The 113,230-nt window shown below is 71.0% G+C and carries 98 protein-coding genes and 1 tRNA gene (2 of these 99 only partly in view); 58 read left to right on the plus strand and 41 right to left on the minus strand.

What is annotated here, in order from left to right; genetic code table 11:
- The 4 genes from VZL07_RS18220 to VZL07_RS18235 form a co-directional block, all read left to right on the plus strand.
- On the plus strand, positions 1 to 1,278 hold the 3' portion of the coding sequence (locus VZL07_RS18220) for an ABC transporter permease (RefSeq protein ID WP_426756841.1). Its footprint begins 288 nt before the window's first position; 1,278 of the gene's 1,566 nt are visible here — the last part of the coding sequence; its start codon lies beyond the left edge, outside the window; its stop codon occupies positions 1,276 to 1,278.
- Positions 1,279 to 1,326: 48 nt separating this feature from the next.
- Positions 1,327 to 2,385 (plus strand): ABC transporter ATP-binding protein, encoded by a 1,059-nt coding sequence (locus tag VZL07_RS18225; RefSeq protein WP_426756843.1) that lies wholly within the window; start codon positions 1,327 to 1,329, stop codon positions 2,383 to 2,385.
- 89 nt (positions 2,386 to 2,474) lie between these two features.
- Positions 2,475 to 2,762 (plus strand): YkvA family protein, encoded by a 288-nt coding sequence (locus VZL07_RS18230; RefSeq protein WP_426756844.1) that lies wholly within the window; start codon positions 2,475 to 2,477, stop codon positions 2,760 to 2,762.
- A gap of 97 nt (positions 2,763 to 2,859) precedes the next feature.
- Positions 2,860 to 3,687 carry an SDR family oxidoreductase gene (locus VZL07_RS18235; protein ID WP_426756846.1) on the plus strand — a complete coding sequence of 276 codons (828 nt, stop codon included), beginning with the start codon at positions 2,860 to 2,862 and terminating at the stop codon, positions 3,685 to 3,687.
- A gap of 48 nt (positions 3,688 to 3,735) precedes the next feature.
- Here the strand turns inward: VZL07_RS18235 and VZL07_RS18240 are convergent, their stop codons facing one another.
- Entirely contained in the window at positions 3,736 to 4,743 is a 1,008-nt protein-coding gene (locus VZL07_RS18240) for a hypothetical protein (RefSeq protein ID WP_426756848.1), read from the minus strand.
- Between the two features lie 377 nt (positions 4,744 to 5,120).
- Here VZL07_RS18240 and VZL07_RS18245 point away from each other — a divergent pair, with 377 nt between their 5' ends.
- On the plus strand, positions 5,121 to 5,351 hold the full coding sequence (locus tag VZL07_RS18245) for a hypothetical protein (protein WP_426756849.1): 231 nt from the start codon (positions 5,121 to 5,123) through the stop codon (positions 5,349 to 5,351).
- Between the two features lie 240 nt (positions 5,352 to 5,591).
- Here the strand turns inward: VZL07_RS18245 and VZL07_RS18250 are convergent, their stop codons facing one another.
- The 3 genes from VZL07_RS18250 to VZL07_RS18260 form a co-directional block, all read right to left on the minus strand.
- Positions 5,592 to 5,918, minus strand: coding sequence for a hypothetical protein (locus VZL07_RS18250; RefSeq protein ID WP_426756850.1), 327 nt, complete (start codon positions 5,916 to 5,918; stop codon positions 5,592 to 5,594).
- 418 nt (positions 5,919 to 6,336) lie between these two features.
- Positions 6,337 to 8,949, minus strand: a complete 2,613-nt coding sequence (locus VZL07_RS18255; RefSeq protein ID WP_426756851.1) for a VIT domain-containing protein — start codon at positions 8,947 to 8,949, stop codon at positions 6,337 to 6,339.
- 2 nt (positions 8,950 to 8,951) lie between these two features.
- The gene (locus VZL07_RS18260; RefSeq protein WP_426756852.1) at positions 8,952 to 9,443 is read right to left on the minus strand and encodes a MerR family transcriptional regulator; all 492 of its coding nucleotides are present in this window, start codon (positions 9,441 to 9,443) and stop codon (positions 8,952 to 8,954) included.
- 257 nt (positions 9,444 to 9,700) lie between these two features.
- Between VZL07_RS18260 and VZL07_RS18265 the strand changes: the two genes are divergently transcribed.
- Complete coding sequence (locus VZL07_RS18265; RefSeq protein ID WP_426756854.1) at positions 9,701 to 9,931, plus strand: hypothetical protein; 231 nt, start codon at positions 9,701 to 9,703, stop codon at positions 9,929 to 9,931.
- Positions 9,932 to 9,937: 6 nt separating this feature from the next.
- Here the strand turns inward: VZL07_RS18265 and VZL07_RS18270 are convergent, their stop codons facing one another.
- Genes VZL07_RS18270 through VZL07_RS18280 form a run of 3 tightly spaced genes read right to left on the minus strand, consistent with a single transcriptional unit; the run spans position 9,938 to position 13,444 of the window.
- Positions 9,938 to 10,777, minus strand: a complete 840-nt coding sequence (locus VZL07_RS18270) for a slipin family protein (RefSeq protein ID WP_426757316.1) — start codon at positions 10,775 to 10,777, stop codon at positions 9,938 to 9,940.
- Positions 10,777 to 12,132 (minus strand): NfeD family protein, encoded by a 1,356-nt coding sequence (locus tag VZL07_RS18275; protein WP_426756855.1) that lies wholly within the window; start codon positions 12,130 to 12,132, stop codon positions 10,777 to 10,779. Before VZL07_RS18275 ends, VZL07_RS18270 begins: the two co-directional genes overlap by 1 nt.
- Before the next feature lies 1 nt (position 12,133).
- Entirely contained in the window at positions 12,134 to 13,444 is a 1,311-nt protein-coding gene (locus tag VZL07_RS18280; protein WP_426756857.1) for a glycosyltransferase, read from the minus strand.
- A 212-nt stretch (positions 13,445 to 13,656) separates the two neighbouring features.
- Here VZL07_RS18280 and VZL07_RS18285 point away from each other — a divergent pair, with 212 nt between their 5' ends.
- Positions 13,657 to 13,893: a hypothetical protein gene (locus VZL07_RS18285; protein WP_426756858.1), complete on the plus strand. Its 237-nt coding sequence runs from the start codon at positions 13,657 to 13,659 to the stop codon at positions 13,891 to 13,893.
- Positions 13,894 to 13,974: 81 nt separating this feature from the next.
- Positions 13,975 to 15,603 carry an amidohydrolase gene (locus VZL07_RS18290; protein WP_426756860.1) on the plus strand — a complete coding sequence of 543 codons (1,629 nt, stop codon included), beginning with the start codon at positions 13,975 to 13,977 and terminating at the stop codon, positions 15,601 to 15,603.
- Positions 15,604 to 15,617: 14 nt separating this feature from the next.
- Here VZL07_RS18290 and nhaR read toward each other — a convergent pair whose 3' ends face one another.
- The gene (nhaR, locus tag VZL07_RS18295) at positions 15,618 to 16,517 is read right to left on the minus strand and encodes a transcriptional activator NhaR (protein ID WP_426756861.1); all 900 of its coding nucleotides are present in this window, start codon (positions 16,515 to 16,517) and stop codon (positions 15,618 to 15,620) included.
- A gap of 117 nt (positions 16,518 to 16,634) precedes the next feature.
- On the opposite strand from nhaR, the gene VZL07_RS18300 reads away from it, so the two are divergent.
- The 5 genes from VZL07_RS18300 (at position 16,635) to VZL07_RS18320 (ending at position 21,573) form a co-directional block, all read left to right on the plus strand.
- Positions 16,635 to 17,429 (plus strand): sigma-70 family RNA polymerase sigma factor, encoded by a 795-nt coding sequence (locus tag VZL07_RS18300; RefSeq protein WP_426756862.1) that lies wholly within the window; start codon positions 16,635 to 16,637, stop codon positions 17,427 to 17,429.
- An 88-nt stretch (positions 17,430 to 17,517) separates the two neighbouring features.
- Positions 17,518 to 17,590, plus strand: a tRNA-Phe gene (locus VZL07_RS18305).
- Between the two features lie 474 nt (positions 17,591 to 18,064).
- Positions 18,065 to 18,610: a hypothetical protein gene (locus VZL07_RS18310; protein ID WP_426756863.1), complete on the plus strand. Its 546-nt coding sequence runs from the start codon at positions 18,065 to 18,067 to the stop codon at positions 18,608 to 18,610.
- Between the two features lie 102 nt (positions 18,611 to 18,712).
- Positions 18,713 to 20,119, plus strand: a complete 1,407-nt coding sequence (locus VZL07_RS18315) for a M16 family metallopeptidase (RefSeq protein ID WP_426756864.1) — start codon at positions 18,713 to 18,715, stop codon at positions 20,117 to 20,119.
- Positions 20,116 to 21,573, plus strand: a complete 1,458-nt coding sequence (locus VZL07_RS18320) for a M16 family metallopeptidase (RefSeq protein WP_426756865.1) — start codon at positions 20,116 to 20,118, stop codon at positions 21,571 to 21,573. The genes VZL07_RS18315 and VZL07_RS18320 overlap by 4 nt, the downstream gene beginning before the upstream one ends.
- 64 nt (positions 21,574 to 21,637) lie before the next feature.
- Here VZL07_RS18320 and VZL07_RS18325 read toward each other — a convergent pair whose 3' ends face one another.
- The 5 genes from VZL07_RS18325 to VZL07_RS18345 form a co-directional block, all read right to left on the minus strand.
- Entirely contained in the window at positions 21,638 to 22,912 is a 1,275-nt protein-coding gene (locus tag VZL07_RS18325) for a DUF1615 family protein (protein ID WP_426756866.1), read from the minus strand.
- A 162-nt stretch (positions 22,913 to 23,074) separates the two neighbouring features.
- Positions 23,075 to 23,482 carry a hypothetical protein gene (locus tag VZL07_RS18330; protein WP_426756867.1) on the minus strand — a complete coding sequence of 136 codons (408 nt, stop codon included), beginning with the start codon at positions 23,480 to 23,482 and terminating at the stop codon, positions 23,075 to 23,077.
- Positions 23,483 to 24,008: 526 nt separating this feature from the next.
- Positions 24,009 to 24,818, minus strand: coding sequence for a hypothetical protein (locus VZL07_RS18335; RefSeq protein ID WP_426756868.1), 810 nt, complete (start codon positions 24,816 to 24,818; stop codon positions 24,009 to 24,011).
- 79 nt (positions 24,819 to 24,897) lie between these two features.
- On the minus strand, positions 24,898 to 26,706 hold the full coding sequence (locus VZL07_RS18340) for an acyl-CoA dehydrogenase (RefSeq protein ID WP_426756869.1): 1,809 nt from the start codon (positions 26,704 to 26,706) through the stop codon (positions 24,898 to 24,900).
- A 22-nt stretch (positions 26,707 to 26,728) separates the two neighbouring features.
- Positions 26,729 to 27,235, minus strand: a complete 507-nt coding sequence (locus VZL07_RS18345; protein ID WP_426756870.1) for a hypothetical protein — start codon at positions 27,233 to 27,235, stop codon at positions 26,729 to 26,731.
- A gap of 410 nt (positions 27,236 to 27,645) precedes the next feature.
- Here VZL07_RS18345 and VZL07_RS18350 point away from each other — a divergent pair, with 410 nt between their 5' ends.
- The 4 genes from VZL07_RS18350 to VZL07_RS18365 all read left to right on the plus strand — a co-directional run bounded on the left by VZL07_RS18350 (position 27,646) and on the right by VZL07_RS18365 (position 32,200).
- On the plus strand, positions 27,646 to 30,234 hold the full coding sequence (locus VZL07_RS18350; RefSeq protein WP_426756871.1) for a PAS domain-containing protein: 2,589 nt from the start codon (positions 27,646 to 27,648) through the stop codon (positions 30,232 to 30,234).
- Positions 30,235 to 30,238: 4 nt separating this feature from the next.
- On the plus strand, positions 30,239 to 30,697 hold the full coding sequence (locus tag VZL07_RS18355) for a response regulator (protein ID WP_426756872.1): 459 nt from the start codon (positions 30,239 to 30,241) through the stop codon (positions 30,695 to 30,697).
- On the plus strand, positions 30,694 to 31,836 hold the full coding sequence (locus VZL07_RS18360) for an ATP-binding protein (RefSeq protein ID WP_426756873.1): 1,143 nt from the start codon (positions 30,694 to 30,696) through the stop codon (positions 31,834 to 31,836). Before VZL07_RS18355 ends, VZL07_RS18360 begins: the two co-directional genes overlap by 4 nt.
- Before the next feature lie 160 nt (positions 31,837 to 31,996).
- Positions 31,997 to 32,200: a hypothetical protein gene (locus VZL07_RS18365; protein WP_426756874.1), complete on the plus strand. Its 204-nt coding sequence runs from the start codon at positions 31,997 to 31,999 to the stop codon at positions 32,198 to 32,200.
- Here the strand turns inward: VZL07_RS18365 and VZL07_RS18370 are convergent.
- From VZL07_RS18370 to VZL07_RS18380, 3 genes are all read right to left on the minus strand, one after another.
- Entirely contained in the window at positions 32,197 to 33,147 is a 951-nt protein-coding gene (locus VZL07_RS18370) for a DUF4202 domain-containing protein (protein WP_426756875.1), read from the minus strand. The genes VZL07_RS18365 and VZL07_RS18370 overlap by 4 nt on opposite strands.
- Positions 33,148 to 33,332: 185 nt before the next feature.
- Complete coding sequence (locus VZL07_RS18375; protein WP_426756876.1) at positions 33,333 to 33,569, minus strand: hypothetical protein; 237 nt, start codon at positions 33,567 to 33,569, stop codon at positions 33,333 to 33,335.
- Between the two features lie 236 nt (positions 33,570 to 33,805).
- Positions 33,806 to 34,618 carry a hypothetical protein gene (locus tag VZL07_RS18380; protein WP_426756878.1) on the minus strand — a complete coding sequence of 271 codons (813 nt, stop codon included), beginning with the start codon at positions 34,616 to 34,618 and terminating at the stop codon, positions 33,806 to 33,808.
- Between the two features lie 421 nt (positions 34,619 to 35,039).
- Between VZL07_RS18380 and traC the strand changes: the two genes are divergently transcribed.
- The 5 genes from traC to VZL07_RS18405 all read left to right on the plus strand — a co-directional run bounded on the left by traC (position 35,040) and on the right by VZL07_RS18405 (position 41,332).
- A complete protein-coding gene (traC, locus tag VZL07_RS18385; RefSeq protein ID WP_426756879.1) occupies positions 35,040 to 36,854 on the plus strand; it encodes an outer membrane exchange accessory lipoprotein TraC in 1,815 nt (604 codons plus the stop codon).
- A 304-nt stretch (positions 36,855 to 37,158) separates the two neighbouring features.
- The gene (locus tag VZL07_RS18390; protein WP_426756880.1) at positions 37,159 to 38,637 is read left to right on the plus strand and encodes a M57 family metalloprotease; all 1,479 of its coding nucleotides are present in this window, start codon (positions 37,159 to 37,161) and stop codon (positions 38,635 to 38,637) included.
- Between the two features lie 115 nt (positions 38,638 to 38,752).
- On the plus strand, positions 38,753 to 39,658 hold the full coding sequence (locus VZL07_RS18395) for an AEC family transporter (RefSeq protein WP_426756881.1): 906 nt from the start codon (positions 38,753 to 38,755) through the stop codon (positions 39,656 to 39,658).
- 131 nt (positions 39,659 to 39,789) lie between these two features.
- Complete coding sequence (locus VZL07_RS18400) at positions 39,790 to 40,593, plus strand: hypothetical protein (protein WP_426756882.1); 804 nt, start codon at positions 39,790 to 39,792, stop codon at positions 40,591 to 40,593.
- A gap of 142 nt (positions 40,594 to 40,735) precedes the next feature.
- The gene (locus tag VZL07_RS18405) at positions 40,736 to 41,332 is read left to right on the plus strand and encodes a hypothetical protein (RefSeq protein WP_426756883.1); all 597 of its coding nucleotides are present in this window, start codon (positions 40,736 to 40,738) and stop codon (positions 41,330 to 41,332) included.
- Positions 41,333 to 41,390: 58 nt separating this feature from the next.
- On the opposite strand, the gene VZL07_RS18410 is transcribed toward VZL07_RS18405, so the two are convergent.
- The gene (locus VZL07_RS18410; protein WP_426756884.1) at positions 41,391 to 41,600 is read right to left on the minus strand and encodes a hypothetical protein; all 210 of its coding nucleotides are present in this window, start codon (positions 41,598 to 41,600) and stop codon (positions 41,391 to 41,393) included.
- Positions 41,601 to 41,798: 198 nt separating this feature from the next.
- Between VZL07_RS18410 and VZL07_RS18415 the strand changes: the two genes are divergently transcribed.
- Positions 41,799 to 42,029: a hypothetical protein gene (locus tag VZL07_RS18415; protein ID WP_426756885.1), complete on the plus strand. Its 231-nt coding sequence runs from the start codon at positions 41,799 to 41,801 to the stop codon at positions 42,027 to 42,029.
- 54 nt (positions 42,030 to 42,083) lie between these two features.
- Entirely contained in the window at positions 42,084 to 42,377 is a 294-nt protein-coding gene (locus tag VZL07_RS18420) for a hypothetical protein (protein ID WP_426756886.1), read from the plus strand.
- Positions 42,378 to 42,386: 9 nt separating this feature from the next.
- Here VZL07_RS18420 and VZL07_RS18425 read toward each other — a convergent pair whose 3' ends face one another.
- Entirely contained in the window at positions 42,387 to 43,580 is a 1,194-nt protein-coding gene (locus VZL07_RS18425; RefSeq protein ID WP_426756887.1) for a hypothetical protein, read from the minus strand.
- Positions 43,581 to 43,701: 121 nt separating this feature from the next.
- Between VZL07_RS18425 and VZL07_RS18430 the strand changes: the two genes are divergently transcribed.
- The 4 genes from VZL07_RS18430 (at position 43,702) to VZL07_RS18445 (ending at position 52,880) form a co-directional block, all read left to right on the plus strand.
- Complete coding sequence (locus VZL07_RS18430; RefSeq protein ID WP_426756888.1) at positions 43,702 to 46,785, plus strand: MG2 domain-containing protein; 3,084 nt, start codon at positions 43,702 to 43,704, stop codon at positions 46,783 to 46,785.
- Positions 46,782 to 49,196 (plus strand): alpha-2-macroglobulin family protein, encoded by a 2,415-nt coding sequence (locus VZL07_RS18435; RefSeq protein WP_426756889.1) that lies wholly within the window; start codon positions 46,782 to 46,784, stop codon positions 49,194 to 49,196. The genes VZL07_RS18430 and VZL07_RS18435 overlap by 4 nt, the downstream gene beginning before the upstream one ends.
- A gap of 207 nt (positions 49,197 to 49,403) precedes the next feature.
- Positions 49,404 to 50,441, plus strand: a complete 1,038-nt coding sequence (locus VZL07_RS18440; RefSeq protein WP_426756890.1) for an effector-associated domain EAD1-containing protein — start codon at positions 49,404 to 49,406, stop codon at positions 50,439 to 50,441.
- Positions 50,442 to 50,486: 45 nt separating this feature from the next.
- Positions 50,487 to 52,880 carry a hypothetical protein gene (locus VZL07_RS18445; protein WP_426756891.1) on the plus strand — a complete coding sequence of 798 codons (2,394 nt, stop codon included), beginning with the start codon at positions 50,487 to 50,489 and terminating at the stop codon, positions 52,878 to 52,880.
- Between the two features lie 18 nt (positions 52,881 to 52,898).
- Here the strand turns inward: VZL07_RS18445 and VZL07_RS18450 are convergent, their stop codons facing one another.
- A complete protein-coding gene (locus tag VZL07_RS18450) occupies positions 52,899 to 53,699 on the minus strand; it encodes an SDR family oxidoreductase (protein ID WP_426756892.1) in 801 nt (266 codons plus the stop codon).
- 143 nt (positions 53,700 to 53,842) lie between these two features.
- Here VZL07_RS18450 and VZL07_RS18455 point away from each other — a divergent pair, with 143 nt between their 5' ends.
- The 6 genes from VZL07_RS18455 to VZL07_RS18480 all read left to right on the plus strand — a co-directional run bounded on the left by VZL07_RS18455 (position 53,843) and on the right by VZL07_RS18480 (position 61,874).
- Positions 53,843 to 54,523, plus strand: coding sequence for a MotA/TolQ/ExbB proton channel family protein (locus VZL07_RS18455; protein ID WP_426756893.1), 681 nt, complete (start codon positions 53,843 to 53,845; stop codon positions 54,521 to 54,523).
- A gap of 3 nt (positions 54,524 to 54,526) precedes the next feature.
- Positions 54,527 to 54,961: an ExbD/TolR family protein gene (locus VZL07_RS18460; RefSeq protein ID WP_426756894.1), complete on the plus strand. Its 435-nt coding sequence runs from the start codon at positions 54,527 to 54,529 to the stop codon at positions 54,959 to 54,961.
- Between the two features lie 16 nt (positions 54,962 to 54,977).
- Positions 54,978 to 55,784: an energy transducer TonB gene (locus VZL07_RS18465; RefSeq protein ID WP_426756895.1), complete on the plus strand. Its 807-nt coding sequence runs from the start codon at positions 54,978 to 54,980 to the stop codon at positions 55,782 to 55,784.
- Positions 55,785 to 55,927: 143 nt separating this feature from the next.
- On the plus strand, positions 55,928 to 58,681 hold the full coding sequence (locus VZL07_RS18470) for a TonB family protein (protein ID WP_426756896.1): 2,754 nt from the start codon (positions 55,928 to 55,930) through the stop codon (positions 58,679 to 58,681).
- A gap of 1 nt (position 58,682) precedes the next feature.
- Positions 58,683 to 59,603, plus strand: a complete 921-nt coding sequence (locus VZL07_RS18475) for a hypothetical protein (protein WP_426756897.1) — start codon at positions 58,683 to 58,685, stop codon at positions 59,601 to 59,603.
- Positions 59,604 to 59,693: 90 nt separating this feature from the next.
- Positions 59,694 to 61,874, plus strand: a complete 2,181-nt coding sequence (locus VZL07_RS18480; protein WP_426756898.1) for a caspase family protein — start codon at positions 59,694 to 59,696, stop codon at positions 61,872 to 61,874.
- Between the two features lie 99 nt (positions 61,875 to 61,973).
- Here the strand turns inward: VZL07_RS18480 and VZL07_RS18485 are convergent, their stop codons facing one another.
- On the minus strand, positions 61,974 to 62,747 hold the full coding sequence (locus VZL07_RS18485; protein WP_426756899.1) for an alpha/beta fold hydrolase: 774 nt from the start codon (positions 62,745 to 62,747) through the stop codon (positions 61,974 to 61,976).
- A 96-nt stretch (positions 62,748 to 62,843) separates the two neighbouring features.
- Here VZL07_RS18485 and VZL07_RS18490 point away from each other — a divergent pair, with 96 nt between their 5' ends.
- Positions 62,844 to 63,410 (plus strand): nuclear transport factor 2 family protein, encoded by a 567-nt coding sequence (locus VZL07_RS18490; protein WP_426756900.1) that lies wholly within the window; start codon positions 62,844 to 62,846, stop codon positions 63,408 to 63,410.
- A gap of 77 nt (positions 63,411 to 63,487) precedes the next feature.
- On the opposite strand, the gene VZL07_RS18495 is transcribed toward VZL07_RS18490, so the two are convergent.
- Positions 63,488 to 64,834 carry an erythromycin esterase family protein gene (locus tag VZL07_RS18495; protein ID WP_426756901.1) on the minus strand — a complete coding sequence of 449 codons (1,347 nt, stop codon included), beginning with the start codon at positions 64,832 to 64,834 and terminating at the stop codon, positions 63,488 to 63,490.
- A 167-nt stretch (positions 64,835 to 65,001) separates the two neighbouring features.
- Between VZL07_RS18495 and fdhA the strand changes: the two genes are divergently transcribed.
- The 3 genes from fdhA (at position 65,002) to VZL07_RS18510 (ending at position 69,432) form a co-directional block, all read left to right on the plus strand.
- Positions 65,002 to 66,201, plus strand: a complete 1,200-nt coding sequence (fdhA, locus tag VZL07_RS18500; RefSeq protein WP_426756902.1) for a formaldehyde dehydrogenase, glutathione-independent — start codon at positions 65,002 to 65,004, stop codon at positions 66,199 to 66,201.
- A gap of 142 nt (positions 66,202 to 66,343) precedes the next feature.
- Entirely contained in the window at positions 66,344 to 67,177 is an 834-nt protein-coding gene (locus VZL07_RS18505; protein ID WP_426756903.1) for a hypothetical protein, read from the plus strand.
- 191 nt (positions 67,178 to 67,368) lie between these two features.
- On the plus strand, positions 67,369 to 69,432 hold the full coding sequence (locus tag VZL07_RS18510; protein ID WP_426756904.1) for a hypothetical protein: 2,064 nt from the start codon (positions 67,369 to 67,371) through the stop codon (positions 69,430 to 69,432).
- Between the two features lie 63 nt (positions 69,433 to 69,495).
- On the opposite strand, the gene ureG is transcribed toward VZL07_RS18510, so the two are convergent.
- From ureG to VZL07_RS18540, 6 genes are all read right to left on the minus strand, one after another.
- The gene (gene ureG, locus VZL07_RS18515; protein WP_426756905.1) at positions 69,496 to 70,230 is read right to left on the minus strand and encodes an urease accessory protein UreG; all 735 of its coding nucleotides are present in this window, start codon (positions 70,228 to 70,230) and stop codon (positions 69,496 to 69,498) included.
- A gap of 12 nt (positions 70,231 to 70,242) precedes the next feature.
- Positions 70,243 to 70,905: an urease accessory protein UreF gene (locus VZL07_RS18520; protein WP_426756907.1), complete on the minus strand. Its 663-nt coding sequence runs from the start codon at positions 70,903 to 70,905 to the stop codon at positions 70,243 to 70,245.
- Between the two features lie 11 nt (positions 70,906 to 70,916).
- Complete coding sequence (gene ureC, locus VZL07_RS18525; RefSeq protein WP_426756908.1) at positions 70,917 to 72,632, minus strand: urease subunit alpha; 1,716 nt, start codon at positions 72,630 to 72,632, stop codon at positions 70,917 to 70,919.
- Positions 72,629 to 73,399 (minus strand): urease subunit gamma, encoded by a 771-nt coding sequence (gene ureA, locus VZL07_RS18530; protein ID WP_426756909.1) that lies wholly within the window; start codon positions 73,397 to 73,399, stop codon positions 72,629 to 72,631. Before ureA ends, ureC begins: the two co-directional genes overlap by 4 nt.
- 47 nt (positions 73,400 to 73,446) lie before the next feature.
- The gene (locus VZL07_RS18535; protein WP_426757318.1) at positions 73,447 to 74,199 is read right to left on the minus strand and encodes an urease accessory protein UreD; all 753 of its coding nucleotides are present in this window, start codon (positions 74,197 to 74,199) and stop codon (positions 73,447 to 73,449) included.
- Positions 74,200 to 74,334: 135 nt separating this feature from the next.
- Positions 74,335 to 74,712 (minus strand): PilZ domain-containing protein, encoded by a 378-nt coding sequence (locus VZL07_RS18540; protein WP_426756910.1) that lies wholly within the window; start codon positions 74,710 to 74,712, stop codon positions 74,335 to 74,337.
- Between the two features lie 389 nt (positions 74,713 to 75,101).
- On the opposite strand from VZL07_RS18540, the gene VZL07_RS18545 reads away from it, so the two are divergent.
- Positions 75,102 to 75,938: a hypothetical protein gene (locus tag VZL07_RS18545; RefSeq protein ID WP_426756911.1), complete on the plus strand. Its 837-nt coding sequence runs from the start codon at positions 75,102 to 75,104 to the stop codon at positions 75,936 to 75,938.
- Between the two features lie 55 nt (positions 75,939 to 75,993).
- On the opposite strand, the gene VZL07_RS18550 is transcribed toward VZL07_RS18545, so the two are convergent.
- Together VZL07_RS18550 and VZL07_RS18555 are read right to left on the minus strand one after the other, a co-directional pair.
- Positions 75,994 to 76,380, minus strand: a complete 387-nt coding sequence (locus VZL07_RS18550; RefSeq protein ID WP_426756912.1) for a hypothetical protein — start codon at positions 76,378 to 76,380, stop codon at positions 75,994 to 75,996.
- A gap of 81 nt (positions 76,381 to 76,461) precedes the next feature.
- Complete coding sequence (locus tag VZL07_RS18555) at positions 76,462 to 76,872, minus strand: hypothetical protein (RefSeq protein WP_426756913.1); 411 nt, start codon at positions 76,870 to 76,872, stop codon at positions 76,462 to 76,464.
- A gap of 757 nt (positions 76,873 to 77,629) precedes the next feature.
- On the opposite strand from VZL07_RS18555, the gene VZL07_RS18560 reads away from it, so the two are divergent.
- Positions 77,630 to 78,676 (plus strand): lysylphosphatidylglycerol synthase domain-containing protein, encoded by a 1,047-nt coding sequence (locus VZL07_RS18560; RefSeq protein ID WP_426756914.1) that lies wholly within the window; start codon positions 77,630 to 77,632, stop codon positions 78,674 to 78,676.
- On the opposite strand, the gene VZL07_RS18565 is transcribed toward VZL07_RS18560, so the two are convergent.
- Positions 78,612 to 80,828, minus strand: a complete 2,217-nt coding sequence (locus tag VZL07_RS18565) for a molybdopterin oxidoreductase family protein (protein ID WP_426756915.1) — start codon at positions 80,826 to 80,828, stop codon at positions 78,612 to 78,614. The two genes, VZL07_RS18560 and VZL07_RS18565, sit on opposite strands and share 65 nt — an antisense overlap.
- Before the next feature lie 167 nt (positions 80,829 to 80,995).
- Here VZL07_RS18565 and VZL07_RS18570 point away from each other — a divergent pair, with 167 nt between their 5' ends.
- The 6 genes from VZL07_RS18570 (at position 80,996) to VZL07_RS18595 (ending at position 88,318) form a co-directional block, all read left to right on the plus strand.
- Positions 80,996 to 81,910: a hypothetical protein gene (locus VZL07_RS18570; RefSeq protein ID WP_426756916.1), complete on the plus strand. Its 915-nt coding sequence runs from the start codon at positions 80,996 to 80,998 to the stop codon at positions 81,908 to 81,910.
- Positions 81,911 to 82,015: 105 nt separating this feature from the next.
- Positions 82,016 to 83,020, plus strand: coding sequence for a 3-oxoacyl-ACP synthase III family protein (locus VZL07_RS18575; protein ID WP_426756917.1), 1,005 nt, complete (start codon positions 82,016 to 82,018; stop codon positions 83,018 to 83,020).
- 278 nt (positions 83,021 to 83,298) lie between these two features.
- The gene (locus VZL07_RS18580) at positions 83,299 to 83,853 is read left to right on the plus strand and encodes a chalcone isomerase family protein (RefSeq protein ID WP_426756918.1); all 555 of its coding nucleotides are present in this window, start codon (positions 83,299 to 83,301) and stop codon (positions 83,851 to 83,853) included.
- 131 nt (positions 83,854 to 83,984) lie between these two features.
- Positions 83,985 to 84,788 carry an OmpA family protein gene (locus tag VZL07_RS18585; RefSeq protein WP_426756919.1) on the plus strand — a complete coding sequence of 268 codons (804 nt, stop codon included), beginning with the start codon at positions 83,985 to 83,987 and terminating at the stop codon, positions 84,786 to 84,788.
- A gap of 39 nt (positions 84,789 to 84,827) precedes the next feature.
- Complete coding sequence (locus VZL07_RS18590; RefSeq protein WP_426756920.1) at positions 84,828 to 87,446, plus strand: TonB-dependent receptor domain-containing protein; 2,619 nt, start codon at positions 84,828 to 84,830, stop codon at positions 87,444 to 87,446.
- 2 nt (positions 87,447 to 87,448) lie between these two features.
- The gene (locus tag VZL07_RS18595; RefSeq protein WP_426756921.1) at positions 87,449 to 88,318 is read left to right on the plus strand and encodes a hypothetical protein; all 870 of its coding nucleotides are present in this window, start codon (positions 87,449 to 87,451) and stop codon (positions 88,316 to 88,318) included.
- A 21-nt stretch (positions 88,319 to 88,339) separates the two neighbouring features.
- Here VZL07_RS18595 and VZL07_RS18600 read toward each other — a convergent pair whose 3' ends face one another.
- Complete coding sequence (locus VZL07_RS18600; protein ID WP_426756922.1) at positions 88,340 to 89,596, minus strand: Hsp70 family protein; 1,257 nt, start codon at positions 89,594 to 89,596, stop codon at positions 88,340 to 88,342.
- Positions 89,597 to 89,764: 168 nt separating this feature from the next.
- Here VZL07_RS18600 and VZL07_RS18605 point away from each other — a divergent pair, with 168 nt between their 5' ends.
- The 4 genes from VZL07_RS18605 (at position 89,765) to VZL07_RS18620 (ending at position 92,835) form a co-directional block, all read left to right on the plus strand.
- Complete coding sequence (locus VZL07_RS18605) at positions 89,765 to 90,589, plus strand: hypothetical protein (protein WP_426756923.1); 825 nt, start codon at positions 89,765 to 89,767, stop codon at positions 90,587 to 90,589.
- A 179-nt stretch (positions 90,590 to 90,768) separates the two neighbouring features.
- Positions 90,769 to 91,461, plus strand: a complete 693-nt coding sequence (locus tag VZL07_RS18610) for a DUF2490 domain-containing protein (RefSeq protein ID WP_426756924.1) — start codon at positions 90,769 to 90,771, stop codon at positions 91,459 to 91,461.
- A gap of 91 nt (positions 91,462 to 91,552) precedes the next feature.
- Positions 91,553 to 92,230 carry a hypothetical protein gene (locus VZL07_RS18615; protein WP_426756925.1) on the plus strand — a complete coding sequence of 226 codons (678 nt, stop codon included), beginning with the start codon at positions 91,553 to 91,555 and terminating at the stop codon, positions 92,228 to 92,230.
- Between the two features lie 116 nt (positions 92,231 to 92,346).
- Complete coding sequence (locus VZL07_RS18620; RefSeq protein ID WP_426756926.1) at positions 92,347 to 92,835, plus strand: tenascin-X; 489 nt, start codon at positions 92,347 to 92,349, stop codon at positions 92,833 to 92,835.
- Positions 92,836 to 92,895: 60 nt separating this feature from the next.
- Here the strand turns inward: VZL07_RS18620 and VZL07_RS18625 are convergent, their stop codons facing one another.
- The 7 genes from VZL07_RS18625 to dps form a co-directional block, all read right to left on the minus strand.
- Positions 92,896 to 93,840, minus strand: coding sequence for a hypothetical protein (locus VZL07_RS18625; RefSeq protein ID WP_426756927.1), 945 nt, complete (start codon positions 93,838 to 93,840; stop codon positions 92,896 to 92,898).
- Positions 93,841 to 93,952: 112 nt separating this feature from the next.
- Positions 93,953 to 94,849 carry a CHAD domain-containing protein gene (locus VZL07_RS18630; protein WP_426756928.1) on the minus strand — a complete coding sequence of 299 codons (897 nt, stop codon included), beginning with the start codon at positions 94,847 to 94,849 and terminating at the stop codon, positions 93,953 to 93,955.
- On the minus strand, positions 94,850 to 95,380 hold the full coding sequence (locus VZL07_RS18635) for an inorganic diphosphatase (RefSeq protein WP_426756929.1): 531 nt from the start codon (positions 95,378 to 95,380) through the stop codon (positions 94,850 to 94,852). It lies immediately after the preceding gene.
- An 87-nt stretch (positions 95,381 to 95,467) separates the two neighbouring features.
- Complete coding sequence (locus VZL07_RS18640) at positions 95,468 to 96,934, minus strand: protein adenylyltransferase SelO (RefSeq protein WP_426756931.1); 1,467 nt, start codon at positions 96,932 to 96,934, stop codon at positions 95,468 to 95,470.
- A 67-nt stretch (positions 96,935 to 97,001) separates the two neighbouring features.
- Positions 97,002 to 97,628: a glutathione S-transferase family protein gene (locus tag VZL07_RS18645; protein ID WP_426756932.1), complete on the minus strand. Its 627-nt coding sequence runs from the start codon at positions 97,626 to 97,628 to the stop codon at positions 97,002 to 97,004.
- Positions 97,625 to 98,467, minus strand: a complete 843-nt coding sequence (locus tag VZL07_RS18650; RefSeq protein WP_426757319.1) for an SDR family oxidoreductase — start codon at positions 98,465 to 98,467, stop codon at positions 97,625 to 97,627. Before VZL07_RS18650 ends, VZL07_RS18645 begins: the two co-directional genes overlap by 4 nt.
- 123 nt (positions 98,468 to 98,590) lie before the next feature.
- Entirely contained in the window at positions 98,591 to 99,142 is a 552-nt protein-coding gene (dps, locus tag VZL07_RS18655; protein ID WP_426756933.1) for a DNA starvation/stationary phase protection protein Dps, read from the minus strand.
- Positions 99,143 to 99,342: 200 nt separating this feature from the next.
- On the opposite strand from dps, the gene VZL07_RS18660 reads away from it, so the two are divergent.
- Positions 99,343 to 99,834, plus strand: coding sequence for a DUF4442 domain-containing protein (locus tag VZL07_RS18660; protein ID WP_426756934.1), 492 nt, complete (start codon positions 99,343 to 99,345; stop codon positions 99,832 to 99,834).
- 49 nt (positions 99,835 to 99,883) lie between these two features.
- On the plus strand, positions 99,884 to 103,498 hold the full coding sequence (locus VZL07_RS18665; RefSeq protein WP_426756935.1) for a protein kinase domain-containing protein: 3,615 nt from the start codon (positions 99,884 to 99,886) through the stop codon (positions 103,496 to 103,498).
- Here VZL07_RS18665 and VZL07_RS18670 read toward each other — a convergent pair.
- Entirely contained in the window at positions 103,495 to 103,854 is a 360-nt protein-coding gene (locus VZL07_RS18670; protein WP_426756936.1) for a hypothetical protein, read from the minus strand. The two genes, VZL07_RS18665 and VZL07_RS18670, sit on opposite strands and share 4 nt — an antisense overlap.
- Before the next feature lie 83 nt (positions 103,855 to 103,937).
- Positions 103,938 to 105,566, minus strand: a complete 1,629-nt coding sequence (locus tag VZL07_RS18675; RefSeq protein WP_426756937.1) for a sigma 54-interacting transcriptional regulator — start codon at positions 105,564 to 105,566, stop codon at positions 103,938 to 103,940.
- 210 nt (positions 105,567 to 105,776) lie between these two features.
- Here VZL07_RS18675 and VZL07_RS18680 point away from each other — a divergent pair, with 210 nt between their 5' ends.
- The 6 genes from VZL07_RS18680 (at position 105,777) to VZL07_RS18705 (ending at position 112,376) form a co-directional block, all read left to right on the plus strand.
- Positions 105,777 to 107,051, plus strand: a complete 1,275-nt coding sequence (locus VZL07_RS18680) for an alpha-xenorhabdolysin family binary toxin subunit A (protein WP_426756938.1) — start codon at positions 105,777 to 105,779, stop codon at positions 107,049 to 107,051.
- A gap of 49 nt (positions 107,052 to 107,100) precedes the next feature.
- A complete protein-coding gene (locus tag VZL07_RS18685; RefSeq protein WP_426756939.1) occupies positions 107,101 to 108,357 on the plus strand; it encodes an alpha-xenorhabdolysin family binary toxin subunit A in 1,257 nt (418 codons plus the stop codon).
- Positions 108,358 to 108,397: 40 nt separating this feature from the next.
- Positions 108,398 to 109,414, plus strand: a complete 1,017-nt coding sequence (locus tag VZL07_RS18690) for a hypothetical protein (RefSeq protein WP_426756941.1) — start codon at positions 108,398 to 108,400, stop codon at positions 109,412 to 109,414.
- The gene (locus tag VZL07_RS18695; protein WP_426756942.1) at positions 109,414 to 110,430 is read left to right on the plus strand and encodes a hypothetical protein; all 1,017 of its coding nucleotides are present in this window, start codon (positions 109,414 to 109,416) and stop codon (positions 110,428 to 110,430) included. The genes VZL07_RS18690 and VZL07_RS18695 overlap by 1 nt, the downstream gene beginning before the upstream one ends.
- Positions 110,431 to 110,731: 301 nt before the next feature.
- Positions 110,732 to 111,841 carry a ferrichrome ABC transporter substrate-binding protein gene (locus VZL07_RS18700; RefSeq protein WP_426756943.1) on the plus strand — a complete coding sequence of 370 codons (1,110 nt, stop codon included), beginning with the start codon at positions 110,732 to 110,734 and terminating at the stop codon, positions 111,839 to 111,841.
- 19 nt (positions 111,842 to 111,860) lie between these two features.
- A complete protein-coding gene (locus VZL07_RS18705; RefSeq protein WP_426756944.1) occupies positions 111,861 to 112,376 on the plus strand; it encodes an FmdE family protein in 516 nt (171 codons plus the stop codon).
- On the opposite strand, the gene VZL07_RS18710 is transcribed toward VZL07_RS18705, so the two are convergent.
- Positions 112,363 to 113,230 carry the 3' portion of an esterase/lipase family protein gene (locus VZL07_RS18710; RefSeq protein WP_426756945.1) on the minus strand. Its footprint extends 287 nt past the window's final position, so only the last 868 of its 1,155 coding nucleotides appear in the window; its start codon lies beyond the right edge, outside the window; its stop codon occupies positions 112,363 to 112,365. The genes VZL07_RS18705 and VZL07_RS18710 overlap by 14 nt on opposite strands.

Here is a 113,230-nt window from a genome sequence, read left to right on the forward strand (position 1 = left end):
GTGCCGACCTTCGTCAGCGGCTATGTGCTGCTGGCGGCGTTCGGCGTGGGCGGCGCGCTGGAGCAGCCCCTGCAGCGCTGGGGGCTGCCGGTGCCTCCCGTGTATGGCTTTCCCGGGGCGCTGCTGGCGCTGACGGTGTCGACGTATCCGTACTTCTTCCTCGCGCTGCGCGCCGGGCTGCTGTCCCAGGACCCGGCATGGCTGGAGGGCGCCCGCAGCCTGGGGCTCACGCCCGCGCGCGCCTTCTTCCGCATCACCGTGCCCCTGCTGCGGCCCGCCTTCGCGTCCGGCGCGCTGCTGGTGGGGCTGTACGTGCTCTCCGACTTCGGTGCGGTGGCGCTGGTCCAGTACGACGCCTTCTCGCGCGCCATCTACGTGCAATACGAGGGCGCGTATGACCGCAGCTACGCGGCGCTGCTGGGCCTGGCGCTGGTGTTCGTGACGGTGGGCGTGCTGGCCCTGGAGCTGTGGCTGCGAGGCCGTGCGGGCTACCACCGCAGCGCGAAGGGCGCCGCGAGGGCCGCCGCGCCGGTGCCCCTGGGCGGCTGGCGTGTGCCGGCGCTGCTGCTGTGCGGCGCGGTGGTGGCGGTGGGCGTGGGGCTGCCAGTGGGTGTGCTCGTGTACTGGGGCGTGCGGGGCTTGTCGGTGGAGTCGGGGCCGCTGCTGGGTCCGGCGTGGAGCTCGGTGAGCGCCTCGATGCTGGGGGCGGTGGCGGCGGTGGTGGGCGCGCTGCCGCTGGCCTTCCTCGCGGTCCGCTACCCGAGCCGCCTCACGGTGGTGCTGGAGCGCGTGTCCTACGCGGGCTATGCGCTGCCTCCCATCGTCCTGGCGCTGTCGCTCGTCTTCCTGGGCGTGCAGGCGGTGCCCTTCCTCTATGGCACGCTGGCCATGCTGGTGCTGGCCTACGTGGTGCGCTTCCTGCCACAGGCGGTGGGTGTGGTGCGCGCGTCGCTGCTCCAGCTGAACCCGCACCTGCCGGAGGCCGCGGCGTCACTGGGGCAGCCTCCGTCCGGCGTGCTCCGCCGCGTGACGGCGCCCCTGCTGCGGCCCGGGCTGCTGGCGGGCGCGGCGCTCGTCTTCCTCACGGCGATGAAGGAGCTGCCCGCCACGCTGCTCCTGGCGCCCATCGGCTTCGAGACGCTGGCCACGCGCATCTGGAGCGCGACCGCCGAGGGCCGCTTCGCCGAGGCCGCCGTGCCGGCGCTGGTGCTGATGGCCGTCTCCTCGCTGGGTGTGGGGCTGCTCGTCTCGCAAGAGGGGCGCTCGTCGCCGGGGTAAGGCAGCGCGCCCTGACACGCGGGAACGCGGTAGGGTGCGCCGCCCGCCATGTCCCTGCTCTCGCTCGACGCCGTCACCCTTCGCTATGCCTCCAGCGGTACCGCCGCGGTGGATGGCCTGTCCCTGTCGGTGGAGCCCGGCGAGGTGCTGGCGCTGCTGGGACCTTCGGGATGCGGGAAGACGACGACGCTGCGGCTGGTGGCGGGCTTCGAGCGCCCCAACGGCGGCACCGTCACCCTGGAGGGCCGCACCCTGGCGGGCCCCGGCGCCTTCGTGCCGCCCGAGCAGCGCAGCGTGGGCATGGTGTTCCAGGACTACGCCCTCTTCCCGCACCTGTCCGTGCTGGAGAACGTGGCCTTCGGCCTCACCGCGATGTCGCGCCACGATGCCCGCGCCCGCGCGAGCCAGATGCTGAAGCTCTTCGGCCTGGAGGGCTTCGAGTCGCGCATGCCGCATGCGCTCTCGGGCGGGCAGCAGCAGCGCGTGGCGCTGGCCCGGGCGCTGGCGCCGGGCCCCCGCGTGTTGCTGCTGGACGAGCCCTTCTCCAGCCTGGACAGCGCGCTGCGAGCGTCCACGCGGATGGAAGTCCGGCGGGTGCTCAAATCGCTGGGGGCCACGGTGATGCTCGTGACCCATGACCAGCAGGAGGCCATGGCCTTCGCGGACCGGCTGGCGGTGATGCGAGCGGGCAAGGTGGAGCAGGTGGGCACGCCGGAGGCCGTCTACGCCACGCCGCGCACGGCCTTCGTGGCGTACTTCCTAGGCGGCACCAACCTGCTGCCGGGCGTGGGCTTTGGCAACGGCGCGCGGACGATGCTGGGCATCCTCCCGGTGATGGGCCCGCCAGCGAAGGGCAACGTGCTGCTGTCGCTGCGGCCGGAGGCGCTGAAGCTGGTTCCGGACAAGGACGGCGTCGCGGTGGGCGGTGCCTTGCGCGCGGAGGTGCTGGCGCGCGAGTTCCAGGGGCCCGCCGCCGAGTACACGATTGCCTGCAACGGGATGGAGCTCACCGTGCGCGGCGCGCCGGACCTGCCGCTGCGAGCGGGCGACCGGGCGAGGTTGGAGGTGGTGGGGCGTGCGATGGTGCTGGAGGACAGGCCGGACTGAGCCTGACTGTCCCTCGGGCGGCCAGACGGCGTACGCTGGGTGTGGGCTGGGGCCGCAATCACCCGGGCTCCTCGTGCGTAGAGGTAGGTATGAACATCGCAGGCCTTCGTGGAATGGGGAGCCGTTTCTTCCGGTACGTGCGCGACCCGCACGTGGCGCTCTGGCGGAAGCTCGCTGGCGTACTGGCGGTGGTCTACTTCCTCTCGCCCGTGGACGCGCTGCCGGACTTCATGCCGGTGCTCGGGTGGCTGGACGACCTCGGCGTGTTGTCGGCCGCGGCCTTCTTCATGGTGCGTGAGGTGCAGCGCCACCAGGTTGTCCTCTCGGGCGACGACGCGCAGGCGGGCGTTCCCTCGCCGGCGCGGAAGACCATCTGAGTCGCACGGCACCCCGTGAGACGCGGGGTGTGAGTCCCTTGTCGTGCCCGGGGCAGCCATGGTTTGTGCGCCAGCAAGACTGTCGCATGGAGCCTGGATGTCCGGTTCGCAGGGAAATGTCGTTCTCATCACCGGTGCCTCGTCAGGTATCGGCAAGGCGTGCGCGGAGCTGCTGAGCGCGCGCGGATACGTCGTCTACGGCACGAGCCGCCGGCCCGTGGAGGTCGCGCCTCCGGGCTACCGGATGCTCGAGCTGGACGTCACTCGAGACGACTCCGTGCAGCGGGCCGTGGAGACGGTGCTGTCACGTGAGGGCCGCATCGACGTGGTGGTGAACAACGCGGGCTATGCGCTCGCGGGCGCCGCCGAGGACACCTCCATCGACGAGGCGCGTGCGCAGCTCGACGCCAACTTCCTGGGTGCGCTGCGCGTGTGCAAGGCCGTGCTGCCGTCCATGCGCGAGCGGCGCTCCGGGCGCATCATCCAGGTCAGCTCCCTGGGCGGGCAGGTGGGGTTGCCCTTCCAGTCGCTCTACAGCGCGAGCAAGTTCGCCCTGGAGGGGTTCACCGAGGCGCTCCGCCAGGAGGTGGCCGAGTTCGGCATCGAGGCCACGCTGGTGCAGCCCGGCGACGTGAAGACGCGCATCACCGAGAACCGCGTGTGTGTGGCCAAGGCCGGCGCGGGCTCTGCGTACCGGGAGCGCTTCGAGGCCGTGTTGAAGGCCATCGAGGCCGGTGAGCGGGAAGGCATGTCCGCCGAGGACGTGGCGAAGAAGGTGCTGGAGGTGATGGAAGGTGGCTCGCCGCGCGTGCGCTATCCGGTGGCGCAGCTAACGCAGCGGGTCGCGGTGGTGGCGAAGGCGGTGTTGCCCTCGCGCACCTTCGAGCAGCTCGTGATGTCGATTTATGGCCTGCGCCGGCCCTGAGCAGGGGCGATGCGGAAGGCCCTGCGTGTGCGTCGTGGGTGAAGCCGCTCAGAACCTGCCGAACACCGACACGCCCGTGCCGCCGTGCTTCGTCGTGAGGGGCGCCAGCGTCACCTGCGGCGCGTCCGGCGCATCGAAGTTCCGCGTGAGGTAGGTGGTGAGCGCCAGGCCCCCGAGCACGCCAAACCCGCTGCCCACGAGGATGGCATCCGCCGAGTCGTCGCCCGCGGATGCGAGGTAGACGGCGCTCGCGCCCGCCAGCCCGCCGAGGATTCCCCCCGCGTCGATGATGAGCATGCGGCCTCGGGACACGGCCACGGACTTCGACAGGATGGCCATCGACAGGATGCCGACAGCGGTGGCGCCCAGCTCGACGGCGAAGAAGTCCTGCGTGGTGTTGCTGTCCGCTGCCCCCAGGAACAGCGCCGTCACCGCGCCCGCCCAGAGGCCTCCCGAGTTGGCCAGGGAGACCTGTCCCGACGTGGGGTTCACCAGGTGCGCCAGCAGGATACCCACGCCGGTGAAGCCCGCTCCGCCGAGGATGGCGGCACCGAAGGCCTCGTCACTGTCCAGGTCGAACGCGAGCAGGGATGCGACGCCGAACCAGAACCCCCACACGGTGCCGGAGTTGATGACGGCGGCCTGTCCGTCCGTGATGCCTTCGCGGGTGAGCAGCAGGGAGCTGGCGGCGCCCGCTCCCGCGCCCAGCAGTGATGCCGCGACGTAGCCCTGGCCGCTGCAGTCCCCGATGGCGCACAGGAGGATGCCCTGCGCGGCGCCGTGCATCGTCTGCACCACGACCAGCGAGGCACGCGCGCCTCTGGAACGGGACTCCCGGCCCACCTCGCTCGCGGCGGCCGTGGCCAGTTGCCCACCGGGCTGGAGCCGGGCACGGGAGAGCCGGGCGAGCTCGGTGGCATAGGGATGCTGCGGGCAGGCGGCGAGCGCCCGTTCGAACAGCTCCAGCGCCTTCGAGTCGTCGCCACCCACGAGTGCGTCGAAGCCAGCCGAGTAGTCCGCCTCGGCACTGGGCGCGCAGGCGTCGGGCGTGGACACCAGCGGCGGTGCGGTGACTGTCCCGGGCGCCCCGACTGCGGACGGGGGAGGGGTCTCCATCGACTGGGCCGAGAGTGTGGCAAGCAGGAGGAGCGTGGCGAGCGTCATGGCACACGGCACTGTACGCGAAGCACGGCGGCGGCATGTGTCAGTCGGCTGTCACGTCCATGCCGGAGACCTGTCGCGCGGTGCTTCCTGGACGCATGGGCCTTGTGGATGCGGCGTGCGTGCAGCCGGTCCTGGCCCTGGACAGGAAATGGCCCACGGACGCCCTTGTGGTTTCTGGAAAACGGCGTTCGTCGGCGGCCGTGTCGGTCGCAGCCGCCCTCGTGCACTCCTTCTGGCGCTGCCTTCGTGCGCCGCACTATCGTTGATGGATGACGATTATCCGCTATCTGTGGGGCACGCTGCTCGGCGTGCTGGGAGCCCTGTCTTTGCTGCGCGCGCTCGAGCAGCTCGTGTTCGGCGGCGGCAGCGGCGGTTCCATTCTCGTAGGGGCCGCCATGGGGCTCGGCCTCTTGATGGTGGCGAAAAAGCGGCTGGACAAGGCACGCGCACAGGGCCGTCCGGCCCCGTCCGCCGGGAACAGGGATCCGAGTCCTTCCTAGCGCGGGCGGTCCCGTATCATCCCGGCCCACGCTTTCAGGCTCACCCAACGCAGAAGAGGAGCGAGGCCGTCAGGGTGATGCTCGAGTCCGCGACGAACGCTGGGACGACGTCCACTTCGGACTCCTCGTCCTCGGTTGCTGCATCATGCTCCTGCGTCGCCACTGCCCTGACCTGTGTCAGGCGCCGTTGGTGAACGTGACGGTGCATGAACCCATCCGCTGCGCACCGTGCTGGCTGCATCAAGGAAGGACGGCGCGGATGATGCTTCCCGTCACCCATAGGCCGAGCATCGGACTGGGCACCATGAGCCACACGGCCGCAGCCACATAGATGAAGGTCAGCCGGGCCGGAGGTTTTGTGGACGTGCCATCGGGCGGGAGGGTTCGAAAGACGAGCTCGCCGGCCTTCCGGATGGCCGCCATGGACAAGAGCCCCAGCACGAGCCCCAGAAAAATGCCGAGCGTGTACCGGGCGCTATCTCCCCTCGCGAACTGAGCGGCCGCCACTGCCCCGCCGAGGGTGGTGCCTACCGACAGCAGACTCAGCATGTCCCATAGGCTCACCATGGCGGCCTCATCTCAGCCCGAGCCGCGGTGCCACTTCCAAGGGCTCGTGGCCGCTCAATCACAGCCACTGGCGTACCCCCGCTTCTGTCTCCAACGGTGCTTCCGATAGGGAAGCCCTCGTTGGACGCCAGTGTAATGCACACACCAGCGGTAGCCTGTCACTGCGCACCAGGCGCCTCTCGTGCATCGAGCTCGGCCCCGTGCTGAAGCGCAGGTTCTCGCGGTCTCGGGACGCCTCGTCGCAAGTGAAGCGCCAGCTGCTCAGTGTCAATGTGTCACGCGGTGCCGCCCGCGCGGTGACACGCATGCCCCCCGCCCAGGTCCATTCCGGCAAGCAACGCATACCGCGTGTTATCGAAGGTCCGGCGGTGCGCCAGCGCACGCTGCATCGGGTGCGCTGGCGATGCCGTGCCTTGCGTCAGCGCGCGGCCAGCGTATCGACGTGCTCTCGCAGCGCCACCTCGTTGCCCAGCCGGCCGCTGAGGCCGGCCAGCGGCTTCGCGGCCTGCTCGATGCGGCCCCGGGTGCGCGGGCCCGCCGAGGCCAACCACGCCACGCCGAGCGCCAGCTCCGCCACCTCCGCATCTCCGCTGAGGCTGGCGGCCAGCGACAGCAGCGCCTCCACCGCCTTCTTGACCTGAGCGCCATGCAGCGGGTGGCTGCTGGTGATGCCCTCGCGCAGCAGCGTCAGCAATGCCAGCGCGGTGGCACGTGCCTGGCGAACGGGTTCGGAGCCTTCACCCGTGCCCTCCCAGAGTCCGTTGGCGAGCTGCCGCGCGAGCAGGCTCTCTCCACTCGAATGGCCGACGCCCTCGGCGGCCGACGCCCCTTCGAACAGTGCGTCATCGTCACAGCGCTCCGCTTCCTGCATGGGCTCCGGAGCCGGGGGGCCGCCGAAGACGCCGGAGAAGAACCCTCCCTTCTTCTTGGAGCGCGTCTTGCTCTGCTCACGCGATTCACGCCGCTCGCGCTTGGATTCGAGCGCTTCGAAATTTCTATCCGCCCTACCGAGGTCAGCGCCGGTGGAGAGGCTCCTGGCGGGTGCGGCGGCAGCGGGGGCGGGCGCACACGGAGCGATGCGCCGCACCTGGACCGAAGGTCTTGCCCTCGGTGGCCCGGAGGGCGCCGCGGCCGGGACCGGCGGAGGCGGCATGGCGCCGAGTGGCGCCCGTCCTCCAACCCGAAGAACCCCACCGCTGAGCCCTTCTTCATCCTTCTGCGCGCCGAACATGTCCCAGCCCGCGGGGGCATTCACGGGAATGACCCGCGTCTCCGCCTGTCCCGAAGTCCGCCGGTCACCGGTGCGCTCCTCCACCACGACGAACGAGGTGTACCGGGTGACAAGCTGGTGCGCGACGGCGAGCTCGATGATGCGCTGTTTCATGGACTCCGCGCGGCGCCCGGTGAGCTGGGCGGACTCCCAGCCACGGATGCGCTCGGCGGCCCACAACTTCTCCACCGCGGGGCGGTCCGACACAGCGGGCAGGTCCACGCGCACGGTGAGAGAGAAAGGCTCCCGTCCCGAACGCCCCCGCAGCGTCATCGTGCCCGTACCGGGAGAGGCATAGCGGCCCAGCAGCGTCCAGGGTACGCCATCCACCAGCGGCGGCAGCTCGGCGGGGGCCAGCTCGGTACACTCCACGCCGTCGAAGCGGACCTCCAGCTCGGTGACGCGAGGCGCGAGCGCCCGGGAGAACTGCGCCACCACCTTGTCGTCGATGCGCTCGCCCGGGTGGATGAACTCCACGTCGCCGCCCGTCTGCTTCGCCATGTCCCGCAGCAGCACGTCGCTGACGTTGGTGCCGATACCGAACGAGTACACGCGCGCCGTCTTCCGCGCCGCGAGCACGGCGCGCAGGATTTCCTCCTCGTTGCCCACCTGGCCATCCGTGAGCAGCACCACCACGCCGTCGGGAGCGGCCTGCACCGCGGCCCGCATGGGCGCGAGCAACTCCGTGCCTCCATTCGCGTTCAGCGCGGCCACCCAGCGGTCCGCCTCTTCGAGTGTGCGCTGCGTGAAGGGCACGGGTGCGGGCTGGAACGACCTGAAGTCGTTCTCGAACGCGATGACGTTGAACCGGTCGCCCTCACGCAGGTGACGCAGGCACAGGCGGAGCGCGGCCTGGGCCTGGGGCAGGCTCTCGCCCGCCATGGAGCCGGAGACGTCCACGACGAACACCACCTCCTGCTTGGGCGGCGCGGAGGCCATGGCCAGCAGGTCCGGCACCACGGTGAGCGCGAAGGTACCCGGGCTGTCCTCGCCCTTGCGGTGGGTGACGAGCGGCGTGAACACCGCGCTGCTGTCCGGGCTGCGCAGGTTGAGCACCAGGTCGCGGTCCAGGGCCACCTCGCCGCGCGAGAAGCCAACGCGCACGCGGGTGCCTTCCTCCCGGGTGACGGTGACGGCGTGGGACGGGCTCTCCACCACCACCTCGCGGCCCAGGTCCACCAGCAGGTCCATGCGCAGGCCGTAGTGCACGTTGCCAACGGGCGGGGTGATGCGGTCCGCGTCCGGCACCTGCGCGGTGGGCTCCTCACGGCCATGGCCGGTGCGGTCGCCCGTGGCCGCGCCGGGGATGTAGCGGGGCGCCACCAACGTGGGGAGCATCCACCTCACGCTCCCTTCCTCGGCGGTGACGGCCTGGAGGAACTCCACCTCCACCACCGTCTCCTCACCGGGCAGCAGGTTGCCCACCTGGGCGGTGAAGACGTTGCGGCGCTCCTCGTCCAGCAGCGCGGCGCCATGGCCCGCGGTGACGGCGTCGTCGTAGGCGCGGAAGGCCTCTTCGCGCTCCTTCACCACGCCCTCGACGCGGCGCCCGGCGCACGTCATGGAGAAGGCGGAGAGGGTGCCATCCGAGGGCAGGGGGAAGGTGTAGACGGCCTCCACCGGACGGCGCTCGTCGTTGCGGTAGCGCTGCCGGACGCGGACGCGCGCATGGCCGCCGAGCAGCTCGCCAGTGACCTCGACACCCTGGAGGGGAACCTGTGTGCCTTCGCGCGTGTACAGCCCTGCCTTCTCGTGGGTCATGGCTACTCCCTTTCCTGGAACTCCGCGATGAGGGCGCGCACGCGTTCCGCGAGCGCCCGGGTTTTCGTGTCCGCTGCTTCCGAGACGTGCAGCTCCAGCCCTGGGAGGAGCTCCCAGCGCTCGTAGCGAGCCATGCCCGTGGCGGCTGGCCGCGGCGCAGGCGGTGGAACCCCGGTGGGCGCGCTCGGGGCCGGCGGCGCGTACACCGGGGGCGTGGGGGTGGCGTCTGCTTCGGCCAGGCGCCGCAACTCCTCGAGCGACAGGCGTTGCAGCTCCACCTGGATGGCATCCAGTGGCAGGAACCGCGCCTGCATTACGCGGATGGCCTTGAGCCGGACGAGGTGCTCCTCCCCGTACACGGTGTCGGGCCCCCGGAAGGGCGGCGCGGGGAGCAGCCCGCGCTGGACGTAGTAGCGCACCGTGCGCGGCGAGACGCCCACCGCCTCGGCCAGCTCCGCCAGCTTCCATTCGGTCTGTGTCTTCGGCGTGCTCACGGTTCAGACAGTACGACTCGCCATTTTCGGTGTCAAGTTACCACCGACAAGTCGCCACTCCGACCGGAGCTGCCGCTGGGACCTGACACCCGAAGGTCTGGACAGTAGGGCTGTCGAGAACGACCGCGAGAAGCGTTGACTGGCGGAAGGTCGCTTGCCCTCGGGTGTGGGGCGCCGCCCACTGCGGGCTCGGCGGTGTTGCGCCGTCAGGGAAGGGGTGGGAGTGGCGGCTGCTGCCGGAGGGGCATGCCCGGCGCGTGTTGTCGCGCCAGGAGGTCGCCATCCTGGACCGCCGGCACGCCATCCTCGCCCGGGCCATTGCCTTCACGTACACGGCGCTGCTGGCCTTCGTGGTGACGTCGGTCCTGCCCGTGGCCTCCTTCTCGGTGGGCGTGGTGCTGCTCGGCGCGACGGCGCTGCTGGTGCTGGCCTCGCTGCGCCTGAGCCGGCGGGCCATCAAGCTGGAGCGGCAGGAGCTGTTCGAGTAGGCCCGCTCAGGTCAGGCCCCCCGCGGGAGGCCCTTCCGTGTCCTCCTCGTCGGTGTATCGCTTCTCGTGGCCATCGGTGGACTGCTCCCAGGCGGCCTTCGCGCCGCTGAGCGTGCGCAGCAGGTCGAGCGGGATGGGCAGGATGGTGTGGTTGCCGCCCGTGGTGATTTCCACCAGCGTCTGGAGGTAGCGGAGCTGGAGGGTGGCCGGGTAGCGGCCGAGGACCTTGGCGGCCATGGAGAGCTTCTCGGCGGCCTGGTGCTCGCCCTCGGCGGCGATGATTTTCGCGCGGCGCTCGCGCTCGGCCTCGGCCTGCCTCGCGATGGCCCGCTGCATCTCCACCGGCAGGTCGATGTGCTTCACCTCCACGTTGGAGACCTTGACGCCCCACGGGTCGGTGCGCGCGTCGAGCACCTGCTGAATCTCGTGGTTGATGCGCTCGCGCTCGGACAGCAGCTGGTCCAGCTCCACCTGACCGAGGATGGAGCGCAGCGTCGTCTGGGCGAGCTGGCTGGTGGCGTAGAGGTAGTCCTCCACCTGGAGCACGGCCTTGTCCGCGTGGATGACGCGGAAGTAGACGACGGCGTTGACCTTCACGCTGACGTTGTCCCGGGTGATGACGTCCTGTGGGGGCACGTCGCGGGCCACGGTGCGCAGGTCGATGATGACCATGCGCTCCACGAAGGGGATGAGCCAGCGGAAGCCCGCGCGCTTGAGGCCCACGAAGCGCCCGAGCCGGAACACCACGCCGTTCTGGTACTCGTTGACGATTCGCACCCCGGACAGGAAGAGCAGGAGCAGGATGGCGAGGGGGACGAGCACCCCGAGCAGTCCGGTCAGTTGCATCATGTCGGCACCTCGTCGACGAAGAGGGTGAGTCCTTCCATGCCGCGCACCACCACGTGGGCGCCGGAGCGGATGGGCGTGGTGGACGTCGCGCGCCAGCGCTCTCCATGGACGAACACCTCGCCACTCTGGGCCGTAACTGGCGCCAGGGTGGTGCCGTGTTCACCCACGAGCCCCAGGTCGCCGCCTCGCTGGGGGAGCCGCCGGGTCTGCGCGCCGCGGTAGGCGACGTAGGCCGCCGCGCCCGCGAGCACCGCGGTGGTGGGCACCAGCCAGGTCCAGGAGATGTGGAAGGAGCGGTCCACGAACCACTCCGGGTCGAAGCGGTCCACGAGGAACAGGCCGCCCAGCCCCAGCAGCACCACGCCCGCGACGCCCAGCAGGCCACTGGTGACGAACAGCTCCGCGATGATGAGGCCGGCGCCCACCAGCATCAGCGCCACCGCGCCAGCGCGGACCGGCAGCGCGGAGGAGGCCACCAGCGCCAGCACGAGCGCCACCACGCCGATGAGGCCCGGGACGATGCCGCCGGGGTGGGACACCTCCACCACCAACCCCAGCGCGGCCACGAGGAACAGCAGGTAGACGACGCCGGGATTGGCGAGCGCGTGGACCAGGCGCTGCGGCAGGCTCGGCTCCAGCGCGACGACGTGCGCGTCCCGGGTAGAGAGCCGCACGGACTCGCCGCCCGCCACCGTGACGGCGCGCCCATCCGCCTGGGCGAGGAAGTCCGCCTCCGTCGGGGCCACGTACTCCACCACGCGCAGCGCGCGGGCCCGGTCGGCCGAGACGCTGACGCTGTCCCGCACGGCGGAGGCGGCCCACTGCGCGTTGCGGCCGCGCTGCTGGGCGATGCTCTCCGCGAAGGCGACGGCGTCGTTCTCCACCTTGCGCGCCAGGTGCTCTCCGCCCGTGGCCTCCGGGTCCTGGCCGCCCAGGCCCACCACGGGATGCGCGGCGCCGATGTTGGTCCCCGGCGCCATGGCCGCGACGTTGGAGGCCAGGGTGACGAAGACGCCCGCGCTGCCCGCATGGGCACCCGACGGTCCGACCCAGACGAGCACGGGGACGCGCGATGCCAGGAAGGTGCGGACGATGGCGCGCGTGGCCTCCAGGGAGCCACCCGGCGTGTCCAGCCTCACCAGGAGCGCGTCATGTCCGGCCGCCTCGGCGCGCGCCACGCAGTCGGACAGGTAGCTGCTGGAGCCGGTGTCCACGACGCCCTCCAGCTCGCAGCGGGCCACGACGGGGCGCGCGCTGGAGCCCGGTGCATCGGCCGCGGACGCGAACAGCCCCGCCAGCAGCACGCAGAGCAGCGCCGGGCCAGTGAGTCTCCAGCGGGGCCGACGCGGCATCTCACACCCCCGGGAGGTTCGCGGCCGAGAAGGACGCGGGGACGATGCCGCGCGGAGGCAGGGGACGCACGGCGGCCAGATGCTTGAGCAGTCGCAGGTGGTCCACGAGGATTCGTGGCATGAGGAAGTGCTGCCGCACGTGCTCGCGCCCGCGCTCACCCAGCAGGCGCGCTTCGTCGGGCCGGCGCAGCAGGTGGAGCATGGCCTCGGCGCACTCCTCCACGGTGTCCACGAGAATGCCGCCGCAGCTCTCGGGCATCTGGAGGGGAATGCCGCCCACGCGACCGCCGACGACGGGCGTGCCCTTCCACAGCGTCTCCGAGACGACGAGCCCGAAGCCCTCGCGGACGGACTTCTGGACGACGACGTTGGACAGCGACTGGAGCGCGTTGACCTCGATGTTCCCCACGCCCACCATGTTGGTGAGGATGTGGATGAGGCTGTCGCCCGCGGTGGCGGCGCGGAGCTCTTCGTAAACGTCCCAGCCCTCGGGGTCGTCCATGGCCAGCGAGCCGGCGAGCGCGAGCTGGAGGTCCGGAACATGGGGGCGCACGCGCTGGTACGCCCGGACGACGCCCAGCGGATCCTTCCACCGGTCGAAGCGGCTCACCTGGGTGACGAGGGGCCGGTGGGTGCGGATGCCAATCCACTCCAGCACGTCCCTGGCGAGCGTCTTGGGCAGGGGGTGGTTCTTGGGGCTGAGCGGGTCGATGGCCGGCGCGTAGATGCGGACGTCGCGGATGGGGAGCTCGGGTGGGACGAACTCCGGCAGGGTGAAGATGGCGGCGTCGTAGGCGTGCAGGTAGGGCGACAGGAAGTCCCAGAACGTGGGATTGGGGTGCGACGTGTCGATGTGGCAGCGCCATATCCAGCGCGCGTCGAGGTGGGGACTGAGCGCGGCGAGCACGGCGGGCTGCGGGTCGTGGACGAAGACGAAGTCATAGTCCTCCGAGTCCGTGACGAGCCGGTGGGCGTTGAGCTGGGCGTTGGCCAGGTAGGTGGCCCTCTCCGACTCGGTCAGCTCACCGGCGGCGCCTTGCAGGCCGTTGTGGATGCGCTTGGTGACCTGGAAGAACGCGTCGTCGCCGTGGATGAGCTTCCAGTCGGTGACGATGCCCAGGTCGTTGTAGAGCGGAATCAGCGAGCGGAGGATTTCGGAGACGCCGCCGCCGTAGGGCGTGGAGCTCAGGTGCATGCACCGGGCGCCCCGGAGGTCCTCGGAGAGGCGGTGCAACTCGTCGAGGTGCGCGTCGGGCGCGATTCCTCGATAGGTGGCAAGCGAACGCTTGCCGACGTCCACGACGTCGAGCATGGCCTCGGCCTCCCGGGTGAGCGCTCCTGCCAACGGTACGCACGGCGCGCGAGGGCATCTGCCGGTGCTGCCTGCCGGGCAGGTAGCCGACACCGGAGGCGAGCGCTCGTGGGAGGCCCGGGCATCCGCTGGTGGACGTTCACCGTCATCGACAGATTGTCGATGGAGCGGGCGCTCCCTAGGGTCTGCCGGCAACTCGATTAGGAGGCTACATGCGTCGTGCTGTTCTCATCGCCCTGGGCGTGGCCGCCGCTGCTGCGTTCGCCTGCAAGACCACGCAGCCCCAGGGAGCAGAGGAACAACAGCCCCTGATGGGGCCGGACCAGATTCGCGAGCCCGTCCAGACGGTGCCGGACTCCCCGCCGGGCCCCGCGACGCCCCTGCCAGATACCGATGCGGGCACGGAGACCGACGCAGGCTCGTCGGAGACGCCAGCGGAGCAGCCGTAGCAGGGCCGTCGCATGCGAGGCCGTGACACCGCACCCCGGCTCGCGCACAGTGCTCGTCCCACGTGACCCGTGGCGCAGGTGATGGCGCCGTGGCCCGTGGAAGGAGGCGCGGTGGAGACGACGGTCTACCTGGCGGAGCGGGTGTGGACATTGGATGCGGCCCGGCCGCTGGCCCAGGCGCTGGCGGTCCGTGACGGGCGGTTGCTCGCCGTTGGCGCTCGCGAGGAAGTGGAGGCCGCCGCGGGTCCAGGCGCGCGGCGAGTGGACCTGGGCGCTGCCACCATTGTGCCGGGCCTCGTGGATGCACACGCGCACATCCATGGTCTGGGCCGGAGCCTCACGACGGTGCGGCTGGAGAAGGCGGGCTCGGTGGAGGAAGCCATCCACCGGCTGGCCGAGGCGCCGGCCTCCAGCTTCCAGGGCGACTGGCTGCTGGGGCGAGGCTGGGACCAGAACGAGTGGCCCGGTGGCGCCTTCCCCGGACGCAAGGAGCTGGATGCCCGCTTCCCCGCGACGCCCGTGTTCCTCACCCGTGTGGACCACCACGCGGCCTGGGTGAATGGCGAGGCCCTGCGGCGCGCCGGAATCACCCGCGACACGCCGGACCCCGAGGGAGGCCGCATCCTCAAGGACGCACAGGGCGAGCCCACGGGCGTGCTGGTGGACAACGCCATGGACGTGGTCGCGGCCGCGATGCCTCCGCCTTCGAGAGCACAGTTGGAGGCGCGGCTGCGGGCCGCGCTGACGCGCTGCGCGCAGGTGGGGCTGACGGGCGTGCATGACGCGGGCATGGAGCTGGAGGCCTTCCGCGTGCTCCAGGCGTGGGACGCCGCCGGCACGCTGCCGCTGCGCGTCTACGCGATGGCGGCGGGCCAGGGGGACGAGCGGCATGCGTACCTCGAGCAGGGCCCCTGGCAGGGTCGGATGCTGACGATGCGCTCGGTGAAGTTCCTGGCCGACGGTGCCCTGGGCAGCCGGGGCGCGGCGCTGCACGAGGACTACTGCGACGAGCCCGGTCAGCGGGGCTTGCTGCTGCTGCCGCCCGAGGAGCTGGCCTCACGCGCCCACGCGTTCATGACCCGGGGCTTCCAGGTGTGCATCCACGCCATTGGAGACCGCGCCAATACCTTGGTGCTGGACGTGCTCCTGCGTGCCGCGGAGGAGACGGGCACGCAGGCGCTGCGGCACCGCGTGGAGCACGCGCAGATACTCCGGCGCGAGGACATCCGCCGCCTGGGCGCCGCGGGGCTGGTGGCGAGCGTGCAGCCCACCCATGCGACCAGCGACATGCCGTGGGCGGAGGCCCGGCTGGGACGCGAGCGTCTGAAGGGCGCCTATGCCTGGCGCAGCCTGCGCGACGCGGGCGCGCACCTGGCGCTGGGCAGTGACTTTCCCATCGAGAACCCCGACGTGCTGGCGGGGCTGTACGCGGCGCGCACGCGGCAGGACGCGGCGGGCTGGCCCGAGGCCGGGTGGATGCCAGAAGAGCGGCTGACGGCGCGCGAGGCGCTGGAGGGCTTCACCACCGGGCCCGCCTGGGCTTCGTTCGACGAGTCCAGGCGCGGACGGCTGGCACCCGGGCTGGACGCGGACTTCGTGGCCCTGTCCGAGGATCCGCTGGAAGGGCCCGCCTCGGCGCTGGTGAAGGCGCGAGTCGTCGCCACCGTCGTCTCGGGCGCGGAGGTGTACCGCGCGCCGTCGGGGGCGTGAGCGGCGCCTTTCGCTCACTCGCTGAAGATGTGCGAGCGCGCCGCCTCGGCGATGGTGACGACGGCGGGGTGGCGAATCTTCCGCTCCACGGTGATGGCGTAGAAGCAGGTCTCGATTTCGTCGGTGCGGCCGATGACGGAGCAGTTGAACTGGCGCTCCACCTCGGCCTCGATGGCAGACGGCATGGCGAAGACGCCGTGCCCCCGTTGGCCAAAGGCCTGGAGCAGCGCGCTGTCGTCGAAGTCGCCCGCGATGACGGGGCGCAGGCCCTTGCGCTCGAACCACAGGTCCATGGACCGGCGCGCCGAGGACTCGTCCGAGGGCAGCAGCACGGGCGCTCCATCCAGGGAATGAGGGAAGTTCTCCTTGAGCGCGAGCAGCTTCCCGGCCGCGAAGAAGGACACGCCACACTTGCCGAGCAGGTGGTTGAACGAGCGCACGCTCACCGGCTCGGAGCTGGGCGCATCCGCGAGCACCACGTCCAGCTCGTGCAGGGCGAGCGAGGCCAGCAGCTGGGGCAGGGGACCCTCGCGGCAGATGATGCGAAGGGACGGGCCGGCTTCGAGCGCGGGCTTGAGGAGCTGCTCCGCCACCAGCTTGGGGATGACGTCGACCACGCCGACGTTGAGGCGTAGCTGCTGACCGGGAGGCAGGCCGGAGACGACGTTCTTCAGCTCGTTGCCCAGGCGGAAGATTTCGTCCGCGTAGCGCATCACCGTGCGTCCCACGTCGGTGAGCACCAGCTTGCGGCCCTGCCGCTCGAACAGCTTGTGGCCCAGCGACTCCTCCAGGAGCTTGAGCTGGCTGCTGATGGTGGGTTGCGCGAGGTGCAATTCCTCGCCTGCCTTGGCGATGCTCCCCGCCCGGGCAACCGTCCAGAAGTACAGGAGGTGGTGGTAGTTGAGCCAGCTCATGCCCATAGAGATAACCGAAGTGTTGGTGCCAAACTATCTCATTTTTTTATGGGTCCAGGACCCTTAGTTTCCTCTGCGTCGCGCCGTCGTGTGGGCGCGCCCAACCGGAGGAGGTCCATGGAAGCCATCAACCTGAACATGTCCTGTGAGTCCCCTGAGCTCGTGGTTTCGGCCGAGGTCGTGGAAGCGCGCGTTCGCGGGCACCTGGAGCTGGTGCGGCGGCTGGCGTGGAAATACCGGTGGACCGGTCTGTCGATGGAAGAGCTGGTGGCGGAGGGCAACGTCGGGTTGATGGAAGCGGCGGGACGGTTCGAGGAACGTGGGGTGCCGTTCTCCGCCTACGCGAGCCAGTGGATTCGCGCGCGCATCCGCGCCTACGTGGGGCGCAACTGGAGCATGGGCGGTGGGCGGGCGCCGTGGGTGGTGTTCCAGCTCCGGCGTGAGCGGGCGCGGCTGGAGGCCCGGTGGGGGGAGGGCCACCCGGAGGTGGAGAAGCGGCTGGCCGATGCGCTGGGCAAGCGGGAGGAGGACGTCGCACGCGCCATGGAGGGGCTGTCGCGGGACGTGTCGCTGGACGCGCCGGTGTCCCCGGACTCGGAGGTCACCCGCCTGGACGTGCTGATGGCGGAAGGCGACTCCCAGGAGGAGGCGGTGGAGCGGGCGCAGTGGGCGAAGCGGCTGCGGGACAGCGTGGACGCGGCCTGGCCGGAGCTGGACGCGCGTGAGCGGGCGCTGGTGGAGGAGCGGATGCTGGCGGAGGACGGGGTGAGCGCGGAGCTGCTGGCGCGCCGCTTCGGGGTGACGGCGGTGCGCATCCGGCAGATCGAACAGGGCCTGCGGGCGAAGCTGCGCCGCAGGATGACCGCCAGTCTCACGGCCTGGGACGGGGAGGCCATGTCGCTGGCGGCCTGACGCCTGCCTGCCAGGGCGGCCGAGAATGCTGTTGACGGGGGAGGGACGGGCTCGCTATGAAGGCGCCGTTCCGCGCGGTGCCCCATACGCCCAGGTAGCTCAGTCGGTAGAGCAGGGGATTGAAAATCCCCGTGTCGGTGGTTCGATTCCGCCCCTGGGCACTTCCGCGGAGACGAAGGCCTCTGGACTTGAGTCCAGGGGCTTTTGTCGTTTCAGGCGCTGTGCGCCCGGTTCGCGAGCCCGCGTGTCGACGGCAGCGCGGTGGACCACGGTGCGCATCTCGGGCTTTTCGCCCGGGAGTGGCGGTCGAGCGCTACGACAAGAGCTGCTTCAATGTTCGATAGCACCTGCCACAAAGTGGCTTGTTATTGGTCGCGCCAAAGTCCTTCCCCCCCGTGATGGCAGTGGCTGCCCTCGTCGTTGGGGGCTTTGTAGCGGCGCCACTTCGCAATCCCTATCCAGGTTTCAAGTCATCCTGAGCCACGCGCTCCGCGGGCCCGTAGCGTGTGGAGGCGGAGACGAATGGTGCGGTACGGAACATGATTCCGTGTCCGGTTCTTGGCCGCTTCCCCACGTTGCAGGGTGCATGGGCTGCCTGGAGCAGGGTAGAGAGGGAGTCGGAGGAACGAAACGAGATGGACGCGAACGCAGTGGCGGAGCTCGAGAAGGCGGGCGTGAAGGTGGACCAGCCCGAGCGCCTGTATGTGGCGGTGGAGTGGGACGAGGACGGCAAGCACGTGCGTCCCGTCGGCGAGCGCGTCCAGGTGCGCGCGGGCGAGCAGCTGGTCCACGTGACGCTCAAGCCCATCTCCCAGCTCTTCACCGGGGACACGAAGCCCCCCAGCTTCGCCAAGGCGCCGCCGCTCGAGTACCAGCCCTTCTTCCTCCTCATCGAGGCCACCGCCGCCGGCTACTGCCGCGCGGTGCGCAACACCGAGACGGACCAGGAATTCGAGCGGCTCTACCGCCACCTCCAGCGCCGCCCTGATGGCACCGACCGCAACCCGCTCTTCTCCCACCTCCAGGGCGCCGTCCGCCTCTACATGTCCCTGCGCGACGTGAGCCAGGCGGAGTTCGAGGCCGTTGTCCACCGTCTCTACCAGTCCGCCAAGCACTTCCAGACGCACACGGGGAGCATCAACTACTTCCAGGAAGTGCTCCGCGGCGTGCTCGGGGCCTGAGCCGTCGTTTCGCGCCGTCCTCCGGGTCCACCCGGGAGGGCGGCAAGTGGAATATCGTGCTCCGCCGCCCGTTCCCGGGCGTCCTTCCCGACAGGAGCACGGATGTTCCGTCAGTCGTTACTCTGGACCTCGTGTCTGGCCCTGCTCTCCGGCCCCGTGGCCTGTGCGCAGACGCAGGGCAAGACGGTGGCGAAGTCCTCCGTGGCCGCCGCGCCCAAGCTGGGCGCCGGCATCGAGTCCCGCACCCTCAAGAACGGGCTCAAGGTCATCGTCTGGCCCGACCACGACATTCCCAGCGTCGTCCTCTACAACTGGTTCCGCGTCGGCGGCCGGAACGAGTACCCGGGCATCACCGGCCTGTCCCACTTCTTCGAGCACATGATGTTCAACGGCGCGAAGAAGTACGGCCCCGGTGAGTTCGACCGCGTCATGGAGTCCAACGGCGGCGCCAACAACGCCTTCACCTCCGAGGACGTCACCGTCTACATGGACTGGTTCCCCCGCTCCGCGCTCGACGTCATCTTCGACCTCGAGGCCGACCGGCTCCAGCACCTGGCCATCGACCCCAAGGTCATCGAGTCCGAGCGCGGCGTCGTCTACTCGGAGCGCCGCTCCGCCATCGACAACGACAACATGGGCGCCCTGATGGAGCAGGTGCAGGCCACCGCCTTCGTGGCCCACCCGTACCAGTTCCCCGTCATCGGGTGGCCGTCCGACATCGAGTCGTGGCGCATCGAGGACCTCCAGCGCTACTACAAGACGTACTACGCCCCCAACAACGCCACGCTCATCTTCACGGGCGCCGTCACGCCCGCGGAAATCTTCGCGCTCGCGGAGAAGTACCTGGAGCCCATCCCCTCCCAGCCCGCGCCCGAGCCCGTCCGCACGAAGGAGCCCGAGCAGCAGGGTGAGCGCCGCATCGTCGTGCGGAAGCAGGCCCAGGCCCCGCTCATCCAGCTCGCCTACCACGGCATGTCCGGCAAGGACGCGGACGTCGAGGCGCTGGAGCTGCTCCTGAGCATCCTCGCCGACGGTGAATCCTCGCGGCTGCACCGCCGCCTCGTGGAGGAGGAGCGCGCCGCCCTCCGCGTCAACACCCACTTCAGCCCCGGCTTCGACCCGTCGCTCGTCTGGGTCTACGCGGACTTGCCGCCCGGGGCCGACCTCTCCAAGGTCGAAGCCCTGCTCACCGAGGAGCTGGCTCGCGTCGTCAAGGACGGCGTCAGTGACGCCGAGCTCCAGAAGGCGCGCAACATCACCCTGTCCCAGTTCTGGCGCAGCCTGGAGACCATCAACGGCCGGGGCCGCGCGCTGGGCGCCGCGGAGACGTTCCGCGGCGACTACCGCCAGCTCTTCGACGCGCCCGCCCGATATGAGCGCGTGACGCGTGACGACATCCGCAAGGTCGCCGCGCGTGTGTTCAACTCCCAGCGCCGCACCGTTGGCTGGCTCGTGCCCGACGACGCGCAGGCCGCTCCCCCCGATACCCGCAAGGAGGCCTCGCGATGAGCGCCCCCCTCACCTGGAAGGCCGCGTTCACCACGCTGGTGTTGTCCTCCGTCCCCGCCGCGGCGCAGAGCGCTGCCACCGCGCCGAAAGCCGCCGCGGCCTCGGCGCAGCAGGGCGTGACGCTTCCCAAGGCCACCGTCGTCACGCTGAAGAACGGCGCGAAGCTCCAGCTGGTGGAGCGCAAGGAGCTGCCGCTCGTCTCGTTCAGCGCGTGGGTGCGCGGCGGCGCGCTGGGCGACCCCGCTGGCAAGGAGGGACTGGCCGCCCTCACGGGCGAGCTGCTGCAGAAGGGCGCTGGCGCGCGGGACGCCCGGCAGTTCGCCGAGGCCGTCGACGGCGTGGGCGGCGCGATTCAGGTGGCCGCCAACCTGGAGGCCCTGGTCATCAGCGGCCAGTTCATGTCGCGCGACACCGGGCTGATGGTGGAGCTGCTCACCGACCTGCTCACCCGCCCGCGCTTCGACGCGAAGGAGCTGGAGAAGGTCCGCGCGAGGCGGGCGTCGGAGATCGCGGCCGCGAAGGACAGCGACCCGCGCATGCTCATTGGCACGTACTTCCAGGCCTTCCACTTCGCCGGGCATCCGTACGGCACGCCCGTCAACGGCAGCGAGGCGTCACTCCCGGGGCTGTCGCGCGAGGACGTGCTCGCGTACGCGAAGAACCACCTCGGCGGAGACCGGCTCATCCTCTCCGTGGTGGGCGACTTCGACGCGAAAGCGCTCGCGAAGAAGCTGGAGTCCGCGCTCGGCGGCTGGGCCCGGGCCGCCGCGCCCGTCCCCACCGTGCCCGCCACGGCGGTCTCCAAGGGCCGGCGCGTGCTGCTGGTGGACAAGCCGGACGCCACCCAGACGTACTTCTGGATTGGCAACACCGGCATCGCCCGCGATGACCCGGACCGCGCCTCGGTGAAGCTGGCGGAGACGGTGTTCGGTGGGCGCTTCACCTCGCTGCTCAACACCGAGCTGCGCGTGAAGTCCGGCCTGAGCTACGGCGCCAGCTCCGTGTTCATCCGCCACTCGCGTCCAGGGCCCGTCGTCATCGCCTCGTACACGAAGACGGAGTCCACCGGCCGCGCCATCGACCTGGCGCTGGAGGTGCTGTCCGGCTACCGGAAGTCCGGCATGGATGACGCCATGCTCGCCTCCGCGAAGTCGTACGTGCTGGGGCAGTTCCCGCCCACGCTGGAGACGGGGTCGCAGGTGGCGGGCAAGCTGTCGGAGCTGGCCTTCTACGGGCTGGACGCCAGCGACGTGGACGGCTTCGCCAGCGCCGTCTCCGCCACCACGCGTGAGGGCATCCACGGCATCATCCAGCGCAAGCTGCCCGCGCCGGAGGACCTCACCTTCGTCCTCATCGGCAAGGCGTCGGAGATTCGCGACATGGCCCGGAAGTACGGCGCCGTCACGGAGATGAAGATTTCCGACAAGCACTTCGCGCCGCCCGCGAAGCGCTGAGGCCCGCCCCGCACCGCCGGACCTGGAGTGATTCGGGCCGGCGGTGTCAGGTGGCTCGCCCGGGCTACTTCGCCGTCAGCGCGCGGTAGCGGGCCATGCACTTCTGGTAGCGCCGGTCCACGTTGCGCGCGAACCACGCCGTGGTGAGCTCGCGCTTCAGCTTCGGGCTCTGGAGCGTCACCCGGGGAAGCTGGGCGTAGGAGGGCGACTCGCCCGTCTCCCGCTGGTAGACGCGCTTCACCGCGCGGAAGGTGTCGGTGGATTCGAACTCCGCCTCCTTCTCCTTGCGCACATCGCGGCGAACCGTCCGCTCGCTGAGCTCCGGGGCGAAGCGCTGCCGGAAGGCGAGCAACGCCAGCAGCGACTTGCTGTCCTCGCCGCGCGGCTCGCCCTGCTTGTCGTAGAGCTGGAGGTCGCCGTCCGGTGCCAGCGGGTGGCCGGTGAGGCGGCTCACCTGGGACTGGAGCGCCGCGTTGCGCGAGGCGTAGACACCCGCGTTGTAGTCCGCGAAGCGGAAGAGCGGCTCCGGATAGGCGGCCTCGTAACCCAGCAGCCGCGCGGTGCCGTAACGCACGCCCCCCGCGCGGGTGTACAGCGACTCGCGCACCTCCACCGGGTCCGCGTCCTCGCCCGCCTTCTCCAGGGCGTAGCGCACGCTGACCTGCATGGAGCCCGCGGTGGTAACGGGGTTGTGCTCCCCCAGGTTTCCCGAGGCGAAGAGCCCGCTGGCGAAGTCCACGACCTTGAACGTGCTCGGGTATTCGTCCTCGTAGTACGCGAGCATGTCACGGTAGAGCCGGTCCAGGTCGCGCTCGGTGCGCAGCGTGCGCAGCCGCTCATTGAACGTCTTCTTGCTGCCCTTCGCCCGGCCCTCCAGCACGGACGCCAGGACCTTGTGGCCCAGGGGGCCCAGCTTGTCCGCGTGCGCCTCCAGGCGGGCGCGGACCATGCGCGGCAGGCCGGCCACGGGCGGGTCCACCTTGTAGCCGGACTCCTGCTCGATGACGGCGAGCACCGAGCACACCGCGGGCGGTGACGGGGCAATCTCCTCCACCTCCAGCGCGGCCAGCACGTCACGGGCCCAGCCTTCGCGGTCCTGGACCTTGGGCGGTAGCAGCTTCGTCACCTGGGACGCGGAGACCCGGGGCGGTGGAGGGATGGGTGGCTGGGCCGTGCCGCGCGGCGTGCACGCAGCCACCGCGCCGAGCACCGCGAACAGGCCCAGCCACGCGCGACGCGGTCTCCGGGGACGCTGGGGCTCGGTGGCTCGCGGCGCGAGCGCCCCCCTGGCGCGCGACCCGCCGGGCGTCTGGACCTGCCGTGGACTGGGCACCTGCATGCGCTCGCCTCCGGGGACACCTCCCCGACCTCTAGGGAGGAGAGAACCGCGGGCGAAAGCCGGTGTCCCCAGTCCCGCTCGCTCAGCGGGCGAGCGGGCAGGACGATGGCCGTGCCAGGCGGGCCCTCCGGGCGGGAGGCCCTACCACGGCACGGGCAGGGCTCAATTGCGGATCTGCACGTCGCGCGCGACGGTGCGGCCCCCCATCAGGACGAACTGCGCGCGCACCGGCGTGCCTTCCTGGAGCTGGCGCAGCGGCACCTTGCGGCCCTGGCGCAGGCCACGGCTGCGGCGGTCCAGCTCCAGCTCGTACTCGCCACCCTCCCGGTCCTTCACGGTGATGGTGTTCTTCTTCACGCGGGTGACGCGCCCGTTCACCATGCTGGTGGCGATGACCACTTCGTCCAGGTCGGCGCTGCCCGAGCCCCCCGTGCCCTGCGCCGCATCCTGGGCCGCGCGCGCCGCGCCCAGGTACCAGTCCTCGTCCTCACTCGCCTGGACCGCCTCGGAGCCAATCATCACCCGGCCCGCGGGCGCGTTGGTGTTGGCCACCGGCGCTGGTGCGCGCACGGGTGCACCTTCCTGCAGCGGCGCCTGCGCCGTGGTGTTCTGTGCGGGGGCCTGTGCTGGCACCGCCGTGGCGGGCTGGATGGCCGTTGTCTCCGTGGGCGCTTGTGGTGGCACTGCCGTCGCGGGCTGGATGGCCGCTGTCTCCGTCGGTGCTTGTGTTGGCACCGCCGTTGCGGGCTGGACGGCCGCTGTCTCTGTCTGACGCCTCACGGCCGTCGCGGGAGCGACCTCCGCGCGGCTGTCCGCCGTGTTCGCTTCGACACCGCTGGGGGCGGTGACTGCCGCCCGGGGCTCCCGCTCACGGCAACCCGACGCCAACGCGCAGAGGCCCAGCATTCCCACCCACGCCCATCCTTTTCCCATTCCGTTCCCCCAGAGTTCCCACTCGGTCCGTTTCGCGCCTTCCCGTGCAAAGTGCGTGCGCTGGCCCTCGGGTGGGAGCCGCGCGTTGGAAAGCGGCGATGGGGGATGGACACTTGTCGCGGGACGCTGTGGGGCAGCGGACGGAAGACGGAGGCGCGGCGGGCTACGCCGCCAGCGCGCGGGCCACGGCCTTCACGTGCGAGCGCACCAGCTCGCGGGCACCCAGCAGCTCCGTGCCGTTCTCCGGCGCGTAGCCCAGGCACAGCACCACGTCGTCCTCCGGAGCCGCGCGCATGCCCAGCTTCGCGTAGTCCAGCGTGCGGGGGACGGGCTCGCCGTCGGCGTCGCGGTTGAAGCGGCCGAACACCGTGGCGTTCTTCCCACGCCGGGGCGCCGTCTCCTTCAGCGCGAACAGCCGGCGGACGGCGGCCAGGGCCTCGGGCTGCTCCATCAGCACCTCCGGGCGCGCGGGGCCGGCCAGCTCCCACTCCAGCAGGCGCAGGCAGCCGCGGACGAACTCCACGTCGGTGATGACCAGACCATACAGGTACCAGTCCGCGCAGGCCGCCTGCACCAGCCGCGCCTGGGCGTCCGTGAGCCACCCGAACGAGGGACAGGTGAACGTCTCACACACCGACGAGCGGTACACGCCGCAGTCGCGCAGGTCCACGCCGCCCGTCGTCAGGGGGTGGGCCAGGCAGCCCACCCGCTTGCGCTCGTTGTCGAGGAAGCCGAGCAGCGGACACACCCGCACCGCGGAGAACATGGGCTCCGCGCGCCGGGCCGCCAGCAGCTCACGCGCGGCCTCCTGCCACGCCGACGCTTCCCAGGGCACACGGCGCAGCCGCTCCGTCTGCATGGCGAGCTGCTCCGCCACCGCCATGCGGGAATGGTCCCGGAAGTTATAGAGGCCGCAGCAGGCACCACACGACGCGCCTCCACCGGGCTGGCACAGGTGGAAAGAAACAGTCACTCTTTACATCTTACGGGCTCCAACGATTCATGCAGGAGAATCGTGCGGCGTCCGAGGCGGGGCATGGCGGGGTGTGCACTCAGAACCATTCCGGGCGCATGCGCGCGTAGGAATCCTCGCCTGTCCGGCAGAGCCTCGCCAGCAGGGGCACGCGGGGGAGCTCCACCGCGAACCAATACTGCGCGGCGGCCAGCTTGCCCTCGTAGAAGTCGCGCTCCGGCGCGCCACGTGACAGCGCCTCCTGTGCCGCCGCGGCCTGGGCCAGCCAGCGCCACGCCACCGCGAGCACGCCGAAGAGGTCCAGGAAGTCCGCGCTGTGGCGCAGCATCAGCTCCACCTCGCCGGACATGCCGCGAGCGCCCAGCTCCGCCACCACCGCGGTGGTCTCCGCCAGGGCTTGCTCGAGCGCCTCGCACCACGCCTCCGTCACGCCCGCGGCGCGCGCTCGCGCCAGCGTGGCGCCGACCTCCTCCGCGAAGGCCTGGAGCGCCGCGCCGCCTCCGGCCACCACCTTGCGCCCCAGCAAGTCCAGGCCCTGGATGCCGGTGGTGCCCTCGTGGATGCTGTTGAGCTTCTGGTCTCTCAGCCAGGCCTCCGGCAGGTACTCGCTGGAGTAGCCATAGCCGCCGTGCACCTGCACCGCGAGCGCGTTGGCCTCGAAGCCGCGCTCGGCGGGGAACGACTTCGCCACCGGCGTCAGCAGGTCCACCAGCAGGCCCGCGCGTCGGCGCTCGGCCTCGTCCGGGGCGTGCCCCGCGACGTCGGCCTGGTACGAGGCGGCGAGCAGCAGCGCGAGTCCGCCTTCGACAATCGCCTTCTGGCGCAGCAGCATCCTCCGGACGTCCGCGTGCTCGATGATGGGCGTCTGCGGGCGCGTGGCGTCGCGCAGTCCGGCGGGGCGGCCCTGGGGGCGCTCGCGCGCGTAGGCCACGGCCTCGTGGTAGGCCACCGTCGCGGTGGCCACGCCGTTCATGCCCACCATGATGCGCGCCTCGTTCATCATCTGGAACATGCACGCCAGGCCGCGCCCGGGAGGCCCCACCAGCCAGCCGTGGCAGTCACCGGACTCACCGTAGTTGAGGACGAGGCTGGGGATGCCCTTCCAGCCAATCTTGTGGATGACGCCCGCCACCTTGACGTCGTTGTCCACCAGCTTCCCGCCCTCGGGCCGCCGCGAGGGCACCGCGAAGAGGGAGATGCCCCGCGTGCCGTCCTCCGCGCCCTCGATGCGCGCCAGCGTCAGGTGCACCACGTTCTCGCTGAAGTCCTGGTCCGCGCCGCTGATGAAGATTTTCGAGCCCTGGATGCGCCACGTCCCGTCCGGCGCGGGCGACGCGCGCGTGCGCACGTCCGCGAGGCTGCTGCCCGCCTGGGGCTCGGTGAGCGCCATGGTGCCCGTCCACTCGCCCCGGTACATCGGCTCCATGAAGGAGGCCTTCACCTCCGGCGAGCCGAACACCTCCAGCAGGTGCGCCGCGCCCAGCGTCAGGCCCAGCCACGCGTAGACGCTGAGGTTGGCCGCCATGAGGTAGGCCGTGGACGCCGCGTGCACGGTGAGGGGCAGCTGCTGTCCGCCGACCTCGGGTGGGCGGGTGGCGGTCAGCAGGCCCAGCTCCACCATGCGCGGGTACAGCTCGCGCATCAGCGGGTGGACCCGGACGCGGCCGTCCTGGAACGACGGCGGCTGGGCGTCCATGGCGCGGTAGGTGGGGTACAACACCTCGCGGGCGAAGCGGCGCGTGCTGTCCATCAGCAGCGTGAAGGTGTCGCGCGAGTGCTCCGTGAAGGCGGGCAGCGCGCACAGCGCCGTGGCGTCCAGCACCTCGTAGAGCTGGAAGTCCACGTCGCGGTCCGACAGCAGCGGATTGGGGCGGGGCGCAGTCGTCATGGGCCCCGTGTTAACAGGCGCGCTAGTAGGACGCGAAGGCGGCCTCGAAGTCGAGGTCATCCACCCCATCATCCCGATCCGCGGGTGGTGCGTCCTCGTCGTCCGAGACCGCGTGCCGGCCGTGCGGGGTCTCCGCGTCCTCGATGAAGGCGGAGTGCGCCATGGGCGTGTCTTCACCCGCCAGGGGGAGGACGGACACACCCAGCAGGGCCATGGCCAGTGCCGTCTCCATGGACTCCATCAGCGGCTCCTGGGAGCGGTGCCACCAGCGATGATGGCCTCGCTTCCGTCGACGCAGCCGCTCCAGACACGACGGCCCCAGCACCTGGATGCCCGCGCCTCCCAGCGTCGTGAGCGCCAGCCCGCACGCCACCGAGGACGCCCCGTGCGGCCGTCCCCGGTAGGCGCGGGCCGGCGCGTGAACATCGGCGGCCGAGAGGCCGGGCCCCAGCGGACGGGCCGGCGCGCGAATGCCTCCGCGCAAGCGCCACGGCGCGGGACGGACTCGACGGGGAGATGGGGTCCACATGCAGTGTCACACTCCTCACACGGACTATCCCCTTCAGGCGATATCCGCTCGCGGAAGGTGGTGCGCGTCCCTTGAACCTGCCAGGTGGGAGTTGCTCGCTCCCTGTCCGCAGGGAGGCAGAGCCGGAGTGGAGGGAGGGGCGCGCCTGTCCGGCTGCCCCAAGCCGGGCACGGGCCTGGGGGCATGAGCCGCTCGAAGGCTTGCAGGGAAGTCTCGGGGCCGTGTCGGGGCAATGACAGACACGTGCCCTCCAGGGCCGGAGTCCTGACGGGGGCGCGACACTTCCGCTCCCTGCGTCACCCAGGCTGCCGGGCGTGGAGCGGGCGCAGGACGTGACTGTCGGCTGCTGAAAAGCCGTCCGCTCCCAGGAGGGCGGCTTCGGTGCGGGCTGTTAACGTCGGGTGCCTTCCATGACGCCCCCCCTTCGAAGTCCTCCGGACGCGGCCCCGGAGCTCCCGGGCCCGGGCTCGCTGCCCGTCCCCTCGGGTGTGGACGCCTTGCAGTTGCTCGCCGAGAGCATTCCTCAGCTCATCTGGGTGACCCGCGCGGACGGCCACCACGAGTACTACAACGCTCGCTGGTACGCCTACACGGGCCTCACCCCGGAGCAGTCGCGGGGCGACGGCTGGCGGAGGGCCTTCCACCCCGATGACCTGGAGGAGGCGGGCCGGCGCTGGGCGGAGTCTCTGCGCACCGGCGAGCCCTACGAGGTGGAGTACCGCTGCCGCCGCCATGACGGCGTGTGGCGCTGGCACCTGGGACGGGCGCACCCGGTGCGCGACGACGCCGGGCGCATCGTCCAATGGTTCGGCACCTGCACGGACATCGAGGAGCAGAAGCGCGCCGCGGACACCATGCGGCTGCTGGCCGAGGCCAGCGCGCTGCTGTCCTCGGCCTCGCTCGACTACGAGGCCACGCTCGCGGCGCTGACGCGGCTGGTGGTGCCGCTCCTGGCGGACTGGTGCGCCATCGAAATCGCCTACGAGGACGGCTCCACGCGGCAGGTGGGCGTGGCCCACGTGGACCCGGACAAGGTCCGCTTTGGCGAGGAGCTACGGGTGCGCTACCCGCCGCGCCACGGCGACGCCATGGGCGTGCTGGCCGTCATCCGCACCGGGGAGCCGATGCTGCTGACGGACATCCCGGATGCGCTGCTGGTGGCGAGCACTCGCGACGCGGAGCACCTGCGCCTCGTGCGGGAGCTGGGGCTGCGCTCGGCCATGGTGTTGCCGCTCCCGGCGCGTGGGCGGACCATTGGCGCGCTCTCCCTGTTCCACGCGGAGTCCGGCCGGCGCTTCAGCCAGGCGGACGTCCTGCTCGCCTCGCAGCTCGCCGAGCGCGCGGCGGTGGCGCTCGACAACGCCCGGCTCATCAAGGACGCGCGGCGAGTCGAGGAGCGCTTCCGCTCGCTGGTCACCGCCTCCACCCAGGCCGTCTGGGTGACGCGCCCCGATGGCGACATCGAGGAGGACAGCCCTTCCTGGCGCGCCTTCACCGGACAGACCTATGCCGAGTGGCGGGGGCATGGGTGGCTGTCCGCCGTGCACCCGGAGGACCGGGACGCGGCGGCCCGGGCCTGGTTCGCCGCGGTGGAGCAGCGCCGCCCCTATGAGACGGAGTACCGCCTGCGCCGTCCGGATGGGCGCTACACCCCCACCCGCGTGCGCGCCGTGCCGGTGTTCAATCCCAATGGGGCGCTGCGCGAGTGGGTGGGCACCACCACCGACATCTCCGCCCAGCGCCAGGTGGAGGAGTCCGCCCGGCGGCTGGAGCGCGAGGCCGCGGCCCGACGGCTGGAGGCATTGCGCGCCGAGGTGAGCCTCGCCCTGGCCCGGGAGGGCCGTATCCCGGACATCCTCCAGGGCTGTGCGAGCGCGCTGGTAACGCACCTGGGGGCGCAGACGGCCCGGCTATGGCTCTACGCGCGCGAGACCCACACCCTGGAGCTGGCGGGAAACGCCGGACCCACCGCGCCGCCGCGCGACAAGTGGGTGCGGATCCGCGTGGAGGGCCCGAGCATGGTGAGCGAGGTGGCCCGGCTGCGCGCGCAGCTCCGGGTGGATGACCTGTCGGGCGACGCGCGCGTGCTGGACCGCGCCTGGCTGGAGGAGGCGGGCATCCGCTCGTTCGCGGGCATGCCGCTGATGGTGCGCGGGCAGCTGGTCGGTGTGCTCGGCGTCTATGGCCTCAGCCCCCTGGGCGAGGAGGCGGTGGCCGCGCTGGCGGCGGTGTCGGACGCCATCGCCCAGGGCGTGGAGCGGCGGCGCGCCGAGGAGGCGCTGCAGCAGCGCGCCCAGGAGCTGGCCCGCTCCAACGAGGAACTCCAGCAGTTCGCGTACGTGGCGTCGCACGACCTGCAGGAGCCGCTGCGCATGGTGGCCAGCTACACGCAGCTCCTGGGGCGGCGCTACAAGGGCAAGCTGGACGCGGACGCCGACGCGTTCATCCACTACGCGGTGGATGGCGTCAACCGCATGCAGCGGCTCATCCAGGACCTGCTGGCCTATTCGCGGGTGGGGACGCGGGGCAGGGATTTGCGGTCCTGCGACGCGGGCCGGGCGCTGGAGCGGGCGATGGCCAACCTCCGCGCCGCCATCGACGAGACGCGCGCCACCGTGGAGCACGGCCCCCTGCCCGCCGTGCTCGCGGACGAGACGCAGCTCACGCTGCTGTTCCAGAACCTCGTGGGCAACGCGCTGAAGTTCCACGGGAGCGCGCCGCCGCGTGTCCAGGTGAGCGCGGAGCCCGAGGGCGACCAGGTCCGCTTCACGGTCCGCGACTGGGGCATCGGCATCGCCCCGGAGTACTTCGAGCGCATCTTCGTCATCTTCCAGCGGCTCCACGGCAAGGAGGAGTACCCGGGCACGGGGATTGGCCTGGCCATCTGCAAGAAAATCGTCGAGCGCCACGGCGGCCGCATCGGCGTGGAGTCCCGGCCGGGCGAAGGCACGGCCTTCTGGTTCACCCTGCCCACCGTCCCGCCCCCTCCGGAGGCTTGAAGACATGAGTCACGACGCGACTGGCAGCCCGATTGAAATCCTCCTCGTCGAGGACAACCCCGGTGACGTGCGGCTGACCATCGAGGCCCTCAAGGAGGGCAAGGTGCGCAACCGCCTGTCGGTGGCGCGCGACGGGGTGGAGGCCCTGGCCTTCCTCCGGCGCGTAGGCGCGTATTCGAATGCCGCCCGGCCCGACCTCATCCTGCTGGACCTCAACCTGCCCCGGAAGGACGGGCGCGAGGTGCTGGCGGAAATCAAGGTCGACCCGTCCCTGCGCCGCATCCCCGTGGTGGTGCTCACCACGTCCAAGGCGGAGGAGGACATCCTGCGCACCTATGACCTGCACGCGAACTGCTACATCGCGAAGCCGGTGGACCTGGAGCAGTTCATCTCCGTGGTGCGCTCCATCGATGACTTCTGGCTGTCGGTGGTCCGGCTGCCGCCCAGGCCCGAGGCTTCATGAGCGACCGGAGCACGGAGGGCCGGCCGCTGCGCCTGCTGCTGGTGGAGGACAACCCGGGTGACGCGCGGCTGCTCCAGGAGGAGCTGAAGGAGATTGCCACCGCGCAGTTCGACGTCGTCCACGTGGAGCGGCTGGCGGACGCGGTGCGCGTGCTGGAGGCCTCGGGTGTGGACGCGGTGCTGCTGGACCTGTCGCTGCCGGACGGACAGGGCGTGGCCAACATCCCGCGCCTGCTGAATGCCGCGCCGTCGGTGCCGCTGGTGGTGCTCACCGGCACGGACGACGAGCGGCTGGCGGTGCGGGCCGTCCACGAGGGCGCGCAGGACTACCTGGTGAAGGGGCAGGTGACGGGGCCGCTGCTGGTGCGGGCGCTGCGCTACGCCATCGAGCGCAAGCGGGTGGAGGAGGGGCTCAAGCGCGAGGAGGCCGCGCGGCAGACGGCGGTGTTCCGCGAGCAGTTCCTGGGCATCCTGGGGCACGACTTGCGCAATCCGCTCCAGGCCATCTCCGGCAACGCGGCGCTGCTCTTGCGCTACGGCGGGCTGGGGGAGCCGCAGCGCAAGGCCGTCAACCGCATCTCCATCTCCGCGGACCGGATGGCGCGGATGATCAACGACCTGCTGGACTTCACGCGCACGCGGCTGGGCGGCGGCTACGCGCTGTCACGCGCGCGGATGAACCTGCACGACGTCGTGCGGCAGGTGGTGGAGGAGCTGGAGGTGGCACACCCCATGCGCCGCTTCGAGCTCACCCTCGCTGGCAATGGCTGGGGGGAGTGGGACGCGGACCGCATCGCGCAGGCGGCCTCCAACCTGGTGGGCAACGCCGTGCAGTACTCCCCCGAGGACACCTCCGTCAGCGTGGCCGTGCGGGACGACGAAGGCGGCATCCGGCTGGACGTACACAACTGGGGGCTGCCCATCCCGGAGGAGCGGCTGGCCCACATCTTCGACCCCTTCGTGCGCGCCCAGGACATGCGCAGCGCGCAGCGCAACGGGCTGGGGCTGGGGCTCTACATCACCCACGAAATCGTGCGGGCCCATGGCGGTGTGCTGCAGGTGACGTCCACCTCGCACGAGGGCACGCGCTTCTGGCTGCGCCTGCCGCGCTTCGAGGTGACGGCCACGCCGGCGCGGTAACGCGTGGCAGGGACGCCCGCCGGGCGTGCGGGCGTCCAGCGAGAGGGCATCCGGGGAGGCGGCGCCGCGAGCGGTGGGACGACACACCTTTGCGGGGTGAAGCCCCACGTGGCCGCGCGCTGTCCCATGAAGCGCGGCCCCTGCCACGAGGTGTCAGCCCATGACCATTGTTGGAGCCACGCTTCTGGGAATCGTCATCTTCTCCGTCCTCCTCCTGGCCGTGATTCTGGGCGGAGCCTTCGGCCACAAGCAGGAGCGCGACCTGCGTGAGCTGACCGAGCGCCAGCGGGCAGCCGGCCTGACGGGGGACGTCACCATGAATGACCCGCAGGGAGGTCCCACGGACCGCACCGTGCATGCCTAGCCGGTGATGGCGGTCTCCAGCCGGGCGGTGCGCGGGGGCCCCCCGCGTGCGCCGGCCTCCGAGGGGAAGACGGTGGCGAGCAAGGACTCGAGCTGGGCGCGTACCGCGGGTGCCAGGCGCGTGTGCCCCAGCCAGGGAAGGTGCTCGGGCTGGAGGGCCGCGAGCACGCGGGCCACGTGCCGGCGGCGGTGCTCCGGAACCGTCTCGCGAAAGTATGCGGAGGCGTCCCGCGTGAAGAAGGACAGCGCGCCCGCGGCGTCCAGCAGCGCCATATCCCGCTTCGCGTTGCCCGGGGGCCCGGCGCTCGTCACCAGCTCACGCACGCGCCGGCAGAGGGTGTCGTCCGCGCCCGCTTCCTCCAGCACCTGCACCGCGCGGTCCGCGCCGCGCACCGGGTGGACGCGGTCGAAGGCGCGCAGCGCCTGCGCTGCCCCGGTGGGCTGCTCCGGGGCACGCAGGAGGGCCGCGGCCTGCACCGGCACATCCGCGTCGGGCCGCAGCCGCAGCGTCCACTGCCAGGCGTCCATCGCGCGGTAGAAGTCCGCGCGCACGTCCGGGTGCCTCAAGTCATGCAGGGAACGATGGCGCGCCAGCAGCCGGCTGAACAGCGAGGTGGACGAGGCCGGGTTGCGGCGGGCAATCAGGCACTGGTAGCGGGTGAGGATTTCGAGCGCGGCCACCACGAGCGCCTCGCGGCTGGCGCCCTCCAGGTGGAAGGCCAGCCACTCGGTGCTCATCGCCGCGTCGAGGATGCGGCCATCCCAGGCCATGGGGTCGAAGGAAGGCGCGTTCCATTCGGAGGCGTCCAGCCGGAGCACCCGGGCGCCCCTTCCGGCCGAGAGCGGGGCCAGCTGCACCGAGGGGAATTCGCGCTGGACCAGGAGCCAGCCATGGCCCGCGGTGGGGCCCTCGGTACGGAAGTCGGAGAGCAGCAGCTGGCGCAGCATGGCGGCCTCCCGTCAGGCGGAGGAGTCGCCCGTGCAGGTCGCGCCCAAGCTGGCGTCAGGGGCCCCGCGTGCCTACTCCCTCCGGGAGTCGCGGCTGCGCGTGAGGTGGTCAACGAAGGCTCCGGAAGCGCGCCTGCTCCTCGTCCCGGGGAAGCGCGCGCCGCCGGAGTCCTCACCGCCAGGGACTACGGGCGGCCCGGGTCCGCCGGCTGGTTGAAGGCGTAGGCGCTGGCGCCGGGGGCCCGGTCCTCGTGGAACAGGGGGCACTTGGCGCAGGTGAAGCTATCCCAGTCCTTCTTCACCGCCACGTCGATGCAGCCGCCATAGAAGCGGCAGTGCACGTTGCGGTGCTCGTCGATGGAGAAGGACTCGGCCCGCAGCGGAAGGCGGAACTCGGTGGGTCGTGGCTGTGGACAGGACATGATGCCTCTCTTGCCCCCCTCATGGGACGTGTCATTCCTCTACCTGCCATTGCGCCGCGTCATTCCCGGCGCGCCAGGCACCCCTCGCCGTGTGGAGCACGGCACTCACGGAAGAATCACGGAAGGGGTTGCACTCTTTAACGAGGAGGGGCCAGGGCGCGCATCCACCCGGGTATGTCCGAGGCGGGGCACCTCGCCCGTGAGACGGGCGGGCGCTCATCCGCCTGGGGGACGGCTCACACCTGGAGCGACTTCTCGACCTCGGACAGCTTGAAGCGCGCCATGGCGAGGTTCGCGCTGGAGCGGTGCAGGGCCACGTACAGGAACAGGCCGTCCTTGGAGCTCAGGGGGCGGATGAGGTGGTACTGCTCGCCCAGCGTGATGAGGATGTCCTCGATGCGGTCCTTGATGCCCAGGAGCTGCATCGCCTTCATCTTGGCGCGGACCACCTCGGTGTTGGCCGCGGCCGCCGTCTCGATGTTGAACGCGGGATTGCCGCCGACACTGCCCAGGCACATGCCGCTCTTCGAGTCCGCCAGACAGGCCGCGAAGGCCCCTTCAATCTTCAGCGTCTCTTCCAGGGACTGCTTCACGTTCGCCATGACGTTGCTTTCTACCAAGGGGTGGGTGGGAGGCTTCGGGGCTGCGGAAATCAGCTCATCCAGGCCATACGTCAGCTGACTCGAATAGGTGCGTGGCTGGGGAACGAAGAGGGCCTGGGCATCCGTGAGGGACAGCAAGGCCTCGAGCTGCTCGGACATGTGCCGGCGCAGCAGGTCGCGCATGGTGTCCCGGGGCACCAGCCCCCACGCCACCAGCGTCTCGCAGAAGTTGCCGCCGTTCTGACGGCACTCCGCCACGACCTGCTCCACGTCCTCGCGGCTCACCACGCCATCCCGGATGAGGACCGACGAGAAGTTGAGCGCCCCCGGCCCGTTGAGGACCGCCCAGGCCACCTTCCGCGCGACGACGAAGATCCGCCCGGAGACGGTGGTGGACCTTACGACCACCTCCCCGCCGAGTTTGCTCTCCAGGGCCTCATGGAGCACGGTCCGTACGACCTGGCGAGGAGCTGGAGTCAGCGTTCGGGCAGCGGGTTCCATGGGGAAGGGTCCAGATTGCTCCAGGGTGGCAATGCAACGCGGAGGCGATGAATGGGCTGAAAATATACATCTTCACCGCATCATTCGCAACCACACTGTAATAACTCGCGGATTCCGCGAAGGGTGGGGCTATATAGACTCATTCTGGGGCAATGCAACCTGCGCCGCGGGAATCCGTGGCTGTTGAAAGACCCAGATTCGCAATCACTGGCACGTACAGTGAAGGTTCCTGGAGAAGGAAGGGATTGCGCCGACCCCACGCGTCGTGCGGGAGGTGCCACGTCGTCCGCCGGGCGCCTGGAAGGAGGCCGGCCGGGAGGATGTCCTGAGTCTTCACCCTGTGGAGGCTTTCCTCGAAGATGCGGACGTGAACGCGTTCGTCCGAGGCCCTCGTCCTGCTCCCGCTTCATCTCGTCCCTGGCTGGGGGCATTGGCCCTGGCGCTGGCGCTCGTCCTGTCCGGGTGTTCCGCCTTCTCCCGCGCCGTGAAGGAGGGAGACCTGGCCAGCCAGGAGCAGAAGTGGGCGGAGGCGGAGGCGGCGTACCTGCGCGCGCTGGCCGCGGACCCGGAGGCGTCCGAGGTCAAGGTGAAGCTGGGCAAGGTGCGCCAGGCCTGGAGCGAGGTCGTCCTGGAGGAGGCGCGGGCCGTGCACGCCACCGGGGACCTGGACGGGGCGATGAAGCGACTGGTGCGCGCGCTCGAGCTCAACGCGGACAACGCGCCGGCGCGCGAGCTGTTGGGCCAGACGCTGGATGCACGCGTGGCGGCGGGCAACGCCGCGCTCAAGGCGGAGCGGCTGCAGGACGCGCGCGCCGAGTTCGACGCGGTGCTGTCGGTGGCGCCGGACCACGCGGCCGCCAAGCGGGGCGTGGACGGCGTGCAGGTGGCCTGGGCGCGGCGCTGGTTCAGCACGGGCGAGGGGCTGGAGAAGTCGGGCAAGCTGGGCAACGCGCTGGTGGCCTACGTCCGCGCGGACCAGGAGCGCGTGGGCGCCACGGCGGCGCGTGAGCGGGCCGAGGCCGTGCGCCAGAAGCTGCGGGACGAGGTGGCCTTCCTCGTGGTGGCCACGCCCGTGGAGGACCGGGCCGGAGCGCCGGACGTGGCGCAGCGGCTGGCGGCGGGGCGGCTGGCGGCGATGCTGCCCACGAAGCTGCCCCTGCGCGTGGTGACGGAGGCCCCGGAGGGCCGCGAGGGCGTGCGGCTGGACCTGTCGCTGGAGCGGGTGCTGCCGCTGCAGGTGGTGGAGGAGTCGCAGCGCACGCAGCGCTACCTGGCCGGAAACCGCTCCGTGCCCAACCCGCGCCGCGCGGGCTTCGAGGGCAAGCTGCTGCAGGCCGAGCGGACGCTGGAGGACGTCGAGCGCAAGCAGGCCACGGCGCTGCGCGAGTACCTGCGCATGCAGGCGGAGCTGAGCATGGTGCGGGTGGCCGCCGAGCGCTGCCGCGAGCGCGAGCGCCGCGAGTGCCGCGAGGCCCTGCAGGAGTGTGGCGAGGCCGCGCGCGAAGTCAGCGGACCGGGCCAGTTCCCCAGCGAGTGCAACCCGAAGCGGTGCGACTCCAAGGCGTGCGTCGCCGAGGAGGTCCTGCTGGTGGCCAAGGCCGCCGCGTCCCTGGAGAAGGAGAAGGCCCTGGAGGCCGCGCTGGACAAGGCCGAGGCCCAGCGGACCCAGGTGCAGCGCCACCGCGACACGACGTTCCGTGAGCCCATCACCGTGGAGGAGCCCATGTATTCGGACTTCGTGTTCGACGTGCAGCTCCACCGGCTCACCGTGACGGCCACCGTCACCGCGGTGATGCGGGACCTGCTCAAGGAGCAGCAGGTGCCTGCCCCCAACACGCAGGACTACGCGGTGATGCACGAGGACATGGCCCACAAGGGCTATGACCGGTACGGCGTGCTCGCCGACCCCGTGCAGCTGCGCAACGAGCTGGAGCTGCGCGTGGAGGCGGGGGACAAGGCGACGGCGGACCTCGCCCGCATGGTGAAGGAGCGCTTCGACGCCTACCGCGCCCGGCGCGTGGAGGATGCCCGCCGCGGCATGGTCCGCCCCGGCGCCGAGGACGTGGTGGAGACCGCCGTGCGCGCCCTCCTGCTCACCGCGGACGCGCCGCCACAGGACATCCTCCAGCCGCTGGGCCGCGCCCGGGGCCTCAACCGCCCGGAGGCACTGGTCGGGCTGTGACGACTTCCGTTCCCGCTGTCTCTTTTTAGAGCGAGTGGACCGTGGCGTCTTGCCACGGGTGTCCATTTCCAGGACAGGGTGGCTGATTTCAGGTCAATGGGGAGTCTAAGGGTAAATACTTAGAACCTCTGGGTTTTGTATCAAGAGTGTCAAAGGTATTTACAGAAACGCGGCGAGGCTTGGAGTCCCGGCGCACCGCGTAGAAACAGCAGTCAGCAGAAAACCTGAATGACGGCAATGACTTGGATTCTGGCACGGCGGGTGCTTCGTCGGTTGCGAACCACCCATCCACGCAAGGATGTCCATGTCACAGTCCAAGTTCGTCGGCGCCCTCACGGGCCTGGCGTTGCTCGCCGGTTGCGGCGGCAACGATGGCACCACCCCCGCCCCCGAGGAGAACCTGAGTCAGGGGATGTCGTGGGAGGAGTTCCTCTCCAAGGTGTACCAGGAGCCCGAGTCGGGCCTCTTCATCGCTGACGGTGACACGCCGTTCCGGAGCGAGAAGCACCTGCGCGAGTTCTACGAGAACAACGTCAAGAACGGGCAGCTCATCGTCCACCAGGATGGCGGCCAGGACGCGAAGTGGGATGAAACGCAGCGGATGAACCTCACCTACTGCGTGAGCACGACCTTCGGCAACAACTACACCCGCATGGTCAATGCGATGAACTCGGCGACGGCGGCGTGGGAAGCCGCGGCCGAGGGCAAGGTGAACTTCATCCACGTGACCGCGCAGGACGCCAACTGCAACGCCAGCAACAACAACGTGCTGTTCGACGTGAGCCCCATCAACGCGGGTGGCCAGTACGTGGCGCGCGCGTTCTTCCCGGGTGAGAGCCGTCTGTATCGCAACGTCGTGTTCGACCCCAGCGCCTTCCAGCCGCTGGGCAGCTGGACGCTGGAGGGCGTCACCCGCCACGAGCTGGGCCACGTGCTCGGCTTCCGTCACGAGCACACCCGTCCCGAGGCGGGGTTCGGCTGCTACGAGGACAGCAACTGGCGCGTGCTGACCCCCTACGACAGCTACTCCGTCATGCACTACCCGCACTGCAATGGCGACCAGCAGGGCGACCTGGTGCTGACCGCGCTGGATGTCCAGGGCATCCAGGCGCTCTACGGCGGGTCGGGCGGCGAGCCGCAGCCTGAGCCGGAAGGCGTTCCGACGACGGAGACCCGCTCGGGCTCCGTGTCCACGAACCAGAACGTCCACTATGGTCCCTTCAACGTGGTTCCTGGCTCGAGCTTCTCCGTGGCGATGACGGGCTCGGGTGACCCGGACCTCTACGTCCAGTTCGGCGCGGCGCCGACCGAGACCTCTTACGCCTGCCGCCCGTACGCGAGCGGTGCCAACGAGAGCTGCGTGCGCACGGTCCCGTCGGGCGTGACCACCGCGTACATCATGGTCCGCGGCTATACCTCCGCGACGTTCAACCTGACCATCAACTACCTCGCGCCCGAGGGCGGCCCCAACCCCAACCCCGGGCCGACCACCGAGACGGTTTCTGGCAGTGTGACGCGCAACGGCAGCAAGCACCACGGCCCCTACAGCGTGAAGGCCGGTACCACGTTCAAGGTCGTGATGACGGGCTCGGGCGATCCGGACCTCTACGTCCGCTGGGGCGCGGCGCCCACCACGAGCACGTTCCACTGCGCGCCGTACAAGAATGGCGCGTCCGAGACGTGCGAGCTCACCGTGCCGTCCAACCAGTCGAGCGCGTACATCATGGTGTATGGCTACCGGGCGGGGAGTTACAACCTGTCCATCACCTACACCAAGCCGTAGTCCAGGCTTCGGCATGAAGTGAACGACGGGCGGTCTTCCCCATGGGAAGGCCGCCCGTTGCTTTTGACGCATGTCGCTGGAGTTCCACACAGTGGGCTGAGACGCTGCGCCCGCCATGGGGAATGTCATCGGGTTGTTGGGGGCGTGCATGGTGCTGGGCGTCGTGGCCCGGCACAGCGGGAAGTTCCCGGAGGGCTCCGCCGGGGCCTTCAACACCTTCGTCCTGTACGTGGCGCTGCCGGCGCTGGTGCTGCGGGCCATGCACCAGCTGGTGTTCGTGCCGGAGCTGCTGGTCGCCGCCGCGGTGCCGTGGCTCTACTTCCTGGGCGCGGGCCCCTTCTTCCGGTTGCTCGGGCCCCGGCTGGGGCTGAAGAAGCCGTCCGTCATGGCGCTGGTGCTGACGGCGGGGCTGGGCAACACCGCCTTCGTGGGGCTGCCCATGGCGGAGGCGCTGCTGGGGCCCGAGGGTCTGCCGGTGGCGGTGGTGGTGGATCAGCTCGGCTCGTTCCTCGTGCTGTCCTCGCTGGCGACGCTGGCTGCGGCCCGGGCGGGTGCGGAGACGCCGCTGTCCCTGCGGCAGCTCGCGCGCAAGGTGGCCACCTTTCCCCCGTTCCTGGCGCTGGTGGTGGCGCTGGTGACGCGGCCCCTGGACTACCCCGTCTGGCTGGATGGGGTGCTGGAGCGGCTGGGCTCGCTGCTGACGCCGCTGGCGCTGTTCGCCATCGGGCTGCAGCTGCGCCTGTCGGGTGTGCGCCACCGGCTGCCCGCGCTGACCCTGGGGCTCTCCTACAAGCTGCTGCTGGTGCCCGCGCTGACGGCGCTGGGCCTGCTGGCGCTGCCGGACCTGTCACCCGGGGTGGTGCAGGCCACGCTGCTCCAGGCGGCGATGGGGCCCATGGTGAGCGCGGCCATCCTGGCCGCCGAGCATGACCTGGACCCCGAGCTGTCCGTGCTGATGGTGGGCGTGGGCGTCCCGCTGTCCTTCGCGACCGCGCCGCTGATGTTGATGCTGGTGCGCTGACGCTCGCCTGGCCGCCCTGCGGTCGGACGCGCGGCCGGACCGCTGTCGTCCCGGCACGGCCCTCCTATCTTTGCCGCATGGCTGAGCAACCACCGAAGGCCTCGGGTGCGCCCGGGGTAGACCCACGGCGGATGGAGGTCCGACGGCCGGTCGCCGAGCTGGGCGCCCGGGCCTACGCCATCCAACTGCTGTCCGATGCGCGAATCCCCTTCCTCGTCGGCGGCGCCTACGCGTTCGCCCACTACACCGGCATCTACCGGGATACGAAGGACCTGGACCTCTTCATCCGCAAGGGCGACGCGGACCGCGCGTTGAAGGTCCTGGCCAGCAATGGCTGGAGCACGCAGCGCAACGTCCATGGCTGGCTGCACAAGGCCTTCTGGGACGACTTCCTCGTCGACCTCATCTTCGCGTCCGGCAACGGCATCACCGTCGTCGATGACGGCTGGTTCGAGCACGCCGTCTGCGCCCGGCTGCTGAACTGCGAATGCAGCGTGCCCCCGGCGGAGGAAATCTACTGGAGCAAGGCCTTCGTCCTGGAGCGCGAGCGCTTCGACGGCCACGAGCTCACGCACCTGCTGCTGAAGGCGGGGCGGACGTTCGACTGGCCGCGGCTCCTCTCGCGCTTCGACCGGTACTGGGAGGTGCTGCTCGCGCACCTGATGTTCTTCCGCTTCGCCTATCCGGCCGACCGCGACATCGTCCCCGAGTGGGTGATGCGCGACCTGCTGTCGCGGGCGAACAGCTCGGTGGCCGAGGGCAACTGGGACTCCAGGCTGTGCCGTGGCCGCCTGCTGTCGCAGGTCAGCTACCAGGTGGATGTCGACGAATGGGGCTACGAGGACGGCCGCACCTGGGACGAGTCCGAGCGCGCACGCGAGCGTGAGGAAGAAGAGGTGGTGCCCGCCGCGAGCGGCTCGTACGGCGCGCACTGAGCGGCGGGAAGGGCGGGGCCAGCCGGCGCCTGCTGGCTGATTCCCCGCCAGCCCTGCCCTGAGGGCGCCGGTGCCGTGGGCCGTGCCTCCGTCGGGAGGGAGGTGCACCTTGCGGCGGAGGACTCGCGGAGGCAGGTGTCACGTGCTGGAGACAGGGGCCCGAAGGGGAGGTTTCATCATCGGAGCGCTGGGCGCGATGTGGCTGTCGCTCGCGCCCGTCGCCGAGGCGCAGGTCGCCGTCTCGGGACGCGGAGGCCCCATCCGGTTCGAAGCGGGTGAGCAGGCCGTGGAGCTGTCCCTGGACGGCGGCACCGTGCGCGGTCCCGGCGTCGAGCTGCGCCAGCGCGGCGCCGCCTGGGTGGGACAGGTGCGCGGCCGGACGGTGGATGTCGGCTGGGAGCGAGGCGGGAGCCTGCTCGGGCGTGTGGGGGACGGCGCCGTCTCGCTCCAGGTGTTGGAGCGGACGCCCGAGCCCGGGCTGAAGCTGCAAGGGAACTTCGACGGGCAGCCTTCCGACCTCATCGTCGCCCCCTTCGCCATCGCGGGGGCCATGGGCGGGTGTGACTACACGCTGTCGGTGACGGCCGGCCGCTACTCGGGCTGGCGCACCTGCCAGCGAGGGACGACCCTCCAGCCGGGGCCCGTCGCCTTGTCACTGCCCGAAGAGGTGCTGGCCCTCGACACGGGTGAGAAGGCGGCCCTGCTGGCGCTGTTGTTGTCGGAGGAGATGGTGCCGTAGGCGGCGGGTCCGGGCGTGCCTCGAAGGCGCATGCCCGGTGGCCGGAAGAGGTGGAGGTTCAGGCGAGCGCCGTCGTGGAGAAGGACAGCTCCACGCCGTTGCCGCGAACGCGCATGCTGGGCTTGGACAGCCAGTGGCAATGCGGGCAGTAGCTGTGCGCACCGGCCTGTGAGGCACGCACAGTCACCTCTCCGCCGCAGAGCACGCAGCCGTCGGGAAGGACGAATTCGGCGAACCGCTCGCCGGTGTTGCTCTCGAATTGAGTCATGCTTCTGAGTTAACGCAGGAATCGCGAGGCACAAGGCGACCTGGGGGGCACCGCGGTCGGGCGTGCGTGTGCGGGCAAGCAGGCAGCCGAGCCCTCCTGCATTCCTTACGGGCCCGCTGTCCTCTGGTGGATGTTCGACACCGCAACCCGGTGAAGTGGCGTGATCGCGCTGGCACGCGGTTTTCAAGCGTGCCGGGCATGGATGCACAGGATGGTGGGGAAGGCCTGGGTGGGGTGCTGCGGGTGGAGCTCCTCCATGACCGGCGGGGGTGGGGCGTGGAGGTGGAGACCTGGGGCGGTGCCGTGCGCCGGTACCGGTACGGCAGCGAGGCCCAGGCGCGCTACTTCGCCGCGGTGTTCGAGCTGGGGCCGCGCCTGCTGCCGCCCGTGAGCACCGGGCGCCGCAAGCGGACCCGCCGGGCGGCCTGAGGCTCCGCGTCTTCTCTCTACCCTCGCGGGCTGCTTTCGGAGAGGCTACGGGCCATGAGTGACGCACCCAAGCCCTTCCTTCACCGCCCCAACCGCCAGCTCATCACCAAGGAGCCGGATCCAGGTGGTCGTTGGTCCAAGCAGTTCCCGGACATGATTGGCTACGCCAGCCAGGGCGGCGGCAAGGTTCCGGCCGACTTCGGCTGGAACACCAACCCCAAGCAGTGGCAGGAGGAGATGACGCCGGAGACGCTGGCGGCGCGCTACGACGAGCTGCGCATCCTCCCGCCGAAGCCCGCCGCCCCGGCGCTGCCCGAGGGCGCCAAGGCCGAAGGCACCAAGCCGTAGTCTTTCGCTTCAGCTGAAGGGCAGGGCCGCGAGCCGCTCCCGGAAACGGCCGAGCAGCTCCCGCGCCCCTGCCTCCTCCAGCCCATCGGACGCCTCCTGCCGCGCCTTGCGCAGGAAGGCGTCGAAGGGCGCCGAGCGGCCCTGGAGCGCGCCCGCCACGTCCACGGCCTCGCCCAGCACGCGCTCCGCGCCGCGTGAGCCCAGCGTGAGGTGCATGTCCACCTGCTCCAGCTTCATGCCGCAGGTGGCCCACACCGCGCGGTCATGCACGACGAGCCAGGTGCGTGTCACCTCCTCCATCTGCTCTTCCAGCGCCGCGAGGTAGGGCTCCACCAGCCCTGGCAGCGCGTCCGGCGCCAGCTCCGGCTGGGCCGCCGCCTCCAGCAGGCGGGCGCGCAGCTCCAGCACCTGGCGCTTCTGCGGCGTGCGCAGCGCCACGGAGGCGGGCAGCGAGATGAAAGCGGACAGGCTCTCCGCCACCTGCCGCGCCAGCGTGGGCCGCGCGCGGGCCTCCGCCCTGGCCGCGCGCTCCAGGCGGCCTTGCAGGGAGCGGCGCAGGTCCGCGGCCGCCGCCCGCAGCGCCGCCCGCGCGGCCACCTGGTTCGCGTAGCCCGGCACCACGTCCTCACGGCGCACGTCCTCGAAGGCCGCGGCGGTGAGGTACACGAGGTCGCCGATGCGGACGCGGAAGTCGGCGCGGAAGGCCTGGAGCTCGGCCATCAGCGTCCAGCGGTCGCTCACCACCTCCGGGCGGCGCATCTGCTGGCCCAGCTCCGCCACGCGCCGCGCCAGCCGGTCCGCGATGGCGTGCAGCACCGCTTCCACTTCCTGCGCCAGCCGCTCGTCCGAGCTGGCGGGAGGCGGTGCCCAGCCGCCGTCACCCAGGCCGGACGGGCGCGTGGGGGGCGGGAACTCCTGGTGGACGGCGGCGATGAGCTGGTTGACGCCCACCAGCGTGTCGCCGATGGCGGGCGCCATCGTCTCCCAGAGCGACAGGTCCGCGCCCCCCTCCGCTTCCAGTGACGTGGGCTCGTACTTCGCGATGCTCAGGTGCCCCAGCCGGTCGATGGCCACCGCGGCGGCCCGGTGTACGCGCTCCAGGCGGTCCGCGAGGTGGCGGTCGGTGAGGGACTCCAGGAGCGATTCCAGGCGCGCGGGGAGGGCGTCCTGGGGCGGGCGGGGCTTGGGCTTCGGCGCGGGCATGTCGGAGCGGGGGACCGAGGAAGGAGGGCGACCCTAGCGCACCGCCTCCAGCCACGCGAAGGCCGGGGGGCTCGTCAGGGACCCGTCATCCCGGCATAGAGTGGAGGGAAGGGGAGGAAAGATGACAATCCGCTTCCGGCGCCGCCGGCTGTTGGTTGGAGGGCTCGCCGCGCTTCTCGTGGGCGGAGGCGTCGCCCTCGCCAACTGGGACATGTGTTTGTCGGCCTGGGTCCTGAAAGGGGTCGAGGTCCCGAGCTGTCCGGACGGACAGTTCCGGCAGCTGCTGGAAGTCCATGGCTCGGGGCTGACGCGCGGGGGCGAGGGCAACATCACCCTCATGGCGCATGCGCTGGCGCCACACCCGGCCACCGGCGAGGTGATGCGGGGGCGGGTGACGCGCGGCACGGCCGCCGTCTTCCTGGTGGACGCGGAGGGCAAGGAGACGCCGCTCGCGCTGGCGAATGGGGCGGAGTGGACGCGCGCCCAGGACGACCAGCGGGTGACGGCGAGGGTGGTGTTGCCGGAGGTACCGGACGGCGACTACCAGCTCCGCGCGCGTTTCACGTCGCCGCTGGGCACCGACAGCGTGGACGCGGCGCTGCCATTGTACGCACCGGCCCGCGCGCACGTGCTGACGGACCGTCCCCTGTATGAGCCGGGGCACGAGGTCCTCTTCCGCGCGGTGGTGCTGCGAGCCAAGGACCTGGCGCCGCTGGACGGGCGGCCCGGCACGTGGCGCGTGAGCGACCCTTCCGGAGAGGTGGTGCTGGAGGAGCGCGCACCGGCGGGGCCCTGGGGCGTGGTGGCCGGCCGCTTCCCGCTGGACCGGGGCGCACCCCAGGGAATGTGGACGGTGAGCTGGTCCAGCGGCGGCGCGGAGGCGCAGGCGTCTTTCGAGGTCAAACCCTTCACGCTGCCGCGCTTCCGCGTGGAGGTGAGCAGCGCCCGGCCCTTCTGGCGCGCGGACGAGGTGCCGGTGGTGGAGGGACAGGTGCTGTATGCGTCCGGCGCGCCGGTGGCCGACGTGGAGGTGGCGCTGACGTGGGACGTGCAGGGCGACTGGCCCGCGCCGCCGGAGTGGCTCTCTGGCGGCCTGCCGGAGCGCGCGCGCACGGACGCCTCGGGCCGCTTCCGCCTGATGTTGCCGCGCGTGCCCATGGACCTGCGCGGGCAGGCACGGCTGATCGCGGGCGTGGTGGCACAGGACGCCGCGGGTGACCGCATCCAAGGGGGCGTGTCGCTGCTGCTATCCGAGGACGCGCTCTCGGTGTCCGCGGTGACGGAGCTGGAGGACGGGCTGGCGCCCGGCTTCAACAACCGCGTCTACCTCCGCGCGACGACAGCGGCCGGTCAGGTGCTGCCCGGCGCGGAGCTGACGGTGAAGCGCGCGTGGGACCCTCGGGACGAGGGCGTGCGCGCGGTGACGGACGAGGACGGCGTGGCGGTGTTCCAGCTCGACCCGGGGCCTCCCGTCAACGTCGTGGTGCCGCCCATGCCCGTGCGCCCACCGCCGCCCGAGCCGGCCGTCAGGCTGGGGGAGACGCGCAGCCTGCTGGCGCCGGGAACGGAGGCCTCGCTCGAGGACCTGCTCGCGCTGGAGAAGGCGCTGCCCGCGCTCGAACCCTGTGCGCGCTTCGTCTTGCGTGACGAGGGGGAAGTCGACGTCGAGCTCGGCCTGCGCGTGAGCGCCTCGGGCGCGGTGCTGGACGTCGTCACCGGAGACGAACCGCTGCCCGCCTGCGTGGCCTCCGCGCTGCGCTCGCGCACGCTGCCCGCCGGGCGCGAGCGGGTCCTGCAGGTGAACCTGAGCGTGTTCGACCCGGGCCTGCCCGAGCTGGAGTTCGAGGTGGAGACGGCCTTCGGGCGCCCCGAGTTGCTGGTGGCCGCACTGGCCGGTGCCGCCCGTGACGCGCGCACGTGTCTGCCGCGGGACCTGAGCGTGGAGGCCCCCCTGCCCTCGATGCTGAGCTGGCGGTTGGGGAAGCGCGGCCTGGAGTCACTGACGTGGGTGTCGATGCCGAAGCAGGCGGGGGCGCTGCCGGCCTCGGTCATGCCTTGCATCCAGGAGCGCTTCGCCCGCATCCGGCTGCCCGAGGCGGCGCGGATGGAGGACGCCCTGGGCGTGGTCTCCCTCACCGCGCACCCGGCGAGAGGGAAGGGGACGGACGCCGCCCCCATGGCGACCACCTTCCTGGGCTACGAGCTGACGGTGAGCGGCACGCAGGGTGGCGAAAGCGTGGGCCAGACAAAGCTGGTGCTGCGTCCCGCGTCGGTGCCGCCCACGCGGCTGCGCGCCACGCCCGTGCTGGCGCGCGGAGGCGAGGAGGTCCGCATCGAGCTGATGCGAGGCCCCGAGTTCGCCGGCCCGCTGCCCGAGTCCCTGGTGCTCCAGGCGGGCAACCAGGTGTTGAAGGCGGAGGTGGACAAGCAGACGCGCTCGGCCCACTTCCAATTGCCGGCGGACTTCGAGGGCTGGGCGGTGACGTACTGGGAGGGCGCGCAGGGGCGCATCTACGTGGCGCCGCGCGCGCAGCTCTCCGTGGAGGTGGCGCCGGAGAAGCCGCTCTATGCGCCCGGTGAGCTGGCGCGACTGCAGCTGCGCACGCGCGTGGATGGGAAGGAGGGCCCGGCGGCGGTGGGCCTCTTCGGCGTGGACGAGTCGCTGGCGCAGCTCGCGCCGCTGCCAGGGCCGGACGCGCTGGGCGCGATGCGGCCCATGCCCACGGTGGCCTCGCCCGCCTTCGGGGTCCTGGACGGGCAGGCGCTGGCCATGGGGCGCATCCGGGGCGCCAACGCCGCCTCGGCGGCGGTGCTGCGGGTGACGGACGTGCCCCAGCGGGAGCTCACGGAGCCGAGCGTGTCGGTGAACGCGGTGGCCATCTTCGAGGCGGACGCGGAGCTGACAGAGCCCTTCTACGCCGTGCTGGCGGAGCTGCACACGCAGGTGCGCGCCTGGGAGGAGAAGGCGCCTCAAGGGCAGACGCTGGAGCCCGCGGGCATGGCGCGGCTGTGGGAAGACGCGCTGGCGGCCTGCGAGAAGCGCGGTGAGAAGGTGACGGATGCCTTCGGCCGCAGGTTGAAGCTGTCCCGGTTGCCCGCGGACCTGCTGGCCCTCACCGACCCTCGGGCGGTGGTGTCGAGCGGCACGCGGTTGCCGGAGGACGTCGAGAACTGGAACGCGTGGGTTGCCCGGGAGGCGCCATGAATCGCTCGTTCTTCGCCGGGGTGGGCTGCTCCCTGGCGAGCGTGGTGGGGTTGGTGCTGTTGGTGCTGCTCTTCGGTGACAACCTGCGGCGCCTGTTCGGGGCCTCCGCGGAGGCCTTGGCTGGGGCGCAGGCGGAAGCCCCGGCGAAGCGGGCGCGCCTCTTCGATGAGCAAGTGGGATTCGGGGGGGCGCAGGCGGTGATGGCGCCTCCTCCGGTTGAGATGGAGAGAGAGGAGCACGAGCCGTTTCCCGCGTCCGCGGACATGCCTCGCAGCGCCAGCATCGATCTGCTCTCGCGAAAGGGCGGGGGCGGCGCCGAGGAACCGGAGGCCACGCCGAGCCGGGCCTGGTTCCCGGAGACCTTCCTCTTCGAGCCCCTGGTGGTGACGGATGAGACGGGCACCGCGACGGTGCCGGTGCGCGTGCCGGACCGCCTCACCCAGTGGCGCGTGCTGGCGCTGGCGCATTCGCGCTCGGGGGCCCAGTCGGGCGCGGTGGCGGCCTTCACGGGCACCCTGCCCACGTACGTGGACCCGGTGCTGCCACCCTTCCTGCGCGCGGGGGACGCCGTGCGGCTGCCGGTGCAGGTGATGAACACCACGGACGCGCCGGTGGAGGCACCGCTGAAGGTGGAGGTGCATGGCGCCGTGGTGGAGGGCGGGAGCCGCACCGTGCGCGTGCCGGCGCGGGGTAGCGTGGTGGAGTACGTGACGGTGCGCGTGGCCACGCCGGGGCCGGTGGCGGTGCGCGCGACGCTGGGCGCCACCGACGCGGTGGTGCGGGACTTCCCGGTGTGGGCCACGGGGCGCCCGGTGCTCCAGACGCACGGCGGCACGCTGGCGGCGCCGCGCACGCTGTCACTCACGGGGGCGGCGGACGCGCAGGCGGGCAGCGAGCGCGTCCGGCTGCAGGTGTACCCCGGCGGGCTGGGGGTGCTGCGCTCGGAGTTGCTGAACGCGGGCGGACGCGAGGACGTGGCGGGCGTCGCCTATTCGCTGCTGCTGGCCGGGCGCGCGTCGGAGTTGCTGGCGGCGCTGGGGGAGACGCGGTCCGCGGAGGCACTCAAGACATTGAGCACGTCCGGGCAGCGGCTGAAGGCGCCCGTTCCCGCGGAGCCCGGCGAGGTGGACGTGGAGGCGGTGCGGACCGAGTTGATGCGGGCCACGCAGCGCGCGCTGCGCTGGAGCCGGGCACCGGACGTGGCCACCGCGGCGCTGCTGGCGGAGGGCGCGCTGGCCCATCCGGACAACCCCGTGCTGGCGCGGCTGGGCGAGCGGCTGGCCGCGCGGGTGGCGGCGGCGCAGCTCCCGGATGGCACCTGCCAGGGCGGCAGCGGCTGGACGCTCCAGCGGCTGCTGGTGGCCACCGCGGACTGCACGCGCGCGGTGAACGCGGCGGCGGGGACGCCGGAGGGCAAGCGCCGCGCGGCCTTCTTCGCGGCGCGGGCCGCGGGGGCGCTGGAGCGCAACCGGGCGCACGTCAAGGACGGCTACACCGCGGCGGCGTTGCTGGCGAGCGGCGTGGTGACAGGCTCGCTGCGCGACTCGCTGCGCGAGCAGGTCCGCGAGGCACTGCAGCGGCGCGACGCGGGCGCCGCGTACCTGCCCGTGGAGGCGGGCGTGGTGGACGCCGCGGGCGGCACGCCGACGGAGGCCGAGGCCACCGCGTTGGCGGTGCTCGCCCTGGAAGGTGACGCGAAGGCGCCCATGGCGGACCTGGGCGCCGCGTTGCTCGCCAGCTACGAGCCCGTGCGCGGCTGGGGCAGCGGGCGCGCCAACCGGCTGGCCTTGCAGGCGGTGGTGTCGCTCTTCCGCGAGCCGCTGCCCGCCCAGGTGCGCGTGGTGCTGGAGCGGGACGGACAGGTGCTCACCGAGGGCACCTTCGACGCCAAGGCCCTGCGCGAAGTGCTGTCACTGGAGGCGGCGGCGCCCGGCTCGGGTGGGACGCACACGTGGACGGTGCGCGCGGAGCCCGCCGTGCCGGGACTGGGCTTCTCGCTGGCGTTGAGCGCCGCGGTGCCGTGGAAGCAGGAGGCGCAGGCCGGGCTGGAGCTGGCGGTGCAGGTGCCCTCGGACGCGAAGGTGGGGCAGCCCGCGGAGGTGATGCTCCAGGCGTCCACGCCGTCGGGCCTGCCCCTGGTGCTGCGCCAGGGTCTGCCTGCCGGCGTGCAGGTGGATGCGGACAGCCTGGAGGCGCTCGTGCGCGAGGGAAAGATAGCGTCGTGGGACGCGGAGGATGGCGCGGTGACGCTGTGGCTTCCGCCCCGAGGGCCGGGCGTGCCCTTCCAGGCGCGCTTCCGCGTCATCCCCACGCTGGCGGGCACGCTGCAGGGCGGTGCCTCGTCATTGACGACCCAGGCGCGCCCTGACCTCGTGTCCTACGTACCCCCCGCTATATGGGCGGTGCGCTGAGCGAAAGCCGCGGCGCCGTCCTGCCCCTCGGGCCACTGCCCCGGCGCCGAGGGGCGCGTTATGTGTCGACTCGTGGTGACTTCACGGGCCTCCAGGAAATGTAGTCCGCGCTCCCAACTGGGCATCCTCATGGAGGGTGCACAGATTTCCCAGCAGCAACACGGAGTCGCAACCGCTCCCTGGGTTGTTTCGTCGTGGGTGGCAAGCATGGAGCTCGACGGCGCGGAGAGGGACGAGCTACAGGGGGCGCTCATCAGCGCCTTTGCCTCCGTGGAGCAGCTCCGCAGGGTGGTGGCCGCCACCTGCCGCAGGGACGTGGAGTCGCTGGGCATCTCCGGAGGGCTGCGTGAGCGCGTCTTCACGCTCATCCACCGGGCCGAGTCGGAGGGCTGGCTCCGCGAGTTGATTCGCGGCGCCTATCAGGCGCTGCCCCGCCACCCGCGTCTCCACCGTTTCGTGCAGGTGTATCTCGCCTCCGTGCAGCGCAGCATCCCCCGTGTGGGGCTGGAGCGCATCTTCGGCAACGGCCGGGCGGACGCGGAGCGCGAGCGCTGGCGCAAGCGCCTGATGGCCATCGAACGGCAGGTCTGCCGCGTGGAGCCGGAGGTGGGCGCGGCGCTGGGCACCGGTTTCCTGGTGGCACCCAACGTGGTGCTCACCAACTTCCACGTCATCGAGAACAAGCTGCTGGAGTCGCTGCGCGTGCGCTTCGGCCGCAAGGTCCTCCACGACGGCACGCTGCTGCACCCGGGGACGGTGTACCGCGTGACGCGGTGTCTGGCGCGCAGCCCGTACAGCCCCGCGGACCTGATGCACCCCCGTCCCCGCGATGCCACCATGGGCGAGCTGGACTACGCCTTCCTCGAGGTGGCGGGGACGCCCGGCGACGACCGGGTCGACGGCGAGCCCCGGGGCTGGCTGGAGCTGCCCGACTCGCGGGAGTCCTTCACCCCCGGCAGCCTGGTGCTCATCGTGCAGCACCCGGCGGGCAAGCCCATGAGCGTCGCGCTCGACGAGTTCCTGGGCGTCAACGCGGGCCGCACGCGCGTGGCGTACCGCGCCTGCACGGGGCCGGGGTCGTCGGGAGCGCCCTGCTTCACCCGGGACCTGCGGCTGGCCGCGCTGCATCACAGCGGAGGGCCACGCGTCCCGTCACCCGCGGTGGGACACAACGAGGGCATCCCCATCGACACCATCCGCGGCAGCCTGTCCGGGAGCATGCTGAGCCACCTGGGCTGGCGGTGAGCGGCGCGAAGTGGAGGCATGGGGGGCGCCTGATACAGTCAGTGAATGCATTCCGCTGGCACCCGTCCCGCCGTCGTCCACTCCGCGTGGGGCCTCGTGCGTCTCCTGGCCCTGGCCCTGCTGGTCGTCCACCCCTGGAAGGCCCTGGGCGCGGAAGCGTCCCTGCGCGTGGCGGGGGCCTCCGCCAGCAACGAGGTGAAGCTGCGGACGACGTCGGAGGACTTCCGGCACGTGCTGCGCGTGGACCTGCTGAACGTGCCGCAGGCGGTCAGCGGCGTCGCCGTGGCTGGCGGCGTGGCGGGAGGGGGTGACGGCGAGCTGCCCGGGGGCGTGACGGTGCTGGTGGACCCGCTCCACTCCCAGGACGGGGTGCAGGTGCCCTTGCAGGCGGTGGTGAAGGAGGCGGAGGCGGGGAGCGCCACGGCGCCCATCTCCACGCGGCGTCCCATCCACGTCGAGCTGACGGGGCGGCTGCCCGTCGCGGGGGACTACACGGGCCATGTGGTGCTGGTGCACGCGCAGGGACGGGAGACCACCACGCTCATCATCACGCGCGCGCAGGCGGTGCCCGCGGTGCAGTTCGTCGCCACGTCGCCCGCGGTGACGTCGGCGGGCTGGGGCTTCAGCTCCATCGACGCCACCATCCGCCTGCCGTTCAAGGAGACGGCGGGCGTGAGCGGCGTCGTGTCGATGCCGCAGTTGCTCCAGCTCCAGCGCAAGGTGCCGGACATGGACTCGGCGCTCATCCAGCCGCGCTTCCAGAGCGTGCACTTCGCGCTGGAGGGAGCACGGCCGGATGGGGGCAACCTCGACGTCACGTCGATGGAGGGCGGCATCCCCGTGAGCGCGCACGGCAGCGGCGCGCTGCTCGTGAGCCTGCGCGGCCTGGAAGGGCCGGGCGAGTACACCGGCACCGTGCGGGTGGCCGTGCGCTCGGGCCTGCCGGTGGAGCAGCCCTTCACCCTCTGGGTGGGCTCACCCTGGCTGTGGGGAGCGCTGCTCATCGCGGCGGGGGCCGTCTCGTCATTTGGCGTGCGCCTGTATTCGCAGCGCATCCGTCCCCGGGCGCTGCGGCTGCAGCGGCTCATGGAGGTGCACCGCCGGCTCCAGGCCTCGATGAACGGGCAGGGCGCCCGGGCGCGGGAGGTGGGGCAGGCGATGCTGGGGCAGGTGGACGCGCTGGTGTCGGAGGTCCGCCGGCCGGTGCGAGGCATCCGCGTGGGGGACGCCGCGCTGGCGGTGCTGGAGCCTCGCCTGCGCCTGTATGGCGCGTGGTGTGACGCCTCCCGCAAGCTGGAGGCGCTCCCGGTGGAGCTGCGTCCGGAGCAGGCCAGCCAGCTCCTGGCGGAGGTGGAGGGCGCGCTGCGCGCCGAGGACACGGCGGCCGAGCAACTGGAGGGCTTCCTCGCCCGGGTGCGCGAGCTGGACGTGGACGCGCTGGCGCGCGCGGGGCTGGAGGCGCGGCTTCAGGACATCGACCGGCAGGCGCGGACGCTGATGGAGCCTCGCGGTGAAGACGCGCTGGGCTTCCGGCTCAAGTATGAGCTGCTGCCCCTGCTGTCGAGCGTGCGCGAGGAGCTGGCGCGGGGCGAGCTGGATGCCGCCCGGCGTCAGCTCGAGTTCGCGCGCCGCTCGTATTTCGACATCCTGTGCGAGGAGCTGTCCGCCGCCGTGGCGTCCCGCACGCCGCCGCGTGGCTTCACCGAGGAGGAGTGGGACACCCTCACCCGGCAGGTGAAGACGCTGCTGGAGCGGGCCCGGGAGCGGGCGAACACCCACGTGGACGATGCCGTCCGCATGTACCAGGGCGCCCACGCGGCCTACGTGCGCCAGCTCATCGTGGAGCTGCGCGGCGCGGTGGACGAGGCGCGGCACCTCAGCGAGTCCGAGGCGCAGACGCAGGCGCTCCAGGAGGTGGAGGCGCGGCTGCGCGAGGCCATGGGCCTGCTGGTGGCGGAGTCGTCGCACGAGGCCGCGGTGAAGTACGGCGAGGCGCGTGACCGGTTCGTGGCGGCCACCCAGTCCCAGCGGATGGCGAAGAGCTTCCACCTGGAGTCGCTCGCGTCGGACGAGGCGGGGGCGAGCGTGCCCGCGCTGCCGCCGCCCACCGCGCCCAGCGGCGGCAGCATCCCCGCGTTGCCGGAGGCGCCCGGCGGAGGGCTGTCCGCGCTGGGCGACTTCGAGGGAATGCCGCTGCCGTCGCCCCGTCACCTGTGGCTGGTGGAGCTGGGCGTGCTGGCGCTGCTCACCACGGTGGCGGTGGCGCTGGGGCTCCAGCTCCTCAACGTCTTCTCGCCCACCTGGGGCGGCTTCGGCGCGGGCATGACGGCCTTCCTGTGGGGCTTCGGCCTGCACCAGGTGGGCAACGCCACCTTCGAGGGCATCACCGGGCTGCTGACGCGCGTGGAGCGGCCGGCTGCGCCTCCGCCGGCCACCTGAGCCACGCCCGCGGCGGGGCTAGCGCTGCCGGTCCTGGATGGCCTTCGCGGCGATGCGGTCCACCAGGCCGGGGGCCACCAGCTTGAGGAACTGGGCCACGCGGGCCTTGGTGGTCATCACCACCTCGCGCTCGCGCTGCTCCATGGCCTTCAGGATGATGGCCACGCAGGTGTCCACGTCCATGTTGCCTGAGCTCTCGTCGTGCTTGCTCTGCCGCACGGGCTGGCCGTCCGCGCCCAGTGCGCTGTCGCGGATGTTGGTGGCGACGAAGCCGGGGCACACCACCGTGACGTCCACGCCGGTGCCGCGCAGCTCGATGCGCAGCGAGTCGAAGAAGCCGTGCATGGCGTGCTTGCTGGCCGCGTAGCCGCTGCGGTTGGGCACGCCCGTCTTGCCCGTGAGGGACGAGACGGCCACCAGCAGCCCACGCCGGGCCTTGAGGTGGGGCAGGGCGTGGTAGGTGCAATACACCGCGCCCAGGTAGTTGATGCGCATCAGCCGCTCGAAGAGGGACAGGTCCTTCACCTCGTCCACGCGCGCGTCCATCGTCACGCCCGCGTTGTTGACGAGCACGTCGATGCCGCCGAAGGCCTCCACCGCGCGGTCCACCAGGCGGCGGCACGCCTCCGCGTCGCCCACGTCGGTGGGGACCACCACCGCGCGCCCGCCCGCCGACTCGCACCGGGCCTTCACCCGCTGAAGGGCTTCTTCGTTGCGCGCCGCCAGCACCAGGTTGGCGCCGCGCCCGGCCAGCACCACCGCCAGCGCCTCGCCAATGCCCGCCGAGGCGCCCGTGACGACCACCGTTTTTCCTCGCATGCGCACATTCTCGCCCCCGGCTCCCGGTGCGTCGAGCACCGCGCCGCGAAGGGGGTCCGAATTAAATCCGCCCACCGGGTGACACTTTTATTCGGGGGCGGTGTTCCGGTCGCGCCAACGTGTTCTTCGAGGGGAAAGACTCCATGCCGTCCATCGCCGTTCTCGCCCAGGCGCAGCCAGAGCAACTGGGGTGGCTCAGCAGCAAGCTCCTGGGTGTGACGCTCACCTCCGCGGAATGGGTGCTGTGGGTGCTGGTATGTCTGTCGGTGCTGTCCATCGCCATCATGCTGGAGCGCGCGGTGTACTTCGCCCGCTACCGGCTGCCGGACTCGGAGGCGCTGGCGGTGCGGCTGGCGCGCGGTGAGCTGGACGCGGTGAAGGCCGCCATCCAGGGGCGCCAGGGCATGGAGGCCGCCATCCTCCGGGAGGGGCTGGCCTGTGCCGACCAGGGCGCGGACACCGTGGAGCAGGTGATTGCCTCCACCCTGTCGCGCGAGCGCCCGCGCTATGAGCGCTTCCTGTCGTACCTGGGCACGCTGGGCAACAACGCGCCCTTCATCGGGCTGTTCGGCACGGTGCTCGGCATCATCAAGGCCTTCCATGACCTGGGGAACATGAACGCCCAGGGCGGCGGCGGGGCCATGCAGCAGACCGTCATGGCCGGCATCTCCGAGGCGCTGGTGGCCACGGCCGTGGGCCTGGCGGTGGCGATTCCTGCGGTGGTGGCCTTCAACGTCTTCAACCGCCAGCTCAAGACGCTCACCAGCCGCGCCAACGCCCTGGGCCATGCGCTGGTGGGCAGCCTCCGCGCGGAGGCCCGTTAGGCCATGGCGGGCGGCGCGCAGGAGAACGATGACGAAATCACCGGCATCAACGTCACCCCGCTGGTGGACGTGGTGCTCGTGCTGCTCATCATCTTCATGGTGACGGCGAACTTCATCGTCCGCGAGACGGTGGAGGTGGACCTGCCTCGCGCCGCCAACGGTGGCGAGACGGTGCAGGGCCTGGTCAACGTGGTGCTGGACAAGGAGGGCAAGCTCTTCTTCGACGGCGCCGAGGTCAGCGAGAAGGAGCTGGAGGCGAAGGTCGTCGAGGCGCTGGCCAAGGACAAGGAGACGCGCGCCATCATCAGCGCCGACCAGTCCCTTCCCTATGGCCGCGTCATGCGCCTCATCGACGTGGTGAAGGGAAAAGGCATCGCGAAGTTCGCGCTCAACATCGAGAAGGACGTGGCCCCCGCGGCCGCGGCCCCCGCGCCCTGAAGCGAGGCCTCAGCCCATGAGTCAGGCGGTCCTCGACAACACTCCTCCCTCGCCCACCCACGACCGCTCGCTGGCGGTGGTGGGCGTCTTCCTCTTCGTCTCGCTGGGGATTCATGTCGGCGGTTTCTGGGCGCTCGGTGATGGGGCCTCCCGCTCGCGCCCCGCGGCGCCACGCCCGGTGGAGATGGTGATGGTGGAGGTGCAGAATCCGCCTCCTCCTCCTCCTCTCGAGGAGCCGAAGCCGGAGCCGGAGCCGCCCAAGCCGCCGCCGCCGAAGCCCAGGGCCGTGAAGCCACCGCCGGTGAAGGTGGCCGAGGCGCCCAAGCCCCTGCCGCCGCCGCCCGTGGACGCGCCCCCGCCACCCAACGAGGCGCCGCCGCCCGCCGCGAAGGCCGCGCCCCTGGTGGTGGGGCTCTCCATGTCCTCCACCACCAGCGCCGGCGGCTTCGCCGCGGCCGTGGGCAACACGCTCTATGGAAAGACGGGCCCCACCGCGAAGGCGCCCCAGGAGGTGAAGGCGTACCGCGCGCCGAAGTACGCGCCCATCTACCAGGTGGACTCGGAGCCCACCGTGGCCTCCGAGGTGAAGATTCCCTACCCGGAGGAGGCGCGTCGCGCGGGCGTCGAGGGCACCGTGACGCTGTCCATCACCATCGACCACGAAGGCAGGGTGGTGGCGGTGAAGATTCTCAAGGGGCCTGGTTATGGCCTCGACGAGGCCGCGCGGGACGCCATCCGCCGCTTTCGCTTCAAGCCCGCAATCAAGGGCGGCGAGCCCGTCTCCACGGAGATGAAATACTCGTACACCTTCCTGCTCGATTGATGTCACCCCTTCCCGCTGGGAGAGAGACGGAGCGAGGGCGTGCCCGGCACGTCAGGGACACCCCTCCCCACAGGCGTCGCCGGGACTCCACCGCGTCTTCGCTCCGTCTCTCTTTCAGCAGGAGCGGGAACCCTCTCACCCGTATGCTTGCACACGCCATGTCCTCCACCCTGAAAGCCCGAGGCGCGCTCGCCGCGGCCTCGCTCCTGCTGGCGGCGCCCGTGCTCGCGCAGGAGCCGCAGGCCAGTCCTCCTCCCGCGGACGCGGCTGCGCCAGCACCGGCGCAGGCCCAGCCCACCATCACCAAGCCTCCGGAGCTGGTGCAGCAGGTGGAGGCGCAATACCCGCCCGAGGCGCTCGCGCAGGGGCTCACCGCCTCCGTGCGCCTCATCATCACCATCGCGGATGATGGCTCCGTGGCGGAGGTGCTGCCCACCGAGCCGGTGGGCAACGGCTTCGACGAGGCGGCCATCGAGGCGGTGCGCCAGTTCCGCTTCTCGCCGGCCGAGGTCGACGGCGTGCCCGCGGCGGTGCAGGTGGAGTACGTCTATCACTTCACCCTCAACCCGTCGGCGCCGGAGGAGGGCGCGGAGCAGGCCGAGGCCGAGCAACCCAAGGCCACGCTCACCGGCCAGCTCATCTCGCGGGGCAGCCGCTCGCGCGTGCCCAACGCCACCGTGCGCTGCGGTGACGACCCGGAGGCGCCCGAGGCGCTGTCCGACGAGGACGGCCGCTTCACGCTCGAGGTGCCCGCGGGCACCTGCGAGGTGCGCGTGGTGGCCACCGGCTTCCAGCTCTACCAGACGAAGGAGGAGCTGAAGCCGAACGAGACGACGGAGGTGAACTTCTACCTCGCGCCCTCGGGCGGCGGCCTGGAGACGGTGGTGCGCTCCGAGCGGCCGAAGAAGGAGGTCGTGCGCCGCACCATCACCCGCCAGGAGGCGCAGAAGACGCCGGGCTCCTTCGGCGACCCCATCCGCGTCATCCAGTCGCTGCCGGGCGTGGCGCGCGCGCCCTTCATCTCCGGCGAGCTGCTGGTGCGTGGCTCGAACCCGGGCCAGACGGCGACGATGATGGACGGGGTCCGCATCCCCCTCCTGTTCCACCTGCTCGGCGGACCCTCGGTGGTCAACGCCGAGTTCATCGAGCAGCTCGACTTCTTCCCGGGCGGCTACGGCAGCCAGTACGGCCGGGCCGTGGGCGGCATCGTCGAGGTGGGCACGCGCAAGGGGGCCTCGGACACGCTGCATGGCTCGGTGAAGGTGGACCTGCTGGACGCGGGCTTCTTCCTGGAGAGCCCCATCACGGACGGCATCAGCGTGGCCGCCGCCGCCCGGCGCTCGTACATCGACACGATTCTGCCCGCCGTCCTCCCGGAGACGGAGGGCGGCACGCTCTCCGTGGTGCCGCGCTACTGGGACTACCAGCTCCGCGTGGACTTCGGCGCGAAGCGCGGCGATGACACCACCGTGTCCGCGGGCGGCGCGCGCAGCTCCGGCTACATCATGGCCTTCGGCAGTGACGACCAGCTCCGCGTGGTGTCCACCGGTCCCGAGACGGAGCGGGACCTGGAGCTGGACACGCACATGAACTTCCACCGCGTGAAGGGCGACTGGACCTACCGCAAGGGCGCGCTGACCTCCGTCTTCACGCCCTTCGTGGGCATGGACCGCAACGACATCGAGTTCGGCCTCGCGAAGCAGGACGCCACCACGTACACGCTGGGCGCCCGCGAGGTGCTGGGCATCGAGCTGTCCTCCGCGCTCACCCTCCGCACCGGTCTGGACCTCGTCTTCGAGCACGAGCGCTACGACGTGTCGTTCCCCGCGCAGGGCGGCGTCGAGTACGTGCCCTTCCCCGGGGCCGAGCCGGTGGGCCAGCAGATAGAGGAGCAGATTGCCCTGAACGCCTTCGATGGCGCGCTCTTCCTCGAGGCCGACCTGAAGGTGGGACGCTTCACCCTCACGCCGGGCGTGCGCGGCAACCTCCAGTCGGTCGGGAACACGCGGAACCTGGCGCTGGACCCCCGCCTGTGGGTTCGCTTCGCGGCCACGTCGCGCACCAACCTCAAGGGCTCGCTGGGGCTCTACAGCCAGCCACCGGAGACGTTCCGCTTCATCACCGCGCCCTACGGCAACCCGGACCTCGCCTACCAGCGCGCCTTCCAGAGCAGCCTCGGCGTGGAGCACCGCATCACCGACGTGCTCAACCTGGATGTCACCGGCTTCTTCAACCGCCGCTTCGAGAACGTGGTGTCACCCGGACGGCTCGTCACCAACGAGGGCGGCGGCGTCTTCGAGCTGCCGTACTCCAACGACGGCATCGGCCGCGCCTACGGCGTGGAGGTGATGGTGAAGAAGGAGCGGGCCTCCGCGACCGACAAGTGGTCCGGCTGGCTGTCGTACACCTTCAGCCGCGCGGAGGACGGACGCGCGGGGCCTCGTCCCCTGGGCGGCGGGTTCACCGACGGCGGGGCCACGCCCGAGGACTCGATGTACGGGCTCAGCCCGTGGGACCAGACGCACATCCTCACGCTGGTGGCCAGCTACGTGCTGGGCAACGGCTGGGAGCTGGGCACCCGCTTCCGCTACACCAGCGGCCGGCCCATGACGCCGCTGGCGCGCGGCTACGACGTCTACGACGCGGACCGCAACCGCTTCAACGCGACGTTCGGCCCGTACTTCTCCGACCGCAGCGGCGGCTTCCACCAGCTGGACGTGCGCGTGGACAAGAGCTGGCAGTTCCAGAGCTGGACGCTCACGGCCTACCTCGACGTGCAGAACCTCTACAACGCGCAGAACGTCGAGTTCGTCTTCAACGACTACCGGTACCGCCGCGAGTACGAGGTGCCGGGCATCCCCATCCTCCCCGTGGTGGGTGTGAAAGGAAGCTTCTGAGATGAAGGCCCTGCTCAAGTACGGCGGCCTGTCGCTGCTGCTGGGTGCCGCCGCGTGCGTCGACGTCGAGGACCAGCCGTCGAACGTCCATGACTTCCGCGTGCTCGGCATCGCCACGGAGCCGCCGGAGCTGATGGCGTCCGCCTGTGAAATCACCCCGGAGACGCTGGACGAGCTCTCCTCGGACGTGACGTACCGGACCCTGCTGGTGGACCCCGCGGGGGAAGGCCGGCCCATCCAGTACACGCTGTGGGCGTGCGCGGACGTCGAGGACCGCACGTGTGAGGACGCGGCCAACCGCGTGCTGCTCGCCGAGGGCACCACCACGGCGGGTGAGCTCGAGCTCAGCGTGCGTCCCGGCGCGTCCACGCTGGCGGAGGACACGCCGCTGCTCGAGCGGGTGCAGGAGCTGGACCCGTACCAGGGGCTGGGCGGCCTGCGCATGCCGCTGGTGCTGCGCGCGCAGGCGGGCGACGAGGTGGTGTACGCGCAGAAGCTGATGGTCTTCTGGTGCCCGGCGGTGGAGGGCATGCGGGCGAACGTGCAGCCGGTGATTCCCGGGCTGCGCGTGGATGACGCGGCCTGGCCCGCGGACGCGCCGCTGGAGCTGCGAGGCGCCGGGCCCTTCGTGGTGACGTCCGAGGACGTGACGGCCCTCCAGGAGACGTACGTGGTGCCCGGCTTGCGGCTGGAGGCGGTGACGCTGCGCGAGAGCTGGGAGATTTCCTGGCACGCGACGCTGGGCGAGTTCGCGCCGCAGCAGACGGGTGGCTCTTCCTTCGGCGGACAGGAAGGCCGGCACCGCACGGAGTGGGAGCCTCCGGAGGACGCCCAGGCGCAGGAGGTGACGTTCTGGGCGGTGGTGCGAGACGGCCGGGGTGGCAGCTCCTGGCTGGTGCGGCGGGCGAACTGGAGCCCCTGAGGCGGGCTCGCCCACGGGCTTCGAGTCGAGGTATGCCCAAGGGGGCTTGCGTGAGGCCGGGCCGGGCCTGACGCGCGGGGCGGGATGCGGATGAGACGACGCACCACTGCGGGAGGATGGGGCCGCCTTGCGGGGCTGCTGGTGGCGCTCTGCCTGGGCGTCTGGGGACGTGTGTCCTTCGCGGCCACGCAGCCGGTGGAGGAGCCCGCGGTGACGCTGCGCCGCTTCGCGCTGCTCGTCGGCTCCAGCGAAGGGGGCGAGGGCCGCGAGCGGCTGCGCTACGCGGGCTCGGATGCGCTGGCCATGTCGCGCGTGCTGGAGGAGCTGGGCGGCGTGGCGGTGGCGGACCGCGTGCTGCTGCTGGAGGCGGACCGCGAAGGCCTGCTCGCGGCGCTGGAGCGGATGAAGCTGTTGGTGGAGGCCGCCAACGCGGAGGGTGCGCGCAGCGAGCTGGTGCTCTACTACTCGGGCCACTCGGATGGGGACGGCCTGCTGCCGCGTGGCGAGCGGCTGCCCTATTCGGCGCTGAAGCAGGCGCTGCGCGCGGTGCCCGTGGACGTTCGCATCGCGATTCTGGACTCCTGTGGCTCCGGCGCGGTGACGCGCTTCAAGGGCGGCGTTCACCGGCCGGGCTTCCTCACGGATGCGTCGTCCCAGGTGCGGGGGCATGCGTACCTCGCCTCCAGCTCCGCGGATGAAGTCGCCCAGGAGTCGGACAGCATCGGCGCCTCCTTCTTCACGCACTTCCTGGTGACGGGGCTGCGCGGCGCGGCGGACGCCAGCGGGGACGGCCGTGTCACCTTGCACGAGGCCTACCAGTTCGCCTTCCACGAGACGCTGGCGCGCACCGAGCGCTCGCAGGGCGGTCCGCAGCACGCCGCCTATGACATTCAACTGGCGGGCAGCGGCGACCTGGTGCTGACGGACCTGCGCACCTCGCGCGTGCGGCTCACCGTGGCCGCGGACGTGCAGGGCCGTCTCTTCGTGCGCGACTGGGGCAACCAGCTCGTCGCGGAGCTGCAGAAGCCCGCGGGCCGGCGCCTGGCGCTGGGCCTGGAGGCGGGGCGCTACCACGTGGTGCTGGAGCGGCCCTCTCAGCGCTTCGAGGCGGAGCTGACCGTCTCACCCAAGGGTGGCTCGGAGCTGCGCGCCGAGCACTTCGTGCCGGTGACGCTCACCCGCACGGCGGCGCGAGGCGGGCAGGAGGCGCGGGCGGTGGCGCTGTCCTCCGATGAGCCGGTGGCGAATGTGGACGTCCCCTCCGTGCCCTTCAACCTGTCGCTGGTGCCGCCGCTGGCCACCAGCGCGCTCTGGGGCGGCGGCGGGCGCAACCACCTGGCGCTGGGCGTGGTGGGCGTGCGCTCGGTGCAGCTCCAGGGGCTGGGCGCGTCCGTGGGCGTGGGGTGGGTGGACGGCACGGTGGAGGGCATCCAGCTCTCCGGCGTGGCCAACGTGGCGGGCGGGGAGATTTTCGGGCTCCAGACGGCGTTCGGCGGCAACCTGGCCTTCGGTGGCGGGACGGGCGGGCAGGTGTCCGCCGTCTTCAACCTGACCGAGCGCGACTTCACGGGCTTCCAGGTGAGCACCACGGCGAACCGCGCCGCGGCGAGCTTCCAGGGCTTCCAGGCCGCGGCGGGCATCAACCTGGCGGAGCGGCTCGCGGGCGCGCAGCTGGGCCTCATCAACATCTCCGGCGACGTCGCGGGCGCGCAGCTGGGGCTCATCAACGTGGCGGCCGAGGTGCGCGGCGTGCAGCTGGGCCTCATCAACATCGCCGATGACGTGTCGGTGCCCATCGGCCTGCTGAGCATCGTCCGCAAGGGGCGCTTCGTCCTCGAGCTGTCGGCCGACGACGTCATGCCCCTGTCGGTGGGCATCAAGTACGGCAGCCGCACCGTCTACGTGCTGGCCACCATGGGCGTGGGCATCGGCGAGGAGTCGCTGCGGACCTTCTTCAACATGGGCCTGGGCGTGCACATCCCGCTGGAAGCCGCGGACCGGTATTCGCTGGACGTGGACCTGTCGTACGGCAGCTGGCAGCCGAACTTCCATGACGCCGGAACCAACAACACCCTGTTCCGGATGCGGGCCACGCTGGGCTGGGAGCTGAAGCGGCGCTTCGCGCTCTTCGGCGGCGTGTCCCTCAACGCGTATGACCCGTCCTCCCAGGACGAGGAGCGCGACCTGAGCTGGCTGCCGCAATGGAAGCTGGGCCGCGGACCCGGCGGCGTCCGCATGTGGCCCGGCCTGCTGGTGGGCGTGCGCATCTGAGCGGGCTGTCGCGGGCCGAGCTCTCGGTGCGTGTGGACGCCGGGGCCAGCTACGCCATCGACACGCGCGGCTGGCGAATCCTCCAGGTGCAGCGGTCGCTCAGCGCAGCCACGCCAGCACGGCGGGCTGGGCGTCCACGTGGATGAAGTGTCCGGCCTCGGGCACGTTCTCCACCGGGCAGCCCGCGGCCACCATGCGCTGCACGTCCGCGTCCGTCACGTACTTCGAGCGGCCGCCCCGGATGCAGCGTGTCGGCGGGCCGTCCTTGCGCTCCACCGCCTCCCACAGGTCCGTGCCATTCACGCGCGAGTGCAGGTCCGCCAGTGCCTGCCGGTCGAAGCGCCAGCGCACGCCGCTCTCCTCCGTCACCAGGTTCATCAGCAGCCAGTCCGCCAGCGGCTCCGACAAGCCCCGGCCCGTGAGCTCCGCGCGCATCGCCCGGCGGTTCTCCGCCCGTGCCGGAGCCTGGAGCAGGATGCCCAGCACCTTGCCGCTCTCCGACAGGTCTCCCGGCACGGGCCCCGGCGCGATGTCCATGAGCTGCACGCTCCGGACGGCCTCCGGGACGTGCAGACTCGCCGCGAGCGCCACGCGGCCGCCCAGGGAGTGGCCCACCCAGTCGAACGGACCGTCGATGCCCTGCGCGCGCGCGGTGTCCACCACGTCGCGCGCCATGCTGTAGAGGTCCGAATTCGGCGGCAGGGCAGGGGAGGTGCCGTGGCCGGTGAGGTCCGGCAGCAGCAGGCGCCGTCTCGGGTCTGCCGCGCTCCATGCCACCGCCAGCGAGCGCAGGTTGCGCCCCGTGCCCAGGAAGCCGTGCAGCATCACCGTGGGCACATCGCCCTCACCCACCTGGAAGCTCTCGAGGACCATGCGATTCGTGCCTTTCTCTCTGACTCCGTCCGCCTTGACGCGAGGCGGGCCGTGCCGCTTCATACCCTGAACGCTCCGCCTGACGAGGTCTTCCGCGTGCCTACCGTTTCCCTGCTGCTCTTCGTGCTCGCCGCCGCTCCCGCGAACACGGCTCCCGCCGACCCGAAGGTCGCCATCGCCGCCGTGCTGGACGACTGGCACCAGGCCGCCGCTGTCGCGGACGAAGCGCGCTACTTCGGCCACTTCACCGCCGACGCCGTGTACCTGGGCACCGACGCCACCGAGCGCTGGACGCGTGACGAGTTCCGCGCCTGGGCCCGGCCGTACTTCGCCAAGGGCAAGGCCTGGAACTTCAAGGCGGTGACGCGCCACATCTCCTTGTCCAGGGACGGCACCATGGCCTGGTTCGACGAGGCGCTGGACACGCCCAACCTGGGGCCCAGCCGTGGCAGCGGCGTGCTCGTCAACGAGGCGGGCACCTGGAAGATTGCTCAGTACAGCCTCTCCGTCCCCATCCCCAATGACGTGCTGCCGGACGTGAAGTGGCGCATCGAGCGGTACCTGGGCCGGGGCAAGAAGAAGCCGTCCACCATGACGTCGCCGCCTCCCAGGGTGCCCGCGGCGGAGACGCCGCCCACCCAGCCGCCCCTGCCGACGAAGTAGCCGCTTCGGGAGAGGAATGGAGTGAGGTGGCCACGGCCCATGGGCTCGGACCTGGACCGTGGACCTCACTCCGCTCCTCACAAGCCGAAGGGGTAGGTGTCCGGCGCGTCCTCCTTCTCGTGGCCGGCATCCGCGTCCAGCGGTCGCAGCGCCCGGGTCTCGTCGTAGTGCAGGACCGCGTCGAACTGCGCGGGCAGGTTCGCGTGGAAGTAGTGGCTCCAGCGCTCGGTGCGCGGCGCATAGACGACGCCGATGGCGCGCTCCAGCCGGCGCTCGTGCAGGCCGCCCGCCGCCTCGCCCAGCTCCCGCAGGCGCAGCAGGAACGCGGGCAGGCCCACCTCGTGGAACAGCCGCTCGTAGCTGCCGGCCATGGCGGGCTGGATGCGGCGGCGCAGGCCCGGCTCGTCCCACACGTGCGCGGCGATGACCACGCCGGTGTACGTGGTGAATCCCACGTTGTACGTGGCCGCCCCGTGGCGCTCGCGCAGCAGTTGCCCGAGGTTCAGCTCGCCCTCCTCGCCCATACTCGTGGCACGGGCGTCGCCCAGATGTGAGTTGTGCGCCCAGATGACCAGCCGAGCGGGCGTGCCGTCCCGTGACAGGTGCGCCGCGAGCGCGTCCACCGTGTCCGCCATGTGCGTGTCGCGCAGGTTCCAGCCCTCGTGCCGGCCGGCGTACACCGCGCGGTAGTAGGCCTCCGCGTGGGCGACGACCCGGGCGTTCTGCTCGGCATGGAAGCGGGCGTCCGCGTCCTCGGTGCCCCGCGCTTTTCGCCGCTGGAGCTCCAGCAACTGGGCCCAGACCTGCTCCTCACAGGACTCCGCCTGGCCGTAGGTCGTGGCTTGCCCGTAGACCTGGGGCTCGGAGCCGAAGCTGTCGAAGCAGGCATAGCGCTGGCGGGCGCGCTGCGCGGCCTCCGGGTCCACCGAGTCGAGCCAGTCCACCACCTCGCGCAGCGAGGCGTGGAGGCTGTAGAGGTCCATGCCGTAGAAGCCCGCACGCTGCGGTGGCGGCACGGTCGCGTTGTGGGCGCGCATCCAGGTGACCAGCTCCTCCACCTCCCGGTTGCGCCACATCCACCGCGGGAAGCGCTGGAAGTTGCCCAGGGCGGCACCGGCGCTCGTGTCCGTGCGGTTGCCGCGGACGAAGGCATTGACGCGCAGGGCGTCCGGCCAGTCGGCCTCCACCACCAGGGCATGGAAGCCGTGCTCGGAGATGAGGCGGCGGGTGAGGGCGGCGCGCGCCTGGTAGAACTCATGCGTCCCGTGCGTGGCCTCGCCCAGCAGGACGAACCGGGCATCGCCGATGCTCTCGATGAGCGGGTCCAGGTCCGAGGCGCGGCCCGTGACAGGAAGCGCGGCGGCTCGGAGGCCATCCAGCAAGGCGGCCGAGACCTCTGGGGCGTCCTCCTTCATTGAAGCCATGCCCTACAAGGTGGGGCGGACGGAGCGCGCGAGCCACGTAGCCTCCTCCGCAGCCCGGAAGGCGGACAGGAAGGCACCCCCTCCGTTGCGTTAGCGCCGGTGCGTGCCAGTGCCGCGGCCGGTCCCCAGCCTTAGGCAGGCATCGCAGCTCCAGGAGGATTCCGTCCATGCCCAGCAATCACGGCGTCGTCTATCTCGGTCCCGGCAAGGTGGAGGTGCAATCCATCGACTACCCGAAGCTGGCCAACCCGAAGGGAAAGCCCATCGAGCACGGCGTCATCCTCAAGGTGGTCTCTACCAACATCTGCGGCTCGGACCAGCACATGGTGCGCGGCCGGACCACGGCGCCCAAGGGCCTGGTGCTCGGGCACGAAATCACCGGTGAAATCGTCGAGAAGGGCAAGGACGTCGAGTACCTGGACGTGGGCGACCTCGTCACCGTGCCCTTCAACGTCGCCTGTGGCCGCTGCCGCAACTGCCGGGAGCAGCAGACGGGCGTCTGCCTCAACGTCAACGAGGGCCGCGCGGGCGGCGCCTACGGCTACGTGGACATGGGCGGCTGGATGGGCGGCCAGGCCGAATACGTCATGGTGCCCTACGCGGACTTCAACCTCATCCGCTTCCCCGACAAGGCCCAGGCGATGGAGAAGATTCTCGACCTGACCATGCTGTCGGACATCCTGCCTACCGGCTTCCACGGCGCCGTCAGCGCGGGCGTGGGCGTGGGCTCCACCGTGTACGTCGCGGGCGCGGGGCCGGTGGGGCTCGCGGCGGCGGCGTCCGCGCAGATTCTGGGCGCGGCGGTGGTGATGATTGGCGACATGAACCAGGAGCGGCTGGCGCACGCGAAGTCCGTCGGCTTCGAGCCCATCGACCTCACGAAGAGCGACAAGCTGGAGGAGCTGATTGCCGCCGTCGTCGGCGTTCCGGAGGTGGACGCCGCCGTGGACGCGGTGGGCTTCGAGGCGCGCGGCCACGGCGCGAAGAGCTCGACGGAGGCGCCGGCCACGGTGCTCAACTCGCTGATGGCGGTGACGCGGGCGGCGGGCGCCATCGGCATCCCCGGCCTGTACGTGACGGAGGACCCGGGCGCGAAGGACGAGGCCGCCCAGCACGGCAACCTGCGCATGCGCTTCGGCCTGGGCTGGGCCAAGTCCCACCGGCTCGCCACGGGGCAGACGCCAGTGCTGCGCTACAACCGCCAGCTGATGCAGGCCATCCTCCATGGCCGGCTGCCCATCGGGAAGATTGTGAATGCCACCGTCATCACGCTCGACAGTGCGCCGCGCGGCTACCACGAGTTCGACACGGGCGTGGCGCGCAAGTACGTCATCGATCCGAACGGGATGCTGAAGAAGGCGGCCTGATTCGGCGCGGTACGCACGGCCTCCCTCCGGCTCGACTCCGCCGGACGGGGGCCGTGCATCCCAGCAGTCAACTTCCGGGGGCTCGGAGCGATAATTCAGGGACCTGGGGCGGACCGCCCTGGAGAACGCCCCCGAGCCCCTCATGTCCAAGGTTGTCAGGCCCGTCGCGTCCACTCCGAGGCCACTTGTCCGCGCCCAGAACGACACGGCCCGGCGTTCCACGGGTGACGCGCCACGCCAGCAGGCCAACGCGCTTCGGAATCCCTACCAGGCGCTGGATGGGCTCGACCTCTCGAAGGCGGCGGCGCGGGCGCCGGTGTCGCTGGACGGCGCGGCGTCCGCCCAGTCCGTGGCGGCGAAGGCGGGTCGCGACGCCTCCGACAAGAAGACCATCCAGGTGGAGACGGGTGTCACCCAGGGCCCCTTTGGCGTCTCGGTGCGCCACCACATCGAAATCAGCGTGAAGCCGCTGGACCTGGGCATCCCACCCGAGAAGCTCGACGCGGAGCTGGCGCGCGCCACGGCGCAGAAGCACGCGGACGACATGAAGGCCTACGGCGATGAGATGAAGGCCGCAGGCTACGATTCGCTCCAGGAGTGGTCCGAGGCGAAGGGCTACTACGGCTCGCCGGCGCACGTCGCCTGGGCGGAGGCCGCCAGCGCGCGCACCGGTGGTCAGATTCCCGCGAGCTGGTGGATGGAGTTCGACCCCTTCGGTGGCACCGCGGGCAACGGCCCCAACATCCTGCCGGGCGGTGAGTACCCGTCGCCCATCAGCAAGATCGCCATGGCGCACGACACCGACTGGAGCCTGGGGCGCCACTTCGGCGTGGGGCCTTTGAGCCAGCTCAAGGACGCGCCCGATGTCGAGAACCTCGGGCCCCTGGGATTGGACCCGCGCCTGGGCGGCGAGCTCTACATCTTCGGCCATGCCGACTGGGACGTGAACTACGGCAGCTCGGTGGACCTTCCCTGAGTCGAGAGCCTCGCGGCGTCGAACCCCTGTGAAGAGCCGGGGTGGGGTCGCCAGCGCTGGCCAGGCGCCTGCGTGAATTCCTCGTTGCTGCGTCCGGGAAGCGTTGCGGGCCCGCGGCACGCAGGGCACAACGCCGCGGCGGCGGTCACCGGTGGCACTCCCGCTCCGGTAGCCCGTTTGCCGGAGGAAGAATGTCCCGCACCTGGAGCATGGTGTCGGCCGTGTGGCTCGCGGCCTGTAGCGCGCAGGTTTCCGACGAGGAGGTGTCACCGGGCGCCGCGCCGCCGCACGAAGCGGTGAGCCGAGAGACGTCATGGGAAGGCGAGCTGGAGGTCGTGGTGGTGGACCCGCCTGCGCCCGCCGCGTCGTGGGAAGAGTACTTCGTGACGGCGGGGAACCAGCGCCGCCAGGTGGTCTTCGAGAAGGGCGCTCCATCGGGGCTGCGCAGTGGTCTCCAGGTGAAGGTGCACGGCCGCGAGCAGGGCGGTCAGCTCGTCGCCCAGCGCGTGGACGTGGACACGCATGCGGCGTCCTCGCTCAGCGAGGCGAGCAGATGTGGTGTCACCGGCACCCAGCGCAGCCTGGTCATCCTGACGGAGTTCCCCGGCATGGCCCGGCCCGGTATCACCGAGCAGGGCGTTCACGACGTGTTCTTCTCCGACACGCGCCGCTCGCTGGCGAAATACTGGAGAGAGGTCTCCGAGGGCCGCACCACCACCACGGGCGACGTGGTGGGCTGGTACACGCTGGACCGCGCCTATTCGTGCAGTGAGACGGCGGCCATGCGCGACGCGGCGGTGCGCGCGGTGGACGCGGACGTGGACTTCACGCAGTACGACCGCATCTTCATCGTCCACCCCCGGCCGCAGGCGGGCTGCTTCTACGCGGGCCAGGCCACGTTGTCCTGCGGTCAGGTGCAGACGCAGGATGGCACCGTGACGGCCTCCACCGCGTGGCTGGTGGCGGAGTCCATGATGTCCCACGACAGCGCCGTGGAGTTGGTGGCGCACGAGGCGGGGCACAACCTCACGCTGGGGCACGCGAGCTCGCGCGACTTCGGCGCGGAGCCGCTGGGCCTGCCCGGGGACCCGGGCATCATCGATGAGTACGGGGATTACTTCTCCACGATGGGGCGGTGGAACCTGGGCCACTATGCGGCGCCGCAGAAGGCGCGCATCGGCTGGCTGGATGCGGCCGCCGTGGCCCAGGTGGACGGCGTGGGCGGCACCTTCACCCTGTCTCCGGTGGTGGCGTCCGGCGGGTTGAAGGCGCTCAAGGTGCGGCGGCGGCCCGGGAGCAGCGACTGGCTGTGGCTGGAGTATCGCCAGCCCGTGGGCGCCTATGAGGCGACGCTGGCGCCGCAGGTGTTCGGCGGGGCGCTCGTGCACTACGACGATGCGTCGACGCGGGATGGCTCGCACCTGCTCGACTTCACGCCGCAGACGGCGTCCTGGTACGACCCGGCGCTGCTACCGGGCACGACGTGGGACGACCCGTACAGCAACCTCTCCGTGACGGTGGACGCCGCGACGACCGCGGGCCTCACCGTGAGCATCGCGTACCGCCAGTCCGCCTGCGTCCGCATGCCGCACGAGGTGCAGGTGACGTCCTACGCGCCCACGACCTGGCCTGGGGGCCGGCCGGAGTTCGAGGTCGTGCTCATCAACCACGACTCGCCGGCCTGCGAGCCGTCCACCTTCCAGCTCGCCACCCTCCTTCCGGAGGGGTGGGGCTCCGACCGGATGCCCGCGCAGACCACCGTCGCCGCGTCCACCTCGCTGTCGCTGGGGCTCCAGGCGTACACGCCCTACAGCGCGACGCCGGGGAGGTATGACGTGGGGATGTCCGTCACGCGGGACGGCCACACGGTGCATCGCACGGCGTTCATCGAGGTCGTCGAGCGCTGCCTCACGGCGGCGCCCACGGTGACGGTGTCTCCCCAGTCCGGGACGGCGGCCCCGGGCACGGACGTCACCTGGACGGTGCACGTGACGAACAACGACTCCGGTGGCTGCAACTGGGTCTGGTACGACTTCTATTCCAACCTGCCGGAGGGCTGGGACACCGCCTTCTCCGACTGGGGCGTGAACCTGCCACCGGGCGGCGACTTCACCTTCACGATGACCAAGTCCATTCCGCAGGGCGCCCGTGGCCGCCACACGGTGGACCTGGACATCTACAAGGACGAGTACGGCCTCCTGTGGCGCGGCACCTTCCCGGTGGACGTCGTCGCCCCGCTGAACCGCGCGCGCTGAACGTGACGCAGGGGCGCTCGCGGCAAGAAGGTGTCGCCGCGAGCGTTCGGTCGCAGCACGGGCTCAGGACGCCCGGGCCCCCGTGTGCTTCCGCCACGCGCCGAGGAGGTGCTCGGCGACGGCGTCCACGCCCACGTCCTTGGTGACCTGGGTGAAGACGAAGGGGCCGTCGCCGCGCATCTTCCGGGCGTCGCGGTCCATGACGCCCAGGTCGGCGCCCACGAAGGGCGCCAGGTCCGTCTTGTTGATGACCAGCAGGTCGGACTGGGTGATGCCGGGGCCACCCTTGCGCGGCACCTTGTCTCCGCCGGCCACGTCGATGACGTAGACCGTGTAGTCGGCCAGCTCGCGGCTGTACTGCGCCGCCAGGTTGTCGCCGCCGCTCTCCACGATGAGCAGCTCCGGGGACAGCTCCTCCATGAGCTGCTCCAGCGCCAGCAGGTTGTGGCTGATGTCCTCGCGGATGGCCGCGTGGGGGCAGCCGCCCGTCTCCACCGCCTTGATGCGCTCGGGAGACAGCGCCTGGTTGCGGACGAGGAACTCCGCGTCCTCCTGGGTGAAGATGTCGTTGGTGACGACGCCCAGGCGGTACCGCTCGCGCAGCTTGCGGCACAGCGCCAGCACCAGGGCCGTCTTGCCGCTGCCCACCGGCCCGCCGATGCCGATGGTGAAGGCGCGCGCCTGGTAGTCTCGCCGCCGGGGCTCCTCGCGCTCGTGGTAGTGGCCCGGGTGGTCCCACTCCTCGTGCTCGTGGTCATGGTCGTCGTCGTGTCCGTGGCCGCGGTGGTCGTCGTGCATGTGCGCTTCACCTCAGGACTGAAAGAGCCTGGAATAGAGCCGGTCGTGCGTGGAGCCGAGCAGGTCCAGCAGGGGCGAGGGCTGTGCCAGCGCCTCCACCCCCAGCCCCGCGCACTCGGCCAGCACATCGTCCAGCAGGGGCGTGGCCTGGTGCTGGAGCTGATGGGATTCGTGCGTGCCCGCGATGCCCAGCCGCACCGCCGCGGACAGCGCGCCCCTCAAGGTGAGGGACAGGAAGAGCTGCTGCGCGTCGTCCAGCGACACGTCCAGCGCGCGCAGCACCGCGCCGAACAGGGGCGCGTGGTGGAAGCGAAGCCCGGCCGCGCGGGCAGCCTCGCGCACCGGCCCCAGCGCGGCGGGGAAGATGCGGGCGCAGGTGTCCAGGAAGGCGCGGCCCTGCGTCCGGCTGGCGCGGTTGGCCACGTGGCTGGAGAGGAACGCCTCCGCGCGGGCGTCCAGCGCGGCCAGTGACGCCGCCTCGCGGTGGGCGTCGCTCAAGAGCGGCAGCGCGCCGTGGCCCGTCTGCCACAGCAGGTCCCGGACGAAGCGCCGCAGCTCCGCGGCGCCCCGGACCTCCCCTTGCTGTACCGCGGCCTCCAGCCCGCTGGAGTGCGCGAAGCCCCCGGTGGGGAAGCCCGAGTCCGCCAGTTGCAGCACCCGCCACGTCGAGCCCATGCCTCGCGCCCTCAGAACAGCGAGTAGAGCTGCGCCAGGGGCAGGCGCTTCGCGGGCTCGCAGCGCAGGAGCTCACCGTCCGCGCGGACCTCGTAGGTCTCCGGGTCCACGGTGAGGGTGGGCATCGCGTCGTTGAGCTTCATGTCCTTCTTGCCCAGGTTGCGGCAGTCGCTCACCGCGACCAGTCGCTTGGTGAGGCCCAGCTCCTTCACCGTGCCCTCGGCGAAGGCGCGGCGGGAGATGAAGGCCACGCTGGTGGCGCCCAGCGCGCGGCCCCGCGCCCCGAACATGGGCCGCATCATGTAGGGCTGCGGCGTGGGGATGGACGCGTTGGCGTCGCCCATCTGCGCCCAGGCGATGAAGCCGCCCTTCACCACCAGCTCCGGGCGGATGCCGAAGAAGGCCGGGTTCCACAGCACCAGGTCCGCCAGCTTGCCCACCTCCACCGAGCCCACCTCGTGGGACATGCCGTGGGCGATGGCGGGGTTGATGGTGTACTTCGCCACGTAGCGGCGGATGCGGAGGTTGTCGTTGTCGCCGCGCTCTTCGGATAGACGGCCGCGCTGCTCGCGCATCTTGTGCGCCGTCTGCCACGTGCGGCAGATGACCTCGCCCACGCGGCCCATCGCCTGGCTGTCGGACGCCATGATGCTGATGGCGCCCAAATCATGGAGGATGTCCTCGGCGGCGATGGTCTCCCCGCGGATGCGGCTCTCCGCGAACGCCACGTCCTCGGGAATCTCGCGGTCCAGGTGGTGACACACCATGAGCATGTCCAGGTGCTCATCCAGCGTGTTCACCGTGTACGGGCGCGTGGGGTTGGTCGAGCTGGGCAGCACGTTGGGCTCGCCGCACACGCGGATGATGTCCGGGGCGTGCCCACCGCCCGCGCCCTCGGAGTGGTAGGTGTGGATGGTGCGGCCCTTGAACGCGGCCAGCGAGTCATCCACGTAGCCAGACTCGTTGAGCGTGTCCGTGTGGATGGTGACCTGGACGTCCTCTCCCTCGGCCAGGGTGAGGCAGGTGTCGATGGCGGCCGGCGTGGTGCCCCAGTCCTCGTGCAGCTTGAGGCCGATGGCGCCCGCGCGAATCTGCTCCACCAGCCCCTGCGGCAGGGACGTGTTGCCCTTGCCGGTGAGGCCGATGTTGAGCGGAATCGTGTCCGTGGCCTCCAGCATCCGATGGATGTTCCACGCGCCCGGCGTGCAGGTGGTGGCCTTGGTGCCCGTGGCGGGCCCGGTGCCGCCGCCCACCCACGTCGTGACGCCGCTGGCCAGCGCTTCGTCCGCCTGCTGGGGACAGATGAAGTGGATGTGCGTGTCCAGCGCGCCCGCGGTGACGATGAGGCCCTCGCCGGCGATGGCCTCGGTGGTGACGCCCACCACCATGCCCGGCGTCACCCCGGCCATGACGTCCGGGTTGCCCGCCTTGCCGATGCCGGCGATGCGGCCACCCTTGATGCCGATGTCCGCCTTGTAGATGCCCGTCCAGTCGATGATGAGCGCGTTGGTGATGACGCAGTCGAGCGCCTCCGCGTCGCCCACGCCGGCCTGCTGCCCCATGCCCTCGCGCAGCACCTTGCCGCCGCCGAACTTGCACTCGTCGCCGTAGACGGTGGCGTCGCGCTCCACCTCCGCCCACAGCCCGGTGTCTCCCAGCCGCACCCGGTCTCCCGTGGTGGGGCCGAACATGTCCGCGTAGTGGCGGCGGTCCATCTTCCGGCTCATGAGCGCTCCTCCTCGTGGCCGAAGCCCTGGGCGCGCACGGCCTCCAGCGCGCGCTCGCGGCCCCCGGGCGTCACCTTCCCGCTGCCCAGCGCGTTGCCGCCGCGCACCACCGAGTCACCGGCAATGGCGACCAGCTGCACCGTCTTGCGCTCCCCGGGCTCGAAGCGCACCGCGGTGCCAGCGGGGATGTCGAGACGGCGGCCGTAGGCCTGGGCGCGGTCGAACACCAGGGCGCGGTTCGTCTCGAAGAAGTGGTAGTGGCTGCCCACCTGGATGGGGCGGTCTCCCCGGTGGGTGACGCCGAGGGTGACGGTGTCGCGCCCGTCGTTCAGGAGGATGTCACCCGGCTGCACACGCACCTCGCCGGGGCGGCCCTCCATCCGCGCCGGGACCGCGCCGAAGCGCTCCAGCGGAGGGACGGGCAGGAAGCTCCCGTACAGCGCCAGCTCCAGGTTGCCGTGCTCGGCCACCACCGGGTGGTGCACCGTCACCAGCTTGGAGCCGTCCGGGAAGGTGCCCTCCACCTGCACCTCCGCCAGCATCTCCGGCACGCCGTCCATGACCTGTGCGCGCCCCAGCAGCTGGCGGCCCAGGTCCATCAGCTCGGCCACGCCCCTGCCGTCGCGGATGAACTCGAGGAGCTGGGTGGCGATGAGCGCCACGGCCTCCGGGTAGTTCAGCCGCACCCCGCGCGCGAGGCGCTTCTGGGCGAGGAAGCCGGCCTGATGCAGCAGCAGCTTGTCGACATCGCGTGGGGACAGGTGCACGGCGTCAGCCTAGTGCGCCGCGTCAAGGGCTTCCAAGGGAGGGCCGCTCAGGCGCGGCGGGCCCAGGGGTCATCACCCAACAGGCCGGGGAGGAACGACAGCCAGTCGTGTGTGGTGCGCAACAGCGCCTCGACCGAGACGGCCGCCGCGCGCAGCAGCAGGCCGTCCTCGCCCAGCGGGCTGACGGTGGGCACCAGCTCGGCGCGCGGCGTCACCGGCAGCGCGGAGAGCCGGGCGGCGAGCGGTGCGCGGGCCGCCGCGAGCGCGGGGCCCACCAGCAGCACCGTGGCCAGGGCGTCGAAGCGGCCCAATCGCTCCGGGAGGGCACCATGCCGCGGGTCCAGCAGCCAGCGCTCGTCCACGAGCGCACGCCCCCCCACGCGCACGCGCAACGTCGAGTCGTAGCGCGCGAAGGCCCAGCGCTCGCCACGGGCGCTGCGGCCGGAGGTGACCACGTCCGCCAGCACCAGCGAGGCGCCCGGCGCCAGCCGCACGTCCAGCGTCTGGGCATAGCGGGCGCCGGCGAAGCACACGGTGGGGTCCGGGACGAAGGCCAGCAGCGCGCCCTCGTCCACGCGCGCCACCACGTCGGTGCGGCAGCCCTGGGGCGAGCGGTAGACGCGGTTGGCGCCCTGGCTGGCGAGCAGCGCCGTGGCGCCAGGGGCGACCTCCACCTCCAGCGAGAGGTGGTCGCCATCCACCAGGCCGCCGCCGAACGCGCTGGTGTAGGCCCACGCAGCGTGGCCGTGGTTGCGGGGCGTGAGCAGCCGGAGCGGGCTGTGCGCCAGCGCGTTGCGTATGACGGTACGTGGACCGGCGCGCTCGAAGGCCAGCCTCGCTCGCCCGGCACGCCGCGGTTCTTCGGACTCGCTCTGCTCGGGCGCCCTCACGGGGAGGAAGCCTGCGGCAGTCGCGGCTGGAGCACAACGCCGGCCCTAGGCGCCGCCCGGACCTCCATCCTCATCGGACACGAGGACGGACTTGAGTCGCTCCATGGCCAGCGGCGGCATGTCCGTGAAGGCCAGCCCGACCTCGAAGCGGGCCACGCCGTCCTTGGGCAGCTTCCGCGTCCAGGCCACGCGTGCTTTGCACTCCAACGACGTGCCGTCGCGCAGGAACAGGTCCAGCTCCAGCTCGGAGTCCTGGGTGTACTGCTCGTCGGAGTAGATGCGCACGCCTCCCAGGCTGGCGTCGAGCACCTGCTGCTTGTCCACGCGCCTCCGCAGCCGCGCGGGCCGCGCATACAGCGGGGCCGCGAGCCGCGGAAAGCGGCGGCGATCCACGGGAGATTCATTCACGCTTGCGCTGTTCATCGTCCAGCCTTCTCCGGGAGAGAAATCCGGCCGGGTTCCCGGGCGACTGGCGCTCAGCATAGGGGATATGGCGGGTTGTGACGAACTCGTGGCCCCTCCCCAGCCCGCAGCGTCCTCCGTGGGCGGGTGTCGTGCCGGACCCGCACGGCGTCAGGGAAAGTCCGCTCGGGGCGGGTTGCGCGGGCGCCCGGGTGTGACGCGGGCCGCTACTGCGTGCGGGAGACTGTGACCTGTCGCGCTACGAAATCCTCCGGTCCGGGCGGGAGTCCCGGTGCCCTCTTCGAGCGAGCGCCGTGTCGGGGGCGCCCTGGCTCGCCGAGTGCAATGGGGGCGCCCGGGTCTTCAGCAGACCCGGCAGTCGTCATCCCCCAACGAGAGGTTTTTCTTCCATGAGCATCAAGTTGACGGGCCGCCTGATGGCGGCCGCACTCCTGAGCCTGACCGCCGCCGGTTGCCAGGGCGAGGAGGCGCAGCCGGCCGAGGCTGACAAGGTTTCGACCCAGGAGGCCCCCTCGAAGCAGCAGTGCGTCGAGGGCTTCGGGGGTGTCCTGAACTGCGCGACGGGCAACGCGAAGCTGGCGCGCACCGAGAAGGCCGTCACCGTCACCGGGCTGGCGGACGCGGCGAACGACGGTGTCTCCAGCAGCTTCGCGCGTGCCGTGAGCTGGGAGCAGACGGTCACCTTCGATGGCCTCGGAAAGGCCAATCAGGGTTTTGCCCTGGCGGCGCGTGATGGAGAGCAGGTGGTCAGCTCCCTCCAGGTGAGCGTCAACAACGAGACGGGCCGGATGACGTTCGCGCCGCAGTTCACCGGCATGCCGGGCGGCTCGACCTACAGCATGGACGTGTACAGCGGCGGCGTCTTTCAGTTCCGGCACATCAACCGCGGCCTCTGGTTCCCGCCGGACGCGTCCTGGTACGACATCCACATCCGCCTCACGCGGTTTGACGTCCACTTCCGCAACGAGAACGACTTCGTCTTCGCGCGTCACAACAAGTCCGGCGCCACCATCACCCCGGGCGCCTGCGTGTGGGGCATCCGCAGCGAGACGCCGGGGGCCTTCACCTTCAACTTCGACGGCCGCATCGTCCGCGGTGACTACGTCGAGTTCGTCGAGGAGGTGGGCGACGGCCACTACCCGTACACCAGCTTCTCGGCCATCGACCTGACGGCCGCCGCGAACGCCCTCACCATCGAGGGTGAGTCCATCGTCCGCGGCAAGTAGCCCGCGGTCCGTCATTGCATCCAGGGGGGACTGACGCCGGGTGGGGCTTGATGCCCTACCCGGCGTTCACGTCTTCGAAGCCCAGGACGCGGCGGAAGTCGGGCGCCCGCCAGAAGACGCTCCCCAGGGCCTGGAAGCGGCGCAGTTCTTCATGCTCCGGCCATGAGCGGTAGGGGGGGCGGGCCGTGCGCACGTCGATGGGCTGGGCGGCGGGCGGCTCGCCGCGCTCGAGCGCCTCCACGTGCTGCTTCAGCAGCAGGTGCGAGTCCGTGGCGTCGCGCGACAGCACCTGGGCCGGCGTGTCGTGCTTCTTCTGGAAGCGGAGCCCGCCCGTGGACAGCAGGATGCAGGCCGGCTTCAGTCCCGCTCGCCGCACCAGGGTGTTGGCGAAGTACAGGGACATGATGGAGGGCGTGCAGCCGTAGGCATGGCGGAGCGACATCGCGTTCAAGCCGTGACGCGCGCGGCGCGGCTGACGTGGAGGGGGAGCGGGCGCGTCGGGCACGCCCGCTCCGGGGGCGTGCTACGGCTCGGCGGGGATGGTGCAGATCCACGTGCCGTTGGACCGGCAGAAGCAGCCGCCGGTCGGCACGCCCGGCACGCAGCAGTCGCGCGAGGTGCCCGGGGTCGCGCAGCGGGTGCCATTGATGTTCACGCACATGTCCCGCGGGTTCGTGCAGTCGGGCGGGGGCGGGGGCGGCGAAACCTGGCAGTACTGGTAGTTGCCGTTGCACTGGACGTGGTCGCCATCCGCGGCGGAGCAGGTGGTGCCCGTACACGACAGGGTGCTTCCGTCGGAGCAGGACGTCGAACAGGAGACGAGGGCGCTCGAGTCCTCTCCCAGCTGCTCCTGCGTCTCGACGGGCTCCACGCCGCCACAGGCCACCAGGGTCGAGGCGATGACGGCCGCGAGCACAGCGAAGGTCTGCTTCATGAGGTATTTCTCCTTGGTGAGGGTTACTGGTTGCAACAGACGTAGTGCACGCCGACCCAGGGGTTCGGGAAGTCAGCGTAGATGCAGGGGGCCACGTAGCTCACGCCGCCCCGGTCCGCGCAGAGGCCGGGAGCCTGGGTCAGCGCCTGATGACAGGCATCTTCCTGAGAGGCATGGGATTCCCCGCGAGCGTATAGACATGTTTGCAGGTTCCCCTCTGTGGATGTCAATTCCTGCTCGGTCGCATCCACCGGACCGCAAGCCACGAGTCCTCCGCTCACCAGCGCCAGCAAGGCTTTCACCGAACGCGTCATAGGTGACATTCGACCCCTCCAGGGTTCCAGGCCCCATTCGCGAGGCGGTGGAGCTGGAGAGGAATTGAAACACTTTGCGTTGCAGTCACGCCATGGGGGCATGGTTGTCTTAAGGGAATGCCGTATGACTTCTTTGTAGCTTTGTGGTGCGGCGGTCGAGGGGCGGGCGGCGGTGGCGCGCTGATGGTGCGGCGCCCGGACCTTGCGCTGCGCTTCGCGGAGCTGTTCCAGGCGCCCTGGGCGTGAGCGGCGGGCGGCACCGAGCGTCCAGGCAACCACCCCGCCGCGCATCCCGTCTCCAGAGGCGAGGCATCTGGTGGTGCGTGTCCACGGCTGGACGCGCGCGCCGCCCAAGCGGGTGCAGGCGGACAGACGGGACTCGCCAGCGGCGCCCTCACTGCCCACCTTTCGCTTCGGGCAACGGGACGGCGAGGAGGTCGACGGTGAGCAACGCGCACGGGGAGTTGTCCCTGGCCCAGCCAGTCGGCGACGCGAGACAGGCGGCGCCACAGCGGGTCCTGAAGCGATGGCTGGTGGTGGGACTGAGGCCCGCCTTCGCGCTGGTGGGCGTGGGAACGCTGGCGCTGCTGATCCGGAACGCGGGGCCCCGGGAGCTGGGCGAGGTGCTGGCCGGCGCGGCGCCCTGGCTTCCGTGGGTGGTGCTGCTGGAGCTGGGGCGGCAGTGCATGGACGGTCTGGCCACGCGGCGCTCCTACGGTCCGGGCGCAGCGCGCGTTCCCTGGCGCGTCCTGGCTCGTGCCCAGCTCATCGGCACCGCGGTCTCCAGCATGGCCCCGGCGGGCCGCGCGGCGGCGGAGGCCACCAAGGCCGCGCTGCTCAGCCCCTACATGGGAGGAGGCACCGCCACGGCGGCGGCGGCCACGTCCCAGTCCGCGTCCCTGGCGGCGGGGGGCTTCATCTCGTTCCCCTGCGCGCTGGCGTCATACCTGCTGACAGGCATGTCCCTCTTCACGGTGCTCATGCTGGCGCACGGCGTGCTTCTGGTGCTGCTGTCCCTGGGCGTGCGCGCCTGCATGCGCGCGAAGCGGCCGGGGGCCTGGCTCGCGTGCCGCTTCAGCCGCTGGGCGCTTCACGCGGAGCAGTTCCAGGCCTCCGCGCGGTGTGGCTCGCTGCTGCCCTGGCCGCCCATGCGCGCGTTCCTGTGCAGCCGGTTCTTCCAGGTGGCGCAGTACGGCGTGCTGACACACGCGGTGGGCATCGACACCTCGCTGGTGCAGGCCTTCTTCTCCCAGGGGCTCTACCTGTGCGCGCTGGCGGTGGGCTCCTTCGTCCCGGGGCAGGTGGGGGTGAGCGACGGGGCCTTCGCGCTGGCGGCGGGCGTGCTGGACACCACGGCCGCGCGCGCCATGTCGGTGGCGCTGCTGGGCCACCTGGTGCAGCTGCTCTTCGTGGTGATTGGCGCGCTCACCCCGCTGGTGTGGCGGCAGCCGGCGCCCCTGCCCGCAGCACCCGCACCGGCGTGCCGCTGAAGGCGGCGTTGCCAGAGAGCGCGTCCACGGCGCGCTCGTCCGTGAGGTCGTTGTGGCTGGCGCCCGCGTGCGCGGTGGCCCCTGGAAGCCGGGTGCCTTCGCGGCCGTGGCCGTAGCCGTGGGGAAGGCTCACCACGCCCGGCATCACCTCGTCCGTCACCTGGACGGGCACCGTCACCGTGCCCACGCGCGAGGTGACGGTGGCCGTCATGCCGTCGGTCAGCTCGCGGCGGGCCGCGTCCTCCGGATGCATCATCAGCGTGCAGCGCGGCTTGCCCTTCACCAGGCCGGGCACGTGGTGCATCCACGAGTTGTTGTCGCGCAGGTGCCGCCGGCCGATGAGCAGCAGATCGCCGCTGTCTCGGGGCGTGGCGGAAGCGGCGTCCGGGAAGGCTTCCCGCAGCCGCTGCACGTCCGCCACCAGCGGCGCGGGCGCCAGGTGGATGCGGCCGTCCTTCGTCCGCAGCCGCTTCGGGAGGCAGGGCCGCAGCGGGCCCAGGTCGATGCCATGGGGCGCCTCGCGCAGCTTCGCCAGGGTGAGGCCCTGCCTCGCCATCGGGTGGCGCGCGCCGTAGGGGCCCAGCCGCAGGCCCAGGTCGAGCAGCCGCTCCGGTCCCAGCCGCGACAGGGCCTGGTACTTGAGGGTGGCGCGCAGGGACGGGCGGCCCCGGCGCAAGGTCGCCAGCCGGTGCTGGAGGGCGAGCAGCACCTGCCAGTCGTGGCGGCCGTCGGGGCCGGGCTCGAAGAGGGCGGGCGAGTACTTCGCGGTGTTGCGCACCGCCAGCGCGTGGAAGGCGATGTCGTAGTGGCTGCGCTCCAGCGGTGACACCGGCGGGAGGATGAGGTGCGCGTGGCGCGTCGTCTCGTTGAGGTACGGGTCGATGCTCACCATGAAGTCCAGGCCGGCGAGCGCCTGCTCCAGCCGCGCGCCGTTGGGCGTGGACAGCACGGGGTTGCCCGCCACCGTGAGCAGCGCGCGGATGCGGCCCGGGCCCGGGGTGAGCATCTCCTCCGCCATCGCGGCGGCGGGCAGCTCGCCGGCGAACTCCGGCAGCCCGCGCACGCGGCTCTTCCAGCGGCCGAAGCCGCCAGGGCTCATGCCCAGCGCCTTGGGGCCGCCGATGATGTCGAACGCGGGCAGGGTGAACATGGCGCCCCCGGGCCGGTCGAGGTTGCCGCTCACGACGTTGAGCACGGTGATGAGCCACTGGCAGAGCGCGCCGAACGCCTGCGTGGACAGCCCCATGCGGCCGTAGCAGACGGCGGCCCGCGCGGACAGGAAGTCCTGGGCGATGCGGCGCAGCGTCTTCGCCGGCACGCCGGTGTGGGGCGCGACCTTCTCGGGAGAGAAGTCGCGGGCCACCTCGCACACCGTCTCCAGGCCGTCCGTGAATCCGTCGAGCGGCCCCAGGCGCGGCGCGTGCTCCACCACCGCCACATGCAGCAGGGCGAGCAGCGCGAGGGCGTCAGTGCCCGGGCGGATGAAGACGTGCGTGTCGGCGATGGCCGCCGTCTCCGTGCGGCGCGGGTCCATCACCACCACGCGGCCGCCGCGCTGCTGGATGCCCCGCAGGCGCGCGCGCACGTCTGGCGCCGTCATCAGGCTGCCGTTGGACGCCAGGGGATTGGCGCCGAGCACCAGCATGTAGTGGGTGTGGTCGATGTCGGGGATGGGCACCAGCAGCTGGTGCCCGAACATCAGGAAGGCGGCCAGTTGGTGGGGGAGCTGATCCACCGACGTCGCGGAGAAGCGGTTGCGCGAGCGCAGCGTGCGCAGGAGCTCCGGCCCGAACATCATGTTGCCCAGGTTGTGGACGTTGGGATTGCCCAGGTACGCGCCCACCGCGTCGCGGCCATGCGCCGTCTGGATGGCGTGCAGGCGTCTGGCGGTCTCGTCCAGCGCCGCGTCCCAGGACACGCGCTCCCAGCCGCGGGCGGTACGCCGCATCGGATGGCGCAGGCGCTCCGGGTCCTCGTGCAGGTCCTGGAGCGCCAGGGCCTTGGGGCAGAGGTGGCCCCGGCTGAAGGGGTCCTCCGCGTCGCCGCGGATGGAGGTGATGCGCCCGGCGTCCAGCTCGATGCGCAGGCCGCACATGGCCTCGCAGAGGTTGCAGGTGCGGAAGTGGACCTGGGGCGAGGCGGTGGCGCTCATGCGCTCGAACTGTAGCGCGCGCCGCTCGGGCCCCCGCCACGTGGCGGGCGCGGGCCGCCGCTGCATCCGTCTGGGTTCAGACGAATCGCGTCCTGGGGGACTGCACGATTTCAGGGGCACACCCGAAGGAGGCCCGTGGAAGGATGGCGGCACAGGGAGGGCAGTCCATGCATCGCGTATTTCCGTTCGTCGTCTCCATGGGGCTTTCGCTCGCGCCGCTCGCCGCCCGGGCCCAGGCGGAGGGCGTCGCGCGGCCCGCCGCGGCCAGGCCCGCTTCCATCCAGTTCAAGCGGAGCAATGCCCGCGTGGGCAGCGCGAGGGAAGTGGACAGCGCCGTGAACATGCGGCTGGCGCTCGACCTCCGCTCCGACGACATCCCGGAGCCCCTCTCGGTGGAGATGCTGGTGACGACGACCAGCCGCCACACGGTGACCACCGTGGCGGCGCGAGGCAACGTCATCAACAAGGTGAAGATGGCCTTTGGCGACGTGAGTGAGGTGTCCCAGGAGAAGGGGGAGACCCAGCGCAAGGTGAGCCCCATCAGCGGGAAGACCTACCTGGCGGAGCTGAAGAAGGGGCAGCTCGTCATCACCGACGCGGCCGGCAATCCTGCCTCCAAGGCGGAGCTCCAGGAGGTGCAGGAGCACCTTCCCGAGCTGGGCAAGCCCGACCTGATGGAGGCGACCTTCGCGGGGAAGTCCTTCGTGGTGGGCTCCACCGTGGACGGCTTCTCCGGCCTGCTCGGGCAGCAGATGGTGGGCGATCAAGGTGACGACACCCAGGTCACCCACACGCGCGCACAACTGGTGGAGGTTCGTCAGGCGCCGGAGGGGACGGTGGGGGTTTTCGACGTGTCGATGACGATGTCGCGCCGGGAGGCGGATGCGCCCTTCTTGATGACCATTCCGCTGAAGGGACAGATGTCTGTGCTTGCCAATGGCATCCAGTTGCTGGAGCTGACCTTGTCCGGGCCGGTGCAGCTGACGCTCACCGAGGACGAGGCGGCGCAAGGCATCCAGGGCAAGGGCGAAGGGGAGATGCGGCTGCGCCTCTCCAATCGAAGGGTTGACTCGAAGGGGTGACGCTTTGCGTCAGCCGGCCCGGTGGGCCGTCCGCTCTCCACTGGGGCGGGGGCGTGACAGAGGGCTGACAGAGATTTGCCACGCTGAGCGGTTAGAGGGTTTTGAATGTTTCTGCACGCGCTCGGCCACTTCCACCCACCCAACCTTCTGACCAACGCCTTCTTCGAGGAGCTGGGACTCGAGACCAACGACACGTGGATAGTGGAGCGGGTGGGCATCCGGACGCGGCACACGGTGCTGCCGCTGGACTACCTCCGGGAGACGCGCAACCGCGACGTCCGCGCGGCACAGGAGGCGGCGCTCTTCAGCAACGCGGAGACCGGGCGGCGGGCCGCGTTGATGGCGCTGGAGCGGGCCGGGCTGAAGCCGTCCGACATCGGCCTGGTGGTGGCGGGCGGGTGCAGCCCGGACGAGTGCATCCCCGCCGAGTCCAACCGGGTGGCGCAGCTGCTGAACATCGACGCCCCGGCGGTGGACCTGCAGAGCGCCTGCTCGTCCTTCTGCACGCAGCTCCATTTCCTGACGGGCATGCGGCCGGAGCGTCTGCCCGGCTACGTGCTGGTCGTGAACATGGACAACTCCACGCGCGTGGTGGACTACACGGACCGTTCCAGCGCGGTGCTGTGGGGGGACGGCGCGTCCGCGGCCATCCTGTCGCCGCGCGTGCCGGGGCGCTGGCACATCACCGAGACGCTGCTGGCGGGGGACCCCGCGGGCGCGGACAAGGTGCGCGTGCCTCGCGTGGGGCACTTCACCCAGCAGGGCGGCGAGGTGCAGAAGTTCGCCATCCGCCGCGCGGGGGAGACCTTCCAGGCGCTGCGCACGCGCTATCTGGAGCGCCACCCGGAGAAGGGCGCCGGGAGCGTCTCCTTCATCGGGCATCAGGCCAACCTGCGCATGCTGGAGTCGGTGCAGCGACGGTGCGAGGTGCCGGATGCGCGGCACTTCTACAACGTGCACGCGCGAGGGAACACCGGCGCCGCGGGTGCGCCCAGCGTCCTCAGTGAGCACTGGGACGACCCCTCCGTGGGAGACGCGGTGGTGCTGAGCGTCGTGGGCAGCGGCCTGACCTGGGCGGGCGCGCTGCTGGAGCGCACGGGCACGCCGTGAGCCCCCCGGTCCGGTGAAGGCTCACGGCGTGAGCCGCACGGCCCGCGCCGGTGCAGGGCCAGCCCGCGAGCCCCTCCGCGGTCATGGCCATCACCCGTGGTGGGCCCCGGGGGCAGCCTCCACTCCTGTCATGGCCGACGCGCGCCGTTGATCCACCGGGGTGGGGCAGCCGTCCACTGCCACACAGCGCGGCCCTTGGGGGCGTTGGCGGTGCCGGGGACCGTGTGCAGCGTGTGTCCTGCCGGATTCAGTGGGGTCTGGGGTCGGGGGTCGGGCGCATGCGGAATCGAGCGTGGGGTGGAGGTCTGCGGTGTCTCGTGGTGGGCATGCTGCTCGCCGCGGGCGCCACGCAGGCGGGGCAGAAGCAGGTCGGCGGCGTGCACATGCCGGAGTCGCTGAGCCTCAAGGGGCGCACTGTCGAGCTCGCCCACATGGAGCTGCACAAGCAGCTCTTCTTCAAGGTCTACGTCTGGAGCCTCTACATGGAGGACCGGCCTCGCTCCACGCATGAGGCCATTGCCTCCAACTCCGTGAAGCGGCTCCACTTCCGCTTCCTGCGCAACATCTCCCGGGACCAGCTCGTCGACAGCTTCCGGGACGGGCTGCAGCACAACAAGGACCTGCGCCAGGGCCCCCTGGCGGACCACCTGAGCATCATGCTCGCGTCGCTCAGGGACGTGCAGAAGGGCGAGGACCTCGTCATCACCTACACGCCCGACGTCGGGCTCGAGGTCGGCGGTGAGGCCAGCGGCGGCGTCTTCATCCCGGGCAAGTCCTTCGCGGATGCGCTCTTCTCCGTCTGGCTCGACTCACATCCTATTTTTCCGCGCTGACTGCCATGCCTGACTGCCTATCGGCCGCCTAGTCGTTGCAGGTCAAAATAAATGCGAGGTTCTTCCTGACCCGGAGCAGGGCCAGCGGTAGGCTGGCGCTTCATTCATCGGTGTCAGGAGGACACGTACATATGCGGAATCGCTTGGTTCTGGCTGCGCTGGTCGCGCTCTCCACCACGGGTTGCGTCTCTCAAGGCAAGTACGACGCCAAGGCGCTGGAGGCGGAGAACTTCGCCAAGGGCCTCAATGACGAGAAGGGCGCGCGCGAGGCCGCCGAGGCCAAGGTGAAGGAGCTGGAGGAGAAGGTCGCCGCGCTGGAGCAGGAGCGCGAGGCGCTGAACACCCGCCTCTCCACCGCCGAGTCCCGCCTCACCGCCAATGCCGCGGAGCGCCGCGCGCTGGAGGAGAAGAACGCGCAGCTCACCGCCCTCAACGAGGAGCTGGCGCGCAACACCAAGAAGCTGGCCCAGGCGAAGGAGGAGCTGGAGAAGCGCAGCTCCGAGTACGAGAACCTCGCCCAGAGCCTCAAGCAGGAGATTGCCGACGGCAAGATCGAGCTGTCCGAGCTCAAGGGCAAGATGACCGTCCAGCTCAAGGACAAGATTCTCTTCGCCTCCGGCTCCGCCCGGGTGGGCAAGGAGGGCGACGAGGCGCTGAAGAAGATCGCCGACGCGCTCAAGACGGTGCAGGGGAAGATCATCCGCGTGGAAGGCCACACGGACGACGTGCCCACCGGTGGCGGCCAGTTCCCCACCAACTGGGAGCTGAGCCTGGCGCGCGCCATGGCGGTGGTGCGTTCACTCCAGAACGCTGGCGTGGACCCAACGTTCCTCTCCGCTGCGGGCTACGGCCAGTACCAGCCCATCGCGCCCAACGACTCGGCGGAGAATCGCAGTCTGAACCGTCGCATCGAAATCGTGCTCGCGCCGAAGTAGGCGCCGCACTAGGAGGGGCGCGGGAGCGCCGCGCCCCTCATGAGAATCCTCGCCGCAGTCCTCTGTCTTCTTGCCGCCACCGGGGCGCCTGCCCAGCAGGACGCGGGCGTCCCCGCCGACGCCGATGCGGGCGCCCCCGCTGGCGTGTTGACGAAGCCGCCCGCCCTCCTGCGCCAGGTGGAGGCGGCGTACCCGCCGGAAGCCGCCGCCCAGCAGCTGGAGGGCACGGTGGTGATGTGGGTCGACATCTCGGAGACGGGCGCCGTCTCGAACGTCGAGGTGTCCCGGCCCGCGGGCCACGGCTTCGACGAGGCCGCGGTGGAGGCGGTCCGCCAGTTCCAGTTCGAGCCCGCCGAGGTGGACGGCGTCCCCGCGCCGGTGCGCATCGAATACGCCTACCAGTTCGTCTTCCGTCCGCCGCCGCCACCCGAGGGCGAGGACGCCGCCGCCGATGCGCCCGAGGCGCCGGTGAACTTCAGCGGCCGGGCGCTGGAGCGGGGCACGCGGGACGCGCTCATCGGCGCGGAGGTGGTGCTGCCGGCGCTGGAGCGCTCCGCCGTCACCGACGAGGAGGGCCGCTTCTCCTTCCGCGGCATCCCCCTGGGCACGCACGAGGTGCTGGTGGTCCAGAGCGGCTACGAGCGCTTCCGCACCCAGGAGACCTTCACGGAAGGCCAGGAGACGCGCGCCACGTACTACGTGCGCAAGCGCATCTTCGGCGCGTTCGAGACGGTGGTGCGCAGCGAGCGCGAGCGCAAGGAGGTGACGCAGACCACGCTCCAGCTCGCGGAGGTGCAGCGCGTGCCCGGCACGCAGGGGGACACGCTGAAGGTGGTGCAGAACCTGCCCGGCGTGGCGCGGCCCGCGTTCAACGGCGGCCAGCTCGTCATCCGCGGCACCGGGCCGCAGGAGTCCGGCGTCTTCCTCGACGGCCTGCGAATCCCGCTGCTCTACCACTTCGGCGGCCTCACCTCCGTCTACAACTCGGAGCTGCTGGAGGCGGTGGACTACCTGCCCGGCAACTTCTCCGCGTACTACGGCGACCTCACCGGCGGCGTCATCAACGTGCGCAGCCGCGAGCCGCGCATGGACCGCATCCATGCCATCGTCGGCGTCAGCCTCCTCGAGTCCAACGCCGTGGTGGAGGGCCCCATCACCGACACGCTGGGCTTCACGGTGGCCGGCCGCCGCTCGTACATCGACCTGGTGCTGGGCCTGGTGCCCGAGGGCGACAGCGGCCCCAGCCTCCAGGTGGCGCCGCGCTACTACGACGCGCAGCTCAAGCTGGTGTGGAAGCCGCGCTCCCGCCACACCTTCACGCTGCAGGGCCTCACCTCGAGAGACAGGCTGGGGCTCGTCTTCGACCGGCCATCGGACGACGACCCCACCGTCACCGGGGCCTTGAATGCCACCACCGGCTTCAACCAGCTGCGCCTGCGGCACCAGTACCGCGCGGACGCGCTCACCCTGGACACCCATGCCCTGGTGGGCAACACGCTGGTGCAGTTCGGCATCGGCGACCGCGGCCTGCGCATCGCCTCCACGGACCTGAACCTGCGCTCCACCCTGGAGTACGCCTTCGGTGAGCCGCTCACGCTGGCGGGCGGCATCGACGTGGTGAGCAACTTCGCGAAGGTCAACGCGCGCATCCAGGGCCTCTCCCGCGAGGGCGAGCCGCCCACCCCCACCGTCACCGAGGACGTGCTCACCGCCGATGGAGACCTCCTCCAGTACTTCCCGTCCACCTGGGTGGAGGCGCGCTGGCGGCCCGTGCCGCGCCTGCTGCTGGTGCCGGGCCTGCGCGCGGAGAGCTATGTCTTCACGGACCAGACCACGCCCCGGCGCACGCTCAACCCGCGCCTGGCGGTCCGCTATGGCCTGACGGACACGCTGACGCTCAAGGGCGGCGCGGGCGTCTACCACGGGCCTCCGGTGCAGGACGAGCCCAGCGTGGCCTTCGGCAACCCGGACCTGCGCGCGAAGCGCTCGCTCCAGTACAGCGTGGGCGCGGAGTGGCAGGCCCGGCCGGAGTGGTTCGTCAGCGGCGAGGTCTTCTACAACGACCTGAACGGCCTCATCGTCCGCTCCGACGCCACGGTGGTGCGTGGCGGCCAGCGGGTGCCCGAGCGCCTGAGCAACGGCGGGGTGGGGCGCATCTACGGCCTGGAGGTGCTGGTGCGCCGCGCGCTGACGGAGCGGCTCTTCGGCTGGGTTTCCTACACGCTCAGCCGCAGCGAGCGCAGGGACGCGCCGGGCGCGCGCTGGCGCCTCTTCGACAATGACCAGACGCACGTGCTGACGGCGATTGCGTCCTACAAGCTGCCGGCGGGCTGGGAGGTGGGCGCGCGCCTGCGCTTCGCCTCGGGCAATCCCACGACGCCGGTGGTGGGCTCGGTGCGCGATGACGTGACGGACGTCTTCATTCCACTCTACGCGGCGGTGAACACCCGCCGGCTGCCGTCCTTCAACCAGCTGGACATCCGCGTGGACAAGAACTTCGCCTTCGAGAAGTGGACGCTGGACGTCTACCTGGACCTCACGAACGCGTACAACAACCCGGCGGTGGAAGGCATCGCCTACAACTACAACTACACCCAGAGCGCCTACTTCGAGGGACTGCCCATCCTTCCCGTCCTCGGCGTCCGGGGGAGCTTCTGAGCATGCGTCCCATCCTCTCCGCGCTCGTGGCGCTGGTGCTCGCCGGCTGCGGTCCCGACTTCGAGCTGCAGAGCGAAATCCGGCGCGTGCGTGTCCTGGCCATCCAGGCGGAGCCCGCCGAGCTGGTGGTGGAGCCGGACGCCTCCACGCTGCCCGGGCCCATGACGTTCAACGCGCTCGCGGTGACGCCGGACGCGCGTCCCGTCACCGTGAGCTATGCGCTGTGCCGCTTCACCGGCAACCCCTACGACGGACGGTGCCCGGGGGAGAACGGCGTCCCGCTGCCAGGCGGCGAGCTGTCGCTCGAGGACGCGAACGTGCAGGCCGTGCTGCTGGAGGCGCTGGAGGCCGCCAACCCGGGCGGCGGCGCGACGCTGGACCCGGAGGACCCGGCGCTGCGCGCGGCGCTGGCCCAGGGCCTTCCGCTCTTCATCGGCTACGAGGCCACGGACGGCAGCGGCACGCCGGAAGGAACGGAGCGCGGCGTGCGCCGGGTGACGCTGCGGGCCACCGCCTCGCCCAACCAGAACCCGGTGGTGACGGACATCCTGTGGGAGGGCGCGCCGCTCGCAGGCTCGCTGCCGGTGGCGCGCGAGGTGACCTTCACGCCGGTGCTCGCCGAGGGCAGCGTCGAGGTGTACGAGACGGACGAGGGCCCGCGCGCGGAGCAGGTCTTCTTCAGCTGGTTCGCCACCGGCGACGGCGAGGTGAAGGAGTTCCGCTCGCAGGAGCCCGTGGAGGGCCGGCCAGGCGACCCGACGTCGGCGTACGACACGCCCGCGGTGCCCGAGCGCGTCACCTTCTGGGTGGTGGCGCGCGATGGACGGGGCGGGGTGGGGTGGCTGAGCCGCACCGTGGACGTGGGCCCATAGGCCCCGTCCCGGACGTCCGGCTCAGACGGACAGGTGCGCCGCCGCGCGCCCGAGGCCCTCGGCCACGGAGGTGAAGGCGTCCGCCGTGCGCACGCGCGCCTCGCCGAAGCGGCGCACGTAGAGCTGGCGCACCGCGGGAATCTGCGAGGAGCCGCCGGTGAGGAACACCGCGTCGATGTCCTTCGCCTCCGCGTGCTTCTCCAGCAGGCTGGCGGTGCACTGGTCCAGCTCGTCCAGCAGGGGCCGGCTGAAGGTGTCGAACTCCTCGCGGGTGATGGGCTCGTGGAGGTGGATGCGGGCCTCCTCGAAGTCCACCGTGGCCACGTCCTCCTTGGACAGGCGCACCTTGGCCGCCTCGATGGCGCGGAAGAGGCGGTAGCCCAGGTTGTCCATGACCAGGTCGTACAGGGCCTGGATTTCGGCCTTGCGGTCGCTGGTGTCGAGCATGGTCTCCAGCAGCTCCTGGGTGGACTTCTCCCGGATGAAGGACATCTCGTGCCAGGTGAGCAGCTTGGCCAGGATGTGCTGGGGAATGGGCAGCCGCTTGTCGCTGAAGCCGCGCACCCGGTAGGTGGAGCCGGCGCCGAAGCGGGGCAGCAGCTTGTGGCGCATGATTTCGGCGTCGAAGCGGTCACCGCCGATGCGCACGCCCGTGGAGCCCACCACGTCCTGGCGCCGGTCCGGGTTGCCCCGGCGGCTGGGGCCCAGGCGCATGAGGGTGAGGTCGGTGGTGCCGGCGCCGAAGTCCGCCACCAGCACGAGCTCGTCGCGGGTGAGCTGGGCCTCGTAGGCGAGCGCGGCGGCGATGGGCTCGATGAGGAACTGGACGTGCTGGAAGCCCGCGAGCTGGGCGGCGCGCAAGAGGCGCTGCTGGGCCAGGGCATCCGCCTCCGGGTCCGGCGTGAAGACGGCGGGACGGCCGAGCACCACGGCCTCGGGCGCGCCGCCCATGGTGCCCGCGGCGGCGTCCCGCACGCGCCGCAGCAGCACGGCCACCAGCTCTTCGATGGTGTACGTGCGCCCCTTCACCTGGGTGGCGCGGAAGGAGGTGGAGTGGAGGAAGGACTTCACGGACTGGATGAAGCGCCCGGTGTTGTCTTCCAGGTACCGGTGGATGGCGTCCGCGCCGGCGTAGATGTTCTGCTCGTCGTCCGGGAAGAAGAGGACGGAGCGGAAGAGGCGCGCCTCCTGGGTATGGGGTTGCAGGGACAGCACCGTGCCGTCGGGCAGGGCCGCGGCGGTGTTGCTGGTTCCGAAATCGAGTCCGCACGCACGCATGGGGGGGCGCCCCTTATCGCCAAAGCCCGCCCATGGATAGCGCTTCGTGCACCAACGACCGGAGGTGGGCGGCCTGGGAGGCGGACGCCTGGAGCGGACACGGGTTGGCGCAAGGCGGCCGCTCGCCATCTTTCCCCTGTCACATGAATGACGATGGGAGGCTTCCACATGAGATTCCAGGCGGGGTGGTTGATGGCGGGCGCCGCGGCGCTGGCGCTGGGCACGGCGTGCCAGGAGCGCGACCGCGGTACGCAGGAACAGGCAAGCGGGCAGTCCACCGCGAATGACCAGGTCTCGCAGGCGCAGCAGCGCTCGGAGGATGCGTTCGACGCCGCCCGCCGGGCCCAGGAGCAGGCGAGCGACCAGCAGAAGCAGGCCGCCAGCGCCCAGCAGGAGCTCCAGGACAAGCAGCGGGAGTTCCAGGAGGCCCAGGCGAAGGCGCAGCAGACCGCACAGCAGGCGCAGCAGGCCCAGCAGAATGCCCAGCAGCAGACGCAGCAGGCCCAGCAGGAGGCGCAGCAGGCCCAGGCGGGTGCGCTGGAGGCCCAGCGCCGCCAGAGCGCGGAGCTGGCCCAGCAGGACGCGCAGGCCCAACAGCAGTCCGAGCAGCTCCGCCAGCAGTCACAGCAACCGGTGGCGGTGGCCCCGGCGCCCCAGGCGCAGCCTCAGCAGGGCGCGCAGCAGCAGGGGGCGGAGCAGCAGGTCATCGGAGAGGTCCTGAGCGCCAACGCGCAGGAGGTGCTGCTCAGCGCACAGGGAGAGCCACAGCTCCGGTTGCAGGTCTCGCCCCAGACGCAGGTGACGGTGGACGGGCGGCAGGCGAGCGCGGGTGACATCCAGGAGGGGAGCCAGGTGCGGGCCTCGTACCGGACCGACGAGCAGAGCGGCGAGCCGCAGGCGGTGCGCATCGAGGCGACCTCGCAGGTGCAGCCCACGGCCCCGGCGGCGCCGGAGAGCGGCGAGTCCACGCCGGGCGCGCAGCCGACGCAGTGACGCGCGCGATGAAGGCGGGAGGGGGCCGGCGGCGCGCGGCACCCGGTCCTCACCGGGTGCGCTGGGAGTGAAGTATCCGGCCTCCGCGCGCGAGCGCCCGTGAATGCGTCGCCCATGCGTCGTTCGCGTTTCCAAACGGGTTGAGCCGGTGCGCGGGGCATGCTCTAGGCATGCACACCATGCGCTCGGAGACACTGCTTCCTCTCATCGGTCTGCTGCTCGTTGTCCCTGTCGGGTCCGTGGAGGCCCGCCCTGTCCGCGCCGAAGCCCAGCTCTGGTACACCGTGACGGCGCAGGGCGGCATCGGGGACCACTTCCTCTACTACCTGGAGGCCCAGCCGCGCTTCGGCAAGGACGACGCCCGCGCCATCCTCCGCGCCGCGGGCGGCGTGCGAGTCGCCCGGGACATGTCCCTGTGGCTGGGGCAGGGCTGGATTCCCCTCTGGGTCTGGGATGGCGACCCGGCCCTGCGACAGGGGGAGAGCCGACTCTTCCAGCAGTACCTCTACACGCCCAAGCTCGGGTCGGTGAGCGGTACGCTCCGCGCGCGCCTGGAGCAGCGCTTCCTGCCCGGAACGACGGACGTCTCGCACCGGGCGCGCGTCATGCTCCGCGGGGCACATCCGGTGGCGGCCGACGGGCGGTTGTCGCTGATTGTCTGGGACGAGGTCTTCTACCACCTCAACTCGGTGGAGGGCGGACCCAGCGCGGGCTTCGACATGAACCGCGTGTTCGTGGGCGCGGGCTGGAAGTTCGGAGACCACTCCTCCGTGGAGGTGGGCTACCTCAACGTCTTCACCCGCCGGCCCTACGCGGAGACCGAGCAGCTCATCCACACGCTCTCCATCTCCATGCCCTTCAGTTACATGTAACGGATTACGCTACAGCGTGTAGCGAATTGCGTTACTTGTCTGTTCATTCGGGATGCGATGACATGCGCGGCCTCTTTCCAAGGAGGCACACTTGAAGTCTCGTTTCGTCGCCCTGTTGGCTGGCTTGTCGCTGGGGTTGTTCGCCGCTTGCGGACCCGTGGAGTCGGAGGCCGAGTTGCTCGCGGAGGGCGAGGCCGAGCTGGGCCGCTACCTCTGTGGCGACGGCATCTGTGACACCCGCAACGGGGAGAACAGCGACAACTGTCCCTGGGACTGTTCCTTGCTCTCGTTCTGCGGCGACGGCATCTGCGGCGGAAGTGAGACGCCCCGCTCGTGCCCGCAGGACTGCGGCCTCACCCTCCCTCGCTGCGGCGACGGTATCTGCAACGGCAACGAGACGCACGACAGCTGCCCGCTGGACTGCTACCCCGTCCTCACCTGGTGTGGCGACGGCATCTGCAACGGCAATGAGACGTCCGCGAGCTGCCCGGGAGATTGCGGCGCCACCACCTGGTGCGGCGACGGTGTCTGCAACGGCTCGGAGTCGACCGCGACCTGCTTCGACGATTGTGGCTCCCACTGCGGCGACGGCGTCTGCAACGGCCTGGAGACGCCCCGCTCGTGCCGGCAGGACTGTGGCCTCATCCTCACCTTCTGCGGCGACGGCATCTGCAATGGCGGCGAGACGGCGCAGACGTGCGCCCAGGACTGCTGCACCGGGCCGCTTTGCCCCATCCTCGACCCGGACCCGGATCCGACCTGGCCGTAACACACAGGCCCGCCATGCCTGGGCATCCGCCTGGGCGTGGTGGGCGGGGTAGGGCGTTTTAGCTGATTAAACCGGCTGTGATATCACCGGGGGTCCCTCGAACCAGGAGTCCCCCGGTGAAGACACGTCTGGTGGTGATGTTGGCTGGGTTGTCGCTCGGTCTGTTCGCCGCGTGCGGCAACGTGGACATGGCGTCGGAGACGCTGGCGCAGGACGAAGCGTCGCTCGTGGAATGTCCCTGCGGAGGCGTGGGCCCTTGGAATTGCAACCCGTGCGCCTACATCTGCGGTGACGGCTTCTGCGACAGCGCCAACGGTGAATCCATCCACACCTGCGCGGAGGACTGCACCCCGCTGCCCTTCTGTGGCGACGGCCTCTGCAGCGGTGGAGAGAATCAGTGGAGCTGCCCGTCGGACTGCGGCGTCGTGACGTGGTGTGGCGACGGCCTCTGCAATGGCAGCGAGACGCAGTGGAGCTGCCCCTCGGACTGCGGAAGCCTGTCGTGTGGCGACGGCCTCTGCGACGTGCATGAGATGGGCTGGTGCGCGGACTGCGGCCCCATCTGCACGGGCCCGACGTGCCCGCAGGTGCCGCAGGACCCGTAGTCGCTTCCCCAGGCTGGACCGCGCCCCGGACTCAGGCAGGGCGCGGTTCGTGCCGCCTGGTTACATCTCGATGATGAAGCGGGTGGACAGCATGGGCTCCACTCCGCTCGGTCCGCCCTTCGCGGCGCCCAGGCCCACCTGCATCCGTGCATGGTGGTTGAGCTGCACGTGCGCCTGGGGCATCACCAGCCAGTCGAACGCGAGCGCGTCGTCGAGCCGCAGGTTGGTCTCCACGCCGACGATGACCTGCTGCGCCACCGCGTAGAAGGCGCTCAGGTTGACGAGCCCCACGGCATGCACGTCACCGCTCTGCCGCGCATGGACCCCCTGCACGCCAGAGATGGAGATCAGGCTCACCCGCTCGCCGGCGCGCACCTTGCCGATGTGCAGCAGCGCCAGCTCGGTCTCCTTCTCCCGCAGCTTCGCTTCCGCCAGCACCTGGATGCCATGGGCCCAGCGGCGGTGGGGGTCGACGTGGAAGGTGAACTGCAACGCGGACTTCAGGGCCGCCACCCGCTCGTTCTCCATGGGCAGCTCGAGCTCCGCGGCCATGCCGTCGCCGAAGGCGTACTCCATCTCCGGGGCGTACTGGAGCAGCATCCCTTCACTTCGGGGCCGGAGCCGCAGCAGGGCGTTGAACTCCAGCTCGCCGCGCTCCGAGTCCAGGCCGCGCACCAGGTCGAAGACCATGGGCTCGGGGAAGGAGAGGAAGGCATCGCGGTTGGCGTCCGTGCCCGCCAGGTACTCCGTCATGTCGCTGGCGCCGTCGCCATCGGTGTCCCGCTTGTGCGGGTCCGTCTCGCCAAGGTCCACGCGGCCGTTCTGGTTCGCGTCTTCCAGGTGGTCCGGCAGGCCGTCGCAATCACTGTCCTGTTCCGGGTCCGGGGTCGCCGTCGCCGCGCAGGCGACGGAGGAAGGCACCCAGGCACGTGCGGCTCCAGGGGCGAAGAGCAGGCTCAACAGCAGTGCGTGGACGAAGGTCGGAGGCGTGCGTGTCGAAGTCATGCGCGGGAGTACGGGAGGCAAAGAGAGTCTTTGCCGTTTCAACCCGAACCGGTCGCGAATGGCAATGCGTTTCGAATGCGAATGCCGTATCGAGGGACGGAGGGCGCGGGCGTCAGGTCAGCATGCGGCGCAGGCGCCGGGGAATCTCCTCGGTGCGCCAGCGCTGGACCTCGCGGGCAATCTCCGCCGCGCGCTTCGTGCGCTCCTCCCGGACGAGGGGCAGCAGGGCCCGGGCGGACTTGCGTTCGCGGGGCGACGACTCCGCGGCCAGCCGCTCGAACAGCTCCAGGCGCACGTCGGCGTCATGGAGCTCGCCCAGGCCGTCCTGGAGGGGAACGAGGACCTCGAGCAGCGCGTCCAGGGTGCGGCGGAAGGCGGGCTGGAAGATTTCCAGCTCGTAGCGCAGCCGCTTCAGCTCCTTGCGCAGCTCGTGGGCGGAGGTGGCGTCACCCGCGTCCAGATAGGTGTCGATGCGCTTCTGCACGCGCCGCAGGCGCTGGCGCAGGCCGTCCCTGACGCGGCGGCCTCCGAAGCGGTGCGGGTCGTCGAGCGCGTCCAGCTTGCGCAGCAGTCGCGGCACCGTCTTGTCCACCCAGCGCTCCAGCTCGGCGTGGAGGCGGGCCTCGTGCGCCTCCAGCTCGGCCAGCCGCTTCTTGCGCAGCGACTGGATGCCGGCGCGCACCTGGGGCTTCCTGCTCGCCTTCCGGGCCACGTTCTCCAGCCACGCGGACTGGACGTGCACGTCGCGCACGCTGCCCAGCGCGTCCTGGATGCGCTTCACGTCGCGCTCCAGCTTCTTCATGCCGCCCAGCGGGCGGAAGATCTTCAGCGCCGCGCGGAGGCGCCGGGTGGCCACGCGCATGTCGTGGACGGACTCGTCGTCCACGGCGTCCTGGAAGCCGGCCTCGGGCTTGCGGACGTCCGCGAGCCGGCCCGCGAGGATGCGGCGCGCGGCGTCTCCCAGCCGGCTATCGGGGCCGAGCCCCCGGATGGGCGTGGGTTGGGCCATCTATTCCTCCGTGAGGGCATATTGACGCAGCATCCGCTCGGCGCCTTCGGGCCCCGCCCAGCCCAGGATGCGCGCGTCCTTGTCCTCGAAGTGCACGGTGGCGAGGAAGAAGTGCTCCAGCTCCTCGCGCTCGCGCTGTGGGAGTTGATGGATGTCCGTCAGGTGCCCCGCGCGGGACGGTGTGACGGGGACCGCGAGGATGCGGTCATTGCGCTCGCGACCGCCGCCGCGCTGCTTCTGGTCCACCTGGAGCACGCCGAGCGCGCGGCACGGCAGCACCACGCCGGGCCAGCTCGCGTCGTCCCAGTACACCATGGCATCCAGCGGGTCCCCGTCGGGGCCCTGGGTGGAGGGGATGAAGCCCCAGTCGAAGGGGTAGCGCAGCCCCCGGGTGAGGGGCCGGGAGAGCGTGAAGGCCTTCAGCGTCGTGTCGTACTTGAGCTTCACCGTGGAGCCTCGGGGAGACTCGACGATGACGTGAAAGGCGCCTTGCTTCCCTCGCAGGGGCAACCGGGTGAGGTCCGTCGCCATAGACCGTCAAGGTTGGGCCTGCCCTGGCATCCGGCAAGCGTGTCATGGCGGAAGCTTTGTCTCCTCAACCCTTCGGGCTGGGGGCAGTCAGGAGCTGCAGCTCACCGCCAGGTGACGGCCCCAGGCGGGGGGCGCGGCCGCGTAGGCCTCCGCGTCGGGGTGCTCGGCGAAGGGGTCCGCCAGCACGCCCAGCAGCCGGTCCACGAGCGAGAAGTCTCCGGCCTCGGCGCGCGAGATGGCCTCCTGGGCCACCCAGTTGCGCAGCACGTACTTGGGATTCACCCGCGCCATGCGTGCGTGGCGCTCGGCGTCCTCGCTGCCCTCGGCGGCCAGCCGCGTCCGGTAGCGCTCCGCCCAGGCGTCGAAGCCCGCGGGCGCGGCGAACAGCTCCCGCGCGGGCCCCGGCGCCGCCGCGTCCCGCGAGGAGAACGCGCCGAGCGCGCGGAAGAAGCGCGTGTAGTCCACGTGCGCCTCGGCCAGACACGTGAACAGGCCGCTCACCAGCTCGCGGTCCTCGTCGCGCGCGTCCCGCAGGCCGAGCTTCGCGCGCATCAGGTCCATGAAGTGCGCGTTGAACGCGGGCTGGTAGGTGCCCAGGGCCGCGCGGGCCTCGTCCTCGGTGATGAGCGTGAGCAGCGCCTCACCCAGGCAGGCCAGGTTCCACAAGCCGATGCGCGGCTGCTGGTCGAAGGCATAGCGGCCCCGGTCATCGGAGTGGTTGCAGATGAAGCCCGGCTCGAAGTCGTCCATGAAGCCGAACGGCCCGTAGTCCAGCGTGAGGCCGAGGATGGACATGTTGTCCGTGTTCATCACCCCGTGCGCGAAGCCCACCGCCTGCCACTGCGCAATCAGCCGCGCGGTGCGCTCCACGACCTCCGCGTAGAAGCGCGCATGGCGCCCCTCCTGGCCCGCGAGGTGCGGGAAGTGCGCGGTGATGACGTGGTCCGCCAGCGTGGCCACGTGCCCGGTCTGCTCGGTGTAGTGGAAGAACTCGAAGGTGCCGAAGCGCACATGGGACGGCGCCATCCGCACCAGCATCGCGCCTGTCTCCACCGCCTCGCGGTACACGGGCTCCTGGCTGCCGAGGATGCCCAGGCCCCGCGTGGTGGGGATGCCCAGGCCGTGCATGGCCTCGCCGCACAGGTACTCGCGGATGGTGGAGCGCAGCACCGCGCGCCCATCCCCGCCGCGCGAGAAGGGCGTGGGGCCGCCGCCCTTGAGGTGCAAATCCCACTTCTCGCCGGCCGCGTTGCGGACCTCGCCCAGCAGCAGGGCGCGCCCGTCGCCCAGCCGGGGCACGTACACGCCGAACTGGTGCCCCGCGTACACCATGGCGAAGGGCTCCATGCCCGGCAGGGGCCGGGCGCCTCCAAGGGCCTCGACGAACTCCGGCCGCCGCGCCTCTTCGGGCGCCAGGTCCAGGAGCGCCAGGGCGGCCGGGTTGACGCTCACCAGCTTCGCGTCCGGGAAGGGGCTGGGCTGGACGCGCGCGCCAAACCCGGCGGGCAGGCGGGCGTAGGTGTTGTCGAAGCGGAGCTGTTCGAGAGTGGCCATGGTGGGGAGAAACACGCGGGGGCACGGCGGCCATCCAGCCACCGCGCCCCCGGGGGACGGCGTGGGACTACTTGAGCTCGGGGACCTTCATGCCGCGCTCCACGGCGGGCCGGCTGCCCACGCGGTGGAGCCACTGCACGACACTGCTCCGGCCCCGGAAGAGCTCGGGGAAGTGGGCGCGGGTGCTCGCCACCCAGGGGTACAGGGCGATGTCCGCGATGGAGTAGCGGCCCGCCACGTAGTCGCCCGTGCCCAGCTTTCCGTCGAGCACGCCCACCAGCCGCTGGGACTCGGCGTGGTAGCGCTCGATGCCGTAGGGGACCTTCTTGGAGGCGAAGCGGGCGAAGTGGTTGAGCTGGCCGAACATGGGGCCCACGCCGCCCATCTGGAACATCAGCCACTGCAGCACCTCCGCCCGGCCTCGCGCGTTGGTGGGCAGGAGCTTGCCCGTCTTCTCCGCCAGGTAGATGAGGATGGCGCCCGACTCGAAGACGGTGAGCGGGCGGTGGTCCTGCGTGGCGTGGTCGACGATGGCCGGAATCTTGTTGTTGGGATTGATGGCCAGGAACTCGGGCTTGAACTGCTCGCCTTGGGTGATGTCCACCACATGCGTCTTGTACTGGAGGCCCAGCTCCTCCAGGGCGATGGATACCTTCTGCCCGTTGGGCGTCGCGAACGTGTACAGGTCGATCATCCCTTGACTCCCGTGAGCTGCTCGCTCACCTGCCAGAGCCGCTCCGCGAGGGCGTCGTTCCGCGCGGCGGACGACGGCTTCTTCGGACGGCATTTGTAGAAGTACTGCCCGGACACTGCCTCTACTTCGGGCGAGGACGCCAGATAGACGGACGTCCGCGCGCCCTTCTCCGCCGAAATCATGAACGCCGCGCCCAGCTTGACGATGTGGCGGAAGAATCCCACGGTGTTGTGGCCGAAGCCCGTGCGCACCATGCCGGGGTGTACGGCGTTGGCCGTCACCTGCGTGCCTTGCAGCCGCTTCGCCAGCGCGCGGGTGAACAGGATGTTGGCCAGCTTCGACGTGCCGTACACCTGGAAGCCAATGTAGCGCTTCTCGCTCTGCAGGTCGTCGAAGTCGAGCCTGGCGGCGACGTGGGCATCGGACGACACGTTGATGATGCGCGCCGGGCCGGTGGCCTTCATCACGTCCAGCAGCAGGTTCGTCAGGAGGAAGGGCGCGAAGTGGTTGGTGGCCATGGTGGCCTCCAGCCCGTCCTCGGTCACCTGCCGCCGGTCGATGATGAGGCCCGCGTTGTTCAGCAGCACGTCCAGCCGCGAGTAGCGGGAGCGGAAGGCCTGTGCCAGCTCACGCACGGACTTCAGGGACGTGAGGTCGGCGCGGAGCCTGTCCACATGGGCGTCCGGCGCGGCTTCCTTCACGGCGGTGACCGCCGCCTCGGTGCGGCCCGGGTCCCGGCCCACCAGGACCACCGTGGCGCCCATGCGCGCGAGCGCCTTGGCCGTCTCCAGCCCGATACCGCCGGTGGCCCCGGTGATGAGGCACACCTTCCCGTCCATGCGCGTCTGTGAAGTCAAAAGGCGTCCTCCGTCGTCGAGAGGACGCCTTCTATACGCTGGAGCCCGCCCGCGCGCTCGCTCTTGAGCAGGCGCGCGGGGGCCTTCCGGTGGTCAACGCTTCGTTCAGGCGTTGGAGGGGCTGGCGGCGACGCCCTCGGCCCGGACATCCCCCCCGCGGCGGGCGCCCGCCCGAGGCTCGCCGTGCAGGTGGCTCTCCAGGAACCACAGGTCCAGCTCGACCTCGCCCAGCGTCTGGGTGAGCAGGTCCGAGGTGACGGGGTCGTTCAGCTCGTCCGAGCGGTGGATGCAGTTGCGGATGCTGGCGGCGTAGCGGGTGAAGCGCTCCACCAGGGCCTTGAGGTGGTCGTCACCGTCCACGGCCTTGAGGTCGTACTCGGGCAGCTCGCTGTTCTTGGCCGCCAGGCGGATGGTGCCCTCGGCGTAGCCGCCGAGCGTGCCGGCGCGCTCGGCGAAATCATCGGCGTGCTTGCGGACGTGCTTGGCCAGGTCGTCGAACAGCTCGTGCCGGCTGTAGAAGTGCCGGCCGCGGATGTTCCAGTGCGCTTGCTTGATTTGCCAGTGCAGGTCGATGGCATCCGCCAGCAGGGTGTTGAGTGAATCGATGAGCTCCTCACGTGCGTCGGTGGGGAGATTCACATGGCTTGGAAAGTTCATGGTGCGCCGTTCCTCCAGAAGGTCATTCCAAGGTGGGGATTCCTTCCGGGAATGCCAGTCCGCGCATGACGCCTGGAGGGCAGGCGGGCGGGCGGAGGCGGAGGGGCTGCCTGGGTGGGGCCGGTCCGGCTGACAGTTCCGGCCCCGGAGGCGAATTGGAGGCGCCGCGGCCCGCCTCACGGGCGGTACGATGCGAGGCCATGCTTGCACTCGACCTCGTGGAACGGCTGCGTCAGGTGTCCCCGGCGGCGGCCAATGCGCTGCTGACGGTGGCGGTGAAGAACATCATCCCGCTGTCGGCGGTGATGGGCATCCGGGTGGAGGACGCCTCGGATGCCCGGGCGCAGGCGTCGGTGCCGCTGAAGCGGCGCACGCGCAACCACGTGAAGAGCGTGTACCTGGGCGTGCAGGTGACGGTGATGGAGCTGACGATGGGCCTGTGGCTCTTCCGCCGCTTCCCGCCGGGCCGCTACCTGGCGCTGGTCAACGAGCTCCAGGTGTCCTTCCACGCGAAGGCCAAGGGCGGCGTGCGCGCCATCTGCGAGCCGTCCCCCGAGGTGTTCACCACGCTGGACGCCGCGCTCCGGCAGAAGGGGGACAAGGCCCGCGAGTGGATTCCCGTTCGGCTGGAGGACTTCGAGGGCACCCACATCGCGGACGCCCGCTTCCTGGCGGTGATGAAGAAGGCATGAGGGCGCGGTGTTGTGCGCGCCCATCGCGGGATGGGTTAATCGCAGGCGAATGAGCCCAGAGCACGAAGCGGAACTGCACATCGCCGTGGCCGAGGGGCTCATCGACGCGGCGAATGTCGACGCCCTGCGCGAGGAGGCTCGGCGTCAACGGCAAAGCCCCCTGTCGCTGCTCGCGCGCCGGCGTGCGCTCTCCGAGGAGACGCTCGCCTCGCTCAGGCGAATCGCCGCGGAGGTGGCACATCAGGGCCGCCCCGAGTCGGAGGGGGCGGCGACGCTGGAACGCTCATCCACTTCGGAGGTCCACACCCCGGAGGTCCCCGCCTTCCCCGTGCCCGGCTGGGAGCGCTACCAGGGCATCCGCTTCCTCGGGCAGGGCGGCATGGGCCAGGTCTTCCTCGCCCGGGATTTGCGCCTGCACCGCAACGTGGCGCTCAAGTTCGTCCGCAGCGACAACGGCGCCGTCTTCCGCCGCTCGCTCCTCGAGGCCCGCGCCCAGGCCCGGGTCGACCACGAGCGCGTCTGCCAGGTGTATGAGGTTGGGGAGGTCGAAGGCCGCCCGTACATCGCCATGCAGTTCATCGATGGCCAGCCGCTAAACGGCTTCATCGACTCGCTTGGCGTCGAGCAGAAGGTGGTGCTGTTGCGCGACGCCGCGGAGGGGGTCCAGGCCGCCCACCGCGCGGGGCTCATCCACCGCGACATCAAACCTTCCAACATCCTCGTCGAGCGCGCCGAGGATGGGCGCCTCAAGCCCTACGTCATGGACTTCGGGCTCGCGCGTGACTGGGCTGCGCTGGACGCCACCGCCACCGGCGCGATGGCGGGCACCCCGCACTACATGGCGCCCGAGCAGGCTCGCGGAGAGGTGCGCCGTCTGGACCGCCGCGCGGACGTCTACAGCCTGGGAGCCACGCTCTACCACCTGCTGACCGGCCACTACCCCATCCCAGGCGACAATGCGCTGGAGGTGCTCAGCCGCATCGCCACCGTGGAGCCTCGTCCGCCCCGTGAGTGGGAGCCGCACATTCCGTTGGACCTCGAGGCCATCGTGCTCAAGTGCCTCGAGAAGGAGCGCTCGGCCCGTTACGACTCGCCGCGCGCGCTCGTGGAGGACCTGGACCGCTTCCTCGGCGGGGAGCCGGTGCGGGCGCGCCCCGCGGGGCTGGGGTATCGGCTGCGAAAGAAGGCGCGCAAGCACCGCGTTGTCGTGAGCGTTGCCGGAGGGGCGCTCGTCGCTGTCTCGCTGGCGGTGGGCTGGGCCAGCTACACCTCCCGCCAGTCCTCCCGGCGCGAGCAGTTGGTCCGCCGGTTCACCGAGAAGGCCAACCACCTCGAGGCCCTGGCCCGCTACTCCGCGCTCTCGCGGATTCATGACACGCGCGCCGACCGTCAGGAAATCCGGGAGGCCATGGCCGCCTTGGAGGCGGAAATCGGCGAGGCGGGCGCGCTCGCGGTGGGGCCGGGACACGATGCGCTGGGGCATGGCTTCCTCGCGCTGGGGGAGGACGCGGCCGCGCGGAAGCACCTGGAGGCGGCGTGGGCGAGCGGCTTCCGCGCACCGCGCACCGCCTGGGCGCTGGCCCTCGTGCTGGGGCATCTGTACCAGGACGGGCTTCGTGAGGCGGAGCGCCTGCGGACTCCCGAGCGGCGGGAGGCCCGCCTGGCCGAGCTGCGCCGCGCCTACCGGGACCCGGCGCTGGAGTATCTGCGTCAGAGCGAGGGCGCGAACGTGTCCTCTCCCGAGTACCTGGCCGCCCTCATCGCCTTCTACGAGGACCGGCTCGATGATGCGCTGGCCCGGCTGGACGCCATGGGCCCGGCGCGCGCCTGGTTCCACGAGGCGCTCCAGCTCCGCGGAGACATCCTCCGGACCCGCGCCAGCCGGCGCTGGAGCCAGGGAGACCGGGACGGCGCGCACGCGGACTTCGAGCGCGGCCGTCAGGCCTATGTCGCGGCGATCGACGTCGCCGAGAGCGTCCCCCGCCTGCACCTGGCGCTGGCGGAGCTCGAGTTCGACGTGCTGCTGATGGAGCTGTATGGCCAGGGGGACATTCTCCCGCCCTTCAAGCGGGGAACGGAGGCGGTGGCGCGCGCGCTCCAGACGTTCCCGGACTCCGCCGAGGCCCGGATGCTGGAGTCGGGTTTCCACCGCCGCATGGCGGAGGAGCAGATGTACCTCGGCGAGGACGCTGGGGAGATGCTGCGCAGGGCCGTTGACGCCGCGCGGGCCGCGCTGAGCCTGGCCCCCACGTCGACACAGGCCCGGGTGCAGCTGGGCCGGTGCTTCTGGACCTGGGGCCAGTACCTTCAGCAGCGCAACCAGGACCCGCGCGAGATGCTGCGCCTGGCCAGCGCGGAGTTCGAGCACGTTCCTCCGGAGGACCGGGACTACGAGCTCCAGCTCAACCTGGGCCTCCTCTTCGGAACCTGGGCCGCCTACGAGCAGCAGCGTGGCGAGGACCCGCTGCCCCACCTCGACCAGGCCCTGGCGGCCTATTTGTCGGCGACCCGGCTCGACGCGCGACTGCCCGACGCGTGGATCAACCTGGGCAGCGCATATCTCAGCCGTGCCACCCATCCCAGGAGCAGGGCACCGGACGCGGACCTGGCACGGGCTCGGGACGCGCTCGACAAGGCGCGCGCGCTGAATCCCAGGCACGTGGCCTCCTACTTCTTCCGGGCCCAGGTCGAGGAGCTCGCGGCCAGGCGGAACCGCGCTCGTGGCGAGGACGCCCGGCCCAGCCTTGCCCGGGCCCTGGAGCAGTACCGGCAGGGCAGTGCCATCAACCCGCAGCTCCCGCAGTTGCTCAATGGCGCGGGACTGGTGCTGCTCGAACAGGCGAAGGAGGCCTGGGCGCGGGGCGAGGCGCCGGCCGCGCTGCTCGAAGAAGCCCAGGCGACCCTGGAGCGGGCCATCGCCGCGGCCCCGCAGCAAGGCTTCGCGTACCACAACATCAGCGAGGTGTGGCTCCAGCGCGCGGTCTACCAGCGGGTGCTTGGTGAAGCGCCGGACGCGAGCCTTCGCGCGGCGATGGCGTCGTCACGCCAGGCCATCGAGCGGCTCCCCGACTTCGCCCAACCCTGGAACAACCTGGCCCGGGCCCACGCGTTGCTGGCGGAAGCGGCCTTCGCGCTGCGGAGGGACCCGCTGCCGGCGCTCACCGGTGCCTCGGACGCGCTCGCCCAGGCGTCGGCGCGGAGTGGTGGCAAGGCGGAAGGCTGGCAATGGGAGGGCGAGGTCCGGGCCCTGCGGGCTCGCTGGCAGGCCCGCAGGGGGCGTGGCCGGAGTGAAGACTTCGAGGAGGCCGCGCGCGCCTTCCAGAAGTCCCTGGAACTGGCTCCCGAGCGGGAAGCGGCGTGGCTGGCATCCGGCCGCTTTCATCGGGAGTGGGCCGTCTGGCGCAAGGCGCGCGGCGAGGCTCCCGACGCCATGGTGGAACAGGGGCTCCGGGACGTGGAGGCCGCGCTGGCGCAGCGGCCCGGGTGGCCAGAGGCGCGCCTCCTCCGAGGCCAGTTGCTGTTGCTGCGCGCCGAGGCGGCGAGCCGCCCCGAGGAGCAGGTGTCCTTGCGCCGCCAGGGGCGGGACGAAATCTCGGGCGCCGTCGCGGCCAATCCCCACCTTCAACGCGAAGGCGCGAAGGCACTCCTGGGCACCCCGCCCTAGCGGGAATGGGTCCCTCGGTTGACGGTGATGGTCCCGTTCATGGGTTCGAGGGAGACGCGCCTGTTCTTGAGGACGATGGTGTATGTCGTGCGCTCCGCGAGCATGGAGACCGTCAACACGAGACCCCTGTGCTTGTCGTCATTCGGGACGAGGAAGTCATCCGTGCCGAAGAGCGTGTGGTCCGCGATGCCTGCCTTCAGGACACGCACGTGCTGTTCCAGCTGGGGATTCCCCAGGAACTCCACCGTATCTCCAGGACTGACTGTCAGCTTGCTGGGCTTGAACCCGGTTCGGGCGCACTGGATGGTGTATTGGGACTTGGGCGCCGCCTCGGCGCTTGTCTGTTTCGTGGTCATGGGACCTTCACCTCTGCGTGTAAGCGATACACGTGGTCAGGATATCCAATGACATAGCAACGCGTATGCCACCCTCAGGCAGGTCAGCGCTCATTCACGCCCAAGCCCAGCTCCCTTACCCGGCGCGCGAGCGCCTTTCGGGAAACCTCGAGCCGCCGCGCCATGGCCTCCAGGTCCCCCCGGCATTCCTGATGGCAGCGGGAAATCTCCTCCTCGCTCAGCCGGCCCGCGGTGCGGATGTTCGGGTGGCGTTGAAGCAAGTCGTAGAGAGAGGCCCGCGCGATGCCGAGCCGGTCGGCGGTGGGGTTCAGGTCCCAGGCGCACTCCCGGAGCGCCGCGACCAGCTCGGCCTCGGTGATGTCGGAGGCCTTGCGGCGCTTCACCCCCGGGGCGGCGGACGCGGCGGGAGGAGGCGAGGGCGGGCCTGACGTCGAGGAGGGCGGTGTGGCCAGCTCCCGTTCGAGCTCGGCGTCGAGCCGCAGGCTGGGCTGGTCCCGGTTGTCGATGACGAGCCGCCGCGTCACGTTGCGCAACTGCCGGATGTTGCCCGGCCACGCGTACCTCACCAGCTTCGAGGCCAGCCCCACTGGCAGCCACGGCTCCGCGGAGGCATCCCCCGCCAGGAGGCGGTGCTCGGCGCCGAGCGCGGTCAGCTCCTCCCGGGCGAAGTGGTGGAAGAGCAACCCGATATCCTCCCGCCGTTCCCTCAGGGGTGGGACGTGAATCACATACCCGGCGAGCCGGTGCAGCAGCGGTGCCTTGAACCGCCCCTCCTCGATTTGCGCCTCCAACTGCGCGTCCGTGGCCGCGAGCAGCCGGACGTCCACCTTCACCGGCCCGTGTGAGCCCACCGGGAAGAACTCTCCCGTCTCCAGGACTCGCAGGAGCATCACCTGCACCTCGGGGGGCGCCTCGCCCACCTCGTCCAGGAACAGCGTCCCTCCGTCGGCGGCGAGAAAGACGCCTTTTTGATCTCTCACGGCACCGGTGAAGGCGCCCTTGCGCGCGCCGAACAGCTCCGCCGCCGCCAGTTCCCTGGGGATGGCGCCCAGGTTCACGCTGAGGAAGGGCCGCTGCCGCCTGACGCTGTGCTCGTGAATGGCCCGTGCAATCAACTCCTTGCCCGCCCCCGTCTCACCGCGGATGAGCACCGGGACGCCGAGGTCCGCCACCTGCACGATGCGCTGGCGCACGCGCTGGAGGCCGAGGCTCGTCCCCACCATTTCGAGCGCGGCCAGCGCGCCGTCGCCTCCTGGCTCCGCCAGGTGCAGCACCAGGCCCACGCGCCCGCCCAGCTCCAATGCGACGCCGTCGGAGACCTCTCCGGCGCTGAGCTCCCGGACGCCCTGGAGCGGCTCACCCGACGCGATGACCTGACTGCCCTCTCCGGGGTCCAGCAGGATGCGTCCCTCTGGCCCTGGGATGAACCGCAGCGGCTTGCGGCTCAGGAAGGGGTCCGCGAGGGGGTTACCGAATCCCTCTCCTGGCCGCGTGAAGTCCGGGGCATTGCGGGAAAGGGCCACCTCCCGTCCGTCCGCGAGCGCCTCCATCAAGAATCGCTCACCGACCCGATGGGGCCTGGGGTGCGCGAACAGGGTCAGCGCCGGGATGCGTTCGGCGCGTCGCTCCGGCCCACGCCGGACAGGGCCGTCCGCGGTGGTGACGTCCGCTGACGCCTTCTCTCGCATCACGTCAGGGTCCTTCGTGCGCATACCTGGCTCACTCTACGCCCGATATGCCGGCGGCACCCGCCGATATGTCGGCCGCCCGCCGGCGCCTCGTATCGCGAGAGGCCACCACGGGGGCCGCGTCGGCGGAAGCGTCTGGCACGTCGCGTGCTCACGCATTGCCTCGCGGCGCCATGGCCCCTGTCAGGGCGCCGACCACCCACGCACTCCCGTGAAAGCGTTCGAGGAACGGTCATGACTCTCTTCATTCCATCCGCCGCGCTCGTGAAGGCGGGTCCCAGTCAGGAAGCCCAACGTTTCATCCTGGCCTCGAGTGAGTGGCTCGAATTGCAGACCCATGTCCAGGCGGTGCTGGCGCTACCCTCCGACGTCAGCGAGTACGAGACGCGCTACGGCGACGCCTCGTCGGGCTCGACGATGAAGGAGGTCTTCGACGCCATGTACAGGCTGCGCGAGACGGCTTCGCGCTATGGCAGCCCGAAGCGGCTGCGCGCCAGCCTCGTGGCGAATCCCAACTTCCTCGGTAGCGCGACGCGGCCCAGGAACGACGCGTTCTCCGCCACCGTCTGGACCCTGCAGCGCGCCCAGCAGAACGCGAGTGAGCTGGCCAACACGTTCAAGCTCCTCCCCTCCCTGGCGAAGAGGGAGTCGCCGGCGGATGCCGTCACCGGCATCAAGACGCTGTTCCTCGGGCAAGGACAGGTCATCGACAAGATGCATCAGACTGTCAAACGGCTCAATGAGCTGATTGGCGAGTTCGAGCAGATCGAGCGTGAGCTCGAAGAGGCGCAGGCGCAGATGCGCATCTACACCGACCGCTCGTCGAAGACCCGCGTCAACCTGGACAAGGAGATTGGCGAGCTGAAGCTCGGCATCGCCCGGCTCGAGAAGTCGCGCGACGAGGCGTACCAGCGGTGGCGGGACCTGACCATCTCCGCATGCGTGGTGCCGGCTGGGATTGGCATCATCGGCATCGTCGCCATGGTGATTCTCGCCGTGCCGACCGGCGGCGCCGCGTTTGCCGTGGGCTCGGCCGTGACGGGCGCCGCGGTGGCCGCGTCCGCGGCCGCGCTGGGGGCGGCGGCCGGCGTCGCGCGCTCCGACTACGAGAACCTGGTCAGCCAGGTGGAGCAGCAGAGTGCGTTCATGGGCAAGCGGGTGGCCTACCGCACCGACCTGGGCGCGCTCGACGCCCTGATGAAGTTCTCACTGCCTGCCTCGAGCGGGGTGATTGACCAGCTCGCTGTCGTCCGGGATGCCTGGGCCGGCTCGATTCGCGAGCTCACGGCCCGGGTCAACGACCTCAGCACCGGCACCCTGAGCACCAGCGCGTGGCTCCGGGAGCAGGAGATGAACGCCACGAGCGGCCACTGGAACACGCTCGACGACTCGCTCAGGCGCTTCGTGTCGGGCTCGCTCATCGACGCGGACGTGCTCGCGTTCGGTGCCGCCCTGCCGCAGGACGACGCCGACTGGCTGCGGCACTTCGCGGCGGAGCGCGCGGCCTGAGGGCCGCTCGAACGACCTCATCGACGTTCATTCACAGGAGAGAGAGACCATGAACAGCTCGACGCATGCATTCCCTTCCATCGCGGCCGGTTCCGGGCTGACGACTCCAGCCAATCCCAACTCCGGGCAGAAGTCGCAGTTCGCCCTGTTCAGTGACAGTTGGCTGGAGCTGCAGGCGTATGTCGGCGCCGCCTCCGAGATGCCCATCACCCAGGGCGACTTCGAGCAGAAGTACGGCAAGGTCGGCGGCTCGGCGACCATCACCGACTGCATTGGTGCGATGAAGAAGGTGAAGGAGGCCTCGACCGAGTTCGGCGACCCCAAGGCCTTGCGCGCGGCGCTCATCGCCAACCCCAACCTGCTCGCCACCCCGGAGCCACCCAGCGAAATCTATACCCACACGGTGTGGCTGGGGCAGCGGGTGAACGAGACGGCCGGCAAGCTCGTCAGCGGCTACACCAGCGTGCTGGACGGGCTGAGCGGCCTGCCCCCGCAGGAGCAGGTCGCCAACCTCAAGGCCTACCTGTTCGACCAGACCCTGGGCCCCATCCCGCTCTCCAAGCAGATGTCGGACGAGGTCGGGGTGCTCATCAAGAAGCTCGGCGTCTTCGAGCAGAAGATGAATGAGTACAACGAGAAGCTGCAGGCCTTCACCCGGGGCTCGTCGAAGATGATGGCGGAGCTCAACAGCACCCTCGGCGCGCTGGCGCAGAAGATCGCCGACCTGGAGAAGTCACGCGACGCGGCCTACAAGGCCTGGCGCGACTTCACCATCGCAGCGGTGGCGACCTCGGTTGGCTGCGTGCTGCTCGGCGGGCTGCTCGCGCCCTTCACCGGCGGTCTCTCGCTGCTGGTGGGCGGCGCGGCGGCGATCGCCTCCGGCGTGGGGCTGGGCATCAAGGCGGCCCAGTGCCGGGAGGAGTACAACGGGTACTGCGAGATGCTCGCCACGGAAGAGGCGGAGCGGAAGAAGAAGCAGCTGCTGCGCGCCGACCTGGGTGGCTTCGACACCCAGATGCAGCGGGTGGGCCCGGCGATGGGCAAGTTCCTCAAGAACCTGCAGACCCTCCAGGGCGTCTGGGTGCAGATGAACTCGGACATGCTGGCCATCCACAACAGCGTCAACGCGGGCAACGTCGGCACGCTGCCCTTCCTGGTCAAGGCCAAGGCCCAGCTCGCGGTCGACTCGTGGAAGTCGGTGGGCGACAGCGCCAGGCAGTTCACCGTGGGGTCGCTGGTTGACTACACCAGCCTGGCCTTCGGTGACGTCATGCCGGAGAGCGCGCCCCAGCGCGAGGCCGCCTGAGCACTCGTCCCTCCCTCCGCCGCGAAAGAGAGGAAACACCATGGACCGACGCGCGGGATTCAATCTGGCGGTGCCCCATGCGGCCCTGATGCCGGGCGACGCCAGTGAAAGGCTGGCTTTCGAGACCCGGGCCTGGGCGCACCTCACGTCCTATCTCGGGAGGATTGAAGGCTTGCCGCGCTCTTTCGTCAGCGGCTCGCCAGCGTGGCACCGCGCGTCGGAGGCGATGAGGGCCGAGGCTCAGCGCTTCGGCTCCGCCGCGCAGGTGCGCCAGTGGGTGGGCGCGCGGCCGGATGCGCTCTCCTCCGAGTCGCCACCGCCCACCCTCTATGGCGGGCTCACCTGGTGGCTCGCACACGTGCATGCGGCGGCCACCACCGTGACGTCCCTCCAGGGCCAGTTGAGCCAGGCCCCCTCCGCGGACGAGGCGAGGCAAGGTCTGCGGCGGCTGGGCAGTCTGGCGGAGCGCACCCGGGGACAGATGGGGCCCCTGCTCGTGGCGGTGAAGGAGTTCAAGCCCGCCATGCTCGACGCCAACCGTGAGCTGGAGCGCGTGTGTCAGGACGCCGCCCTGGCGTTGCAGCAGTTGCAGGAGCAGAGCGGGGGCTTGCAGGCGCGCATCCAGGACCTGACCCAGCAGAGCGCGAAGCTCGGCGTCTTCCGTGGGGGCAAGAAGCAGCAGTTGCTCCGCACAACGCAGCAGTTGCAGGCGGAGCTGGCCTCCCGGCAGGCGGAATCCGAGCGCCTGCGGGAGCAGCTCAGTGCCCTCGAGGCCATTCTCCGCGACGGTGCCTGGCTCGAGGCCGCCGTGGACGACCTGACGGAGTTCCTGGAGAAGTCGAGAGCGGCGTGGTCCCGTTTCGGCTCTGGGATTCAGCAACTGGCCGCCGACGCCACGCAGGCCCAGCTGGCCGACACGGCCTGGGTGGCCAAGGCACTGGAGCTGCCCGACGCCGCGGCACAGTGGGAGGCGTTGGGCCGCGCCGCCAGGGCGTTCTTGCTCGCTGCCCTGAACGATGACGCTTCTCCGCACCTCGCGCGGATGGAGAACGCCTGATGAAAGGTCTGAACACGCGCAGCCGAATGCGTGTCGTCCCGGGGCTCATCGCGAGCGTGATGCTGGCTTGCGGTCTGCTGCCGGGGCGGGCCGCCGCTCAGCGCTCCCGGGCCGAATTACAGGAGGCCATCGCACAGCTCGCCCTGTTCCAGGGCGAGGTGCACAACCTGCGCAGGGTGATTCAGAAACCGCTTGGGCCCTACACCGTGTCCAGCGCGTGCAGTTGGTGCGCCAGCGAGTTCCTGGGCATCTGCTTCCGGCAAGCGTCGCAGGCGTGGTCGCAGCGGGTCGATTTCAGCGGTCCGCGTGAGCAATTGGACCGCGTGGTGGCGCAAGCCGAGAGCGGTGCCAGCGCGTTGACGAAGCGCTATGCACCCACCCAGGCGTGGATTGACGGCCTGCCCGCGTTCAGCGCCGAGTTCGCCGCCACTGCGGACCGGGTGCTGGCGGTCCAGCAGGCCATCAAGCAGGGCCAGGGCCCGACCGACACACAGCGCCAGGACGTCACCCGGGCCTTGCAACGGCTGTCGGAAGGCCTGAGTCGGAGCGAGGAGCAGCTTCAGGCGGGCATCCAGGCGCTGAGTGTGTCGCTCCAGCAGCAGAGCTCCTACCGCGATGTTATTCAACAGGCCATTGCCGGGACGGACGCGGCGGTGACGGCGGAGCTGGCCCGACTGACCGAGGCCACCCGCTCCAGTCGCTGCCAGGAAGGAGTGCCCGCACAGTTCGCCAGCATCCGGAGCGAATTCACGCGCTCGACCCAGGAAATCAAGGCGGCCTTCCAGCGGATGGACGCGAGCAGCCGCTCGGCCGAGCAGGGCCTGGCGATGCTGCTGGGCACGGTCATCAGCTCCAGGACGGACCTGAAATCCGTCATCGAGCTGGTGCAGGCGGCCAGCAACGACAAGCTCGGGAGCTTCCTGGAGCAGTTGCATCTGTCCGCCGCGAAGCAGCAGTGGGAGGCGCTCGCCGCGGCCCATACGCAGGCCAAGGCCAAGGCCACCGCGGCCCGGTAGGGCCTGGGGCGCTTCTGGGGGGAGCGCGTACGGGCGGAGCCCTGTCGCTCGGCGGTCGTGCGCGCCCTGCTGCGAAGAGGCTCCTTATACACCTTGCAGATGAACGGAAGCCTGAAGGTTCGAGGCATCGCGCCAGCGACCGCTTGTAGGGACTCCAGGGCCTGCCTGTCCTCCGAGGAAGCCGGATTAACGTGCAAGTTGTGGAGGGCGACTGCGTCCACCGGGCAGGCAGGAGTCGTCACGGAACATCGCGCTCCCGCGTGGCTTCACTGCGGTGGCGTGTCGAGGCAAGCTGCCCGCCGTGTCGCGGCGCGCTCAACTGATTCTCATGCTCCTGGTGTCGGGGCTCCTGCATGCAGCGCTCTTCGCGGCGCTGTCGGGGAGCCCATCCGATACCAGCCGGAGCGCGCGTCCCCGCGTCGTCGAGATGGACATCGTCTACCAGGACGTCACGCCTCCACCCGTTTCCCCGGAGCCGCGCGACGCACCGCCACCCGAGAATCGCCCGCGGTCCCCCACGAAGAAGGAGGACCCACCGAGGCATGCGGAGCGCCCGCGCGCGCCAGCGACGCAGGCCCCGGCCACGCCTTCACAGCAGGCGCCCTCCTCGCCGGATGCCCCCGCGAGCGGGGCGGGCACTGGCGCGCCACCGCCAGCCCTGGCCCAGGACGTCCCGCGGGACGCTCCACAGGCTCGGCCGAACCTGGAGCCGCAGGGCCTGCTGGGCGGTGGCTTCCTCCGCAGCGGTCCACCGTCGACGGGGCGGACCATTCGCAATGTGCCCGGCGAGGCCCCGGACCCGAAGGCACTGGCGGCCCGCGAGGCGGAGGTGGTCCGCGAGCGTGTGGACGGCTGGGCCCAGGACTCGGCCGCGGCGGCTCGCGCATCGAGCGGTGCCACGCATCCCTATTTCGCGAAGCTGCGGGAAGGCTTCGCGAAGAAGCTGCTGAACCCACCACCCCCAGACCTGAAGGTCCTGGGCGCGCGGATGAAGCGCGAGCAGGTGGATGCCATTGGCCGGTTCGGAAAGACAGGCAGCCCCATCGTCGCCGAGCCGCGGGACCACCGGCTGGAACAGCGCAATCGCATGCAAGCTGCGGTCGAGGCGGGACGCGCGGCCAACATGTACATGGTGGACGTGACGACGCCGGTGCTCGCGCTCGCGGCCATCGTGGAGGTCTGGCAGGCCCGCGATGGGAAGCTGCTCGACCTCAAGGTGCTGGAAGGCTCCGGGGATCCGAAGTTCGATTCCTGGGCCGTGTCGCAGCTCCGGGAGGCGCTCGCCAGCGCGGAGGCGCCGAAGGCCGGAGGCGGGCTGGGCATCCGGGACGATGGCATGCGCAGCCGATGGCGGCTGGAGGAGTACCTTGGTAATCCGCGCGTGCAGATTCACCTGATTGGCGTCTACTGACGGACGCCGGGAGCCGCCCATGTCCGTGCGCCGACTGTGCAGCCTGTTCCCCCTCGTCATGCTGCTGGGCACCGGTTGCGCGGGCTCCGCGGCGCATCATCCGTCGCCCGCAAAGGCGGACCCGCTGGCCCGCGTGGCCGCGGTGCACGGCGGCGCGGGGCCCTGGGCTGTCATGGGCTACCGCATGGGCGTGTACGCGCTTCAGCAGCTCAAGCTGCCCGCGGGCAGCTTCGCGCTGGAGGTCATCCACCACACGCCCCAGAAGGTGCAGTACGCCTGTGTCGCGGACGGCGCGGCGGCGGCCACCGGCGCCAGCGTGGGGAAGCTCAACCTCTCGCTGGTGGAGGTGCTCGGACCGGAGGACGTCGTCACGCGCTTCCGCAACCGCGACACGGGCGAAACCCTCGCGCTCCGTCCCTCGCCACGCTTCGTCCAGCGCTACCTCGACGTGCCCCGCGAGAAGCTGGCGGAGGCTGGCGCCGAGGTGCTGACGCTCCCGGACGCCGAGGTCTTCGAGGTCGTCACGGCGCTTTGACGACGGGCTGTTCGTCCTCCAGCAGGAAGTCGACGATGGTCTTCCATGTCGCCTCGAACTGGGGCCTGCGGAAGCCGGAGCCAGAGATGAGCCAGTCCACGTGCGGCGGCTGGTGCGCGGGCTGGTCGAAGTGGCCAATCGCGTCCAGGTGGTCCGCGCGCACCGCCGCCAGCACCCGGCCGTGCACCTGCGAGCGCGTGGGGACGATGCCGTCACACGCGGTGGGCCCCGGCATCGCGCCGTAGGCCTGCACCAGCGCCGCCGTCTGCGCGGGCGTGTGCAGTGGCAACGCGGTGAGCGGCATCCGTTGCGTCTGCCCGTATGTCAGCGCGTAGATGGTGTGCGTGAGCTGCGCGTAGGGGTCCAACCCCGCCGCCATGCGCGTGCGCAGCGACGGCGGCCGCGCCTGTGTCACCACCGAGCCATAGCGCACGCCGGGCCGGTCCAGCGTGCTGGCGTTGAACAGGTCGATGCCCTCGGGCGTGAGCTGCGGAATCAGCGAGGTGTCGTTGCCCACATCGCTCAGGAACTTGGACACCGCGTCGCGCCGCTCGGAGGAGAAGTCCCCCAGGAGCTGGTCGTAGAGCTGGTCCAGCAGCGTGGGCTTCCACCCGAGCTGGTCATCCGCCCGCGCCAGCAGGTGTCCGAAGCGGAACACCACGCGCAGCGGCAGCCGGCCGAAGCGCAGCACGTACACGGTGAACAGCGACAGCAGCTTGAGGAGGCGCTGGCCGAACAGGCCCATGAAGAAGGTGGCCAGGGGCGTGCCCGCGTGGGGCGTGGACACCGTCGTCACCGTGCGGACGCGCTTCGCGAAGGGCTCCAGGTCCATGCCCTCCGCCACCTGCGCGCCC

Source organism: Pseudomyxococcus flavus, from assembly GCF_050038885.1.
GTDB lineage: Bacteria > Myxococcota > Myxococcia > Myxococcales > Myxococcaceae > Myxococcus > Myxococcus flavus.

Coding starts and splice junctions, on each gene's coding strand:
- VZL07_RS18225 (WP_426756843.1), top strand. CDS start 1,327: ATGTCCCTGCTCTCGCTCGACGCCGTCACCCTTCGCTATGCCTCCAGC.
- VZL07_RS18230 (WP_426756844.1), top strand. CDS start 2,475: ATGAACATCGCAGGCCTTCGTGGAATGGGGAGCCGTTTCTTCCGGTAC.
- VZL07_RS18235 (WP_426756846.1), top strand. CDS start 2,860: ATGTCCGGTTCGCAGGGAAATGTCGTTCTCATCACCGGTGCCTCGTCA.
- VZL07_RS18245 (WP_426756849.1), top strand. CDS start 5,121: ATGACGATTATCCGCTATCTGTGGGGCACGCTGCTCGGCGTGCTGGGA.
- VZL07_RS18250 (WP_426756850.1), bottom strand. CDS start 5,918: ATGGTGAGCCTATGGGACATGCTGAGTCTGCTGTCGGTAGGCACCACC.
- VZL07_RS18255 (WP_426756851.1), bottom strand. CDS start 8,949: ATGACCCACGAGAAGGCAGGGCTGTACACGCGCGAAGGCACACAGGTT.
- VZL07_RS18270 (WP_426757316.1), bottom strand. CDS start 10,777: ATGCAACTGACCGGACTGCTCGGGGTGCTCGTCCCCCTCGCCATCCTG.
- VZL07_RS18275 (WP_426756855.1), bottom strand. CDS start 12,132: ATGCCGCGTCGGCCCCGCTGGAGACTCACTGGCCCGGCGCTGCTCTGC.
- VZL07_RS18280 (WP_426756857.1), bottom strand. CDS start 13,444: ATGCTCGACGTCGTGGACGTCGGCAAGCGTTCGCTTGCCACCTATCGA.
- VZL07_RS18285 (WP_426756858.1), top strand. CDS start 13,657: ATGCGTCGTGCTGTTCTCATCGCCCTGGGCGTGGCCGCCGCTGCTGCG.
- VZL07_RS18290 (WP_426756860.1), top strand. CDS start 13,975: ATGGCGCCGTGGCCCGTGGAAGGAGGCGCGGTGGAGACGACGGTCTAC.
- nhaR (WP_426756861.1), bottom strand. CDS start 16,517: ATGAGCTGGCTCAACTACCACCACCTCCTGTACTTCTGGACGGTTGCC.
- VZL07_RS18300 (WP_426756862.1), top strand. CDS start 16,635: ATGGAAGCCATCAACCTGAACATGTCCTGTGAGTCCCCTGAGCTCGTG.
- VZL07_RS18310 (WP_426756863.1), top strand. CDS start 18,065: ATGGACGCGAACGCAGTGGCGGAGCTCGAGAAGGCGGGCGTGAAGGTG.
- VZL07_RS18315 (WP_426756864.1), top strand. CDS start 18,713: ATGTTCCGTCAGTCGTTACTCTGGACCTCGTGTCTGGCCCTGCTCTCC.
- VZL07_RS18320 (WP_426756865.1), top strand. CDS start 20,116: ATGAGCGCCCCCCTCACCTGGAAGGCCGCGTTCACCACGCTGGTGTTG.
- VZL07_RS18325 (WP_426756866.1), bottom strand. CDS start 22,912: ATGCAGGTGCCCAGTCCACGGCAGGTCCAGACGCCCGGCGGGTCGCGC.
- VZL07_RS18340 (WP_426756869.1), bottom strand. CDS start 26,706: ATGACGACTGCGCCCCGCCCCAATCCGCTGCTGTCGGACCGCGACGTG.
- VZL07_RS18345 (WP_426756870.1), bottom strand. CDS start 27,235: ATGTGGACCCCATCTCCCCGTCGAGTCCGTCCCGCGCCGTGGCGCTTG.
- VZL07_RS18350 (WP_426756871.1), top strand. CDS start 27,646: ATGACGCCCCCCCTTCGAAGTCCTCCGGACGCGGCCCCGGAGCTCCCG.
- VZL07_RS18355 (WP_426756872.1), top strand. CDS start 30,239: ATGAGTCACGACGCGACTGGCAGCCCGATTGAAATCCTCCTCGTCGAG.
- VZL07_RS18360 (WP_426756873.1), top strand. CDS start 30,694: ATGAGCGACCGGAGCACGGAGGGCCGGCCGCTGCGCCTGCTGCTGGTG.
- VZL07_RS18365 (WP_426756874.1), top strand. CDS start 31,997: ATGACCATTGTTGGAGCCACGCTTCTGGGAATCGTCATCTTCTCCGTC.
- VZL07_RS18370 (WP_426756875.1), bottom strand. CDS start 33,147: ATGCTGCGCCAGCTGCTGCTCTCCGACTTCCGTACCGAGGGCCCCACC.
- VZL07_RS18375 (WP_426756876.1), bottom strand. CDS start 33,569: ATGTCCTGTCCACAGCCACGACCCACCGAGTTCCGCCTTCCGCTGCGG.
- VZL07_RS18390 (WP_426756880.1), top strand. CDS start 37,159: ATGTCACAGTCCAAGTTCGTCGGCGCCCTCACGGGCCTGGCGTTGCTC.
- VZL07_RS18395 (WP_426756881.1), top strand. CDS start 38,753: ATGGGGAATGTCATCGGGTTGTTGGGGGCGTGCATGGTGCTGGGCGTC.
- VZL07_RS18400 (WP_426756882.1), top strand. CDS start 39,790: ATGGAGGTCCGACGGCCGGTCGCCGAGCTGGGCGCCCGGGCCTACGCC.
- VZL07_RS18410 (WP_426756884.1), bottom strand. CDS start 41,600: ATGACTCAATTCGAGAGCAACACCGGCGAGCGGTTCGCCGAATTCGTC.
- VZL07_RS18415 (WP_426756885.1), top strand. CDS start 41,799: ATGGATGCACAGGATGGTGGGGAAGGCCTGGGTGGGGTGCTGCGGGTG.
- VZL07_RS18420 (WP_426756886.1), top strand. CDS start 42,084: ATGAGTGACGCACCCAAGCCCTTCCTTCACCGCCCCAACCGCCAGCTC.
- VZL07_RS18425 (WP_426756887.1), bottom strand. CDS start 43,580: ATGCCCGCGCCGAAGCCCAAGCCCCGCCCGCCCCAGGACGCCCTCCCC.
- VZL07_RS18430 (WP_426756888.1), top strand. CDS start 43,702: ATGACAATCCGCTTCCGGCGCCGCCGGCTGTTGGTTGGAGGGCTCGCC.
- VZL07_RS18435 (WP_426756889.1), top strand. CDS start 46,782: ATGAATCGCTCGTTCTTCGCCGGGGTGGGCTGCTCCCTGGCGAGCGTG.
- VZL07_RS18440 (WP_426756890.1), top strand. CDS start 49,404: ATGGAGCTCGACGGCGCGGAGAGGGACGAGCTACAGGGGGCGCTCATC.
- VZL07_RS18445 (WP_426756891.1), top strand. CDS start 50,487: ATGCATTCCGCTGGCACCCGTCCCGCCGTCGTCCACTCCGCGTGGGGC.
- VZL07_RS18450 (WP_426756892.1), bottom strand. CDS start 53,699: ATGCGAGGAAAAACGGTGGTCGTCACGGGCGCCTCGGCGGGCATTGGC.
- VZL07_RS18455 (WP_426756893.1), top strand. CDS start 53,843: ATGCCGTCCATCGCCGTTCTCGCCCAGGCGCAGCCAGAGCAACTGGGG.
- VZL07_RS18460 (WP_426756894.1), top strand. CDS start 54,527: ATGGCGGGCGGCGCGCAGGAGAACGATGACGAAATCACCGGCATCAAC.
- VZL07_RS18465 (WP_426756895.1), top strand. CDS start 54,978: ATGAGTCAGGCGGTCCTCGACAACACTCCTCCCTCGCCCACCCACGAC.
- VZL07_RS18470 (WP_426756896.1), top strand. CDS start 55,928: ATGCTTGCACACGCCATGTCCTCCACCCTGAAAGCCCGAGGCGCGCTC.
- VZL07_RS18475 (WP_426756897.1), top strand. CDS start 58,683: ATGAAGGCCCTGCTCAAGTACGGCGGCCTGTCGCTGCTGCTGGGTGCC.
- VZL07_RS18480 (WP_426756898.1), top strand. CDS start 59,694: ATGAGACGACGCACCACTGCGGGAGGATGGGGCCGCCTTGCGGGGCTG.
- VZL07_RS18485 (WP_426756899.1), bottom strand. CDS start 62,747: ATGGTCCTCGAGAGCTTCCAGGTGGGTGAGGGCGATGTGCCCACGGTG.
- VZL07_RS18495 (WP_426756901.1), bottom strand. CDS start 64,834: ATGGCTTCAATGAAGGAGGACGCCCCAGAGGTCTCGGCCGCCTTGCTG.
- fdhA (WP_426756902.1), top strand. CDS start 65,002: ATGCCCAGCAATCACGGCGTCGTCTATCTCGGTCCCGGCAAGGTGGAG.
- VZL07_RS18505 (WP_426756903.1), top strand. CDS start 66,344: ATGTCCAAGGTTGTCAGGCCCGTCGCGTCCACTCCGAGGCCACTTGTC.
- VZL07_RS18510 (WP_426756904.1), top strand. CDS start 67,369: ATGTCCCGCACCTGGAGCATGGTGTCGGCCGTGTGGCTCGCGGCCTGT.
- ureG (WP_426756905.1), bottom strand. CDS start 70,230: ATGCACGACGACCACCGCGGCCACGGACACGACGACGACCATGACCAC.
- VZL07_RS18520 (WP_426756907.1), bottom strand. CDS start 70,905: ATGGGCTCGACGTGGCGGGTGCTGCAACTGGCGGACTCGGGCTTCCCC.
- ureC (WP_426756908.1), bottom strand. CDS start 72,632: ATGAGCCGGAAGATGGACCGCCGCCACTACGCGGACATGTTCGGCCCC.
- VZL07_RS18540 (WP_426756910.1), bottom strand. CDS start 74,712: ATGAACAGCGCAAGCGTGAATGAATCTCCCGTGGATCGCCGCCGCTTT.
- VZL07_RS18545 (WP_426756911.1), top strand. CDS start 75,102: ATGAGCATCAAGTTGACGGGCCGCCTGATGGCGGCCGCACTCCTGAGC.
- VZL07_RS18550 (WP_426756912.1), bottom strand. CDS start 76,380: ATGTCGCTCCGCCATGCCTACGGCTGCACGCCCTCCATCATGTCCCTG.
- VZL07_RS18555 (WP_426756913.1), bottom strand. CDS start 76,872: ATGAAGCAGACCTTCGCTGTGCTCGCGGCCGTCATCGCCTCGACCCTG.
- VZL07_RS18565 (WP_426756915.1), bottom strand. CDS start 80,828: ATGAGCGCCACCGCCTCGCCCCAGGTCCACTTCCGCACCTGCAACCTC.
- VZL07_RS18570 (WP_426756916.1), top strand. CDS start 80,996: ATGCATCGCGTATTTCCGTTCGTCGTCTCCATGGGGCTTTCGCTCGCG.
- VZL07_RS18575 (WP_426756917.1), top strand. CDS start 82,016: ATGTTTCTGCACGCGCTCGGCCACTTCCACCCACCCAACCTTCTGACC.
- VZL07_RS18580 (WP_426756918.1), top strand. CDS start 83,299: ATGCGGAATCGAGCGTGGGGTGGAGGTCTGCGGTGTCTCGTGGTGGGC.
- VZL07_RS18585 (WP_426756919.1), top strand. CDS start 83,985: ATGCGGAATCGCTTGGTTCTGGCTGCGCTGGTCGCGCTCTCCACCACG.
- VZL07_RS18590 (WP_426756920.1), top strand. CDS start 84,828: ATGAGAATCCTCGCCGCAGTCCTCTGTCTTCTTGCCGCCACCGGGGCG.
- VZL07_RS18595 (WP_426756921.1), top strand. CDS start 87,449: ATGCGTCCCATCCTCTCCGCGCTCGTGGCGCTGGTGCTCGCCGGCTGC.
- VZL07_RS18600 (WP_426756922.1), bottom strand. CDS start 89,596: ATGCGTGCGTGCGGACTCGATTTCGGAACCAGCAACACCGCCGCGGCC.
- VZL07_RS18605 (WP_426756923.1), top strand. CDS start 89,765: ATGAGATTCCAGGCGGGGTGGTTGATGGCGGGCGCCGCGGCGCTGGCG.
- VZL07_RS18610 (WP_426756924.1), top strand. CDS start 90,769: ATGCGCTCGGAGACACTGCTTCCTCTCATCGGTCTGCTGCTCGTTGTC.
- VZL07_RS18625 (WP_426756927.1), bottom strand. CDS start 93,840: ATGACTTCGACACGCACGCCTCCGACCTTCGTCCACGCACTGCTGTTG.
- VZL07_RS18630 (WP_426756928.1), bottom strand. CDS start 94,849: ATGGCCCAACCCACGCCCATCCGGGGGCTCGGCCCCGATAGCCGGCTG.
- VZL07_RS18635 (WP_426756929.1), bottom strand. CDS start 95,380: ATGGCGACGGACCTCACCCGGTTGCCCCTGCGAGGGAAGCAAGGCGCC.
- VZL07_RS18640 (WP_426756931.1), bottom strand. CDS start 96,934: ATGGCCACTCTCGAACAGCTCCGCTTCGACAACACCTACGCCCGCCTG.
- VZL07_RS18645 (WP_426756932.1), bottom strand. CDS start 97,628: ATGATCGACCTGTACACGTTCGCGACGCCCAACGGGCAGAAGGTATCC.
- VZL07_RS18650 (WP_426757319.1), bottom strand. CDS start 98,467: ATGGACGGGAAGGTGTGCCTCATCACCGGGGCCACCGGCGGTATCGGG.
- dps (WP_426756933.1), bottom strand. CDS start 99,142: ATGAACTTTCCAAGCCATGTGAATCTCCCCACCGACGCACGTGAGGAG.
- VZL07_RS18660 (WP_426756934.1), top strand. CDS start 99,343: ATGCTTGCACTCGACCTCGTGGAACGGCTGCGTCAGGTGTCCCCGGCG.
- VZL07_RS18665 (WP_426756935.1), top strand. CDS start 99,884: ATGAGCCCAGAGCACGAAGCGGAACTGCACATCGCCGTGGCCGAGGGG.
- VZL07_RS18670 (WP_426756936.1), bottom strand. CDS start 103,854: ATGACCACGAAACAGACAAGCGCCGAGGCGGCGCCCAAGTCCCAATAC.
- VZL07_RS18675 (WP_426756937.1), bottom strand. CDS start 105,566: ATGCGCACGAAGGACCCTGACGTGATGCGAGAGAAGGCGTCAGCGGAC.
- VZL07_RS18680 (WP_426756938.1), top strand. CDS start 105,777: ATGACTCTCTTCATTCCATCCGCCGCGCTCGTGAAGGCGGGTCCCAGT.
- VZL07_RS18685 (WP_426756939.1), top strand. CDS start 107,101: ATGAACAGCTCGACGCATGCATTCCCTTCCATCGCGGCCGGTTCCGGG.
- VZL07_RS18690 (WP_426756941.1), top strand. CDS start 108,398: ATGGACCGACGCGCGGGATTCAATCTGGCGGTGCCCCATGCGGCCCTG.
- VZL07_RS18695 (WP_426756942.1), top strand. CDS start 109,414: ATGAAAGGTCTGAACACGCGCAGCCGAATGCGTGTCGTCCCGGGGCTC.
- VZL07_RS18705 (WP_426756944.1), top strand. CDS start 111,861: ATGTCCGTGCGCCGACTGTGCAGCCTGTTCCCCCTCGTCATGCTGCTG.